Origin of the sequence: Brevundimonas intermedia (genome assembly GCF_027922165.1) — a bacterium.
Lineage (GTDB): Bacteria > Pseudomonadota > Alphaproteobacteria > Caulobacterales > Caulobacteraceae > Brevundimonas > Brevundimonas intermedia.
Window position 1 is genome coordinate 142,532 of record NZ_BSFD01000004.1, and the last position, 88,032, is coordinate 230,563.

An 88,032-nucleotide genomic window follows, 5' to 3' on the forward strand; every position below is an offset into this window, starting at 1 on the left:
CCTCCAAGACCCCGGCCCTCGACGCCGCGACCCTCGCCTCCATCGCCGGTCTGAAGGCGCGCGACCCGGCTTTCGACCCCAATCGTTTCGTCGAAGGCGCCCGTCAGGCCTATGAGACCATCGTCCGCGGCTACGCCGCCGGCGACCGTGCGGCTCTGGCGCCCCTGTTGACCCCCAATGTCATGGCCTCCTTCGACGCCGGCATCACGGCGCGCGAGACGCGCGGCGAGACCGAGACGGTCGAATTCCTCTTCCCGCCCCGCGCCGATCTGGAAGGCGCCACCGTCCAGGGCGACAAGGCCGTGGCCAAGGTCCGCTTCCTGGCCGAACTGCGCAGCCGCGTGACCAAGGCCTCGGGCGAAACCGCCGATTCCGTCACGGGCGAGCCTCTGGTCGAGGAGCGTCGCACCGCGGAACACTGGACTTTCGAACGCACCCTGGGGGCCGCCGATCCCAACTGGGTCCTGGCCCGCGTCGAGCCGGCCAACGCCTGATGTCGGCGCTCAGGCGGGTCTTGCCCAGGCAGGTCTTGTCTTGGGCGCCGATGCTCGCGTCGGTCCTGGCGGCCGCCGCCTGTTCGACCGGTTCCATGACCCCGACCGTCCCGGCGACGCCGGGAGCAGGGGGGCCGGGAACGGCGGGGCCTAAACCCTATGTGCCTTCGCCGAAGCCTGACGCGCCCCTACCCCGGCCTACGCCGTCCGACGCTCTCAGCCCGGCCGTCCTGCCGGGCTGGAATGACGAGGATCACCTCGCCGCCTTCCGCGCCTATGTCGAAGGCTGCGGCGCCGCGCGCGACGCCGTTTCGCGGGCGGTTTGCGCCCGCGCCCAGACCCTGTCTCCCACCCTGACTCCTAGCGACGCGCGGGCTTTTTTCGAGGCGAACTTCAGCGCTGTTCCCGCCCGGACCGCTGACGGGGCTCCAGGCCTGCTCACCTCCTATTTCGCGCCCGAATATCCGGCCCGCCGCGTTCCGGACGCCGAGTTCTCGGCTCCCGTCCTGCCCAAACCCGCCGATCCGCGCAGCGCCGGCGACCGGGCGACCATTGAAGCCAACGCCCGCCCCGACCAGGCCCTGGCCTGGATGCGGGCCGAGGACCTGTTCTTCCTTCAGATCCAGGGCTCCGGCTATCTGACCTTTGAAGACGGTGTGCGCGGCCGCGCCGCCTACGCCGCCGACAACGGCAAGACCTTCGTCGGCATCGCCCGCCCGATGGCCCGCCAAGGCCTGCTGCCGGAAAACGGCACGTCCGGCGACGCGATCCGCGGCTGGCTGGCCGATCACCGGGGGTATGAAGCCCAGGCGGTGATGGCCCTGAACCCCCGCTACATCTTCTTCCGCCTCGATCCAGACGATAACGGCCATCCGCCCGGCGCAGCGGGCATCCCCCTGACCGAGCGGCGGGCCATCGCGGTCGATCCGTCCCACTGGCGCTATGGCGAACTGGTCTGGCTGGAGGCTGACGGCGGCAATCTGCGCGGCGCCACGGCCTCCTATCGCGGTCTGGCTATGGCGCTGGACACCGGCTCGGCCATTCGGGGCCCGGTCCGCGCCGACCTCTATATGGGCCGGGGCGACGCCGCCGGCGCCGAGGCCGGAACCGTGCGTCACCCCCTCCACATGTGGCGGCTAGTCCCCAAGGGCTGACGCAACGCAAAAGCCCTCTCCCGCTGGGAGAGGGCTTGAGCGCACGGCGACGAAGCCGTCGTCCTTGTGCGACCCGAAGGACGGCGCGAAGCAGCCAAAGGGTGGGGGATACGGTGGTGCGACTTGGCCCACCGGCGGACCCCTCATCCGGCCCTTCGGGCCACCGTCTCCCGCAAGGGGAGAAGGAAACCCTCGTCACGCCACCGTCAGCTTGACCGAGATATTGCCCCGCACCGCGTGCGAATAGGGGCAGACCGAATCCGCTTCTTCCACCAGGGCCAGGGCTGCGTCGCGATCGACGCCCGGCAGGCTGGCTTCCAATTCGACCTCCAGGCCGAACCCCTTGTCGCTGCGCGGACCGATGCCGACCGTGGCCTTGATCGTCGCTTCGGCGACAGCTGCGCCCTGGCCTTTTTGCGACGCCACCAGCTTCAGGGCGCTGAGGAAACAGGCCGCATAGCCGGCGGCGAACAGCTGTTCCGGATTATTGCCCTTGCCGGCGCCGCCCAGTTCCTTGGGCATGCCCAGGGCCAGGTCCAGCGCGCCGTCGGTGGTGGCGACGCGACCGTCGCGGCCGCCCGTGGCGACGGCGGCGGTGCGGTACAGAACATTGATGGACATGGCGGATCTCCCTTGGGATGAATAAATATCGTGTGCGATCTAATCGCAAGCGATGATCTAGGCCCTGTGTTTGAGTGCGTCAAGCTTGCGATTAAATCGCGCACGATTATTATTGACCCATGACCACCTCGGCTCCCGCTCCCGCACCCGATCCCCAGACGCCCTTTGCCGTCGACGACATGCTGTGTTTCGCGGCCTATTCCGCTAGCCTCGCCTTCAGCCGCTTCTACAAGCCGCTGCTGGATCGGATGAGCCTCACCTATCCGCAGTTCCTGGTGCTGAGCCTGCTATGGCGCGAGGACGACCAGACCGTGGGCCGGCTGGGCGAGCGGCTGTTTCTGGAATCCAACACCCTGACCCCGCTGATCAAGCGTCTGGAGGCCGCCGGACTGGTCGCGCGCGCCCGAGACGTCGCCGACGAACGGGTGGTTCGGGTCCGCCTGACCGACGCCGGCCGCGCCCTCGCCGTCGGCGCCGGCTGTCTGGCCCAGGCCGTGATGGCCCAGACCAACCTCACGCCTGAAGCCATGGCCCGGTTGCGCGACGGCCTGATCACGGTTCGGGATCAACTTCGCCTCGGCGTCCAGACGACCGTGGAAGACGATCAGCGCGCCTAATTCCGAGACCATAAGACTGCGATTTCAATCGCCTGACTTAAGAGGTCCGCCTTCAACCCGGCGCCGGTCCAGGCGGTTGTAGGATGTGGCCGGGTCTTTGACATCGTCACGCCGCACCGGGCCACGCGCCGAAATAGACGAAAATAGACTCCATTTTTTTAGGGTGGAATGAGTCTATTTCCACAGTCTGGACCCTGACTGGTTCGGGTCCGCCTCTAGGCCAGATCCTCGATCTCGGCCTCGGTCAGCTCGCCGGGCACGATGGTGACCGGCAGTTTGCGCCCGCCCAGTTGGGCCCCCTGTTTGATGATGGCCGAGACCAGCGGCCCCGGCCCGCGCGATCCGCTTCCGGCGGCCAGGACCAGAATCTTGATGTCGGGATCGTCCCCGACCACCTTCTTGATCGCGCTCTGGGCCTCGCCCTTCTCGATCAGGAAGATCGGCGCCGCGCCGGACCGCTCCAGCGCCTCCTCGCCCAGCCGGTTCAGCAGGGCCTCGGCCTCCTCGCGCTGCTGACGCTCGATCTCCTCGCGCACGCCCGACCAGTGGGCGTCGCTGTTGGAGGGCATGACGCGCAGCATCACCACCCGCCCCCCGGTCGACCGCGCGCGCCGACAGGCGAACCGAAGCGCGGCCTCGAACTCGGGACTGTCGTCCACGACGACCAGGAATTTCCTCGGCATACCGACCCCCCGCCTGTTCTTATCGGCCGAAGAGGCGGTGAGACGGGGCCGCCGTCAAGCCTGCACCGCCGCCGTGGCCAGATCGCGGATCGTCGCATTGGCGATGGTCAGCTTGGCGAAGGTCCAGCCCGAGCCGGACTGTTCGATCTCGTCAACCGAGGCGCGCACCCCTTCGACCGTCGCCTGTTTCGATCCGATCCAGGCGTCGACGGCGCCCTCGGCCGCGTCCTCGCTGATCCCGACCGACGGGTCTGACGCCCGGGCCACGGCCCGCGTCAGGGTCGCCTGCTCGTTCATCAGGTCCTCGATCAGGCGACGCACGGCCAGGCGATCGAAATGGTCCGCCGACGGGATGGACCCCGCCGCCGCGCGCAGTCGGTCGAAGTCGAACGCGGCCCCGACCTGGTGATACAGTCGCGCCATGGCCGCCACCGGCCAGCCCGTCTCCTGGGCCAGATCGCCGATGTCCGAGGCGGCGACCAGCGGCCGCATGATGCCGATCCGCCGGGTCAGATCCTGCGGCGCGCCGTGTTTGGCGAAGGCCTCGACCCGGCAATCCAGCCGCCCCTGTTCGAAGCGCGACAGCACGGGCGCCCCTTCGGCCTGAAGCGCGTCGGCGGTCGGTCGATAGCGATCGATCAGGGCCTGGACAGAGACCCCGGCCTTGGCGCGTCGGGCCAGCCAGAAGGTCTGGCGACGCAGGACCACGGCGATCTCGCGATACAGGTCGATCTGGGCCTCGGCCGAGATCGACCGGTCCAGGGCGGAAACCGCGTCCCAGGCCTCGTCCAGCCGGAAGACCCGACGCGCCGCCTCGAAGGCGATGATCAGAGCGGTGGTGTCGCACTCCGCCGAGCCGCGCAGCCGGTCCGGGAAGGTCGGGCCGCACATGTTGACGACCTCGTTGGCCATGACGGTGGCGATGATCTCGCGCCGCAGCCTGTGGCTCTTCATCTGAGGCTCGAACCGGGCCAGGGCCTGCGGGAAATAGCGGACCAGGATCTGTTCGAAGAAGGGATCCTCCGGCGCCTGGGACGCGACGATCTCTTCCGACAGCTCCAGCTTGGCGTAGGCGGTCAGCACCGCCAGCTCGGGCCGGGCCAGCGGAATTCCGGCGGCCATCATCTCCTTGACCCGCACGTCGACCGGCAGGCCTTCGACCTTGCGGTCCAGTTTGCCGCGCGCCGACAGGGCCTGCATGAACCTCTGCTGGGCGTCCAGCGCCCCTGCCCCTTCCGCCTGTTGCAGGGTCAGGGCCAGGGTCTGGTCATAGTTGTGGGCCAGCACCTTCAGCCCGACTTCCTCGGTCATCGAGGCCAGCAGCGGGGTCCGCTCCTCGACCGGCAGGACGCCATTGGTCACGGCCGACCCGACCAGGATCTTGATATTGACCTCGTGGTCCGAGGTGTCGACCCCGGCGGAGTTGTCGATGGCGTCGGTGTTCATCCGGCCGCCGCCCTGGGCGAAGACGATGCGCCCGGCCTGGGTGAAGCCCAGATTGGCCCCTTCCCCCACCACCTTGACCCGCAGCTCGTCGGCGTTGATCCGCAGGGCGTCGGTGCCCTTGTCGCCTACCTGGGCGTCGGTCTCGGCCGCCGACTTCACATAGGTGCCGATGCCGCCGAGATACAGTAGGTCTGCGGGCGCCTTCAGGATGGCGCGGATCAGGCTGGCCGGGTCCAGTTCGTCTTCGGCGATGTCCAGCGCCGCCTTGATCTGGGGCGTCAGCTGGATCGACTTGGCGGACCGCGAGAAGACGCCGCCGCCCTGGGAAATCAGCCCCTTGTCATAGTCCTGCCAGGACGAGCGCGGCAGGTCGAACAGCCGCTTGCGCTCGGTCCAGCTGGCGGCGGGGTCGGGCGTGGGGTCGATGAAGATGTCGCGGTGATCGAAGGCGGCGATCAGCTTGGTCGCCTTGGACAGAAGCGCGCCATTGCCGAAGACGTCGCCCGACATGTCGCCGACCCCCACCATGGTGAAGGGCTCGGTCTGGATGTCCCAGACCTTGTCGCGCGGACCGATCTCGCGGAAGTGGCGCTTGACCGCCTCCCAGGCGCCGCGCGCCGTGATGCCCATGGCCTTGTGATCGTAACCGATCGAACCGCCGGACGCGAAGGCGTCGCCCAGCCAGAAGCCGTAGGCCGCCGAAACCCCGTTGGCGATGTCCGAGAAGGTCGCCGTGCCCTTGTCGGCGGCGACGACCAGATAGGGGTCGTCCTGCTCCCAGGCGACGACATGGGCCGGGCGCGTCACCGACCCGTCGCTGGCGATGTTGTCGGTGATGTCCAGCAGGCCCGACAGGAAGGTGCGATAGGCGCGGATGGCCTCGCCCTGAATGGCCTCGCGGTCGGTGGTGCGGGGCAGTTGCTTGGGATAGAAGCCGCCCTTCGAGCCGACCGGCACGATGACCGCGTTCTTGACCTGCTGCGCCTTGACCAGGCCCAGCACCTCGGTGCGGAAGTCGTCGCGACGATCCGACCAGCGCAGGCCGCCCCGTGCGACAGGGCCGAAGCGCAGGTGAACCCCCTCGACATGGGGCGCCCAGACGAAGATCTCGCGATAGGGTTTGGGCAGCGGCAGGTCCTCGAGCTCGCGCGAGGCGATCTTGATCGAGATGTGCGGCTTGGGCAGGCCGTCGTGATCCTGCTGGAAGTAGTTGGTGCGCTTGATCGCTCCGATCAGGGCGGCGATGCGGCGCAGCGCCTTGTCGTGATCCAGGCTCTTCACGTCCTGCAGCAGGGCGTTGATCTTGGCGTTCAGCGCCGTGACCGCCGCCTCGCGGGCTTCTACCGTCCCGTCCGCCGGGTCGAACCTGGCCTTGAACAGGGACAGCAGGGCGCGGGACACGTCCGGGTACTCCCGCAGAGCCTCTTCCTGCACCGCCTGCGACGGATCCAGGCCGGTCTGCTGGCGATAGCGGGCCAGGGCGCGGATCAGGGCGGCCTCGCGCCATTCGACGCCCAGTTCGATGACCAGGCGATTGAAGCCGTCGCTCTCGGTGCGCCCGTTCCAGACGGCGGCGAAGGCGCGCTCGAACGGCCCCTTCACATCGGCGAAGACCAGCTCCTCGCCGCGCGGATCCTCCATCAGGAACTCGTGGACATGGATCTCCTCCTCGCCCATCGGCCGGATCGGATAGCCGTATTCCTCCAGGGTCTTCAGACCCATGTCGGCCATGATCGGCAGAACGTCGGACAGGGGAACCGAGGGGCCGCGACGATAGAGTTTGAACCGGAACTGCAGGCGGCTGTCGTCGGCGTTGCGGAAGGCGCGAACCACGACGGCCTCTCCGGCGCCGACCTGACCCGTCGCGTTCAGCTGGTCCATCTCGCCCAGATCGATCGCGGCCTCGTCGGCGTCATAGCGATCGCGATAGGCGGCGCCGAAGGCTCGGGCCCAGCGGGTGCTCAGCGGCCCGACCTCGACGTCCGCCACATCGGCGCGGCGCAGGGCGCTTTCGAACCGTTCGACCCAGCCGCGGCCGGCCTCGGCCACGTCGTGTTCCAGCTGGGCCGCATCGGGGACCGGGTGATCGCCCGGCGTCACGCCGATGATGAAATGGACCCGCACAAGGGGGGCGTCGGACAGTTGCGGATACCAGGCCGAAATCCGGCCGCCCCAGGCGCGGGCGACGATCTGACCGATCCGCTCGCGCACCGCAGCATCGAACTTCTCGCGCGGGATGAAGCACAGCACCGAAACGAACCGGTCGAACGGATCCTGGCGCGAGAACAGCCGGATGCGCGGCCGGTCGTAGAGGTGGAGAATGCCCAGGGCGATGGACAGCAGCTCGTCCTCGCTGATCTGGAACAGCTCGTCGCGCGGATAGTTCTCGAGGATATTGCGCAGCCGCTTCTCGTTGTGGCTGCCCGGAGCCTTGTCCGCGCGAGCCAGGACATTGGCCACCTTGCGCCGGATCAGCGGGGTCTCGGTCGCCAATTGGTCGTAGGCGTCCGAGGTGAACAGGCCCACGAAACGGGTCTCGCCCGTCGCCTTGCCGTCCGGGCCGTAACGCTTGACCCCGACATAGTCCATGTAGGCGCGACGGTGGACGCGCGACCTTGCGTTGGCCTTGGCGACAGTGACGGGTTCGCTCAGGTCCAACTGGCGCCGCATCTGGCGCGTCAGCACGGCCGGCTCGGAGGCGCGGCGCAGGACGGTGCGCTCGGGATCGGCGAGAATGCCCAGACCGGCGCTCGACTGGCTCAGCGGCGCCTCGGCCTCGTAGTCGCCTTCAGCGTTCAGCGGATAATCGTAGTCGCGGGCGCCGAGGAAGACGAAATGGTCGCTCTTCAGCCACTTCAGGAAGGCGATGTTCTCGGCCAGAACGGCGGGATCGACCTTCGGCGGCGTCTCCTGCAATCGCAGCAAGGCTTGCCGCATCAGGCCGGTCATGGCTTCGTGGTCGGCGACGGCGGCGTGGACGTCGGCCAGGCATTCGGCCAGGCCCTCGCCCATGGCGTCGCGTCTTTCCTGCGGGGCGCCGTCGATCACCAGCATGATCACCGACAGGCGACGACCGTCCAGCTCCACTACCGGATGGAATAGGGCGCGCACCGAAACCCCGGCCTCGGCCAGGGCGCCCATGACGCTGTCGACCAGGAAGGGGGCGTCCGTCTGAATGATGCGGACCAGATCATAGTCAAGGGTCTGACCGTTCGCGCCCGACAGCGGACCCACGGTGATCAGCGGCGCCGATCCGGCGGGGTAGTCCTTGGCCGCTCGCCAGGAGGCCGCCAGCAGGGTGGCCAGATCCTCGCCGTCCAGCTCGGGCGTTTCATCGGCGGCGTAGTCCTCATGGGCCTGGGCCAGGAAGGACTGTTCGGCCTTGCCGGGGGAGGTTCCCAGGATCCGCGCAAAGGAAGCTTCCAGGGCGGCCGGAGAGATCGGCTGAACCGGGGCGGGGCGCGGATCGAGGGCGGTCATGGACAATGGTCTCGGGCGACGCGGCCTTGGCCGCTGGGGCGGGCGCGCGACTGCGCGTCACATCGCTGACTAGGCCAGGTCTGGTCGCTCGTGAAGCCCCTGAAGACCGAAGAGTCTCCTGAACAGCGTTCAGGTTGGAAGACTTTTGCGTCGCAAAAACGAGAAGGCCGCCGAGCGGGGGAACTCGGCGGCCTGCGCGAACCGACGCGAGGGGAGGGGAGGGTGCGTCGGTCGCTTCGCCGCGGTTCGGAGGGGAATGTCCCGCGGCGTCGATAAGGGAAATGGGAAGCCTCTCGCCGCGTTCAAGGGACGCAAGCGCGGCTTTTGGCGCGACGCGGCGCCGCAGGGCTCAGGCCTCTTCTTCGGCCGTTTTGCCGGCGGCGCTCTTGGCCCGAGTTTTGTCCTTGCGTTTGCTTTCGTCAGCATAGGGTTCGCCGTCGCCGGACAGCAGGATCGCCATCCATCGCGAACCCTGGAATTCGGCCAGGATCGCCATGGCCATGACCGCCAGCGGGGTCGACAGGAACATGCCGACCACGCCCCACAGCTTGCCCCAGAAGGCCAGGGACAGCAGGACCACGACCGGATCGATGTTCTGGTTGTCCCCCTGCATGCGCGGCTGAACCAGATTGCCGACGATGAAGAGAATGGTCTGAAGTCCGACCAGCAGGATCAGGGCGGGCCAGTAGCTGGGGAACTGCACCAGGGCGAACAGGGGGGGCGCCAGGCCGGCCACCGCTCCGCCCAGCACGGGGATGAAGCCGACGATGAAGATGACGAAGGTCCAGAACTCGGCGTTCTGGAGGCCTACGGCCCGCATCAGGATCCAGGCCGCCAGACAGATCATGGCCCCCGTGACGGTCTGGACCCAGATATAGCCCTCGACCCCGCCGCGAACCCGTTCGAACACCGCGACCGCCTCGTCGCGTTGGGCCTTTTGGGGGAACATGGCGACGATCTTGCGCCGGAAGCCGATCTGAGACGCCAGCAGAAAGCCGAGATAGACCATGACGAAGAAGGCGCCTGAGGCGATCCCCTGGACCTGCATGGCGATCGAGGCGACATAGCCGCGAATGTCGACCCCGTTGATCAGCTCCTGGGCCGTCGGCGGATTGTCCAATCGCACCACGCCATAGACGTCGCGGATGATCTGATCGATGCGCGGCCCGATATTCTGCGACACGCCGGAGGCCTCGCCGAAGAAGCCCGCCGCGCCGTTCACGATGATGGCGATGGAGGCGAAGAAGGCCAGAACGACCAGGATCAGGGCGGCGACCCCGGCCCAGCGGTCGTTCAGCGGGGTCCGGGCGGCCACCGACCGCTTCACCCCGTCGATCATGATCAGCAGGAACAGGGCCATGGCGAGCGGCGTCAGTATGTCCCGAAGCCAGTAAATGGCGGCGCCCGCCGCGACGGTCGCAATAAGGGCGGCGGCGTTCCGCGACACGGCCGACGGCTGCATGGTGATGGGACTTTTCATGGCGATCCTTGTCGGCGGCGTATCGAGCGGCGTCAACACGCGCCGACTAGGGCGGTTCCGGCCATTGAGCGTCTGCGCTAGACCTTTGTCATCCCTCTGGAGACCTATCGATGTCTGACGCCCTCTCGGGTCTTTTCCTCGGTCAGTCTGACGCCGCTCAGTCTGAGACCCTGCTGTTTCACCGGGCGAACCGCCACGGCGTGATCGCGGGCGCTACAGGAACCGGCAAGACCGTGACCCTGCAGATCATGGCCCAAGGCTTCTCGGACGCCGGAACGCCGGTCTTTTGCGCTGATGTGAAGGGCGACCTGTCGGGGATTTCGCAGGTCGGCGCCCCGAGCGAAAAACTGCTCGCTCGCGCCGCCGACATGGGCCTGACCCTGACGCCGCGCGCTGCGCCGACGGTGTTCTGGGACCTGTACGGCCAGAAGGGACATCCGATCCGCACCACCGTGTCCGAGATCGGTCCTGTGCTGATGTCGCGGATGCTGAACCTGAACGAAGTCCAGGAAGGCGTGATGACCGTGGTCTTCCACATCGCCGACCAGGAAGGCCTGCTGCTGCTGGACCTCGCCGATCTGCGCAGCCTGCTGGCCTATGTCGGCGAGAACGCCGAGCGGATCGGCCGTGAAGTCGGCAATGTCGCCCCCGCCTCGATCGCCGCCATCCAGCGCGCCCTGCTGCAACTCGAACAACAGGGCGGATCGGCCTTCTTCGGCGAACCGGCCCTGAAGCTGGAGGACATGATCCGCGTCGGCCTGGACGGTCGGGGCCAAGTCAATGTGCTGGATTCGACCCGGCTGATGAACAGTCCGCGCCTGTACGCGGCCTTCCTGCTGTGGCTGCTGTCGGAACTGTTCGAACAACTGCCGGAGGTGGGCGACCCGGAAAAGCCGCGCCTGGTCTTCTTCTTCGACGAGGCCCACCTGCTGTTCAACGACGCCCCCCACGCCCTGTTGGAGAAGGTCGAACAGGTGGTGCGGCTGATCCGGTCCAAGGGGGTCGGCGTCTATTTCGTCACCCAGAACCCGGCCGACATTCCCGACAGCGTCCTGGCCCAGCTGGGCAATCGCATCCAGCACGCCCTGCGCGCCTATACGCCGTCCGAGCAGAAGGGGCTGAAGGCTGCGGCTCAGAGTTTCCGCGCCAATTCCGACTTTGACACCGCCGAGGCTATTCAGGCCTTGGGCGTAGGCGAGGCCCTGGTGTCGGTTCTGGACGAGAAGGGCGCGCCCACCGTCGTCTCCCGCACCAAGATCCGTCCGCCCGCGTCGCGGCTGGGCCCGGCGACCGAGGCCGAACGCGCCGCCGTCATCGCCGCCAGCCCGGTGCGGGGTCTCTATGACCAGGTGCTGAACCGCGAGTCGGCCGAGGAAATCCTCGCGGCGCGCCATGCCGCTGCGGATCAGGCGGAAGCCCAGGCCAAGGCTGATGAGAGGGCGGCGAGAGACCGCGCCAAGCAGCAGCCCAGCGAGAAGCCCAAGGCACAGCCCCGGCCAGCGCCAGCCCCCCGTTCCCGCGCCTCCAATCGACAGACCCCGATGGAGGCCTTGACCAAGTCGGTGTTGCGCACAGCCGGATCGACCCTCACACGCGAACTGCTGCGGGGCGTGCTGGGCGGGCTGCGACGCCGTTAAGGCTTGCAACCCGGCGGCCGCGTGCGCATCTCACGCCCATGTTCATCCAGACCGAACCCACGCCCAACCCGAACGTGCTGAAATTCCTGCCTGGCCGCGATGTCTCGCCGCTCAAGGTGCTGGATTATCGCACGATAGACGAGGCCGAAGCCTCGCCGCTGGCCGAAGCCCTGTTCGAACTTGAAGGCGTCGACGGCGTCTTCTTCGGCGCCGACTATGTATCGGTGACCCGCAATGAGCGCGGACCGGACTGGTCGGAGATGAAGGCCCCGATCCTGGGCGTGATCATGGATCATTTCGTTTCCGGTCGTCCCCTGACCCGCGACGGAGCCGAAGCCGAAGGCCATGCGGAGGACGACAGCGAGATCGTCGCCGAGATCAAAGCCCTGCTGGACAGCCGCATTCGCCCAGCCGTGGCCCAGGATGGCGGGGACATCCTGTTCGATTCCTTCGACGAAGCGACCGGCGTGCTGAGCCTGCGGATGCGCGGGGCCTGTTCCGGCTGTCCGTCATCGTCGGCGACCCTGAAGGCGGGCGTCGAACAGATGATGCGCCACTATGTGCCGGAAGTGACGCGGGTCGAGCAGACCGTCTGATCGCCTGAGGCGTTTTTCGTTCTCGCCACACGTGCGTCGGTGCGTCATCCTGGGTGCGACATGCCGCGTTTCGTTCCTGATCCCGAAGTCCTCCGTCTGGGCGAGGCGCTTGCCGCGCTGCGCCGCGAGCGCGGCCTGTCCCAGGCCGAGGCCGGATCGCGTCTGGACATGACCAGCCAAGGCTGGGGCCTCTATGAATCCGGCCGCCGACCGGGTCTGTTCCGTCCCGATGTCCAGCGGCGTCTGACCGGCGCACTCGATTCCACGCCCGAGGCCCTGGCCTTGATCCTGGGCGGCGCTGCGCCTGAGCCGCCTACATCGACAGCGGGTGTGGAGAGCCGGGGGCGCGATTTCGAAGCATTGGCGACGGGGTCGAAGCGACTGGAGGTTCGCGACGACGCCCTATCGCCCTGGGCAGAACCGGGCGTCGTTCTTGAATACCAGCCGGGCTTACCGCCGCGTCCGGGACAGGGCTGCGTCATTGAGATGACGGGCGGCGCCGTGCGTGTCCGCCTGTTCGAAAGGTCCGACGCAAACGCGATCCATGTCCGTGGCGCCGGCGCACTGGATCGCTGGGAGGTCATCGACAGACGGGAGGTGGCGCGCCTGTCGGCGGTGATCGCCCGGCGCGAGCCATGAAACGAAAAGGTTGTATGCCCGCATGGGTTGTGCCATCTTCTCTTTTATGGACAGGACGCCCCCCTCACGCAAAACGGCCCGCGCGGTCGAACCTCTCGACGTCGAGGTCGGCGCCCGGATCGCTGCGCGACGTACGGCCTTGGGCTTATCCCAAACCGTCCTGGGCGAGTTGGTCGGCGTCAGCTGCCAGCAGGTGCAGAAGTACGAAGGGGGCCAGAACCGGATTTCAGCGGCGCGCCTGCACCATCTGGCTTTGGCGCTGGGACTTCCGGTCGAGGCCTTCTTTCCGGAACGACCTGAGGACGCCCAGAACGCGGAACTGTCTCTGATCCGGCTGATTGCTGAAACGCCGGAGGGTCGAGCCATGGCCAGCGGTTTTTCCCGCATCGAGGATCAGGCGGTCCGACGGGCCCTGACACGACTGGTGGAGGTTCTCGCGAGAGCCGCCTAGAAGGCGGGGCATGAGACTTCTGGTGATCGATACGGCGCTCGGCGCCTGCACGGCGGCGGTGTTTGAGGACGACCGGCCGCTGGCTGTTCGCTTCGAACCCATGACCAAGGGCCATCAGGAGCGGTTGGGGGGTCTGGTGCGGGACGTCATGGCCGAGGCCGACGTGGCCTTCGAAGGCCTGGACCGGATCGGCGTCACCGTCGGACCCGGCTCCTTCACCGGGTTGCGGGTCGGGCTGGCCTTCGCCCAGGGGCTGGGCGCGGCGCTTGATCGGCCGGTGGTCGGGGTCTCGACGCTGGACGGACTGGCGGCGTCGCTCGCGCGCGCCGAAACGCCGGTCGCCGCCCTGATCGATGCGCGCAGGGGGCAGGTCTACGCCAAACTGTTCAGCCAGGGCCTGCCCATTAGTCCTGACGAAGCCTTGCCGCTGGACGAGGCGGCGCGGCGAATAGCCGCTCAGGGCGACGCAGTCCGCCTGATCGGCAACGGGGCCGCCGTGCTGGTCGAGGCCTTTCCTGATCTGAGCTTCGCATCCATAGACGGCCGTGTCGCGCCGGCGCCCGAGGCCCTGGCCCGATTGGTTCGCGCGGCCGATCCGGAGATCCATCCGCCCCGCCCCCTGTATCTTCGCGCGCCGGACGCCACCCCGCCAAGCCGCCTGCCGGGCCAGCCGCGCCAGCCCGCCCCATGACCTCGGTCGACCCCGCCATCCTGGCCCGCCTTCACGCCCAGGCCTTCGCCGCGCCGTGGAGCGAGGTCGAGTTCGCCGATCTGCTGAACCAGGCGGGCGTCTTCGCCGTGGTCGAGCCGGACGGCTTCATCCTGGTCCGCGTCGTGTTGGACGAGGCTGAAATCCTGACCCTGGCGGTTCGGCCCGAGGCGCGACGCGAGGGGCTGGGCGGGCGCCTGACGGGGCAGGGGGCGTTGGCCGCAGCCGCAGCCGGCGCCGTGCGACTGTTTCTGGAAGTGGCGGAAGACAATACGGCCGCCCGCGCCCTTTATGACCGCGCCGGCTTTCGCCAGATCGGTCGTCGCAAGGCCTATTATGCGGCTCCGGACGGCGCTCGAACCGACGCCCTGGTGCTCGGCCTGGACCTCCGGAATAATCCCGACAAGGCGCCGCTTCCCTGAAGCGATCCAAACCCCTATTCTAGGTGTATGGACCGGATCGAAAAACTCTGCGCCGACCGCGGCATGCGTATGACCGAACAGCGTCGGGTGATCGCCCGGGTGCTGTCCTCGGCGGAAGATCACCCCGATGTGGAGGAGCTGTACCGTCGCGCCTCCTCGATAGACCCGCACATCTCGATCGCCACTGTTTACCGCACCGTGCGCCTCTTCGAAGAGGCCGGCGTGGTCGAGAAGCATGACTTCGGCGACGGACGCAGCCGCTATGAAGAGGCGGGCGATGATCACCATGACCACCTGATCGACACCAAGACGGGCGAGGTGATCGAATTCTTCGACGCCGAGATCGAGAAGCTGAAGACCGAGATCGCTGATCGCCTGGGCTTTGAGCTGATCGGCCACAAGCTTGAACTGTATGGCGTGCCGATCGAAGGCGCCGAACCGTCCAAGCGTGAAGGCCTGATTTTCAAGCGCCACGCCGCTCGGGTCGCTCCCGCAGACGTGGATGTGGGCTGAACCTCGGTCTTGTCGTCGTCGATGCGGGCGATCATAAGCCCGGCATGACCGAAACCCTGGTTCCGCAAGCCGAGGCGACGCTGAACACGCCGTCCAAGCGCCTGTTCATCAAGACCTACGGCTGTCAGATGAACGTCTATGATTCAGAGCGCATGGCCGATGTCCTGCGCCCGCTGGGCTATGCCGTGACGGACGACGTCAAGGCGGCGGACTTCGTCATCCTGAACACCTGCCACATCCGCGAGAAGGCGGCGGAGAAGATCTATTCCGAACTGGGCAAGATGCGCGAGCTGCGCGACATCAAGCGCGAGGCGGGCGGCGATCTGACCATCGCCGTCGCCGGATGCGTCGCCCAGGCCGAGGGCGAGGAGATCATGAAACGTCAGCCGGCGGTGGATATCGTCGTCGGCCCCCAAGCCTATCATCAGCTGCCCGAGCTTCTGACCCGCACGACGCGGGCGCGCGGCGAGCGGATCGGCGCCGACTTCGCCCCTGACGACAAGTTCGACGCCCTGCCGGCCGCCCGCTTTACCGAGGGGCCGACCGCCTTCCTGACGGTGCAGGAGGGCTGCGACAAGTTCTGCACCTTCTGCGTCGTGCCCTATACGCGCGGCGCGGAATGGTCGCGTCCTTTGGCTTCGGTGCTGGAAGAGGCCCGCGCCCTGGCCGGGCGCGGCGTGCGAGAAGTCACCCTGCTGGGTCAGAACGTCAACGCCTATGACGGTGAACGGCCGGACGGCCGCAAGTCCAGCCTGGTCGAACTGGCCTATGCCCTGGCCGAGATCCCCGGACTGGACCGGATCCGCTATACGACCAGCCATCCCAACGACATGTCGGACGACCTGATCGCGGCCCACGGCGATCTGGACGCCCTGATGCCCTATCTGCACCTGCCGGTTCAGGCGGGCTCGGACCGGATCCTGCGGCTGATGAACCGCAAGCACGGGCGAGAGAAATATTTCGACCTGATCGCCCGCATCCGCGAGGCCCGGCCCGACATGGCCATGGCCGGCGACTTCATCGTCGGCTTCCCCGGCGAGACGGACAGGGAGTTCGAGGACACCTTGGATCTGGTGCGCCGCGTAAACTACGCGGGCGCCTTTGCCTTCATGTATTCGCCCCGCCCCGGAACCCCCGCCGCCGGAATGGGCAAACAGGTCGAGCCCGAGGTCGCCAAGGATCGGCTGCACCGTCTGATCGACCTGCTGACCGAACAGCAGACCGCCTTCAACGCCGCCCAGGCGGGTCGCACCCTCAATGTGCTGTTCGACAAGCCGGGCCGACACGGCCACCGTCGCCAAGCGGTCGGTCGATCCCCATATCTGCAGTCGGTCCATGTCGACGACGCGGATCATCTGATCGGCCAGATCGTTCCGGTCGAAATCATCGCCGGCCAGCAGAACAGTCTGACTGGTCGGCTCGCCTCCGCAGAGGCGGCCAAGAAAGAAAAGGCGGCCTAGTGGCGAGAGACTCCGAGTTCGTTCCCCTGAATGACGCTGAACTGCGTGCGGTGATCGGACCCAACAGCCGTCACGTCGCCCTGATCGAGGACGCGTTCAAGGTGCTGGTCGAGGCGCCGGGCGGCGGGGTCTCCGTCAACGGCGGCACGCGCGACCGTTCGGACGCCCGCCAGGTGATCGAGGATCTGGCCAAGCGGGCCGCCATGGGCGCGGAGGTTACGGAAGCCGATGTCCGTGCGGCCTTGGGCCAGGCGCGGGGCGGCAAGGGCACGCCGGGCATGGCGGCGGCGGGCGTGTCGCTTCCGGGCGGCAAGCGCGGCGCCATCGTGCCCAAGACCAAGGCCCAGGCCGCCTATCTGGACATGCTGGGCCGCTGCGAACTCAGCTTCGGCGTCGGCCCAGCCGGCACGGGCAAGACCTTCCTCGCAGCGGCTTACGGCGCCTCCCTGCTTCGCCGAGGTCAGGTGGACCGGCTGGTCATCACCCGTCCGGCGGTCGAGGCGGGCGAGAAACTGGGCTTCCTGCCGGGCGACCTGAACGAGAAGGTCGATCCCTATCTGGCCCCGATCTGGGAGGCTCTGAACGACATCCTGGGCGCCGAGGACGTGCAGCGCCGCCGCGACAAGGGCGAGATCGAAGCCGCCCCCATCGCCTTCATGCGCGGCCGCACCCTCAGCCACGCCTTCGTGATTGTGGACGAGGCGCAGAACACTTCGCGGCTGCAGATGAAGATGGTCCTGACCCGTCTGGGGGAGGGCGCGCGCATGGTGGTGACGGGCGACCCGTCCCAGATCGACCTGCTGAACCCGCGCGATTCCGGTCTGGCGCACGCCCTGCGCATCCTGGACGGGGTCAAGGGCGTCGGCATTCTGAAGTTCGAAGCCTCGGACGTCGTGCGCCACGCCATGGTCGAGCGGATCGTGCGCGCCTATGACGCCGACGCCGCAAAAGGCCGTCCGGCCCCGGACCTCGAAGACAGCGAATGATCGAGATCGAAGTCGAGGCCGAGGCTTGGACCGCCGCATTGCCGGCTGTCGAAACGGTGGTGGGCGCGGCCGCGAAGGCTGCGCTGGGCGCTATCGAGGGCGACATCGTCGTCCTGCTGACCGACGACGCGGCGGTGCGCGATCTGAACGCCCGGTTCCGCGGCAAGGACAAGCCGACCAATGTCCTGTCTTTCCCGGCGCCCGAGAGCGCTGCGCCGCATCTGGGCGACATCGTCCTGGCCTACGGCGTCTGCGCGGCTGAGGCCCAGGCCCAGGGCAAGGCCTTGGCCGATCATCTGAGCCATCTGGTCGTTCACGGGGTGCTGCACCTCCTTGGGCGCGACCATGAGGACGACGTCGAGGCCGAAGAAATGGAAGCCGAGGAGCGCGAGATCCTGGCCCAGATCGGCGTCGCCGACCCCTACGCCGCCGACCCCTCCGTAGATTGGCAGGACGCCTAGCCATGTTTCCCGACGCCGCGCTTGACCGTTTCGCCGCCCGCATTCGCGCGCTTCCGGACAAGCGAAGGGCCCTGACCTGGCGGTGGATCCGGATCGGCCTGGCGCTGTTGGCGGGGGCGGGGACAGCCTTCGCCCATCCGCCGTTCGGGGTGCTGATCGGCCTGCTGGGCTATCCGCTGCTTATGATCCTGTCCGAACGGTCGGACACGACGCGCGGGGCCTTCTGGATGGGTTGGCTGGCGGGGTTCGCCTATTTCTTCATCGGCTGCTGGTGGGTGGCGGAAGCCTTCTTCGTCAATCCCGAACAGGCCTGGATGGCGCCCTTCGCCGCCAGCCTGCTGCCGGCGGGCATTGGCCTGTTCTGGGGCGCGGCCTGCGCCCTCTATCGCCGGTTCGCCCCGATAGGCGTGGTCCGAGTTCTGTTGTTCGCCGCCCTGTTCTGCGCCGCCGAATGGCTGCGCGGCCATGTCCTGACCGGCTTTCCGTGGAACCCGGCGGGGGCGACCTGGCGGGCGGGGGGCGGCATGTCGCAGTTCGCTTCGGTCGTCGGCGTCTATGGACTGAGCCTGGTCACGGTCGCCGCGACCGCCGCCCTGGCCCCCCTGATTGGTCCAGGCGCGGCGCGCAGCCGCCTGATCTCGGCGGGATTGGGCGTTCTGGCCTTGGCCGCCGTCGGCGTCTTCGGCGCCGTGCGCCTGGCCCAGGCCCAGTTGCAGTTCACCGATACGGTGGTCCGTCTGGTCCAGGCCGATGTGAAACAGGAGACGAAATGGTCGCCTGAGGCCTATCGCTCCATCGTCGACCGTTATGTCGCCTTGACGGGACAGCCGGGGACGAGGACGCCTGACGTGGTGGTCTGGCCCGAGGGCGCCCTGCCGGCGTCGGCCAATGACGTCTTCGCCTCCGCCGACGCGACGGCCATCGCGGGCGCTCTGCGACCCGGCCAGACTCTGCTGATGGGTCTGGCGCGCGGTGAGGCGGATCTGACGGCCCCCGAGGGCGCTCGATATTACAACAGCCTGTTCGCCTTGGCCGACGAAGGCGGGCCCGGCCTGCGGATCGCCGCCGTCTACGACAAGCACCGGCTGGTGCCGTTCGGCGAATACCTGCCGCTCGGTTCGATCATGACCTCCATCGGCTTGCGCAGCCTGGTGCATATGCCCAGCGACTTCACTGCAGGCCCGACCCCTGCCCCGATCCAGATTCCCGGCGCACCGCCGGCTCAGATCCTGATCTGCTACGAAAGCCTCTATCCCGGCTTCACGCCCGGATCTGCGGGCCGCCCGGACTGGATCGTCAACGCCTCCAACGACGCCTGGTTCGGGGCCACCTCCGGCCCGCGTCAGCATCTGAACCTGGCCAGCTATCGCGCTATCGAGACCGGCCTGCCCATCGCCCGCGCGACGCCGACGGGGATTTCGGCCATGATCGACCCCTGGGGCCGGATCGTGGACGGGCAAAGACTGGACCCCGGCGTCATGGGGGTGATCGACGCCCCCCTGCCGCGCCCCACCGGCGTGACGCCTTATGGCCGACTGGGCGACGGGCTGTTTCTGGCCGGGCTTTTGGCGGCCGGCCTCGTCGGCTTGTGGCCGTTGCTCGCACGATCTAGGATTCACCGAATCGAACGGTGATCTGGGGCGGGCAAGCCATGGCGCGAGATAAGACCGAACAGCCGCACGCCGTTGATCGCCACGTCGGCCGCCGCGTCCAGGAAAAACGCCTCGACCTGGGCCTGACCCAGAGCGCCCTGGCCCGCGCTGTCGGCGTCAGTTTCCAGCAGGTTCAGAAATATGAAAAGGGCACGAACCGCGTCTCAGCCTCTAAACTGTTCGAGATGGCCGAGTTCATGAAGGTCGAGATTCCGTTCTTCTTCCACGGACTCAAGGACGCGCAGCCCGGACTGGGTGAAGAAGAGACGCCGGGCTTCGATCATGAGGACAGGCCGACGAAACAGAGTGTCGAGATCGCACGCCTCGCGCCCCGCCTGCCGCTGCGGAACCAGAAGCTCATCCTGGAGATGATGCGGGAAATCCTGGGCGAGCCCGACGACAGGCCCCACTGAGCGCCTCATCCGACGGCGGTGATCTCCACCGACTGGCCGGCCACCACAGCCTCGTCTCCGACGCGTTTTCCCAACAGGGCGCGAGCCAGAGGCGAGACATGGCTGACCGACCCCTGGGCTGGGTCCGCCTCATCTTCGCCGACGATCCGCCAGGTCTGGGCGCGCCCGTCCTCGCGTTCGATGGAGACTGAGCCGCCGAATCTCACTCCGCCGTCGTCCTGCGTCGGCTCCATCAGCTGGGCCGAGGCGCGGCGGGCGGACCAGTAGCGCAGATCCCGCGTCGCGCGCGCCATGGCGGTGCGGTCGCTCTCGATCGACCCCTTCACCTGGGCGGCGGTATAGGCGGCGCGGGCGGCGGCCAGTTCCGCCTCGATCAGGGCCAGGCCTTCAGGCGTGACCAGATTGGGGTGGGGCGAGATCGGGCGGTCCGCCAGGTCGGCGGCGGTGGCTTCCAGATCTTCTTCTCGGGTAAATGCGACGCTCATGGTTCGGAACATAGCGACCCGCGTCCCTATAGCCAGCGTCGCCGCAACCGGGCAAAGCGGGCCGATGAAACAATCTGTTCGCCAGGTCCATGTGATCGGCGCCGGCCCCGCCGGCTTGATGGCGGCCGAACGTCTGGCCCTGGCCGGCCTCGCTGTCGTGGTTCACGATCGGATGCCGTCCGTGGCCCGAAAATTCCTGATGGCCGGGCGCGGGGGGCTGAACCTGACCCATTCCGAGCCGCTGGACCGGTTCGTGACTCGCTATGGTCCCACGCAGACGTCGGTCTCGCGCTGGATCGACGCCTTCACCCCCGCTGAGCTGACGGCCTGGGTCGAGGGGCTGGGGCAGCCCACCTTTGTGGGGTCCAGCGGGCGGGTGTTTCCTCGCGCGATGAAGGCCTCGCCCCTGCTGCGGGCCTGGCTGGTGCGGCTGGAGGGGCGGGGCGTCGAGATCCGCACCCGGTCGCGCTGGACGGGATGGCGCGACGGCGCCCTGGTGTTCGAGACGCCGGATGGAGAACGGCTTGAACGGCCGGATGCGGTGGTTCTGGCCCTGGGCGGCGCCAGCTGGCCGCGTCTGGGGTCGGACGGCGCCTGGAAGCCCTGGCTCGAGACCGCCGGGATCGCCGTCGCCCCCTTCCGCCCCGCCAATGTCGGCTTTGACCTGGACTGGTCGCCCCGGTTCCGGGAGCGGTTCGCCGGTCAACCGTTGAAGGGCGTCGCCGTGACCCATGGGGACAAGACGGTGCGTGGCGAGGCGATGGTTGCGCGGTATGGCATCGAGGGCGGCGCCGTCTACGCCCTGTCGGCCCGGCTGCGGGGGACGCTCGAGGCGGGTGGACGCGCCGATATCCATATTGATCTGCGGCCTGATGTCGCCATCGGCAAACTGACCGACCGGCTGTCCAAGCCGCGCGGCAAGGCCAGTCTGTCGAACCATCTGCGCAAGGCCGCCGGGCTGGAGCCAGTCGCCGTCGCCCTCTTGCACGAGGCGGGTCCGCTCCCGGCCCAGCCGCGCGCCCTGGCCGAACGGATCAAGGGGCTGACCCTGACATTGACGGGGGTTCAGGGTCTTGAACGCGCCATCTCCTCGGCCGGCGGGGTAGCTCTGGAGGGGGTCGATGAACAGTTGATGCTGACCGCCCGACCGGGCGTCTTCGTCGCCGGAGAGATGCTGGACTGGGAGGCCCCGACCGGCGGCTATCTGCTTCAAGCCAGTTTCGCGTCTGGCGTCGTCGCGGCGCACGGCCTTATGGCCTGGCTCGACAGCCGGGACTGACGGAGGCAGGGTTGAACACCCGCCCTTACGGAGCCTCCCCCGATGCGCCACGTCCTGCCCGCTGTTTCCGCCCTCGCCCTGATGGTCGCCAGTTCCCAGGCGACGGCGCAGGAGACGCCGAACATCGACGCTTCCCGTATGAACGAGGCCGTGCGCGTTCTGGCGTCGGACGAATTCGAGGGGCGGGCCCCCGCCTCGCCGGGTGAGGAAAAGACGGTCGCCTGGCTCGTCGAACAATTCCGCGCCGCCGGCGCAGAGGGCGGCGGGCCGGACGGTGCCTTCGTCCAGGTCGCCCATCTGTCGCGTACGCGCCAGGACGGCCCGGCGACCGTCGCCGCCCATGTCGGCGGCCGGACCATCGCCCTCGAGCGCGGCCCGGACGTTCTGGTGTCCAGCGACCGGCCTACAGACCATATCACCGTCCGGGACGCGCCCGTGGTCTTCGTCGGCTATGGGGCCACAGCGCCCGAGCGTCAGTGGGATGACTTCAAGGACGTGGACGTCCGCGGCAAGGTCATCGTCGTCCTGGTCAACGATCCCGATTTCGAAGCGGCCGCCGGCGAACCGGTGGCGGGCAAGTTCGACGACAAGGCCATGACCTTCTACGGCCGCTGGACCTACAAGTTCCTGGAGGCGGGCCGTCGCGGCGCGGCGGGCGTGCTGGTGGTGCATGAGACGGCCGGCGCCGGCTACGGCTGGTCGGTGCTTCAGAACTCATCGGCGGCGCCCAAGTTCGACATCGTCCGCGCCGACCCTGACGCAGAGCGCGCCCCCTTCCAGGGCTGGGTCCAGCGCGCCAAGGCGGAGGAACTGTTCACCGCCGCGGGCCTGGACTTCGCTACGCTGAAGGCGAGCGCCCGTCGCGCCGACTTCCGTCCCGTCGTCCTGCCCGGTCTGACGATGAGCGTCGATTTCCGTCAGATCGCCGACCGTGTGGAGACCAAGAACGTCATCGCTCGTATCCCCGGCGCTGAACGCCCTGACGAGACCGTGATGTATGGCGCCCACTGGGACGGCTACGGCGTCGGGACACCCAACGCCCAGGGCGACAAGATCTATAATGCCGCCGTGGACAATGCGACCGGCGTCGCGGCCCTGCTGGAACTGGCTCACGCCTTCGCAGAGGGACCGCGTCCGAAGCGCTCGGTGGTCTTCGCCGCCTGGTCGGGCGAGGAGGCCGGCCTGCTGGGTTCGACCTATTACGCCGCCAATCCGGTCTGGCCGCTGGAGACGACGGTGGCCAATATCAATGTCGACAGCCTGCTGCCTGGAACCGAGATCGACCCCAATGTCGTGGTCATCGGCAAGGGCAAGAACCAGCTGGACGATGTCCTGGCCCGGCACGCCGCTGCGACTGGACGGACCTTGATCGCCGATCCGGCCCCCCAGGCCGGGGCCTTTTATCGCTCCGACCATTTCCCTCTGGCCTTGAAGGGGGTGCCGGCCCTGTTCCCCGCGGCGGGTTTCACCGGCGCCAGCGCGGCGAGCCGCGACTATGTCCAGAACCGCTATCACCAGCCTTCGGACGAATGGGATTCGACCTGGCGCATGGACGCCGCCGCTGCGGACGTGGCCCTGATCTACGCCGTCGGACGCGAACTGGCGGACTCGACCCAATGGCCGGAATGGAATCCCGGGGCTGAATTCGGTCCCGCTCGGGACCAGTCCAAGGCGGAAAGGCCTTAGGAGGCGACGGCCTCTGCGGCGGCGGGAGCCGGAACCTCGAGCGGAAGTTCCGGCGCGGCTGCTGCGGAGGAGACGCTCAAAGGCAGGTGCAGGATAAAGGCGGCGCCCTTGCCGGGCTCGCTTTCCACCTCGGCCCAGCCGCCGTGCAGCTCGACCAGAGCCTTGACCAGGGCCAGGCCCACGCCGGGCCCGCCGCGCTCGCGCCGGACGAACCGGTCAAACACATGGGCCTGCAGGTGATAGGGGATGCCGCGACCTGAATCCGATACGGCCAGGCGGACTTCCGAAGTTCCGGTTTCCGCCGAAAGCGTCACCGCGCCGCCTTCGGACACCGATCGGGCGGCGTTCTCCAGCAGATGGTTCAAGGCCTGGTCGATGCGGTGGGCGTCGGCGCGGATCGGCTTCATACCGGGTTCGCACAGGACCGTCAGAGCGGCGCCTCGACCTTCGACCTTGGGCCTTATGCGTTCCGCCGCCTGGCCCAGCAGGTCGGAGACGCTGACGTCGCCCAGCGACAGTTCCATCTCGCCCGCATCGATCTGGGCCATGTCCAGGACGTCGTCGATTGAGCGAGCCAGCTGACTGGCGGCGACACGGATGGCGCCGGCGTGCTGGCGGCTGCGCTCGGGCAGGTCGGCCATGGTCTCGAGCAGTTCCGAATAGCCGACGATGGTCGTCAGCGGCGTCCGCAGCTCGTAGGAGACGCTGCCGACGAACTCCCGTTTCAGCGCCTGACTTTCGGCCAGGGCCTGTTCGCGCTGAACCAGGGCCTGTTCCAGGCCGCGTCGTGCGGTGACGTCCGAGAAGGCGACCAGGGTGGCGCCGTCGGGCAGGGGGCGGGTCTGCCAGGCGGCGACGCGGCCATCGAGCGTACGGCCCTCGCCCGAGATGGCGATGCGGCTCTCCGGATCCGGATCGGCGACCCGCGCCTTCAGCCCCAGCCACAGGGCCGGGTCGGGCAGAGTGGCCTTGCACAGTTCGGCGATGGCGTCGAAGTCGTTCGAGGCGGCGATCCGCTCGCCGGTCAGGTTCCAGAAGTCCTCGAACGCCTCATTGTGCAGCCGCAGCCGGCCGTCGGAGCCGAACACGGCGACGGCGTCGTTCAGCTTGTCCAGGGTGGCGGTCTGGACCTGGATCTGGGCGTTGAACCGGCTGCGCAGGTTCAGCTCGTCGGTAATGTCCGAGAAGATCAGCAATATGCCGCCCAGCGGGTGGGGCTGGCGCACCACCCGCAGCGTGCGCCCGTCCGGCAGCGACCAGCTGTCGTCAGGCGAAGCCTGGGCGGCGCCGTAGAAGTCCAGCTCGCGCGCCTTCCAGCCGGCGTAGTCCATCACCTCGGGCAGGCGGCGACGCTGGCGCAGCCGGTCCAGAAGTTCGGCATGGGTCGGCCGCTCGTCCAGCCAGGCCGAATCCAGGTCGAACAGGGTCTGGAAGGCCGTGTTGTGGAAGGCCAGTCGCTTGGACGGCCCAAAGATGGCGACCGCGTCGGCCAGGTGATTCAGGGTCTCGTCATGGGCGTCGACATGGCGGCGCAGGGTGTCGCGCGTCTCCTCCGCCTCGGTCACTTCGATGGCGAAGGCGATGACGGCGCCGCCGCCGGCCGGTTCGGCGATGATCCGCCAGGCGCGGCGATGGCCGCCGCCGGTGGTCCAGCGGAAACCTTCCTGCCGTAGCCCAAGCCGTCCGGCCTCTGCGACCAAGGCGTCGGCGCCCCGGTCGAAGGACAGGCTCATCTCCCGCGCCTGAACGACGGTCTCGGCGCCGATCTCGTGCAGCCAGATTCGGTTGGCCCAGGCCAGTTTCCCGGCGCCGTCGACCACCCAGGTCGGGATCGGGGAGGCGTCGCCCAGCATGGCCAGGCCGCTCTCGGTGGCGTCGGCGCCGGTCAGCATGACCCGGGACGCCGGCGACAGTCGCAGCCAGGCCGCGCCGCCCGCGACCCGACCCTCGATCCGCCAGGGTTCGACGTCGTTCAGGTCGATCAGGCCCTCGAAGCCCTTTCCCGTCTCGACCAAGGCTTCGATCTGGCCGGCATGGGTCTGTTTCAGCCGGGCGAGGACAACGACGCCCATATCCCCCGCAGCCCCGGCGTCCGAGCCGGACAGGCGGTCGATCAGTTCGCCCGGACCTATGGGGGGGCCGCTCGCCTCGCCGGTCGCCGTCAGGGCCAGGCTGACGTCGTCGAAGGCGCGCAACATGCTGTCATGACGACCTAGGTCGGTCAGGGCGGCGTCACGCTGATGGGTCGCGGCGGCCGTCGTGGCGTTCAGCCGTGCGCGCAGCCGAAGGGCCCAGGCGCTGACCGCCAGAGCCAGTCCGGCGGCGCCTGCTGTGGCGACATAGGCGATGTCGGCCTCGGCCATACTTGTCCCTGTGGTCACGGCGACCTGATTCGCCTTTACCATACCCCAAGCGCGCGAGAAAAAATCGGGGCCGTCTTCGCGTCAACCCGCCCCGTTGCGCTCATGGGCGTGGGCGGCGATATCCGACGCATGACCGACGTGACCGCCGACCTCTTCGCCCCTTCTCTCGACGATTTCGCTCGCCTGGCGCGCGAGGCGTTCGAGGCCCTGCCGGCTGAATTCCGCGCTGCTGCGGGCGAGGTGGTGTTTCGTATCGACGACTTCGCCGATGAACAGACCCTGGCGGATCTGGAAATCGAGGATCCCTTCGAATTGACCGGCCTGTATCACGGCGTGGACATCGGCCGTCGCGACAGCCTGGGACCGGCGGCCGAGCCGTCGCGGGTCTTCCTTTACCGCCGGCCGATCCTGGACGAATGGTGCGAACGCGGCGACGTGGGCCTGGCCGAGCTGATCGCCCATGTCCTGGTCCACGAGATCGGCCACCATTTCGGCCTGTCCGACGACGACATCCACGCCATTGAGGACGCGGCCGACTGAGCGAAGCCTAGTTCGCCGCCGGATAGGGGGTCGTCACAGCGCCGGAGATCATGCCGGGGATGGCTTCGCCCAGGCCCAGCAGGATGAACTGGATCGCCAGGGCGCACAGGATCAGGCCCAGGACGCGGACGATGATGGCCATGCCCACCTCGCCCAGCATGCGGCTGAGCGAACCGGTCAGGGCGAAACAGACGAAGGAGACGGCGCAGGCCGCCGTGATCGCGACCAGAGAACCGATGGTTCCGGCATAGCCCAGCTTGGCCGCTTCCCACGCCTGGATGATGACGGCCGAAATGGCGCCGGGGCCGATCATCAACGGTATGGCGAAGGGCACCACCAGCCGCTGGAACCGCCGACGGGCATAGCCGCGCACGTCCTTGGAGTCGGCGATGGCGTCCTTGTCGGCGAACATGGCCAGGAAGTCGCCGCGCGCCATGTCCAGGCCGAGCAGCAAAAGCAATATGCCGCCCGCGATGCGGAAGGCCGCCAGCGAAATGCCGAAGAACTGCAGCAGGCCCAGGCCGGTGAACAGGAAGAAGGCCAGGAAGACGGCGGCGAAGGTGCAGATCAGGGCGGAGACCGAAATCCGCTGACGCAGGGTCGCCCCGGCGGTCGCGGCGGCGAAGATGGGCAGATTGCCGATCGGATCCAGCAGGGCGAACAGGGTCACGAACAGGTTGACACCCAGATCGACCGCGTTCATCGCCTCGCCTCGCTCTTGAAATTCAACACGCCGGCCGCGCCGACGCACCCCTTGCGTCCCCGCATAGCCGCTCAGCGCGAGTCCGTCGATGACCCAGACCCAAACCGTCGCCCCCAATCGTGGTCCCGACGAACGGATCATCTGCGCTCTGGATGTGCCGACGGTCGCAGAGGCGGCCGCTCTGGTCGCGCGGGTGCAGGACGCGGTGGGCTTCTACAAGATCGGGCTGCAGCTGTTCGCGGCGGGCGGCATGGACTTGGCGCGCGACCTGAAGGCCGAGGGCCGCAAGGTGTTTCTGGACTGGAAGCTGCACGACATCGGCGCGACGGTCGAAAAGGCGGCGGCCAATCTGGCGGACGCGGGTTGCGATCTGCTGACGGTCCACGCCCGACCACAGGTGATGGCGGCGGCGGCGCGGGGCGTGGCGGGATCGAGGCTGAAAGTCCTGGGCGTGACGGTCCTGACCAGCCTGACGGCCGAGGATCTGGCCGCCGACGACCACAGTCTGTCGCCAGCCGAACTGGTCGAACGCCGTGTGCTCCAGGCGCTGGAGGCCGGGATCGACGGCGTGGTCTCCAGCCCCCACGAGGCGGCGCGGGTGCGCGAGATCGCCGCCGCGGCCGGCCGTCCGGACTTCCTGATCGTGACGCCGGGCGTAAGACCGGCGGGTTCCGCCCAGGACGACCAGGCGCGGGCGGCGACGCCCGAAGCCGCGCTTCAGGCCGGCGCCACCCATCTGGTGATCGGTCGCCCGATCACGGCGGCGACCGATCCCCGGGCTGCAGCCCTGGCCGTGGCCGAAAGCATCGCCCTGATCTAGCAATCAGCCGCGCTCGCCCGGCTCCTGTGCGTAGTGTTGGCGCGGCGGGGCCTGCGGCGCGACATAGTCAGGGGGCGGCAAGTCGCCGTAGTGGTCCTGAACCGGCGGCGGGGCGTGGACCTCGGGCGGCGCGACATAGATCTGGGCCGGGGCGACCTCGACCGGGGCGGGCTGAACATGAACCGGCGCCTGATCGATATAGACGGGACCGGCCGTCTCGATCTGGGGCGGCGCCAGATTGACCTGGCTGGGGGCGACATGGATGCGCTGCGGCCCGATATTGACCGGCGGCGCCTGCACATAGACGGGCGGTTGTTCGATATAGACCGGCGGGCCGGTCACGATCTCGGGCGGTGCGATGTTCACCTGGGACGGGGCGACATAGATCCGTTGAGGCGCGACGTAGACGGGCGGACCCTGAACCTGAACCGGGGCCTGCTGATAGGCGCGCTCCTCGTAATAGTCGCCTTGCTCGTAGCCCCGATGGTCATAGGACTGCTCGTACCGCTCCTGATAACGGCCTTCGTATCGGTCTTCGCGGTAGGTCGGGCGCGGGGCGGGGCGGCAGTCGCAGTCGGCCGGGCGCTGCGGCTGATAAGGACGCCAGCCGATATAGTCGCGTCCGAAGCCATAGACGGGATAGCCGACCGGGGCGCTGACCGGGGCCGGGCCGACGAAGTTCACGGGCGGGCCGGGAATATAGCCGCCCGAGTATCCGCCGTCGGCGTAACCGCCGCCCCCGACATAGGTCACGCCGCCGCCGCTGGAGCCATGGCTGATGCTCGATGAATGGGAATAGGCGCGGGCGTTGATCGCCGAATAGGCGGACGCCCCGGCGTAGGCCGAGGCGTTGGCCCCCGCATTCACGTTCACATTGACGTTGCTGTTGTAGCTCCCGCCGTGATGCCCCCCGCCCGAGTGGCCGCCGCCGCCCTGATGGCCGCCCCCTCCGCCGCAGCTTCCACAGCCGCCATGGCCGCCCGACGGCCCCCCGGCCAGGGCGGGCGCGGCGGAAAGCAGAAGGGCCGCCGACGCGGCGGCGATCATGGACTGTATCGTCACGGGACAGACTCCTTTGGGTTGTCCCGGTTCAGGCAAGTGCCGCGCCCGGCTGGCGCCGCCGTCGGTCAGAAATCGACGGCCAGGCCCTTTTTCTCCCAGTCGCCGTAGCGGGTGGGTTCGGGTCCGGACGGACCGCCGTATTCGCTGGCGCTTTCGGTGCTCTGCTCGGCCGCGCGACGATCGGCCGCTTCCAGCAAAGCACGCCGCGCGACCTCGCTTAGCGGCTTCTGGGGCGTCGCATGCGGGATGTCGGCGTTGAAAACGGGCGCATTCTCGTTGTCGGCGGCTGCGCCGTCCGTATCGGGGCCCGTATCGGGGGTGGGATGTTCGGTCACAGGTCGGCTCCCTTGAGGGCGGCGTCTCGTAGCCTCAAATAGTCGATTGAAGCCGTGGCGCCAGAAAAACCGGTCGATCGCGGACGGAACGACGATGAACCATCTGAAGACCTTCATCCTGCTGGCCGCCCTGACCGCCCTGTTCGGGGGCGTCGGCTATCTGATCGGCGGCGCGACGGGCATGGCCATCGCCCTGGTGTTTGCTGGCGGCATGAACCTGTTCAGCTACTGGAACGCCGACAAGATCGTGTTGAAGATGTACCGGGCCCAGCCGGTCGACGAGCAGCACCCCAACGCCGTGGTGCGCAACTATGTCGCCGACGTGCGCCAGATGGCGCGCGCCGCGGGCCTGCCCCAGCCCCAGGTCGCCATTATTCCCAACGATCAGCCGAACGCCTTCGCCACCGGCCGCAATCCCGAACGGGCCGCCGTCTGCGCCACCACGGGCCTGCTGGACATGTTGACGCGGGAAGAGGTGCGCGGGGTGATGGCGCACGAACTGGCGCATGTGAAGAACCGCGACACCCTGATCATGACGGTGACGGCCACCATCGCCGGCGCCATCGCAGCCCTGGCCAATTTCGCCCTCTTCTTCGGCGGTGGCGACGACCGGGAGCGGCCGGGCGGGATCATCGGGACCCTGGCCCTGATGATCCTGGCGCCCATGGCGGCCGGCCTGGTGCAGATGGCCATCAGCCGGGGGCGCGAATATGAGGCCGACCGCGTCGGCGCCGAAATCGCCGGCGACCCCCAGGCCCTGGCCTCGGCCCTTCAGAAGATCGACGCCTACGCCAAGCGAATCCACAATCCCACGGCCGAGCGAAATCCCGCTTCAGGCCAGATGTTCATCATCAACCCCTTGGCCGGACGCGGCGCCGACAACCTGTTCTCGACCCACCCGGCCACCGGCAATCGCGTGAAGGCGTTGATGGATTTGGGACTGAAGATGGGCGTGCGGCCCCGCGCCTTTGTAGAATCGGCGGCCGCATCAGCCGTGCCGGTCACCCCCGTCCGCACGACCACCGGCGTGCCTCCCACTCCGGTCAAGCCGAACGGTCCCTGGGGCTGATCGCCGCAGCCCAAGATCGAGCTTTGCGGTTTGCACTTCGCCGCCGGATCATTTCAGATGCGCCCTGTTCAGTTTCAGGGGATCTCATGTCGCGTCTGCTTGCCTTCGTTTCCGCCGCCGCTCTTCTGGCCACGCCCGTCGCCGCCCAGTCGGTGGACCGGGTCGCCGTCAACGGCATCATCGACCAGGGGCTGAACCACAGCCAGGTCATGCAGACTGCCGCCTATCTGACCGACCGGATCGGCGGGCGGATGACCAATTCCCCACAGATGCGCGAGGCCGAGCAGTGGACCCAACAGCAGTTTCGCGACTGGGGCCTGTCCAATGTCCGCGCCGAGGGGTTCGAGTTCGGCCGGGGCTGGTCCATCGTCCGCGCCAGCGCCCGCATGACGGCGCCGCGCCCGCTGGACCTGCGCGCCATCCCGGTGGCCTGGACCCCGTCGACCAATGGCACCATTAGCGGCGGGGTGATCGTCGCCCCGATCTCCAAGGTCGAGGACTTCGACAAATGGCGCGGCAAGCTGTCCGGCAAGATCGTCATGCTGTCGCAACCCGGCACGGGGTCCGAGCCGACGGAACCGGCCTTCAAACGCTGGACCAGCGCCGAACTGGCCGAGCGGAACACCTATTCCCAGCCGCAGTATTCCCCCATCGCCATCCAGAAGCAGCTGGAGACCGCCGACTTCGCCGCCAAGCTGGACGCCTTCCTGGTCGAACAGGGCGCCCTGGCCTGGGTGAAGATCTCCCAGCGTGACGGCGGCCTGCTGCACGGCACGGGCTATACCTATCAGGTCGGCGCCACGCCGAAGCTGGCGGGGATGGAGCTGGCGGCCGAGGACTATCGTCGCCTGGCGCGCCTGGCCCTGACGGACACGCCGCCGACCCTGGAGCTGACCAGCGAGGTCCGGTTCCACGACGAGGACGTCAACGCCTACAACATCCTGGCCGACATCCCCGGCACGGCGCGGGGCGCTGAATATGTCATGGCCGGCGCCCATCTGGATTCCTGGGTCGCCTCTGACGGCGCCGTGGACAATGCGGCGGGCAGCGCGGTCGTCATGGAGGCGGCGCGCATCCTGAAGACCCTGGGCGTGCGGCCCAAACGCACCATCAGGTTCGCCCTGTGGAACGGCGAGGAACAGGGTCTGCTGGGCTCTTTGGCCTATGTCGACCGCCATCTGGCGACCCGCGCCCCGGCGACCGATCCGGCCTGGGCCAATCTGCCGAACAACCGCACCTGGCGGAACCGCTGGCCGGTCGAGCCGCGCGAGGGTCACGGCGATCTGGTCGCCTATTTCAACCTCGACAACGGCTCGGGCAAGATCCGCGGCGTCAACGCCGAGGGCAATGTCGCGGTCGCCCCGATCTTCCAGGAGTGGCTGTCGCCCTTCGCCAGCATGGGGGCGACCACGGTCTCGCTGCGGCCGTCGGGCGGCACCGACCACGTCTATATGCAGGCCGTCGGCATCCCCGGCTATCAGTTCATCCAGGACCCGCTCGACTATTCCAGCCGCCTGCACCACACCAGCATCGACTCCTATGACCACCTCAAGCCGGAAGACATGCGTCAGGCTGCCATCATCCTGGCCAGCTTCCTTCTGAACGCCGCCAACCGCGATGAACCCCTGCCGCGCATGCCGCTGCCGACCCAACCGACGCCGACGGATCCGTTCGAATATCCGGCGGACTGAGCCGTTTGGACGCCTGGCCTCGGTGTTCCGAAGTCAGGCGTTCCTCAGCCGAGGCATTTGGGAGGACAGCACCTCGACGCAGGCGTCGCGCCCGCAGACCAAATAGTGAGCGAGGTCTTCCGTATAGCCGCTGATGCTGGTCGCGAATTCGGTCAGATAGAGGCTGGTCTCGACCTGATACAGGTCGCCCACGGCGACGCCCTCCCGATCTCGGGCGGCCCAATAGCCAAGCATGTCTCTTTCGTCCTGGACGCGGAAGCTGGCGGCTTGATCAAAGATCACAGCCGCCGTCATGCCGGACAGGTGCTCCAGTTTGATCTCCAGTCGCCAGTCCGTGACGCGCCCATAGGCGACGCCGATCACGTCCCAAAGGTTCTTGATGCCGAATTGGTCCAGCCCAACGTTGATCAGGCGAAACCCTGACGGCGTCGGCTGTACGGGCTTCAAGGTCGTTCGACGCACATCGCCACGCCCATTCCGCCGCCGATGCACAGGGTGGCGAGGCCCTTCTTGGCGCCTGATCGCTTCATCTCGAACAGAAGCGTCGTCAGGATGCGGGCGCCTGATGCGCCGATGGGGTGGCCGATGGCGATGGCGCCGCCGTTGACGTTGACCTTGGCCGGGTCGAGGCCCAGTTCCTTGACCACGCACAGGCTCTGGGCGGCGAAGGCCTCATTGGATTCGACCAGGTCCAGATCGGCGACGGTCCAGCCCGCCTTCTCCAGCGCCTTCTTCGAGGCGGGGATCGGCCCCGTGCCCATGATCGACGGATCGACCCCGGCCGTGGCGTATGAGGCGATACGGGCCAGGGGCTCAAGGCCGCGCGCCTTGGCCTCTTCAGCGCTCATCAGCACCAGGGCGGCGGCGCCGTCGTTCAGGCCCGAGGCGTTGGCGGCTGTGACGCTGCCGTCCTTGGTGAAGGCGGGCCGCAGTTTCTGCATCAGCTCGATGGTCGCGCCGTGGCGGATATATTCGTCCTTGTCGACGACGACGTCGCCCTTCTTGCCGGGAATGAAGACTGGAGCGATCTCGGCGTCGAACCGTCCCGCAGTTTGGGCCGCCTCGGCCTTGTGCTGGCTGGCCAGAGCGAACTCGTCCTGGGCTTCGCGGGTGATCGCCCATTTGTCGGCGATGTTCTCTGCGGTCTGGCCCATGTGATAGCCGTTGAAGGCGTCCCACAGCCCGTCCTTGACCATGGTGTCGACCAGGGCGACGTCGCCCATCTTGTGCCCGGCCCGCAGCTGCTGGGCGTGGGGCGCCTGGCTCATGCTTTCCTGCCCGCCGGCGACGACGATCTTGGCGTCGCCCAGGGCGATCTGCTGGGCGGCGAGGGCGACGGCGCGCAGGCCTGAGCCGCAGATCTGGTTCAGGCTCCAGGCCGGAGCCTCCTGACGCACCCCGGCGCCGATGGCGGCTTGGCGCGCCGGACCCTGGCCGGCGGCGGCCTGAAGCACATGGCCCAGGATCACTTCGTCCACCTCGTCGCCCGAAACCCCGGCGCGTTCCAGCGCCGCCGTGATGGCGATCTCGCCGAGCTTCGACGCAGGCAGAGCCGATAGGGCGCCCAGGAAAGACCCGACCGGCGTGCGGGCTGCGGAGACAATGACGACGTCGATCATGAGGATTTCACGCTCTGGAGAATATCGAGTGGCTGTTTTGCCGCATACGCGAGGGTTCGTCACCTGGGTGCAGAAAAGTGACCCGGGATTCAGCCATTCGTCACCCTGATGGCGCATTGTCCAGGAACATTACGGACGATCCTGGATTGATTGGCCATGCTCCGCACGCTGAAACGCCTAGTCTCCCACGTCTGCACGCCGGACGAGCTGGACATGATCGAGCATTACCAGACGCGCGCCGAGAAGCTGGCTGACCTCTGGGTCCATGTCGTCGGCCTGATGCTGGCCGCGGTCGGGGGCGTGATCCTGGCGGGTCTGGCGGGGGTCTACACCGGGATCGGCGGGGTGCTCGCCACGGCCGTCTACGCCCTGTGCCTGATCGGAATGCTCACGGCCTCGACCATCTACAACTGGACCAATCCCTGCGCGGCGCGGCCGGTGCTGCGCCGGCTGGACGAGGCGGCGATCTTCCTGATGATCGCCGGCAGCTACACCCCCTTCACCACCCAGAGATTCGAAGGCGCCTGGTCGGTGGGCTTCACCGCCCTGATCTGGACTCTGGCCTTTGGCGGCGCCGCCGTGAAGCTGTTCGCGCCCCGCATCTCCGACAAGTTCTGGAGCGGCGTCTATGTGGTGTTCGGCTGGCTGGCGGTCGCCGCGCTGAAGCCGATGGTCGAGACGGTCCACCCGATCGCCCTGGGCCTGCTGGTGATCGGCGGCCTGATCTATACGGCCGGGGTCTTCGTCTTCGTCAGCCCCAAGGTCCGTTTCCGTCGCGCCATCTGGCACGGGTTCGTCGTCACCGGCGCCACGGTCCACTGGACCGCCGTGCTGGTCGGCGTGGTGCTGGCCCCCGCCATGAGCCACTGAGGCCGTCCGGAGGCTGCGCTTTTACGGCCTCTGGCGCTTCGCGTCGCAACGGAGGATAGTGACGCGTTGCAACATCGCGAGAACAAGCGTGGCTGACGAAAAGACCAAGGGCGGAAAGAACGGCGACGGCGCACAGGTCGTCATCAAGAAGTACGCGAACCGCAGGCTCTACAATACCCGGACCAGCGCCTATGTGACGCTGGAGGACCTCGCCGCCATGGTGCGCGAGGGGACCGAGTTCGTCGTCTATGACGCCAAGACGAACGACGACCTGACCCGTCAGATCCTGACCCAGATCATCTTCGAGGAAGAAAGTCGGGGCGAGGCCCTGCTGCCGGTGCAGTTCCTGCGGCAGCTGATCGGATTCTACGGCGGGCAGATGCAAGGCGTTCTGCCCTCCTATCTGGAGATGTCGCTGGCGAATTTCGGTCGGCAGCAGGAACAGTTCGCCAGCCAGATGAGCCGCGCCTTCGGGACGGGTTCGGGAGCCAGCCTGATGGAAGAGGCGGCCAAGGCCAATATGGCCATGTTCGAGCGGGCCATGCAGATTTTCCCCGCTTTCGGCTATTCCCGGACCGAGCCTACCCCTCAGGCGGCCGGCGCCGAATCCAAGGATGAGACGCCGCCCGCTGCGGCGGCCCCTGACGCCCTGGACGAGATGCGGCGCCAGATGGACGAGATGCGCGCCCAGATCGATCGTCTGGCGGGCGGATCCAAGACGAAATGACCGACCGGATCCAGGCGGTCGGCGGCCCCGAGCGGGTGGACCGGCGAGACGGGGAGCGGCGCGAGCGGGAACGCCGCGCCCAGCAGGCCGCCTCGCGCGCCCTGGTCCCAAGCGAGACCCCTGAACCCGAGTTCAAGCCGGACGCCGGCCCGGCAAGACCTGCCGTCCATGCAGCCATCGATCCCGGCGCGGCGGCCTTCGTCGCCCAGCAGATGGGACAGCGCGGACAGAAGCGGGGCCTGCGCGGCGGTCCGCCGGTGCTGGACGCGGCCCGCGCCGCCTATCTGGGAACCGAATACTCCGGCGAGGCCGAGCGTCGTCCGCCGACCGGCAAGGCCGCCAAGACCGACATCTGAGGCGGCGGCACGGGGCTTGCTGGGACGGGGGCAGACCGCCTCTTTTCGGACCAGCCCATGCCCGCCGCATTCAGCCTCGCCGCCAAGGTTTTCGACGTCGCCGTCGTGGCCCTGATCTTCACGGCTTTTTCTTAGAGGCCTATCGCCTTGTTAGGGGCCTACCGCCCTATCGGGCTGCTTGAGGCCGTATGGGGCCTACCGCCCTGTCGGGCGACTTGAGGCCTGATGAAGCCGTCAGTTCCCGAGGTCGAAATCCTTGCGGGACGAGATGATGGTGACGATGAAACCCGCCAGCACATCGAGCAGGATCATCACCACGATCAGGAAGAAGGTCGAGGTCGCAAAGCCACGGATCAGCAGGAATTCGACCAAGACCACGATGAACAGGACCATCGACAGGGCGTGATTGACGATGGCCACCTTCTGGCTGGAGGTCGATTTGATCAGCTCGAAGAACAGCAGGATCAGACCCAGGAACAGGATCAGGTCGCCCGAGCCGATGTTCCATTGGGCGCCCGAGGCCATGGGGATGGAGAACAGCGGGTCGCGCAACAGGGCGTCGGCCTGGGCCATGCCGACATTGCTCGAGTCGCCGAACAGTACGACGATATTGTACAGGATCACCGGGATCAGAAGCAGGGGTATGGCGATGAGCATGGCGGTCCTCCCCGGCGCAATGGCTGCGCTTGTTAACCCTGATTACCGCCTTTTCTCCCCGTTCGCCACGACGGAGGTGTGACGGCGGGTCTCAGTGGCGGGGGAAATCGCCTGCGCGGCTGAGGGCGGACGGGGCGGGGCGGCCGATGGCCTCGCCGATCCAGCGGGCGGTCGCGATCAGGGCGTCCAGGTCGTAGCCGGTCTCGAACCCGGCGCGCGTCAGCATATAGACCAGGTCCTCGGTGGCGATATTTCCCGTGGCGCCGGGCGCGAACGGGCAGCCGCCGATGCCGCCGACCGAGGCGTCCAGCACGTCGATCCCGGCCTCGACCCCGGCATAGGCGTTGGCCAGGCCGGTGTTTCGGGTGTCGTGGAAATGAAGGCGCAGGGTGGCCGCGGGCGCGGCCTTGCGCGCGGCCTCGACCTTGCGCGTCACCGCCCAGGGATCGCCGGCGCCGATAGTGTCGGCCAGACCGATCTCGCCGACGCCCAGTTCGGCGATGGCGCCGACCATGTCCGCGACCTGATCCACGGAAACCTCCCCGTCGAACGGGCAGCCCCAAACGCAGGAGATCATGGCCGACAGCGACGGCGCGCCGTCCGACGCCTCCGCATTGTGTCGGCGGGCGACGATCTCGCCCAGCATGGCCAGCTGGTCCTTCACCGACAGGCCCTGGTTCTTCAGGCCGAAGCCGTCCGTGGCCGCGACCGAGACATTGACCTCGTCCACCCCCGTCGCCAGGGCCCGGTCATAACCCTTGCCGTTCAGGACCAGGCCGATGCGGCTGTGGCCGGGGGCGGGCGGCAGGGCCGCCATCACCGCTTCGGCGCCGGCCATCTGCGGCACATATTTGGGATGGACGAAGGAGACGGCCTCGATCCGTCGGGCGCCCGCCGCTTCCAGCCGCCGAACCAGGTCCGCGCGGACGGCGGGCTCCAGCACCGTCTTTTCGTTCTGAAGACCGTCGCGGGGCCCGACCTCGACGATCTGGATGAACCGGCTCACTGCGCCTCGCCAGCGCTGTTCGTCGGACGGGGCGGCGGGGCGTAGACGGTCAGGTTCATCTCGTCCCCCCCCGAATAGTTGTAGCCCCGCACCACCCCGACGGCCCGGCCCGACACGCCCAGTCGTCCGGCGGCGATGCGGAAGGCGTCGGCGTCGCGCCCTTCGACGATGGCGGGCCGGCCCTCGGCCAGGGCGCGGGCGGCGCCCTCGGCGTTGGTCAGCTCGGTGTCCCGTCCGGTCAGGAAGACGAAACTGGGCTCGTGGAAGGTTGTGATGGCCACCGGCCCTGGCGTGCGGCCCTGGCGCGGATGCAGGTCGGCGGCTTCAAGCGTCTTCTCCAGCTGGGGCGCGATGGCCAGGGGGCGCAGCTGACGGATGGTTCCGGCCAGGGCGCCGTGGGCCACGATCCCGAAGGCGAGCGAGGCGACCAGGGCCGCGACCGTCGCCCGGTTCAGCAGCAGGAAGGCGCCCATGGCCGCCGCCGCCAGGGTGGTTCCCACGGTCAGGGCCGCCCAGGTCTGGGCCGTCGAGGTGCCATAGACCGTCAACCCATAGACGGTGATCCCCATGATCAGCACCGCCGCGAACATCGCCAGCACGGCCCCTGTGATCCGCGACACCTTGCCGATCGGCCGCGCCAGGGCGGCGGCGGCCAACAGGGCCAGACCGCCGAAGGTGGGCAGGGTGTAGTGCCACAGCTTGGTCGGGGCCAGTTCGAACATCAGCCAGCCGGGAACCAGCCAGCAGACCAGAAAGCGGATCGCCGGCTCGGCCCGCCGGCTCCAGCCGGTCGAGAGTGCAGCGGGCAGCAGCAGGGTCGAGGGGAAGAACAGCAGGGGCGCCAGCAACAGATACATGCCGGGGAAGCCGGAATGGCTCTCATGCGCGCCGGCGATCTTGGGGGCCAGGTCGCCGCCGATAGCCTCGCGCCAGAAGCCGCCGTCGGTGGCGATGGTGATGGCGATGGCCCAGGGGCCGACCATCAGGGCGACCAGGGGCAGGCCCCAGCCCCAGCCGAGCCGCGCCAGCCATTTGACGTCCCGATCCCAGATCGACAGGGCGATGACGGCCAGGGCCACGACCAGAAGCCCGATCGGCCCCTTGATCAGGATGGACAGGCCGACCCCGATCCAGAACAGCAGCTTGTGCGGCCGGATCGGCCGTTCGCCGGCCTTGGCCGCCATATAGATTCGCGCCAGAGCCGCCATGGCCAGGGTGGTGGCCCCGCACAACATGGCGTCGGTCTTGGCGATGCCCGCCTCGGTCGACAACAGGAAGGTCGCACCCATGATGGCGCCGCCGAAGAAGCCCACCCGGCTGCCCAGCATGGCCGATCCCGCCCAGGCCACGGCCCAGGCGGCCAGCATGGCGCCCAGCAGGGACGGAATACGATAGGGGGCGATCTCGCGATCCTCGACATCCGAGGTCAGCGAGACGGCGACGGCCTGGAGCCAGTAGATGCCGACCGGCTTTTTCCAGCGCGGCTCGTCCTGGAAGCGGATATCGACATAGTCGCCGCTCTCCAGCATCTGGACCGTCGCCTGGGCGAACCGGCTCTCGTCGCGGTCCAGGGGCGGCAGCAGCAACAGGCCCGGCAGGCCGGCGACCAGCGTCAGCAGGGCGGCGAACAGCGGCCCCCTCCAGCCGGCGATGCGGCGATCCAGATCGAAAGTCTTCATTCGACGATCCATACACGGCGACCGGGCCGTCGTCAGCCGTCTCCCCTAAGCCGTCGATCTCGTCTATGGAGCGGCGATGACCGCCGAGACCAGCCAAGCCGCGCCCGAGATTTCCGTCGTCGTTCCCGTCCATGACGAGGCCGGCGCCGCCGTGCCCCTGGCGCGCGAGATCGCGGCCGCCTTTACGGGCCGGTCTTACGAGATGATCTTCGTCGACGACGCCTCCAGGGACGCCACCCTGGCCGAGCTGAAGGCCGCCCAGGCCGAACTGCCGGCCCTGCGGATCCTGTCGCACGGCAGCAACGCCGGCCAGAGCCGCGCCGTCCGCACCGGCGTTCTCGCCGCGCGCGGGACGGTGATCGTGACCATGGACGGCGACGGCCAGAACCCGCCCGCCGACGCGCCGCGCCTGGTCGACGCCCTGCTGGCCGCCCCTGCCGATATCGGTCTGGTCGGCGGCCGCCGCGCCAAGCGCCAGGATTCGAACGCCAAACGTCAGGCGTCGCTGTGGGCCAATCGTATCCGTCGCCGCCTGCTGGGCGACGACGCCGACGACACCGGCTGCGGCCTGAAGGCCTTCCGCCGCGACGTCTTCCTGCGTCTTCCCTATTTCGATCACCTCCACCGTTATCTGCCGGCGCTGGTGATCCGCGAGGGGTTCCGGAACCTGTATCTCGACGTCGATCACCGCCATCGCGAGACGGGTCGGTCGAAATACACCAACTGGGGTCGGCTGAAGGTCGCCTTCGCCGACCTGTTGGGCGTCATGTGGCTGAAGACCCGCTCGCGTCGCCCGGGCGCGATCTCGGAATTCTGACGACCGGAGGCCTAGACCTCAGGCTGCGGCGGCGCCGTGATCACCTCGACATTGTCGTTCAGCAGATAGGACAGTTCCGACAGGGCGGTGGCGCGCTCGGCCGGCGTGGCCGCCGCCTGCACCGCCTCGAGCTTCTTCGGCATGTCCTCGGAAATCCCCCGCAGGATGCATTTCAGATCGCCGTCCGTGCCGCGTTCCTTCAGGATCAGATGACCCTGCAGGTCCAGGGCGGCCAGGGCCTCGACCTGGGCCTTGAAGCCGACGAAGGCCTGGCTGGTGAAGAAGGCCGCCTCTTCGGCTGCTTTCGAAGCCGCCCAACCGTCCACCACCGCCTTCAACGCGCCGGAACGGGCGACAATGTCGGCGAACAGGGGCTCGGCGGCGACCGAGACGGGCGCGCCCACCGCTGCGGGGGGCTGTTCGGCCGCCAAGGCCACCGCAGGATTGGACATCGACAGGGCGATTGTGAGAGCAAGGCCGCAGGACATGAGGTGACTTCCTGTTTCAGCGTCGGCTAGGACGTTGAACCGGCATACGCCCGACCCGTAAACGAGTGTTTACCTTCTTCTCTCCCCAGAGGACCGACGATGACCCGTGACGACGCCTGGACCGCCTTCGACGCTGCTGCTGAAACGGCCGGCAAGACCCGTATCGTGGACCAGTTCGCCGCCGATCCCGGCCGTCTGGCCCGCATGTCGGTCGAGGCGGCGGGTTTGTATCTGGACCTGTCGAAACAGAGCTGGACCCAGGCCGCCTTCGAGGCCTGCCTGGATCTGGCCCGCGCCAGCGACGTCGAGGGGCGTCGCGCCGCCCTGTTCGCCGGCGAGGCCGTCAATCTGACCGAGGGTCGGGCCGTGCTGCACCCGGCCCTGCGCGCCCCTGCCGGCGCCGACTTCAAGGCCTTGGGCGAGCCGGTCTCGGCCGAGGTGGACGCCGTGCGGGCGGACATGAAAACCTATGCTGACGCCGTGCGCTCCGGCGCCGAGGCGGGGGCCACGGGCAAGCGGTTCGAGGCCATCGTCCACGTCGGCATCGGCGGGTCGGATCTGGGACCCCGCGTGGTCTGGGACGCCCTGCGCCCGCTGGCCCCGTCCATCGACCTGCGCTTTGTGGCCAACATCGATCCGCGCGACATGGCCGAGGCCCTGACCGGCCTGAACCCCGAAACCACCCTGGTCGTGGTCGTGTCCAAGACCTTCACGACGCAAGAGACCCTGGCCAACGCCGATGCGGCCAAGGCCTGGCTGGCCGCGTCCCTGCCGGCCGAAGGCATGACCAAACACTTCATCGGCGTGACGGCCGCGCCGGAGAAGGCGGGGGCGTTCGGCTGCGGCCGCACCTTCGCGTTCCGGGACTGGGTCGGCGGTCGGTATTCGCTGTGGTCGGCGGTCAGCCTGTCGTGCGGCATCGCCCTGGGCTGGGATGTGTTCGAACAGATGCTGGCCGGGGCTGCGGCCATGGACGATCACTTCGTGTCGGCTCCGCTTGAGCAGAACGCCCCGATCCTTCTGGCCCTGGCCCAGGTGTTCAACGTCGACGGCCTGAACCGGCCCGCCCGCACCGTGGCGCCCTACGCCCACGCCCTGCGCCGCCTGCCGTCCTTCCTGCAACAGCTGGAGATGGAGTCGAACGGCAAGCGGGTGCATCGCGACGGAACCCCGGTGACACGCCAGACCTGCCCGGTGGTGTTCGGCGAACCGGGCACCAATGGCCAGCACGCCTTCTTCCAGCAGATCCACCAGGGCCCGCAGATCGTCCCGGCCGAGTTCGTGATCGTGGCCAAAACCCATGCCGACGCGCCGGAATCGCCGCTCTGGTCCAACGCCCTGGCCCAGGGTCAGGCCCTGATGCTGGGCAAGACGACCGAGGCCGCCAAGGCGGAAGGCCTGGCCCAGGGCCTGTCGGAGGACGAGGCGACCCGTCTGGCGACCCACCGGACCTTCACCGGTGACCGACCCTCGACCGCCATCGTCATGGACCGCCTGACGCCCCAGACCCTGGGCGCCCTGCTGGCCCTCTATGAGCACAAGACCTTCGTCGAAGGCGTGATCTGGGACATCAACAGCTTCGATCAATGGGGCGTCGAACTGGGCAAGGTCCTGGCCAAGGCCATCCTGAAGGACGTCCACGCCGGCGGCCCCTCCGCCGATCTGGACCCCTCGACGGCCGGCCTGATGACGCGGTTGATGGGTTAAGGCTCACATCGGCGCGGCGTCGATCGTCAAGACGCGCCGGGGGGATCGTCTCCCGGCCGGCGGCGAGCGGTGCAGGACCTGTGGAAACTCCGGCCAGGCCTCCCAGCCCGGCGCCGTGCCCTTCATGACGGCGACATCGCCGGGGTGAAGGGTGCGGACTCGACGGCGGGTGCTGATGTTGCGCCCGTCCAGATCCTCGCCGATCTCGCCGGCGAAGGCCCATTCCGGCCCCGGCCCCTCATAGGCGACGATCAGGCGCACCGGCACGGCGTCTTGATGAAAGCGCGGACAGGCGCGGCGGGTCACGGTCTCGCACCGCGCGCGCCAGGCGTCGCATCCGCTGATCGCCGCCACGATCTCCGCCAATCTCTCGATATCCTGCAGCAACCACTCGGGGGCCGCACCCGATAGGGTGATCCAGCGCCCGTCGCATTCGGCGGTGAAATCGGCCGGGGGCGGCGCGTCGGGCGGCATGGGGCTGGGTCTCGACCAGATCGCCATCCGCACCTGCGGTTCGAACAGGGTGGTGAAGACCGTGGGCGCCTGCCCCTGGACGACTGCGCCGACCGCCATGGAAAACCTTGCTGACTGTGCGTGTTATACTATAACGTAACTCTCATAGTCGCCCGGCTGTGGTCAAGCTCGGCGCAGCATCCGTGGAGCGCCTTCGTGTCTGAGTTCAAGAAACTGCCCGTCACCGTCCTGTCCGGCTTCCTCGGGGCCGGCAAGACGACCCTGCTCAACCACATCCTGGTCAACCGCGAGGGCTTGCGGGCCGCCGTGATCGTCAACGACATGAGCGAGGTGAACATCGACGCCTCCCTGGTGCGCGACGGCGGCGGCGCGGATCTGTCGCGGACCGAGGAACGGCTGGTGGAGATGTCCAACGGCTGTATCTGCTGCACCCTGCGCGAGGATCTGTTGATCGAGGTCGGCAAGCTGGCGCGCGAGGGTCGGTTCGACTGCCTGCTGATCGAATCCACCGGGATTTCCGAACCCATGCCGGTCGCCGCCACCTTCGACTTTCGCGACGAGGAGGGTTTCAGCCTGTCGGACCTGGCCCGGATCGACACCATGGTCACGGTGGTGGACGCCTTCAACTTCCACCGCGACTACCCCTCCACCGACAGCCTGAAGACTCGCGGCGAACATCTGGGCCAGGATGACGAACGCACCGTCGCCAATCTGCTGATTGACCAGATCGAGTTCGCCGACGTCATCGTGCTGAACAAATGCGATCTGCTGGAGGAGACGCAGCTCGGGACGCTGAGGGCGATGATGACCCAGTTCAACCCTCGCGCCCGGATCCTTGAGGCGGTGCGCGGCGCTGTCGCCCTGGATCAGGTCATCGGCACGGGCTTGTTCGACATGGAGCGGGCGGAACAAGCCGCCGGCTGGTCCCAGGCCCTGCGCGGCGAGGTGACGCCCGAGACCGAGGAATACGGCGTCTCCACCTTCGTCTACAAGGCGCGGCGACCCTTCCACCCCCGACGCTTCTACGACCTGCTCAACCGCGAATGGCCCGGCGTCTGGCGCTCCAAGGGCTTCTTCTGGCTGGCCAGCCGGATGGACTATGTCGGCTCCTGGAGCCAGGCGGGCGCCGTGACCGAACACGAATGGGGCGGTTTGTGGTGGGCCTCGGCCCCGCGCGAGCGCTGGCCCGACGACAATCTCGAATGGTTGAAGGCGATCGAGGCGGTCTGGCGTCAACCCTACGGCGACCGCCGCCAGGAGATCGTCCTGATCGGCAAGGACATGAACCGCGATCTGCTGACCTCGATGTTCGACGCCGCCCTGCTGACCCGGTTCGAGATGGAGCGCGGCCCGAAGGGCTGGGCCAAGCTGGAGGATCCCTTCCCACACTGGGGACCCCGCCAGGACGCGGCGTAACAAAAAAGGGCGCCCCTCAGGACGCCCCTTCCTTATCCGATCCGTCGTCTACCAGCGGCGGTCGTAGCGGTAGTCGCGGCGTTCGTCCCGGCGGTCATAACGCTGGTCCCGACGATAGTCGCGATAGTCGCGGCGCTGCTCCCAGCGCGAGTCGCGGCTGTTGATGCCGTGCTCGCGTTCCCAGTGGCCCTGGTTCCGGTAGCACTGGCCGCCGCGATAATATTCGCAGCCCGAGCCGCGATTGGACGCCACGGCGCCGAGCGCCGCGCCGGCCAGGGCCCCGCCGGCGATATAGCTGCCGTCGCCGTTGCCGTAGAGGGCGCCGGCCAGACCGCCTACCGCCGCGCCGATCAAGGCGTTGCGGCCAGTGTTGTCATCGCCGCGGTCACGGTCGCGGTAGGATTGAGCCGATGCGGGGACGGCCATCAGGCTCATGGCGACCAGGGGAGCGGCGACGGCGGCGGTGATCTTCAGCATCTTGGACATGGTCGTCTCCTTTTATTTTTCGGGCCGGGTCTGCATTCCCACGAGAGGAAATGCGTCCAGCGTCGAGACGGTTCTGCCAGCGCCCGCTTGAACGGCCTCGGAGCCCGGCATTCATTTTCGGTTCATTTGTCGCGGAAGTTTCGCAGACCGGCGACGGTCCACGCGCTTGACGCTGAGCCCTGCTCTGACTAACTCCCGCTCGCGTTAGCACTCTCATCGGTCGGCTGCCAAAACGGCGATCGAAGGGAGGCTGACCCACCGTTTTCAAGTCGCCCCCGTCCGGGGGTACAAAAGGAGAGAACCGATGGCGTTTCGTCCGCTCGGCGACCGCGTGCTGGTCAAGCGCGTTGAAGAAGAATCCAAGACCAAGGGCGGGATCATCATCCCCGACACCGCCAAGGAAAAGCCGCAGGAAGGCGAAGTCGTCTCCGTCGGTCCCGGCGCCCGCGACGACAGCGGCAAGGTCAATGCTCTGGAACTGAAGGCCGGCGACCGCATCCTGTTCGGCAAGTGGTCGGGCACGGAAGTGAAGATCGACGGCGAAGACCTGATCATCATGAAGGAATCCGACGTCCTGGGCGTGCTGTCCTAAGCACCCGACGTTCGATTTTCTTCCATCAATCCATCTAGATAGGAGCTGCCCGCATGGCCGCTAAAATCGTACATTTCAATACCGACGCTCGCGACAAGATGCTGCGCGGCGTCAACGTCCTCGCCAACGCCGTCAAAGTGACGCTCGGTCCCAAGGGCCGCAACGTCGTGATCCAGAAGTCCTTCGGCGCCCCGCGCTCGACCAAGGACGGCGTGTCGGTCGCCAAAGAGATCGAGCTGGAAGACGCCTTCGAGAACATGGGCGCCCAGATGATCCGCGAAGTCGCTTCGAAGACGAACGACAAGGCGGGCGACGGCACCACCACCGCGACCGTCCTGGCTCAAGCCATCGTGCAAGAGGGCCTGAAGGCCGTCGCCGCCGGCATGAACCCGATGGATCTGAAGCGCGGCATCGACAAGGCCGTCGGCCTGGTGCTGGAAGAGATCAAGTCCAAGTCCAAGCCGGTCTCGAACAACTCGGAAATCGCCCAGGTCGGCACCATCTCGGCCAACGGCGACTCGGAAATCGGTGAGCTGATCGCCCAGGCCATGGCCAAGGTCGGCAACGAAGGCGTGATCACCGTCGAGGAAGCCAAGACCGCCGACACCACCGTCGACGTCGTCGAAGGCATGCAGTTCGACCGCGGCTACCTGTCGCCCTACTTCATCACCAACGCCGACAAGATGGAGGCTGTTCTCGAAGAGCCCCTCATCCTGCTGTTCGAGAAGAAGCTGACCTCGCTGCAAGCCATGCTGCCGATCCTGGAAGCCGTGGTGCAGTCGGGCCGTCCGCTGCTGATCATCGCCGAGGACATCGAAGGCGAAGCCCTGGCCACCCTGGTGGTCAACAAGCTGCGGGGCGGCCTGCGCGTCGCCGCCGTCAAGGCGCCGGGCTTCGGCGATCGCCGCAAGGCCATGCTGGAAGACATCGCCATCCTGACGGGCGGCCAGGTCATCTCGGAAGACCTGGGCATCAAGCTTGAGACCGTCACCCTCGACATGCTCGGCAAGGCCAAGAAGGTCTCGATCACCAAGGACGACACCACCATCGTCGAAGGCGTCGGCGAGAAGGAAGCCATCGAAGCCCGCGTGGCCCAGATCAAGCGCCAGATCGAAGACACCACCTCCGACTACGACAAGGAAAAGCTGCAGGAACGTCTGGCCAAGCTGGCCGGCGGCGTCGCGGTTCTCCGCGTCGGCGGTTCGACCGAAGTCGAAGTGAAGGAAAAGAAGGACCGCGTCGACGACGCCCTCAACGCCACGCGCGCCGCGGCTGACGAAGGCATCGTTCCGGGCGGCGGCATCGCTCTGCTGAAGGCCTCCAAGATCCTGGCCGACGTCAAGGGCGACAACGCTGACCAGAACGCCGGCATCGCGATCATCCGTCGCGCCCTGCAGGCTCCGATCCGTCAGATCGCCGAAAACTCCGGCGTCGAAGGCTCGATCGTGGTCGGCAAGGTTCTGGAAAACGACGACGCCTCGTTCGGCTTCAACGCCCAGACCGAAGAATACGGCGACCTGGTCAAGATGGGCGTCATCGACCCCGCCAAGGTCGTCCGCACGGCCCTGCAAGACGCCGCTTCGGTGGCCGGCATCCTGATCACCACGGAAGCCGCCGTCGCCGACGCCCCCAAGAAGTCGGGCGGCGCCTCGTCGCCTGACATGGGCGGCATGGGCGGCATGGGCGGCATGGACTTCTAAGTCCAAGCCACTCCAGGCTGAAAATGCAGAAGGGCGGGACCGCGAGGTCCCGCCCTTTTTCTTTGGTCGCTCAGGCCGCGCGGGCCATCCTAATTCCGCAACCCGAATCCAGTCTTTTCAGGTCTTTACCGCGTGAGGTCGCGCCTCGACCCACCACGCTCCAAAACCGTGCGATACTCTCCGCCCAACGGTCTTTGAAAATCGAATCCCCACTCCCGTCGCTGTCCGCGTCCCCGGCGAATGGCGCTCTTGGCGCTTTTGGCGCTTTGTCACCCTGTTTTCGTGCCAGCGCCGTTTCGCCGCCTCAGCCGTACGGACGGCTGGTCGAAGGTCGCGCGGATCCGTCGTCGGACGGCCGGGGTTTTGACCCGGCCTTCAGATATGGATGGCGTGGCCCAGGGCCCGCAGCGACGCCTCGTGGAAGGCTTCGCCCAGGGTCGGGTGGACGTGGATGGTTCCCGCCACATCCTCCAGCACGGCCCCCATCTCCAGCATCTGGGCGAAGCTGTTCGACAGCTCCGACACATGCTGGCCGACCGCCTGGACGCCCAGGATACGGTGATCGGCCTTGGAGGCGATGACCCGCACGAAGCCGCCGTCCTCGCCCGCCTCGATGGCCAGGGCCCGGCCGATGGCGGCGAAGGGGAAGACCGACTGGATCACGTCGTCGCGGCCCGCGACATCGTTCGGGCCCAGACCCGCCGAAACGATCTCCGGCTCGGTGAAACAGACGGCGGCGATGGTGACGGGATCGAACACCCGATCATGGCCCGCAATGATCTCAGCGACCACTTCGCCCTGGGCCGAGCCCTTGTGGGCCAGCATGGGTTCGCCGGTCAGGTCGCCCACGGCCCAGACGTTCTTCATGCTGGTGGCGCAGCGCTGGTCGATCTTCACGAAGGGTCCGGCCATGGCCACGCCCATATTCTCCAGACCCCACCCTTGCGTGCGCGGCCGACGCCCCACCGTGACCAGCACCTTGTCGGCGTCCAGTTGCAGCGGTTCGCCATCCCTGGTCGTGATCGACAGCTTGCCGTCCCCGAAGCCGCCGGCGCGCGCGCCCAGGTGCAGCTCGACGCCGTGCGTCTCCAGCCATTTGGCGACCGGATCGGTCAGGGCCTTGTCATAGAGCGGCAGGATCCGCTCGGCCATTTCGACGATGGCCACCTCGGCCCCCAGCTTCCTGAAGGCGATGCCCAGCTCCAGCCCGATATAGCCGCCGCCGACGACGACCAGCTTCTTCGGGACTTCCGACAGGCTCAGCGCCTCGGTCGAGGAGATGACGTCGCCGCCGAAGGGGAGGAAGGGCAGTTCGACCGGCTCCGATCCCGTGGCCAGGATGACGTGTTCGGCCGTGATGCGGATGTCGCCGTCGTCAGTCTGGACGATGCAGGTCTTGGCGTCCTCGAACTTCGCCCAGCCCTTGATCACCTTGACCTTGGCCTTCTTCAGCAGGGCCGCGACCCCGGCGTTCAGCTTACGGACGATCCCGTCCTTCCACGCGACCGTCTGTTTCAGGTCGATGGCCGGCTTGGCCGCCGTGATCCCCAGCGTCCCGCCCCCGGCCGCCTTGGCCACGGTCTCGAACTTGCCCGCCGCATGGATGATGGCCTTGGACGGAATACAGCCGACGTTCAGACAGGTCCCGCCCAGCCCATCTCCCCCGTCCACCAGCACGGTGTCGAGGCCCAGCTGGCCGCAACGAATGCCCGCGACATAGCCGCCGGTGCCCGCGCCGATGATGAGAACTTTGGTCTTCAGGGTCTGGGTCATGGCTACGACTTTGCTCGATCCGGGCGAGACGCGCGTCCAACCCCGAGGCCGATAAGGAACAGAACGACCGCAAGCCCGATCATCGCAGGCCAACGGACTAGGTGTGACCAGTAGGGAGCCGGCCTGGTGGAGTCGATTGCGCCTGCCGGTGGCCAGGACGGAAGCGCATCGTCTTCCGCGCGCGGCGCCCAACCTCCCGACTCTTGCAACCGCCCCAGCATGACGAGAGCCTCCGCCGCTGATTGATCGCCGGCCGGCATTATATGGAGTTCGGAAGGCTGCTCCTGCGCCAGTGGGGCCAGGAATACAAAATAGGCCCTGCCGTTCAGCGTTTCGCCTTGCTTCACATTCTCAAAAAACCAGCCATTACACATTCCCGGTGTGAAGGTGAGCGTGAACGGCTTAGGCGGAGCCTGGCCCCAGATCGCCTCGGTCGGCTTTAGGCGAACGCTGAAACTGTCATCAGGAGAGCGGGAGTCCACCGGCGTGAAGTCCTCCGCCTCCACTCGATAGACCGATGTCACGGATCGATAGTACGCTTGCTCGAACTTCGCATAGTCCGATGGGAGACTGCAGGCCAAGGCGGGAGTCGCCGAGGCTGTCAGCACCGCCAGCGAGATGATTGGACCGGTGAGCTTCACGCCTTCACCCCATCCACAGCGTCGCCGGCTGCTCCAGCAACCCCTTGATCCGCTGCACGAACACCGCCGCATCATACCCGTCGACGATCCGATGATCGAACGACGACGACAGGTTCATCATCTTGCGCACCACCATCTGGCCGTCGCGAACCACGACCCGCTCGGCGATCTTGTTGGGGCCGACGATGGCGACCTCGGGGTGGTTGATGATCGGGGTGTGGACCACTCCGCCCAGGGTCCCCAGCGAGGTGATGGTGATGGTCGAGCCCGACAGTTCCTCGCGCTTGGCCGACCCGTCCTTGGCCGCGCCCGAGACGCGGGCGATCTCCAGCGCCGTATCATAGGGATCGCGCGCCTCGGCATGACGGACCACCGGCACCATCAGGCCGTTCGGCGTCTGGGCGGCGATGCCCAGATGGACCGGGGCGTGCTGGGTCAGGACGCCGGCCTCGTCGTCATAGTGGGCGTTGATCTGCGGCTGGTCGCGCAGGGCGACCACGATGGCCCGCGCGATGAAGGGCAGGACGTTCAGCTTGGGCTGATCCTTGGACTTCGTCGCATTCAGGTGGGCGCGCAGCTCTTCCAGCGCCGTGACGTCGATCTCCTCAACATAGGTGATGTGCGGAATGCGGCGCACGCTCTCGGCCATCTTCTCCGCGATCTTGCGACGCAGGCCGATGATGCGGACCTCGGTGGTCCCTTCCGCTTTCGCATAGGTCGACCCGCCGCCGGACGGGGTGGACGCCGGCTGGGCGCCGCCGCGCGCGATGAAGCCGTCCAGGTCCTCGTTCGTGATCCGCCCGGCGGGGCCGGTGCCGGGCACAAAAGTCAGGTCCACGCCCAGGTCGCGGGCGCGGTTGCGCACGGCGGGCGAGGCGAGGGGGCGTTCACCGGGCGCGCGGCCGGTCAGGGCGGGGGGCGCGACAGACTTGCCCTCCTCCCCCGCTGCGCGGGTACTCCCCCCAGGGGGGGGGGATTTCGGGGCGGCTGTCGGTGCTGATCCTCCCCCCTTGGGGGAGGTGTCGCCGGAGGCGACGGAGGGGGCCTGAACGGTGCTCTTGGCGACATTCCCGGCGCCCGCCACATCGAAGGCCACCAGCGGCCCACCGACCGGGACCTGTTGTCCTGCCTCGCCGTACAGGGCGACGACGACACCGGCGACCGGCGAGGTGATCTCGACCGTGGCCTTGTCGGTCATGATGTCAGCGATGATCTGGTCTTCCTCGACCGCATCCCCGACCTTGACGTGCCAGCCGACCAGCTCGGCCTCGGCGGTGCCTTCGCCGACGTCGGGCAGTTTGAAGACGTAGTTGCCGGTGGAGGTCTGTGGGGCGTCAGCCCCCTCCGTCGCCTTCGGCGCCACCTCCCCCAAGGGGGGAGGATTGGATGCCGCGCGATCTCCCCCCCTTGGGGGGAGTACCGGCGAAGCCGGGGAGGGGGGCGAAGCCTCTTCGGCATTCCCCGCCCCCTCGACCTCGAACTCCACCAGCGGCCCACGCACCGGCACCATGGCGCCGGGCTCGCCGTGCAGGGCGATGACCTTGCCGGACACCGGGGCGGTGATCTCGACCGTGGCCTTGTCGGTCATGACGTCGGCGACGATCTGGTCCTCGGCCACGACATCGCCGATCTTGACGTGCCAGCCGACCAGTTCGGCCTCGGCGGTGCCTTCGCCCACGTCGGGCAGTTTGAAGACGAAACGACCCATCTTAACGACCTCCCGTCATGACGCTCTTCAAGGCGTCTGCGACCCGTTGCGGTCCGGGGAAATATTCCCATTCGAAAGCATGGGGATAGGGCGTGTCCCAGCCGGTGACGCGGGCGATGGGCGCCTCCAGGTGATAGAAGCAGCGCTCCTGAACCAGGGCCGACAGTTCGCCGCCGAAGCCCGAGGTCTTGGGCGCCTCGTGCACGATGACGCAGCGGCCGGTCTTCTTCACGCTGGCTTCGATGGTCTCGATGTCCAGCGGCACGAGCGAGCGCAGATCGATGACCTCGGCGTCTATGCCCGCGTGCTCGGCCCCGGCCAGGGCCACCCAGACCATGGTGCCATAGGCCAGGATGGTGACGTCGTTCCCCTCACGCATGACCCGCGCCTTGCCGATGGGCTCGACATATTTGCCCGTCGGCACCTGGGCCAGGTCCTGCGCCTTCCACGGGCTGACCGGTTTCTCGTGCCAGCCGTCGAACGGACCGTTGTAGAGACGTTTCGGCTCGAAGAAGACGACCGGGTCGTCATCCTCGATGGCGGCGATCAACAGGCCCTTGGCGTCATAGGGGTTGGACGGAATGACGACCTTCAGGCCGGCGATATGGGTGAACAGGCTTTCCGGCGACTGGCTGTGGGTCTGGCCGCCGAAGATGCCGCCGCCATAGGGGCTGCGCACCACGATGGGGCTGGTGAACTGACCGCCCGAGCGATAGCGCATCTTGGCCGCTTCGGAGACGATCTGGTCATAGGCCGGATAGATGTAGTCGGCGAACTGGATCTCGACGACGGGGCGCAGACCATAGGCGCCCATGCCGATGGCGGCGGCGACGATGCCGCATTCGCTGATCGGGGCGTCGAAGCTGCGGGTCAGGCCGTGCTTCTGCTGCAGCTTGTCGGTGACGCGGAAGACCCCGCCGAAATAGCCGGCGTCCTCGCCGAACGACAGGACGTTGGCGTCCTCGCTCATCTTGACGTCGATGGCCGAGTTCAGGGCCTGGATCATGTTCATCGGCTGTACGCCGGATCCCGTCGCTTCCGAGGCGGGGGCGGCGTTCTGGTCGACCATGTCCGGCTCGACGCCGTCGTTGCGATCAGCGTCGGTGAAGGGGATTTGCTCAGCCATGGTCAGACCCCCACCTCGCGGCGCTGTTCGATCAGCCGCCAGTCCTCGGTCGCATAGACCTCTTCAAACATCGTCTTCACGCTGGGGCGCGACTGTCCCAGGGTGCCGATGGCTTCGGACTCCTTGCCGGCGGCGCGGACCTGTTCGACCGCCTCGCGCAGGGCTGTGGCGTGGCGCTCGTCATCCCATTCGCCAATCACGGTCAGGTGCTGGCGCAGACGGTCCAGCGGATCGCCCAGCGGCCATTTCTCGTGTTCGTCGCCGGGGCGATAGCGGCTGGGATCGTCGGAGGTCGAGTGCGGGGCCCCGCGATAGGTGAACAGTTCGATCACCGTCGCCCCCTGGTTCGACCGGGCGCGCTCCTCGGCCCACTGGGTCGCCGCCCAGACCGCCAGGAAGTCGTTGCCGTCCACCCGCAGGGCCGGCAGGCCATAGCCGATGGCCTTGGAGGCGAAGGTGGTCTCCAGCCCGCCGGCTATGCCCTGGAAGGAGCTGATGGCCCACTGGTTGTTGACGATGTTCAGAATGACGGGCGCGCGATAGACGCTGGCGAAGGTCAGGGCGTTATGGAAGTCGCCTTCGGCCGTGGCGCCGTCGCCGATCCAGCTGATGGCGATCTTGTCGTCGCCCTTGTAGGCGCTGGCCATGGCCCAGCCGACGGCCTGCGGGACCTGGGTGCCCAGATTGCCGCTGATGGTGAAGAAGCCATAGTCCTTGGCGGAATACATGATCGGCAGCTGGCGGCCTTTGATCGGGTCCGCCGCGTTCGAATAGATCTGGTTCATCATCTCGACCAGCGGATAGCCGCGCGCGATCAGAAGCCCCTGCTGTCGATAGGTCGGAAAGCCCATGTCCTCGCGGCTCAACAGCATGCCCTGGGCCACCGCGATGGCCTCCTCGCCGGTGCACTTCATATAGAAGCTGGTCTTGCCCTGGCGGTGGGCGCGGTGCATCCGGTCGTCGAAGGCGCGAGTCAGAATCATGGCCTTCAGGCCGCGACGCAGGGTCTCGGGGTCCAGGCGCGGATTCCAAGGCCCGACGGCCTGTCCTTCGTCGTCAAGAACGCGAATCAGCCGGAAGGCGTGGTCGCGCATCTCATAGGGCGTTGTCGCCACGTCCGGCCGCTCGACGGCCCCGGCGGGGTCCATCGACAGATGGGTGAAGTCCGGCGCATCGCCCGGTCTGCCCGAAGGCTCCGGCACGCGCAGCGACAGCGGGCGGCTGTTCTTTTGGCTCAATTTGTCGTTCATGCGGGCGTCCATGTCCGTTCGGGGGTCCGTCCGTGTTTCCTCTGGACGTTTGATAACACGGCGCCTAAGCAGGTGCTCGCTCAATTTGACCTTGCGAAATCCCGATTTAGGGTATTTTATTTCGCCATACTGTTAATCGGAGAAACGCATTGGCGGACGAACTCGATCCCATCGACGCTCGGATCCTGGATATCCTGCAACAAGACGCCGGCCTGTCGGTGGCGGAGGTCGCGGACCGGGTCGGTCTGTCGGCCTCGCCCTGCTGGCGCCGGATCAAACGACTGGAAGATTCCGGTCTGATCACCAAGCGCGTAACCCTTTTGAACGCGCAACTGCTGGGCCTCGACTTCGAGGTCTACGCCATCGTCAAACTGATGCTGCCGTCGGCCGAGAACCTCGACATCTTCGAGGCCGCCGTCGCCAAATGGCCGGAAGTGGTTCAGTGCGCCACCATTACGGGGCGCGAAGACTATGTGCTGCGGATCATCACGTCCGACATGCACGCCTTCGACAAGTTCCTGCGCGAGAAGCTGCTGGCGCTGGGCATCGTTTCGGACTGCGAGAGCCATATCGTCACGCGCGGCGTGAAGAATGTGACCGCTCTGCCTCTTGGCATAGTCACCCCTCACGTCGGATAAGACTGTTCGGCGGACCTTTCCACTGAGGGCCTTGGTCCGCCGAAGGGGATGCCGAAATCATGATCGAACTGGTGATCGACGCGCGCCGCAAGGACCTGGGCGGGTTCGAGGTCGGCCGCGTCCTGCCCTTCCATTCGCGCCGAATGGTCGGGCCCTTCATTTTTCTGGACCAGATGGGGCCGGCCGAGTTCGCGCCGGGCTCGGACGCCATCGACGTGCGGCCGCACCCGCACATCGGCCTGTCGACCCTCACCTATCTGTTCGAGGGTGAGATCATGCACCATGACAACCTCGGCTATAATCAGGTCATCCGCCCCGGCGAGGTGAACTGGATGACCGCCGGCAAGGGCATTGTCCACTCCGAGCGCACGGACCCCCTTAAGAAGAGCCGGGGCGGACCGATGCACGGCATGCAGGCCTGGATCGCCCTGCCCGACGAGGCCGAGGAAATCGATCCCGCCTTCCATCACCTGGATGAGGACGCCCAGCCCGCTTACGAGAACGGTGGCCTGTTTGCGCGCCTGGTGGCGGGCGAGGCCTATGGCGCCAAGGCGGCCGTGCCGGTGTCTTCGCCGCTCTTCTACGTCCATTGGGAGCTTCAGCCCGGCGTCAGAACCGCGCCCCCTCCGGGCAAGGGCGCCGGCGGCATGAGCGAACGCGCCCTGTTTGTGGCCAAGGGCTCCATCGAGGTCGACGACCGCACCTTCCACGAAGGCCAGATGATCGTGCTGGAGCCGACGGCTGAGCCGACCATTAAGGCCCTCGTTCAGTCGACCGTCATGGTCCTGGGCGGCGAACCGGTGGGCGAACGGCTGATCTGGTGGAATTTCGTCGCCTCCAGCCAGGCCCGCATCGACCAGGCCAAGGCGGACTGGAAGGCGGGCCGGATGGCCTTGCCCAGCGAGGATTCGCTGGAGTTCATCCCCTTGCCGGACGAACCCGCCAAGGCTCAGGCCGCGCCGGCCCCTGTCGCACCCCCGCCCACCGACCCGGTGTAGTCTTCTCCCTCCCCTTTATGGGGAGGGGCGGCGAACCCCGGACTTGATCCGGGGGTAGCCGGGGTGGGGCAGTCAGGACATCGCTCGCGCCGTTACGGCCCCACCCGGATCGCTGCGCGATCATCCCTCCCCATGAAGGAGAGGGAGAACAAACCTGCGATTTGCCCCCGCCCTCGCAACCCGCTAACGCCTCCGCCATGAACTTCGATTTCGACGCCCAGGTCACCGCCGCCCTGTTCGACAACGCCGGCGCCGTCTTCGCCCTCGGCGACGGCTCGGTCCGGTTCGCCGACGGCGCGACGGTCCAGGCTCATGACGGCGCCGTCCTGTGCGCCGCCGTCCACCCGAGCGGCGACGGCATCGTCACCGGCGGCGACGACGGCCAAGTGGTCTGGAGCCGCCGCGGCGCCGAAACTGCGGTCCTGGCCACGGCCAAGAACCAGTGGATCGACTCCCTCGACGCCTCGCCCGCCTCGGGCCTGATCGCCTTCTCCTGGGGCCGCACCCTGTCGGTGATCGACCCCAAGGACGCAGCCTTCCGCCGCGATTTCCAGCACGAACGCACCGTCTCCGGCGTCGCTTTCGAGCCCAAGGGCCGGCGGATCGCCGCCTCGACCTACGGCGGCGCGGCCCTCTGGTACGCCCGGATCGAGAAGCAGCAGCCGGTCAAACTGGCCTGGGCCGGATCCCACACGGGCGTGGCCTTCTCCCCCGACGGCGCCTTCGTGGTCACCACCATGCAGGACAGCCAACTGCACGGCTGGCGGCTGAAGGACGCCAAGAACCTGCGCATGGGCGGCTATCCGTCCAAGGTCCGCTCGCTGGCCTTCCTCGCCGGCGGGCAGCTTCTGGCCACCTCGGGCGCGCAGGGCGCGGTGCTGTGGCCCTTCGTGGGCTCGAACGGTCCCATGGGGCGCGAGGCGAGTGAGATCGGCTATGACGACTCCACCCTGGTCAATCTGGTCTCGGCCCGGACCGAGCACGGCCTGTTGGCCGCCGGCCTGACCGACGGCCGGGTCTGGGTCGCCCATCCGGCCGCCCAGGGCCTGAACTTCGTCAAGGCCGAGAAGGGCCCGTCCATCGTCGCCCTGTCCCTCAGCCCGGCCGCCGACAAGGTCGCCTGGGCCGACGAGGACGGCGCCGCCGGCGTGGCGATCCTGTAATGGCGCGCGGGCGGAAAAAGGGTTGGTTCCGGGCGGCCCTGATCGCCCTGGCGGTCCTGGCCCTGCTGCCCATCGGCGGTGTGTTGATCGTCGCCGTCCTGCCGCCCGCCCCGACCATATTGATGCTGCGCCAGGCCGTGCGCGGCGAGGGTCTGGACTATCAGTGGCGCGGTCTGAACGACATCTCGCCCAATCTGGTCAACGCCGCCATCGCCGCCGAGGACGCCCGTTTCTGCAGCCACCAGGGCTTCGACATGGAGGCGATCCAGAAGGCCCTGGACCACAACGCCGAGGGCGGCCGCATCCGCGGCGGCTCGACCATCAGCCAGCAAACGGCCAAGAACGTCTTCCTCTGGCCGGGCCGCGATTGGATCCGCAAGGGATTCGAGGCGGGCTACACCGTCCTGATCGAGACCGTCTGGTCCAAACGCCGGATCATGGAGGTCTATCTGAACGTGGTCGAATGGGCCCCGGGCGTCTACGGCGCCCAGGCCGCCGCCCAGCACTGGTTCGGCAAGGACGCCGCCGACCTGACCCCCCGCGAGGCCGCGCGTCTCGCCGCCATCCTCCCCGCGCCCCGCCGTTACAAGGCGGCGTCGCCCGGCCCGTATGTCCGCCGACGCGCCTCGCGCATCCAGGCCGCCATGGGGACGGTCCGCACTCAGGATCTGAACGCCTGCGTCCGGCTCAAATAGGCCGAAGGCCGATAGCCGCCAAAAATCTCCGCTGAACGGCGGCGCTTGACGACGGATCACGGCTGACCTCTCCTGCCCGCGCTGTTCAGGAGATTCATCATGAAGCGTCAGATGATGACCGCCGTCGCGGTCTGCGCCCTCGCCTTCACCGCCGGCTGCGCCGCCGTCACGACCCCGACCCCTGACGCGACCCTTCCGCTTCAGGCCGACGGCGGCGAACAGACCTTCACCCCCGCACCCGTCACCGCCACCGGCCTGCGCGCCGACTATCCGACCACCGTCGCGGGCGCCACCCAGTTCGTCGCAGACGCCGAGGCCAAGATGCTGACCTTCGGCGAATACGCCGCCCGGGTGCAATGGAACCGCGCCACCAACATCACCTTCGACACCATGTGGCTGGAGTCAAAGGTCAACGCCGAAGCGACCGAGCTTCAGGTCCAGTTCGCCAACCAGGCGGCGAAGTTCAATGATGTCGCGGTCGATCCCGTCGTCCGGCGCAAGCTGAACCTGATGCGGCTGGGCATCGTCCTGCCCGCCCCCAACCGTCCCGGCGCGGCCGAGGAGCTGTCGCAAATCACCACCCGGCTGGACTCGACCTATTCGACCGGCAAGTTCGACTTCAAGGGCCGGCCGATCACCCTGGACGAGGCCTCGCTGATCCTGGCTGACAGCCGCGATCCGAACGAGACCAAGGCCCTGTACGAAGGCTGGCGCACCGTCTCGCCGGTGATGAAGAACGACTACGCCCGCGTGGTCGAGATCGCCAACGAGGGCGCGCGCGACCTGGGCTTCGCCGACACCGGCGCCCTGTGGCGATCCGGCTACGACATGCCCGCTGACGATTTCGCCGAGGAGACCGACCGCCTGTGGGCCCAGGTCAAACCCTTCTACGAGAATCTGCACTGCTATGTCCGCGCCCGGCTGAACGCCAAATACGGCGACGCCGTCCAGCCCGACCACGGCCCGATCCGCGCCGACCTCCTGGGCAATATGTGGTCGCAGCAGTGGGGCAATATTTATGACGTCGTGGCCCCAACCAGCGGCGGCGCCTCCAGCTATGACCTGACCGAACTGCTGAAGACCGCCGACTATGACCCCGTGAAAATGGTCAGGACCGGCGAGGGCTTCTACGTCTCCCTGGGCCTCGATCCCCTGCCCCAGACCTTCTGGGAGCGCAGCCAGATCGTCCGCCCGCGCGACCGTGAGGTGGTCTGCCACGCCTCGGCCTGGGACCTCGACAACGCCGACGACATCCGCATCAAGATGTGCACCAACGTCAACGGCGACGACTTCTACACCGTCCACCACGAGCTCGGTCACAACTACTACCAGCGCGCCTACAAGAACCAGCCGATGCTGTTCCGCAACGGGGCCAACGACGGCTTCCACGAGGCCATCGGCGACTTCGTCGGCCTGTCGGCCCTGACCCCCACCTATCTGAACCAGATCGGCCTGCTGAAGACGACGCCGGGGGCGGAGGAAGACATTCCCTTCCTGCTGAAGATGGCGCTCGACAAGATCGCCTTCCTGCCCTTCGGCCTGATGGTCGATCGCTGGCGCTGGGGCGTCTTCTCCGGCGAGACGTCGCCGGATCAGTACAACGCCGCCTGGACCGCCGACATGCTGAAATACCAGGGCCTGGTTCCGCCGGGGCCGCGTCCGACCAACGCCTTCGACCCGGGCGCCAAATATCATGTGCCGGGCAACACCCCCTACACTCGCTACTTCCTGGCCCATATCTACCAGTTCCAGTTTCAGCGCGCGGCCTGCAAACAGGCGGGCTGGACCGGGCCGCTGCACCGTTGCTCGGTCTACGGCAACGAGGCGGTCGGCGCCCGTTTCAACGCCATGCTGGAGATGGGTCAGTCCAAGCCCTGGCCCGAGGCCATGCAGGCCTTCACCGGCGAGACCACCAACGACGCCTCCGCCGTGGCCGACTATTTCGCTCCGTTGAATGAATGGCTCACCGTTCAGAACCGCGGCCGCGACTGCGGCTGGTCTGAGGCCTGAGGCCGCCCAGGCCATATAGGTCCGCGGGGCCGTTAACCTGAGGCTTGAGGCTTCTCTTAACCGTATGACGGCATTCTGCCGACATACGGGCCGTGTGCGCCCGGCAGGGAAGCGACGAACTTGGCCTCTCCATCGATCCGTCGGGCGGTCCGCCGCCTCTGCAGCCTCGTCTCGCGCCTGGGCCACGACCGGTGCGGCAATGTGGCGATGATCTTCGCGTTCAGCCTGCCGATCATCGCCATGCTGGCGCTCGGCGGCATTGATCTACACCGTGTGACGACGGCCCGGTCCCAGTTCCAGGACGCCCTGGACGCCGCCACCCTGTCTGCGGCCCGCTCGTCCTACACGGACCCCAAGGACTTGAAGACCGTCACCCTGATCACCCTGCGGGCCAATCTTGAGAATACAGAGATCGAGCCAATCCAGGATTCCGATGTCACTGTCGTGATGAACGGCACGACCGTCGTCGTCTCCGACGCGGTCGGCCGGGTGAAGACCTTGGTCGCCAACATCGTCCTGCCGCCTTACGGCCAACTGCTCGACGACACTATTCCCGTCAATGTCCATTCCGAGGTCAATCGGTCGGCCAAGAACCTTGAAGTGGCCATGGTGCTGGACATCACGGGCTCGATGGACGGCAACGACATCGCCAACCTCAAGACCGCCGCGCTCAAGATGGTCGATATCGTCGTCAAGGATGTCCAGACCCCCTACACTTCGCGCATGTCGGTCGTGCCCTATTCGATGGGGGTGTTTATGGGATCGCGCGCCGCCGCCGCGCGGGGGCCTGTGGCCGCGGGCAAGACCATCACCGGTGTCACCAAGGCCTGCACGCCGTCGAACAACCCCACCAGCTGCACCATTACGGTGAAGGCTGTGAATCATGGATTCGCTGTCAATGATCGTGTCGTCGTCACTGGGGTGTCGGGTATGGCGATCAACAGCACGACCAATGCAACCCGGAGCTCCTCCAACACGGCTTTCACCGTCACGGCTCGTACGACCGACACTTTCACCTATGTCATCAGCAAAAACGTGACCGGCAGCTATTCCAGCGGCGGCACGGCCTATTGCACGGTCGCGGGCTGCCAGTATCTCGCCTACACCAATGCTGCAGGCAGTACGTCCGTTCATGAGATCAGCAACTGCGTGACGGAAAGGATCGGCTCAGCGGCCTATACCGATGCGGCGCCCGCCTCGGCCTATGTGGGGCGCAACTATTCCAGCACCAATGAGAACACCTGTCTTACGGTGGGGCTCCAGCCGCTGACCAGCGACCGCACCAGCTTGAAGTCGATCATCAACACCTTGTCGGCGGGCGGCTCGACCGCCGGCCACATCGGGACGGCCTGGGGCTGGTACACGGTGGCGCCCAATTTCAACAGCCTGTGGCCCACGGCCTCGGCCGCCAACGATTATGATGAGTTCAAAACCATCAAGGCGGTGGTCCTGATGACCGACGGGGACTTCAACACCCCCTATAACAGCGGGGTGATCGCCAAGGACTCGCTGTCCGGCTCCTATAGTCAGAACGATGTCAGGATCAATCAGAACGCAAGCAACGGTTCCTCGGCCTCGCAGGCGCAGAAGCTTTGCACCGCCATGAAGGCCAAGGGCGTCACCGTCTATACGGTCGGCTTCTCGATCACCGCCAACAGCGCGGCGGCGACCCTGTTGTCAGGCTGCGCCTCCTCGTCCGACAAGGCCTATCTCGCCAACAGCGGAACGGCCCTGGTCGCGGCCTTCGAGGCCATCGGCCGCGACATCACCCAGCTGCGGATCGCGCGCTGATCCGCTGCACCGCCACCGTCAGAGCAGGCGGATTTCCCGCAGCCGTTCGGTCAGATAGGCCTCGGCCGTGATGGTCTTTCCGGCGTAGCGGTCGGGATTGTCCGGCGTCACGGCGCTGGCCAGGGTCTCGATCGGGAAGTCCGGGTTGAAGTGCAGGAAGAAGGGCGTCGAATAGCGGGCGAAGCCGCGCCGTTCCGGCGCCGGGTTGACCACTCGGTGGGTCGTCGACGGCAGGACGTGATTGGTCAGCCGCTGCAGCATGTCGCCGATATTGATCACCAGGGCGCCGGGCGGTGGCGCAATGTCCAGCCAGCTTCCGTCCTTCTCCTTCAACTGAAGCCCAGCTTCTTCGGCTCCCAGCAACAGGGTGATGACATTGATGTCCTCGTGGGCGCCGGCGCGGACGCCGGGCGCATCGGCCGGCACCGGCGGATAGTGCAGCAGCCGCAGCACGCTGTTGCCCATCTCGACCTTGTCGTCGAAATAGCCGTCGTCCAGGCCCAGATAGCGGGCGATGGCCCGCAGAATCTTGCGGCCCAGGGCGTCCAGATCCTCGTACATGCCATAGACATGGGCCTTGAAGCCGGGCGTTTCGTTCGGCCAGACATTGTCCCGCATGAACTGGCGGTACGGATGGTCCTGCGGAAGTTCGCGGCCCACGTGCCAGAACTCCTTCAGGTCGACGGTGGCGGCGCCCTTGGCCGCCTCGACGCCGAACGGGGTCAGGCCGCGCGCCCCGCCGGTTCCCGGCTGGTGGTATTGGCGTTTCACCTCTTCCGGCAGGGCGAAGAAGGCCTTGGCGTCATCAAGAGCGGCGGCGATGCGCGCCTCGTCCAGCCCGTGGTCCGCCACCACGGCGAAACCGAAGCGTGCGAAGGATGCGCCCAAGGCGTCGCTGAAACCCTGGAAGTCCGCGTCATAGCGCGTCATCGAAACCGGAGTAATGGCCCGAGGGGCGATGGGCTGGGTTTCGGTCGAGCTCACAGGCGGTCTCCTTCAGGCGCTATGCGGCGGCTTCATACGCCTATTCCGCCGCCATGTCAGTCGGGGCGGATTGTCCTGGAGGCGGCTTTACAGGCTGACGGATGCGGAGGACCTGTTCATCTATGGTACAGCTTGGAACCTAGACAGTAAGCGGGCGTTTTCGCGCCAGACTGCAATTCGGAAGGAACATTCCATGCGCGCCAAGATTATCGTCGCCAGCGTCTCCATCGCCGCCCTGCTTGGAGCCGCCGCCTGCACCACGACCGATCCCTATCGCTCAACCCCGACCCGCAACAACACCGGCACGGGCGCGATCGCCGGCGCACTGGGCGGAGCCCTGCTGGGTTATCTGACCAATACGTCGAACGGCGAGCAGGGTCGCAAGAACGCCCTCATCGGCGCCGGCATCGGCGCGCTCGGCGGCGCGGCCGTGGGCCAGTATATGGACCGTCAGCAGCGCGCCATGGAGGCCGAACTGTCGGGCAGCGGCGTCGGCGTCGCGCGCCAGGGCGACAATCTCATCCTGCGCATGCCATCGGACGTGACCTTCGCCACCAACCAGTCGTCGATCGATCCGCGCTTCCTGCCGGTGCTCGACGACGTCGCGCGCGTGCTGGAGGAATATGATCGTTCGACCATCGATATCATCGGCCATACCGATTCCTCGGGCGGCGACGCGATCAACCAGCCGCTTTCGGAACGCCGCGCCGCCAGCGTCGCGTCTGAGTTGGTGCGACGCGGTGTGATCGCTGAGCGTCTTTATGTTGCGGGCGTCAGCTCCAGCCAGCCGGTGGCGTCCAATGCGACTGCCGAAGGCAAGGCTCAGAACCGTCGCGTCGAGATCCTGATCCGGCCGTTCACGGGCTGATCTGACCTGTCGCAACGTTCAAGGAGGGCGGCGTCATGGACGCCGCCCTTTTTCATGGGGCGCACCGAACCGTGATTTGCACCGGGTCGCGCCGTATGATTCCCCGGAGGGCGTGGCGGTGGGAGAAGTCTGGTGGCGCCTGACGGTCCAGGGTTTGGGCAGGGTCTGAAGCTTGCGGGGATTGCGCTGGTCAGCGCCATCCTTACGGCCACGCTCGTCGTCCTTGTCGGGGAAGCGTTTCTTCAACCGTCTCAGCCGACAACACTCGATCCGCAGATCCAGCTGACATCCTCGGCAGACTGATGCCCGAAGGGGCAGTCGTCGGCGCACACACACAACAACAGCCAAAGAAAAACGCCGCTTCCGGGCGGAAGCGGCGTTCAATCTTACGACAATCTTCTGACCTGGGGTCGGCCCGGGATCCGAGCCGACCCTTTGAGCGGTCTTAGAAGTTGATGTCGATGGTGGCGCGACGGTTCAGCGGCTCACGCACGCCGTCAGCCGTGGGCTTGGCCAGGGCGGTTTCGCCCTTGCCGTCCAGGGCGATGACGCCGCCGTTGACGCCTTGAGCGACCAGGGCGTCCGCGACGGTGCGCGAACGACGGTTCGACAGGCCGAGGTTATAGGCGGCCGAGCCCGAGGTGTCGGTGTAGCCGACGATGACGACGCGGGTTGCGGCGCCGGTCTTGGCGTAGCTGGCGGCCTGGCTGACGACCGAGCGGGCTTCAGCGGTCAGGTCCGAACGATCCCAGTCGAAGTAGACCACGAACTGACGCGCGGTCGGCTTCTGAGCGACCGGCGGGGGCGGCGGCGGGGGCGGAGGAGGCGGCGGGGGCGGAGGCGGCGGGGGCGGGGGCGGCGGAGGAGGCGTCTCTTCCGCACCGAAGCTGTAGCGCAGGCCCAGGGTCACGGTGTGCGACTGGTCGTAGTCGCCGTCCCATTCGCCGAACGACGTGGCGCCAGCGCCGGTGCCGACCGTCGTCGAAGCGAACGTCGTGTCGCCCGTCAGATAGCGGTAGGTCAGGTCGATGTTGGCGCGGTCGCTGATGGCCCAGGCCAGACCGGCGATCGCCTGAGCGGCGAATTCGGTCGACGTGTCGTCAACGTTGAAGGCGGCTCCGCGATTGGCGCGAAGGTTGCCGATCGTGTTGGTGTCGACGCGGTTCACGCCGGCGCCGAGGCCGACGAAGGGACGCACGCCCCAGGCTTCATAGCCGAAGTCATAGATGACGTTCGCCATCAGCGTCACCGATTCGATGTCGCCTTCCGGGGAGAAGCAGCCGCCGTTCGAAGGCGTCAGATTGCAGAGACCCTGGGTCCCCGACACGGCGCGAACCTTGCCGATGTCGCCCGAGCGGTAGCCGCCTTCCAGTTCAACGCGCCAGCTGGGGTTGAAGCGATAGCCGAGACGGGCGAAGGCCGCCCAGCCGTCGTTGACTTCATAGTTCCAGTTTGCGCCAGTGGTCGACGACTCGGCATTGATGTCGTCGATGATGTGGTAGCCGGCGTCAACCGCGCCGTACCAGCCGTTCGGCTCGGCCGACGCAGCGCCAGCGGACAGGGCCAAAGCGGCCGCTGCGCTGGAGGCCAGCACGAAAGTCTTCATACGCATAGGGGGTAGCCCTCCGCCTGTTTTGATCTAGGGCGGGTCTACCGCCTCCGCGGGTCTTATCAGCGTTGCCGTGGAACGTCGAGGCGAAAACGAGGCGGCCAAGAGGGCGGCGCCAACCACCGTGCTATTGATGCTACAGGTTAAATTGGCGATCCATGGCCAAGTCGGCCGATTTTAGACCGTTTTCGGAGCACTTGCATTCACCCTAGGAAAGGGGTGTGGTCAGCGCAGCCCTCGCGCTCGCGCCTAGCCGCCGACGATTTGCATACCCAACCATTCCGCGATCAGCGCCGGCTTGTCCGCCCCTTCGATTTCCACCGTCAGTTCGTGCTTCAGAAGCCAGCGCCCGCCCCCCTTGTCTTCGGCCGATATCAGGCGAAACCGACCGCGTACGCGTGACCCGGCCGGGACAGGCGCCAGGAACCGCAGCTTGTCGAACCCGTAGTTGATTCCCATCGTCAGGCCGTCCAGAGGCGCGACGGCGTCGTAACTCATCGCCGAGGCCAGGCTGAGGGTCAGAAATCCGTGTGCGATGGTCCCGCCAAAGGGCGTGGTCTTGGCCGCTTCCGGATCGACATGGATAAACTGTCGGTCCTCGGTGCAGTCGGCAAAGGCGTCGATCCGCGTCTGGCTGACCTCGAACCATCGCGAGACGCCGATCTCCTGCCCGATCAGGCCCTGGAGTTCCTGCGGCTTCGTCATTCCATTCCTCCCTTTTCCGCGAAGCCTGACCCAGGCGCCGGGGGAAGGAAAGGGGTCACGCGCCGAAACGGCCCTCGATGATCTCGGCATACAGGCCGGGATCCACATTGCCGCCGGACAGGATCAGCCCCGTCGTCAGGCCCGCGCCCGAGACCTTTCCGGTGAGCAGGGCCGCCAGCGACACCGCCCCGCCCGGTTCCACCACCAGCTTCAGATGGCGGAAGGCGAACCGCACCGCCTCGGCGACCTCGGCGTCGGACACGGTCACGGCGCCGGCCAGGCGGCGGTTGATCGGCCAGGTCAGGACGCCGGGCATGGGGCTCATCAGGGCGTCGCAGATCGACGGCGGCCCGGCCGGATGCCCGACCCGTTCCCCGGCCGCCAGCGACCGGGCCGTGTCGTCATAGGCCTCGGGCTCGACCACCAGGACGCGGGTCTGTGGGCTGCGCTCGGCCATGACCAGATTGATCCCGGCCATCAGCCCTCCGCCCGAGGCGCCGCACAGCAGCTGGTCCATCGGCGCATCGGCCTGGTCCAGCATCTCCAGCGCCGTCGTGCCCTGGCCCTCGATGATGAAGGGGTCGTCGAACGGCGGGACGAGGACGCAGCCCCGCTCGGCGGCGATGGCGGCGCCGATCGCTTCGCGGCTCTCGGTCCAGCGGTCATAGAGCCGCACCTCGCCGCCGAAGCCGATCACCCCCTCGATCTTCACCTGGGGCGAGTCCGACGGCATGACGATGATCGCCGGCGTCCCCACCAGGGCCGCCGCCGCCGCCACGCCCTGGGCATGATTGCCGGACGAGAAGGCCACCACGCCGCGCGCCTTCTCCTCGGCGCTCAGCCGGCTGATCCGGTTATAGGCGCCGCGAAACTTGAAGGCCCCGGCCCTTTGCAGGTTTTCCGCCTTCATCAGAACCCGGCCGCCGACCACGGCGTTCAGGGCGGGGCTCTCGATCAGGGGCGTGCGGACGGCGACGCCGTCGATCTGGCGGGCGGCGTCGAGAACGCCTTCATAGCTGGGCAGGTGCGTCGTCATATGCTCCCTTTAGCCCGAGCCGCAGGCGTCGCCCAAGGCGGTGCAGGAGAGAAATTCATGAGCCTGATCCTCGCCATCGACCAGGGCACGACCTCGACCCGGGCCATCGCCTTCGAGGTCCGGGACAAGGATCTTCGTCCGGTCGCCGTCAGCCAGATCGAGTTGGCCCAGCATTTCCCCCGATCCGGCTGGGTCGAGCATGACGCGGCCGAGATCTGGTCCGCGACCCTGCAGATCTGCCGCGAAGTGGTGCGCCAGGCGGGCGGCGTCGATCGTTTCGCCGCCATAGGCCTCACCAACCAGCGCGAGACGGCGGTGATCTGGGACGCCGCGACCGGCGAACCCCTTCACCGCGCCATCGTCTGGCAGGACCGCCGCACCGCCGACGTCACCGCCCGCCTGACCGCCGAGGGGCATGAACCGACGGTCCAGGCCGCCACCGGCCTGATCCTCGATCCCTATTTTTCGGCGACCAAATTCGCCTGGCTGCTGGACGCCGCGCCCGGCTCGCGCGAGCGCGCGGCGCGGGGCGAGGTGAAACTGGGCACGATCGACGCCTGGCTGATCTGGAAACTGACCGGCGGCCGCGTTCACGCCACCGACGCCACCAATGCGTCGCGTACCGCCCTGATGGATCTGAAGACGGTCGAGTGGCGCGACGACCTGTGCGCCCTGTTCGACGTGCCGCGCGCGGCGCTTCCCGCCATCGTCCCCTGCGCCGGCCTGATCGGCCAGACCGATCCGGCGCTGTTCGGCCGCCCCCTGCCCATCGCCGGATCGGCGGGCGACCAGCAGGCGGCCCTGGTCGGCCACGGCGCCCTGCAGCCCGGCGACGCCAAGATCACCTACGGCACCGGCGCCTTTCTGGTGGCCAATGTCGGGGAGACGCCGGTCGCCTCGACGCGCCGTCTGCTCGGCACGCTCGGCTACCGGGCCGACGGCCGCACCGCCTACGCGCTGGAGGGGTCGATCTTCTCGGCCGGCTCCGCGATCCAGTGGCTGAGGGACGGGGTCAAGCTGATCTCCGAATCCCGCCAGTCCGAAGCCCTGGCCCAGAGCCTGGCCGACAACGGCGGGGTCTATATGGTGCCCGGCTTCACGGGTCTGGGCGCGCCTTGGTGGGAGCCGGAGGCGCGCGGGACCGTGGTGGGGCTGACGCGGGATTCGGGCCCGGCCCATTTCGTCCGCGCCGCGCTCGAGGCCCTGGCCTATCAGACCCGCGATCTGCTGGACGCCCTGGCCCAGGACGGCGCCCCGCCGCTGAAGACGCTGAAGGTCGACGGCGGCGTCACCGCAAACAGTTTCGCCATGCAGTTCGTCGCCGACATCTGCGAGGTTGAGGTCGAACGTCCCGCCTTCCAGGAGATGACGGCCCTGGGAGCGGCGCGCCTGGCCGCCCTGGGCGTCGGCCTGCTGTCCGATCTGGAGGCCCGTCCCGCAGAGGCCCCGGCCTGCTGGAAACCCCGAATGAAGCCGCAGGAGCGCGAGCGTCTTCTTTCCGGCTGGCGCCGCGCCGTCAAGGCCGCCATCATCGCCGCGCCGGACCGCGCCTAAGACGCGGGCGGCTCAAAGGAAACGACAGGACTACACATGACCGACGCCTCCGACGCGCCTATGCAGGATGCTCAAACGGCTTTTTCCGGCACGCGCGAGGTCGATCCCCGCTACCGGCTGGACGAGGCCGCGCTGGACGCCTGGATGACCGACCATGTCGGGGGCTACGCCGGCCCGCTGAAGGTGCGCCAGTTCAAGGGCGGCCAGTCCAACCCCACCTATGAGTTGTCCACCCCGACCGCCGCCTATGTGCTGCGTCGCAAGCCGCCCGGCGTCCTTCTGCCCAGCGCCCACGCCGTGGATCGCGAATTCCAGGTCATCTCCGCCCTGGCCGCCCAGGGCTTCCCGGTGGCCAAGCCCCATGCGCTGTGCCTGGACGAGGCCGTCATCGGCTCGATCTTCTATGTGATGGACAAGGTCGAGGGCCGCATCCTATGGGACCTGAAACTGCCCGGCCTGACGCCCGACGAACGCCGAGCCATCTACCATGCCCAGACCGACGCCCTGGCCCGGCTTCACGCCTTCGATCCCGCCGCCATCGGCTTGGCCGACTATGGCAAGGCCGGCAACTATTTCGCGCGCCAGGTCGGGCGCTGGACGAAACAGTATCGTGCTTCCGAGACCGAACCCGTCCCAGCCATGGACCGGCTGATCGCCTTCCTGCCGGACAGCCTCCCGCCCGAGGGGCCCAGCCGCATCGTCCACGGCGACTTCCGCCTCGACAATATGATCCTGGCTGAGGATCGGGCCGAGGTCCGCGCCGTGCTCGACTGGGAGCTGTCGACCCTGGGCGACCCGATGGCGGACTTCTCCTATCTGCTGATCGCCTGGGCCATTCCCGCCAGCCTGCGGAACGGACTGGCCGGCGCCGACCTCGAGGCCCTGGGCATTCCCTCGGTCGAGGAGACCGTGGACCGCTACGCCGCCGCCACCGGCATGCGGCCCGCCGACCTGGACTGGCTCTACGCCTACAACCTGTTCCGACTGGCGGCGATCTGCCAGGGCATCGCCGGCCGCGTCCGCGACGGCACCGCCGCCAGCGCCCACGCCCGCAGCATGGCCGCCCAGGTCGGGCCGCTCAGCGACGCGGCCTGGGGTTTCGCGAAACGGGCGGGAGTCTAGGTCGGATACAGCGGGTTCGAGGCGTCCCTCTGGCCTTCCAGACTGTGTTTAAGGGCGTGCATCTCGTCATGCCCGATCTTGATCGCCGCATAGGCGCGACGGACGGTCTCGCGTGTGGTGGCGGAGATGCTCGTGTCCTCCAGCGCCTTTTCGAACTTGTCGGCGATGAAGCCTTCCCCGCTGTTGATCGAGCCGACGACGGAATCATCGTTGCGCAGCAGGGCGTGTTTCACATCCAGAAAGGCGCGATGGGCCTTGGCCAGGATCGATCCGTGCGGCTCGGGGTCGCCGCCCAGGCTACGCACGGCGCCCGATAGGGCCTCCACCACCTGCCGCCGTTCGGCGCTGCGGTTCTCGAACAGGGTGCGATAGTGCGGGTCCTCGGTCTGTTCGGCCGCCTCGTGATAGCCGTCGGCGCTGTCCAGCGTGGTTTCGATCAGTCCGTTCAGAACCTTGATGTCATGGGCGTTGGGATTGGTCATGTCGCTTCTTCCTTCCGCATTGCGGTCGAACGGCGAAATGGCCGGACGTGGCGAAGGTTGCCGTATGCGGCGATCCGACGATCAAAACGGCGTCAGAACCTGCCGGCTTCAACCTTGCTCCACACCTAATTCCAGAGAATAAGCCGCCTGTTTTCAAGGCGTCGACGCGGATTCGCCGCCCTCTTCTAAGCAAGATCCGGCCAGCGCGCATACTGGGCGGATGAACGCTCAGCCCCGCCCCGTCGCTTGCCCACCCGTCTCTTGCAAACAATGGACGAAAATAGACTCAAAAAAATTGCAGTGGATTCCGTCTATTTCGCCTCCGGGCCTTGGCGCCGGGTCAGAGGCTCGTGCGCAGCGACCACAGCTCGGGGAAGCAGCGCTTGGTCAGGGTCGAGGCCAGATAGGCCGCCCCCTCGGTGCCGCCGGTGCCGCGCCGCCGGCCGATGATCCGCTCGACCGTGACCACGTGCTTGTGGCGCCAGGTCAGCAAGGCGTCGTCCAGATCGACCAGTTTCTCGGCCAGCTGATACAGGGGCCACCAGCGTTCGGTGTCGCGATAGACCTCCAGCCAGGCCGCCTCCACGGCTTGCGACGGCTCGTAGGGCTGGGTCACGTCGCGGTTCAGCACCTCGGCCGGCACCGGCAGGCCGGCCTTGGCCATCTGGGCCAGGGCGTCGTCATACAGGCTGGGGGCGGCGATGGCGGCCTGGAGCGCGGCCAGGGCCTCGGGTCGGTCCGTGTGGAACTTCAGGAAACTGGAATCCTTGAGCCCCAGCATGGCCTCGAACCGGCGGAACTGATCGCTCTGGAACCCCGAGGACGAACCCAGCGAACCCCGGAACCGCAGATAGTCGGCCGGTGTCATGGTCGACAGAATGTCCCAGCTCTGGGTCATCACCGCCTGGATGCGACTGACGCGGGCCAGGCTCTTGTAGGCGGGGACCAGGTCGCCGGCGCGCACCAGGGTCTGGGCCAGGGCGACCTCGTGCAGGATCTGTTTGAGCCACAGTTCCTTGGTCTGGTGGATGACGACGAACAGCATTTCGTCGTGCTGGTCCGACAGCGGATGCTGGGCGGAAAGCAGGTCGTCCAACGCCAGATAGCCGGCGTAGGTGATGTCGCTGGATTGGGTCATGCCCGCCTATCGCCCGGTCGGGCGGGCGGTGCAAGCGGCCTACTGGCGGGATTGGCTCGTGGCGTTCGAGGCGATCTGGCGTCCGGTGTCGAAGGCGTCGCGGGCGCCTTTGTAGATGAAGCCGTAGGTCGGATAGACGGTGGTGCCCAGGTCGTTGATCGGATTGTACCAGACCTTGACCTGCGACCAGTCGTTGGACGGCGAGACGTCGACGACGGTGACGTTCTCCTCGACCTTGCCGCGGCTGCCGCCCCAGTTGGCGTGGGTGACGCGGACTACGCGGTCGGTCAGGATGTCGGAGACGACGGCGACATGGCCCCGGCTCATGCGGCCTTCGGGACGGAAGACCAGGACCGATCCGGTCTCGGGCGCCTTGCCTGTGCGGAAGTTCGCGGCGGCCTGACGCCACCAGGTCCAGGCGTCGCCGAAGATGTTGATGCCCGAGAACATGCGGGCGAAGGTCACGCACTGCCAGTACGGCTCATCGGCCTTTGCGGAAGAGGGCGCGACGCCCAGCGCAAGAAATCCGAAGGTCGTCGCAACCGCGACGGCTTTGAGCCGTTTAATCATGCTTGGCCTGTATCCCGACTGCCGATGGTCTTTTTAGACCATAGGAAATTAGGATTGAGAAACCCTTTTCGGCGTACCGGCGTCGGGTGTTTTGTCGCTTGACGCGCTTTTGTGACGGAGCGCCATCCCCCTCAAAGCCTTGCGAGCCGGGTGTTCGACCAGGTGATAGGAGACGGCTGCGACGACCGGCAAAAGAGCCAGAATCGCCAACCACACGAAAAGTTGAAGCTGCTTGTCCGGGGCGTCGGTGACCTTGGCCGCCAGGTTCACGGCCAGCAATTTCCACGGCACGCAGACCATATAGACCGAATAGCTGATCTCCCCCAGATAGACGGCCGGCTTCGACGCCAGCCATCCGGCCCGTTCGTTCGGCAGCGAGGCCAGCGACAGGATCAGGGCTCCGGCCAGCAGGACCGTGACCCCGTCCCACAGGCCCAGGGCCGCACTCATCACCATCAGGCCGAACGACACGGCCGCTGCAGTCCAGGGCGCCTTCAGCGGCGCCCGGCGATAGACCAGATACAGGGCGCAGCCCAGGGCGAAACAGGGCACGATCCGCAGCGCCCCCCAGCGGATGGTGGCCTCGGTCAGGGGGAAGCCCGCCAGCCGCTCGAACCCGTAGTAGAGCGCCGCCAGGAAGACCGCTGCTCCGAGGAAGGCTAGGACCGGGCGCTGACGCAGCCGCCAGAAGACCCAGGCGAACAGGGGGAAGCACAGATAGGCGAACCACTCGGCCGAGATCGACCAGGACGGGTGGTTCCACCCCGCCACCGGCGCCAGGCCCCAGGCGTGGACCATCAGCAGATTGGCCGGCAGCGACGCCCAGCTCAGCACATTGCCGTCCACGCTCATCCCCGCGATCAGGGCGGCGCCCGCCAGCAGCCCCACCCCGACCAGGGTCGCCAGGTGCAGCGGATAGACCCGCGCCACCCGCGCCCACAGGAAGCTGCGGTACGAGAACCGCTTCTCGCCCGCCGCCTGTAGATAGACGTGGCTCAGGATGAAGCCCGACAGGACGAAGAACAGTTCGACCCCCAGATAGCCCTTCTGGACCAGTGCGGAGGACGGCGCCCCGGCCAGGTTCTCCCAGAAGGCGTAGACGGCCACCCAGATCGCCGCGCCGAAACGCAGGGCGGTGATGGGGCGAAGATCGGCGGGAGTCTGGACGGGGCTCATGGTCTCACCTTGACACGTCGGTCTTGTCGAACCGTGAAGGCCCGCAAGCTTCGCGCCCCCGCCCCCCTTACCCCGCCCAGGTCCCGTGGAAGCCCGCCGGCAGGGCCGTGTCCGCCTGCCAGGTCGCCACCGGCCCGTCCTCGACATGGGCCGCGTCGAACACGTGCAGCTCGGTCCGGCCGGCCTTCAGATTGACCGACGGCCCGACCAGCCAGGCGTCGGTTTCGGCCGTGGCGCCGGGCTTGGGCACGAAGATCGTCTCCTCGACGATCTGGTGGAGACCGAAGGTGAAGCCGTGCGACCGACCGCTGTCCCAGTCCTGCACGGCCAGACCCGTGGGCAGGGGGCGTCCCGTGGTCTCGCCGCTGGTGTGAACGGTCAGGCTGCGCTTCAGCCCCAGACGGCGCGGATCGGCCTTGGGGAATTCGCCGACGGCGTCTGTGGTCAGCATCTCGGCCTTGCCGTCGGGACGCAGGGTGATCAGCGCCAGCTTGGCCGGATCGCCCGGCACGACCCCGTGTCCCTCGACCAGAACCCGCGCCCCATCGACGGCGAAGCGCGGATCGCCGCTGGCCGCCACATCGAAGCGGATCGTGCCGTCCGCCTCGGCCCAGGCGTCGCCCAGATGGAAGTGGAAGAAGCCCGGCAGCTCATAGAGGCGCGACTGCGTCAGGTCGTCCTTGTCCAGCACCATGACCTGGGTCCCCGTCTCGGGACGCCACACCAGGCCGTTGATGACGGGCAGGGCCTGGCGTTCCTGAATCCAGGGCTGAAGCACCAGGATCACATGCCGGTCGGTGGCGGTGAAGTCGTGCATATAGCTGGCGCGCGGCAGGCGGACGATCTCGGCCCGGTTCAGGCCCCCGTCGGGGTTCAGCCGCCAGATCACGGCCCGGTCGCCGGCCGTGCCGACATTCCAGATCGAGCCGTCGGGCGCGCGCCGAGGATGGGCCTGGAACGGCATGCCCTTGAGGTCGTCGCGCAGGGTGACGAAGCCCTGGCTCGACAGGTCGGCCGCATCCATGGCCAGGGGCGAGCCGCCTTCCCAAAGGGCCCAGACCTGGTTCCCGGCCGCCATGACCGCCGTATTGGCGGCGTTGGAATCGTCGTTCGAGCCGACGCGGGCCCGCGCGTCACCCCTTGTGCCGAAGCCGGGGGTCACGACGGCGTCCAGTTCGGTCTCGACCCGGCGCTTGGGCGTATCGGCGAACCGGGCCTCCAGCGTGGCCTGACCGTCCTGGATGCGGAAGGCCCGCATCAGGCCGTCGCCGTCGAACCAGTGGGTCACGGACCCGCCCGGCCGCCGGAACCGACCGGGTCCGTTGCGGAACAGGGCGCCTTCCAGACCCGCCGGCGCCCGGCCGTGGATCAGGCGCATCGTCTGACGCGGCAGGTCGCCCTCGACATCGCGGGTGGCCAGGGCCCAGTCGGCCTTGGCGGCGACGTCGAGAGCCGCAGCGGCGCGAACCATCTCGGGTGTGGCGACGGCGGCCGACAGGGCGGCGGCGCCCATCAGGAAAGAACGACGGGAAGGGGTCATGGTCCGGCTCCGAGCTTAGGTCTGTTACTTCAGGCTGATGGTCTGGGCGACCGCGCCGGTCGCGGCGAACTTCGCGCGGTCCCACGAGGCGGGCCCCATGTTGCCGACGGCGTTGTTGGAGAAGGCGAAGGGTTCGACCGGCATGCCGAACGGATTGGTCTTCATCTTCCCGTCGCCGTCCATGTCGTGGAAGGCGCGCATGGCGTAGTCGCCGTCCGGCAGATCTGCGAACGTCACCCGCCGGGACGGCGCGCCCGCCTCGACCATGGCGTAACGAACCGGCTGGCCCTCACCGCCGTAGTTGGCCTCGCTGTTGAACAGGGCGACCATGATCCGTCCCGTGGGGGCCGCCACGTCGAAGTCGAAGGTGACGTCGGCCGCCAGGGCGGACGTCGACGCCAGGGCGGCGGCGGCAAGGGCGGCGCAAGCGCAGAGGGTGGAAAGGGTCTTCATGGCGCAGTGTCCTGTTCAGGAGGACCGATGACCGGCCCTCGATGACCTGACCCTGAAGACGAGGGCTCGCCTTCGCCATCGGACATGCGGGAGCGACCACCTGGCCTTCGTGAATGACCGCTGCCGCCATCGGCGAAGCGCGTGTCGCCGCCCGTTCGATGATTCAGCGCCCCATCTCGCCGCTACAGCGCGTTACAGGTCGAAACGCGCGCGATATCCGCCACGGCCCGGTCTGTGGCAGTCTGCTCGCGTTACGGCCTGGTGGCGGAGTGGCTACGCGGCGGGCCTGCAAGCCCGAAAACCCTCCGTTCGACTCGGAGGCCAGGCCTCCATCCTCTTCGCCTCCCAGAGGTCAGAGGAAGGAGTAGGGATCGACATCGACGGTCAGCCGGACCGAGGCGGGGATCTTCACCCGCGTCAGCCAGGCGCGCAGGAAGGCCTGAAGGTTCACATCGCGGTCGGCCCGCACCAGCAGCCGCTTGCGGCGCCGTCCGCGCACCAGGGCCAGGGGGGCGTCGGCGGGACCATAGACCTCCAGCCGTTCGGCGTTGGGAATGGCCTGGGCCAGGTCGGCGGCGACCTTCTCCACCGCGGCCGCATTCTCGCTGGACAGGATGATCGCCGCCAACCGGCCGAAGGGGGGCAGGGCCGCCGCCTCACGCTCGGCCATCTCCGCCTCGACGAAGGCGTCCCGGTCGCCGGCCGCCAGGGCCTGAAGCACCGGATGTTCGGGGGTCCAGGTCTGCAGAATGGCCCGCCCCGGCCGGTCGGCGCGACCCGCCCGTCCCGTCGCCTGGGCCAAGAGCTGATAGGTGCGCTCGGCCGCCCGCAGGTCGCCGCCCCGCAAGCCCAGGTCCGCATCCACCACCCCGACCAAGGTCAGGCGCGGGAAGTTGTGGCCCTTGGCGGCGGCCTGGGTCGCGACCAGGATGTCGATCTCGCCGTCGGTCATTCGCTGGATTAAGGCCCGCGCAGACTTGGCGTCGGGCGCGGTGTCAGAGCTGAACACCGCCGTCCGCGCCTCGGGGAACAGCTGACGCACCTCTTCCTCGACCCGTTCGACGCCGGGACCGACCGAGACCAGCGAGTCCTCGGCCCCGCACGATGGGCACAGTTTGGGCCGGGCCATCGAGAAGCCGGTCAGGTGACAGACCAGACGGCCGGTATAGCGGTGCTCGACCAGCCAGCTGTCGGTGTCCGGCGCCGTCAATCTGTGCCCGCAGACGCGGCACAGGACGACGGGGGCATAGCCGCGCCGGTTCAGGAACAACAGGGTCTGCTCGCCCCGCGCCAGGGTCTCGCCCACCACCAGACGCAGCGGTTGCGACAGCCAGGTCTGGGGATCGGGCGTGTGCTGGCGCAGGTCCAGCAGTTCGATATCGGGCATCACCGCCACCCCGTGACGCGCGCCCAGCTTCAGCCAGCCATACCGCCCGGCCTGGGCGTTCCAAAGGGTCTCCAGCGACGGCGTGGCCGAGGCCAGGACTACGGCCGCCTTTTCGATCCGCGCCCGCGCCACCGCCAGATCGCGCCCGTGATACACCAGACCCTCTTCCTGTTTGAACGAACTGTCGTGCTCCTCGTCCACCACGATCAGCCGCAGGTCGACGAAGGGCAGGAACAAGGCCGAACGGGCGCCGACCACGATATTGCACCGACCGGCGACCACCGCCTCCCACACCTGACGGCGGCGCGGCGGGGCGACGCCGGAATGCCATTCGGCCGGGGCGGCGCCGAACCGGGCCGTGATCCGCTCGATCAGGGCCTGGGTCAGGGCGATCTCGGGCAGAAGGATCAGGATCTGCGCCGCCGGATCGGCCCGCAGCACCCGGGCTATCGCTTCCAGATAGGCCTCGGTCTTGCCCGACCCCGTGACGCCGTCCAGCAGGAAGGGCCGGAACCCGCCGCCCGTGACGCCATCGGCCAGGGCCGCCGCCGCCGCCGCCTGGTCGCCGTTCAGCGTCGCCGGCGCATGGTCGGGATCGGGTCGGTCGAACGCCGCCTCCGCCGCGATCTCGATGATCTCCAGAACCCCCTCGTCGATCAGGCCTTTCACCACGCCGGATGACACCCCGGCCGCCCGCGCCAGATCGGCGCCCGCCATGGAGCGCTCACCCAGGGCCTCCAGCACGCCTGTCCGGGCCGGTGTGGCGCGCGCCGGCTGGCGATCGCCGACCCGTCGCACCCGGCGTTCCGGCCGGGGCCGCGGTGCGCGCAGCCCCTTCAGCGCGGTCGCCGCCATCTCGCCGGGCGGGGACAGGGTCCAGCGCCCGGCCCATTCGACGAAGTCCATCACGCCGGCCGGTAGCGCAGGATCGTCCAGTCTCGACTCCACCGATTTCAGCCGCCGGTTGGAGCCGGTGGTCTCGAACACCTCGGCCACCACGCCCCGGATCAGCCGCGGCCCCAGCGGCACGGCGACCTGATCGCCGCGCGCCAGCGTCATGCCTTCGGGCGCCACGTAATCGAAGGCTTCCGGCACGGGCAGGGGAATGAGGACCGAGGCGACTTTCACTCGCCGTCTCCTCCCCATGAAATGGGGAGGGGGACCACGAAGTGGTGGAGGGGCTCTTGCCGCATCACAGGCGCCTGTCGTGCGGCCAGAGCCCCTCCGTCACGGCGCGAAGACGCGCCGCGCCACCTCCCCATCGCAAGCGTTGGGGAGGAGAAAGGGAGTCGCATCCGCTGCTCGGTGACGCTAAAAGCCCTGTCCATGAAACTCTTTCTCGATACCGCCGACGTCGCCGTCATCAAGGACATGGTCCCCACCGGCATGGTGGACGGCGTCACCACCAATCCGTCGCTGATCGCCAAGTCGGGCCGGAACATCGCCGAGGTCATCGCCGAAATCTGCGCCCTGGTCGAGGGGCCGATTTCCGCCGAGGCCGTCTCGCTCGATTTCGAGACCATGGTCAAGGAGGGCGACAAGCTGGCCGCCATCGCTCCGAACGTGGTCGTCAAACTGCCCCTGACCTGGGACGGCCTGCGCGCCTGCCGCGTCTTCACCGACAAGGGCATCAAGACCAACGTCACCCTGTGCTTCTCGGCCGCCCAGGCCCTGCTGGCCGCCAAGGCCGGCGCGACCTTCGTTTCGCCCTTCGTCGGCCGGTTGGAAGACAATGGCGCCGACGGCATCGCCCTGCTGGAAGAAATCCGCGTCCTGTATGACGTGCACGGTTTCGAGACCCAGATCCTGGCCGCCTCGCTGCGCAACGTCGCCCATGTAGCCGCTGCGGCCGTCGCCGGATCGGACGCCGCCACCTTCGGCGCCGACACATTCAAGGCCTTGGTAAAGCACCCGTTAACCGACAGAGGTCTTGATGCCTTCGTGGCGGACTGGGCCAAGACCGGTCAGTCCATCCTGTAAATCGCGCGTCACGGAGAGGTCTGTTTGAGCGGCTCATTGGACCTTTTCGAAACCTCGGAAGCGGAGGCCGTCCCCCATCTGGGCGACGGCCTGCACTGGCCCGAGGTGCGCGGTTGGCTTCAGACCCATCCCCAGACCCTGCTGGACGATCGCTCCCTGCTGGAAGAGATCGGCCTGCGTCCGCACGGCCGCAACGTGGTGGAGTTCGGCGCCGCCGCCCTGACGCGGCTCGAGGCGGTGGTCGAGCGTGAGGCCGGCGCCCGGCGTGAGGTCGAGACCATCGCCCGCGCCAATTTCGCCGCCCAGACCCAGACACACGTCGCCGCCCTGGACCTGATGGAGGCCCGCAACCATTCCGACCTGGCGCGCCGTCTGGACGCGGCGGCCCAAGGGCGGTTCGGCCTGGCCGGCGCCGCCATCGCCCTGGAACGCCCCGGCGGCGTGCCGTTTGGCTGGCGTGGCTTGGAAGCCGGCGAAGTGGACAATCTGCTCGGCGAACACGGCCTGACCTGGCTGGGCCCGATGTTCGAGGGGCTGGACCTGTTCGGCGCGGCCGCCGATCAGGTGAAATCCGTCGCCCTGATCCGCATGGCGCCGCATCTGACGCCGGGCGAACCGCCGCGGCCCTGCCTCTGCGCTTTCGGCTCGCCCGAACCCGAAGGCTTCACCCCCACCATGGGCTGCGAACTGGCCGCCTTCCTGGCCAGGGTGGTGGAGCGGATGGCTGAGCGATGGCCGGTGCTGAACTGACCGCCCCCGAGGCCCTGCTCGCCTGGCTCGAGCATCTGGCGCACGAGCGGCGGCTGTCGCCCCGCACCCTGGAGGCCTACGGCCATATCGGCCGGCTCTATGTCGCCTTCCTCGAACGCCATCGCGGCGAGGCCCTGACGTTGAAGGCGCTCGGGACTGTCACCGCCGCCGAGGTCCGCGCCCATCTGGCGGATCGCCGATCCGGCGATCATCCCCTGGCGGCCCGATCCCTCAGCCAGACCCTGTCGGCCATTCGCGGCTTTCACGCCTTTCTGGACCGACGACTGGACACGCCCGCGCCCCAGCTGGCCCTGGTGCGCGGCCCCCGCATCAAGCCATCCCTGCCTCGACCGGTGACGGAGGACCAGGCGCGAGGCCTGCTGGCCGAACCCGACGCCGATCCGGACGCTGAGCCGTGGGAAGCCGCCCGCGACCGCGCCGTCCTGACCCTGCTCTACGGCTGCGGGTTGCGGATTTCCGAGGGTCTGTCCCTGACCCAGGCCGATGCTCCGTTGGGTGAGACCCTGCGTGTTCTCGGCAAGGGATCAAAGACCCGGATCGTCCCTGTTCTGCCCGCCGTCCGCGCGGCGGTGGACGCCTATCTGGCGCTCCAGCCCTTTCCGCTTCAGCCGTCCGACGCCCTGTTCCGCGCCCGACGCGGCGGCCCGCTCAGTCCGCGCCACGTCCAGGCCTCGGTCCAGCGACTGCGCGGTCGGTTGGGCCTGCCCGAACGCACCACCCCCCACGCCCTGCGCCACAGTTTCGCGACCCATCTGCTGGGCGCCGGCGCCGATCTGCGTTCGATCCAGGAACTGCTGGGCCACGCCAGCCTATCGACGACCCAGAAATACACCGGCGTCGACGCCGAACGCCTGCTGAACGCCTATGCGGCGGCCCATCCGCGCGCCTAGGCTTTCCCCTAGGCCTCGCCCGTCCTATCTTTCCGCCATGATCGACGATCTCTACAGCGCGCGCATTCTGACGCTGGCGGCCAACCTGCCGCATGCGGGGCGGTTGCCGGCGCCTGACGGGACCGGCGAGCGGATCGCCAAACTGTGCGGATCGCGCGCGACGGTCGATGTGACGCTGGACGATCAAGGCCGCGTCGTCGGCTTCGCCCAGGACGTCAAGGCCTGCGCCCTGGGTCAGGCGGCGGCCGGGGTGTTGGGCCAGTCCGTCATCGGCGCCTCGGGCGAGGAGATCGCCGACGCCCGCGACGCCATGGTCGCCATGCTGAAATCCGGCGGCGACGGCCCGGTCGGCCGGTTCGAGGATCTGCGCCTCCTGCGTCAGGTCGCCGACTATCCCGCCCGTCACGCCTCGACCCTGGTGGCCGTCGAGGCGACGCTGGAGGCGGTCAATCATGCGTTGGCCGAGCGAACTCGTCTCGCCGGCGCGGCCTGACGGGCTCTGACCGGTTGATCCCCCTGCCATGACAGGGGATAAGCGCGGCGAACCCATCCAGCCCCCGGCGAAGGGACATATGTCTCTCTATGAACGCGGCGTCCGCGCGGCCCATCGGGGCTACAAGCTGACGCTGTCCCCCCTGATCGGCCAGCAGTGCCGCTTCCTGCCGACCTGTTCGGACTATGGGCGCGACGCCCTGATCCAGCACGGGCCGGTCAAGGGGGGATGGCTCACCGTGCGTCGCCTCTGTAAATGCCATCCCTTCGGCGGTTCGGGCTATGACCCGGTCCCGCCCCTGAAGACCGACGAAAAAGAACAGTCATGATCGATCTGAAATTCCCCGACGGCGCGGTGCGTCAGTATCCGGCCGGTTCGACGGCGCGCGACGTCGCGACCTCGATCTCGCCGTCCCTGGCCAAGAAGGCGGTGCTGGCCGAGCTGAACGGCGAGCAGCGCGACATGGGTCGGGTGCTGGAAACCGGCGGCGACTTCCGCCTGATCATGCGCGACGACCCCGCCGCCCTCTATACGATCCGCCACGACACGGCCCACGTCCTGGCCGAGGCGGTTCAGACGCTGTTCCCGGGAACCCAGGTCACGATCGGCCCGGCCATCGAGGACGGCTTCTATTATGACTTCTTCCGCGACGAGCCCTTCTCGACCGACGACTTCGCCGCCATCGAGAAGGAGATGGGCCGGATCGTCGATCGCGACGCCAAGTTCGAGCGCGAGGTCTGGGACCGCGACGAGGCCATCGTCTTCTTCGAGGCGCGCGGCGAGAAGTTCAAGGCCGAGCTGATCCGCGACCTGCCCGAGAACGAGACCATCACCCTGTACAAACAGGGCGACTGGATCGACCTGTGCCGGGGCCCGCACTTCCCCTCAACCCGCCATGTCGGCAAGGCGTTCAAACTGACCAAGCTGGCCGGCGCCTATTGGCGGGGCGACAGCAAGCGCGAACAGCTGCAACGCATCTACGGCACGGCCTGGGCCACCAAGGAAGACCTGGACGCCTATCTCCAACGTTTGGAAGAGGCCGAAAAGCGCGACCACCGCAAGGTCGGCAAGGCGATGGAGCTCTTCCATATGCAGGAAGAGGGCCGGGGCATGGTCTTCTGGCATCCGAAGGGCTGGGTTCTGTGGCGCGTGCTCGAGGCCTATATGCGCCGTCGCCTGGACGCCGCCGGCTATGTCGAGGTCAAGACGCCCCAGGTGCTGGACCGCAAATTCTGGGAACAGAGCGGCCACTGGGACAAGTATCGGCCCAATATGTTCGTCTGCGAGACGGTCGAGGGCGAGACCCTCAGCCTCAAACCGATGAACTGCCCCGGCCACGTCCAGATCTTCGATCAGGGTCAGCGCTCTTATCGCGAACTGCCGCTGCGCATGGCCGAGTTCGGCGCCTGCCACCGCTACGAGCCGTCGGGCTCGCTGCACGGCCTGATGCGGGTGCGCGGCTTCACCCAGGACGACGCCCACATCTTCTGCCGCGAGGACCAGATCGTCGAGGAGACGGCCGAGTTCATCAAACTGGCCCGCAGCGTCCACGCCGACTTAGGCATGGAGACCGCCTATATCAGCCTGGGCACCCGGCCCGAGAACCGCGCCGGTTCGGACGAGTTCTGGGACAAGGCCGAGGCTCTGATGGCCGAAGCCGCCCGCGCCGCCGGGACCGAGCCGGTGGTCACCGAGGGCGACGGCGCCTTCTACGCGCCCAAGCTGGACTTCATCGTCAAGGACGCCATCGGCCGCGAATGGACCTGCGGCACGATCCAGCTGGACTATGTCCTGCCGGAACGGCTGGACGCGACCTACATCGCTGAGGATGGCCAGAAGCACCGGCCGGTCATGCTGCACCGGGCGATTCTGGGCAGCTTCGAGCGATTCATCGGCATCATGATCGAGAACTACGCCGGCGCCTTCCCGCTGTGGCTGGCCCCGACGCAGGCCGTGGTGGCCACCATCACCTCGGACGCCGACGACTACGCCCGCGACGTGGTGGCCCGGTTCAAGGCCGCCGGCCTGCGCACCGAGATCGACCTGCGCAATGAGAAGGTGGGCTATAAGGTCCGCGAACACTCGGTCGGCAAGGTCCCGGTCATCGCCGTGGTCGGGCGCCAGGAAGCCGAACAGGGCATGGTCGCCATCCGTCGCCTGGGCTCGCAGGCGCAGACCGTGGTTTCGGTCGAGGAAGCCATCCGCATCCTGACCGACGAGGCCACCCCGCCGGACCTGAAACGCGCCGGCTGAAGCCCTAAGCTCGGTTCCGAACACAGGAACGGTTCTCAGCCGGATCGCTTGTGATGGGGTGCGCCCCCGCGCCCCATCACAATTTGCGAGACACCCCCATGGCTGAGAAAACCCTCGACACCCTGTTCCACGACACGCTCAAGGACATCTATTACGCCGAGCGCAAGATCCTGAAGTCCCTGCCCAAGATGGCCCGCGCCGCTCAGTCGCCCGAGCTGAAGGCCGCCTTCGAAAAGCACAAGGGTCAGACTGAAGGCCAGATCGAACGCCTGCAGCAGGTGTTCGAGATCATCGGCAAGGCCCCGCGCGGCAAGACCTGCGACGCCATCGAAGGCATCCTGGCCGAGGGCGAAGAGATCATGGAAGAATACAAGGACAACCCGGCCCTCGACGCCGGCCTGCTGGCCGCCGCCCAAGCGGTGGAGCACTATGAGATCACCCGCTACGGCACCCTGAAGCGCTGGGCCCTGGTGCTCGGCATGGAAGACGCCGCCGCCCTGCTGGATGAGACCCTGCAGGAAGAATCCCAGACCGACGAAGACCTGACCGGCATCGCCGACGCCGCCGTCAACGCCGACGCGATGAAGACCGCCGCCTGATACAGGCGTGATGACATCGAACGGAGGCGGCCTCGCGGTCGCCTCCGTTTTCATATGTGATCAGTCGCGCAGCAGTTCGTTGACCCCGGTCTTGGCCCGGGTCTGGGCGTCCACCCGTTTGACGATGACGGCGCAGTACAGCGACGGACCGCCCTTGGGATCCGGCAGGGATCCCGGCACCACGACCGAATAGGCCGGCACCTCGCCCCGGAAGACCTCTCCCGTGGCGCGATCGACGATCTTGGTCGAGCCCGACAGATAGACCCCCATGGCCAGCACCGCGCCCTCGCGCACGATCACACCCTCGGCCACCTCGGCGCGGGCGCCGATGAAACAGCCGTCCTCGATGATGGTCGGATTGGCCTGAAGCGGCTCCAGCACCCCGCCGATGCCGGCCCCGCCCGACAGGTGAACGTTCTTGCCGATCTGGGCGCAGGAGCCGACCGTGGCCCAGGCGTCGACCATCGACCCCTCATCGACGAAAGCGCCGATGTTCACGAATGACGGCATCAGCACGACATTCTTGGCGATGTAGGCGCCCTGACGGACGATGGCGCCCGGCACCGAGCGGAAGCCGGCGGCTTGATAATCGGCGGCCGCCCAATCGCCGAACTTGTTGGGCACCTTGTCCCAATAGGGACCGACGCCCGGGGCGTGGCTGGTCGGGCCCCGGTCGCCGGCGCGCATGATCTGGTTGTCGTTCAGACGGAAGGACAGCAGCACCGCCTTCTTCAGCCACTGATGCGTGGTCCAGACCCCGTCCTCGCCGCGCGAGGCGACGCGCGCCTGGCCGGCGTCCAGCAGGGCCAGGGCGGTATCGACCGCGTCGCGCACGTCGCCATGGGTGGCGGCCGAGACATCGGCGCGGGCTTCCCACGCGGCCTCGATGACGGATTCGAGATGCGACAGGTCGGTCATGCGGCGTCCTTGAAAGTCAGGGCGTTGAGGAAGTCGAGAAGGTCAGGCGCGATATGGTCGATATGGTCGCCCAAAGGCTTTCCGTGACCGTCGCCGATCAGAATCGTGGCCATGCCCAGAGCCTTGGCCGGCTCCAGGTTTCTGGGCGTGTCCTCGAAGAAGGCGGAACTGCGGGGCTCAAAATCGAACCGTTCGATCATGTGGCGAAAGGTCGAGGGCTCGGGCTTGGGCGTCAGATCCCCGTCCTCAATGGCGAACACGCCGTCAAAACAGTCGGCGATCCCGATCCGGTCCAGCACCCGGTGCGCATACTCCCGCGCGCCGTTGGTGAAGACGAAACAACGCCCCGGCAGGGTCTTCAGCCGCTCGGCCAGTCGCGGATTGGGCTCCACCCCGTCCAGCGGCACCTCATGCACCACGCGCAGGAAGTCCTCGGGATCGATGGTGTAGTTGGCCATCAGCCCGGCCAGGGTTGTGCCATGCTCATCCAGGAACTGACGTTGCAACACCCGCGCCTCCTGCGGGTCCAGGCCCACCGCCTCGACCACATAGGCGTTGATCCGCGCCTGGACCAAGGCCATCAGCCCCTGCTCGCGCGGATACAGGGTGTCGTCCATGTCGAACACCCAGGCGTTGACGTGCGACAGGTCGATCAAGACGCCTTCACCAGGGTGCCGGCGCCGAACTCGGTGAACAGCTCGACCAGCATGGCGTGCGGTCGGCGACCGTCCAGGATGACCACGGCCTCGACCCCGGCGCGCACCGCCGCCATGGCCGTCTCCAGCTTGGGGATCATGCCGCCCGAGGCGACCCCGGTGTCGATCAGGCCTTGCGCCTCCTCCAGCGTCATCTGGCGAATAATCTCGCCGTCCGCGCCCTTGACCCCCGGCACGTCGGTCAGCAGCAGCATCCGCTTGGCGCCCAGCGACCCGGCGATAGCCCCCGCCACCGTATCGGCGTTGACGTTATAGGTCTGGCCGTCCTCGGCCACCCCGATCGGGGCGATGACCGGAACCCAGTCCTCGGTCTCCGACGCGATCAGCCCCTTGATCAGCTTGGGATCGACCTTGGTCGGTTCGCCGACATAGCCCAGATCGACCTCGTGCTCGATCATGCTGTCGGGATCGCGCTTGGTGCGACGGGTCTTCTCGACCGTCAGCAGACCGGCGTCCTTGCCCGACAGGCCGACGCCGCGCACGTCCGCCTCCTTGCCCGCCATCGTGATCCAGTGGGCGATCTCTTTGTTCACCGCGCCCGACAGCACCATCTCGGCGACCTCCATGGTCGCGGGATCCGTGACCCTCAGCCCATCGACGAAGCTGGACTTGACCCCCGCCTTCTCCAGCATGGCGCTGATCTGCGGCCCGCCGCCGTGCACCACGACCGGGTTCACCCCCATCAGTTTCAGCAGCACCACATCGGCCGCGAACTGACGCGCCACGGCGCTCTCGCCCATGGCGTGGCCGCCGTATTTAATGACCACGGTCTCGCGGTCATAAACTTGGATATACGGCAGGGCCTCGGCGAGCGTCTTCGCCGTCTCCCAGCTGCGTTCCTCGGACTGGCGTTCTGTTTCGTTCATCACCGGCGCGAGATAGCGGGGGAGGGGGGCGCTGTCACGCGGGAAGCTAAAGCTCTGGCCCGGCAATAAGCTGCAATGAGCTGCTGGCTACTCGATAATAGCCCATGTTAGGCCCTCTAGGCTAAACAAGCCTCCGCTTCGCGAGACAAGCCTGAATGCCCATACCGTCCAGCGAGAAACCGGATCGGCCTGCGATCTGCGTCGATGGTTTCAACCTCGCGGCGTCGCAGGGCACCGGGATCGCGACCTACAGTCGAAACCTGCTTGAAGCCGCCAGCCGCCTTGGCTTCCGAACAGAGGCTCTTTTCGGGCCGACGCTTTCACCGGAGTCCGTGCGCCCTTTTGGCGAAGTCGCGATCCTCGATCCTGAGCGGCCGGCAACACCGCTGCGCTTCATGCGGAAGGTCGAACGGGATGTTCGGACGCGCCTGAGCCCATTTGGACGAACCGCCAATCCTGTCGCCATCTCTAAAGACATCATCTGGCCAGGAGGCGACGCCGCCCGCCCCCGGGCGGACCGATTTTGGGCCAGCGACAAGCTCTATTTCTACGCCAGTCGCGCATTCAAGAAACACGGCAGCGGCACGCCTGTGACCTTCGATAGGCGCAACGCGCCGCCGCCCGACGTCATGCACTGGACGACCCTGCTGCCGCTGCGCGCCCGTGATGTGCCGAATATCTACACCATCCACGACCTCATCCCGTTGCGCCTTCCGCACACGACGCTGCACAACAAGCCTGTGTTCATGGCCATGTGCCGGGAAGTCGTGCGCCACGCCGACCACATCGCCGTCGTCTCTGAGGCGACGCGTCAGGATGTCATCCGCATGCTGGGGGTGCCGGAAGACAGGGTCACCAACACCTACCAGGCCGTCAGCCTGCCAAAGGCTTTGACCGATAGGACGGAGCAGGACATCGTCGCCGAACTGGAAGCGACCTTCCAACTCGGCTGGAGCAGCTATTTTCTGCATTTCGGCGCGGTCGAGCCGAAAAAGAACCTTGGTCGCGTCGTGGAAGCCTATCTGGCGTCAGGCGTAACGACGCCTCTCGTGATCGTTGGCGGTCGCGGTTGGCTGAGCGAACCAGAGACTGCGCTCCTGGGTCACGTGAAGGCGATCGGCGGTCCGAGTTCGGATCGCATCCATGTCTACGAATATATGTCCTTCGCTGCCTTGGTCAGCCTGATCCGAGGCGCAAAAGCTGTCCTCTTCCCCTCTCTTTATGAGGGGTTTGGGCTACCCGTCCTGGAGGCGATGAGCTTGGGAACGCCCGTTCTCACATCGAACCAGGGCTCGCTTCCTGAGGTGGCGGGCGATGCAGCCCTTCAGGTCGATCCCTACGATGTCAACGCTTTATCCCAGGCGATCCGCACTATCGACGCCGACGCCGACTGGCGCACCGACGCTTCCATTCGCGGCAAGACGCAGGCGGCGCTCTTCAGCGATGACGCCTATGACGCAAGGCTGCGCGCTCTCTATGCCAAGGTCGGCGTTTCCGGCTGATCGGAAGGACGGCTTTCGGTCTTGATAGCCCAATCCATCACTTCCTCGGCTGTCAGGCTTCGCATGCCCGCGAAAAGACGAATGCCGCGCCCTTCCCATTGAGGATTGCGGGTCGGATCAAACCGAGCGCGATCCCCCCAACGCGCGAGCAGCCGCCCCATTTCTTCTGAGACGCGCTTTCGTTTGGCTTCGGTATTGGAATGGCCGCGGCTCAGAGACTCATGATGCCGCAAAACCAACTCAGGCGCGTAGAGAATGGTCCAGCCGACCGCTCCTGCGCGGAGACAGAAATCGACGTCGTTGCAGGACACAGCGAAGTTTTCGGCGTCGAAACCGCCGACCTGATCGAAGACCGAGCGACGCATGGCCATAAAGGCTCCCGTCACGGCCGTCGCCGGCCTGCGCCGCACCCACCGGTCAAGCGGCCCGCGCTCGTCCGGACCGGCCCGCAATCCTTCGTGCAAAGGTTCGCCGTTCAACGCCCCCATCACGATGCCCGCGTGCTGGACACGATCGTTCGGGTATATAAGCCGCGCTCCGACGACCCCCACGCCGTCCATAGACAGAAGTCGTCGAGCCGTCAGATCCCAGCTCTCAGACAGCATTTCCATGTCGTTATTGGCGAAGACGACAATAGGATGTTCCCGCCCTTCGCAGGCGATATTGTTGAGACTTGCCCAGTTGAACGGTTCGTCGCGCCGGAGAATTTCCACGCCCTGACTTCGCCAGTGCTCCAGCATTTTAAGGGTGCCGGATTCACGGCTTCCGTTGTCGATGACGACCACATCTACTTCGTCCCTAGACGACGCGTTGCGGAATAGTGAGGTCAACATAACTTCCAAAGCAGCGCCTTCATCACGGGTTGGGATCACCACGAGAATTCGTCCGGCGACTTCCGGCTGTGGCTTGGAAGGGCGCTCGGTATTCAGTGACCTGTCCGATGCCTTGGCGCAAGCTAAGACGAGGGGAACATGCCTGACTTTTCCCCGGGTCAGGGCCCACGACAACAGCCCTCTAGCGCCGAAACCGCGTGCGTCGTTTCCATGATCGCGAAAAATGATCACTGCGGGCGGCGAGGGGTTGGTGACAAGGTCCAGAAAATGAGGCGCCGATTGAAGGATCGGGCGCTTTGTGCCGACTGTATCCACTTCGTCGTGATCGCAATAGGCGGCGCACACATCATCGGTCAGCGCCCAAATGAGCCAATCGAGACAATCCGGCGTCAACACCGTACCCGCATCGATCAACAGAACCGGATTGAGGGCGGCTGTTCGTGTCAAGTTATCAGACATGAGCAAGGCTCCGGGGGCGGTTGGGCCAAAACTCTCAACGCCTTGCGATTGGTCGCATCCCTTCAGCACTGTTGCGTGCCAGTTTACGGACGTCAGTCCTCGCAGGGATGCGAGAGTCATCTCTACTTCCTCCTTGGTGCAGGTCTGCGCCTTGATTTGAATCTCGACTCTGTCGACCGATCGGGCGGGGGCTCCGGGACGCGATATGACGCCCGGCTGAGAAAAGGGAGGGATGGCCGTTTCGGCTCCGACCAACTCTAGCATTTGACTTCGGATGGCATCGGCTTCGTGCGAAAAGTTCGCTTCATCCAGCACCTCCGCCAGCGTGAGTTTGATGTTGGCCTTGTCCGGGCGCAGCGACAGGGCCTCGCGAAGGACAGAAATGGCGGCAGGAAGATCGCCCGACTCTCTCAAGGTATTGGCTAGACGCACGCGCACGCCGATGTCATGCGGCCGCCGACTGAGGTAACGCTCGTAGTGGCCGACTGCCGTGCTCCAGAGATTACGATGTCGAGCCGCGTCGCCCTCTTCGGCCCCGTGCCGCCTTCGAGCTGCATTCAACCGGCGATCCGCCAGACTCTTCAAAAATTGTCGCAAGCCCGTAAACCCTACGGAAGATTTGGCTTATTGAGCCATTGCGCTCCCTATCGCAAAAAAGCTGCCTTAAATCATCTGCTATCGCTCTGGTGCACGCCGTTTGAGTCTGAAAGCCATGCCAGTTTCTTCCAATCCTGTGACCCTTCTCCGCCCGCGCCGTTTCGGCGATGCGCGCGGCTGGTTCATGGAGACCTATT

General features: G+C 67.3%; 83 protein-coding genes and 1 tRNA gene (1 of these 84 running past the window's edge). 47 read left to right on the forward strand and 37 right to left on the reverse strand.

The window, feature by feature from the left end; genetic code table 11:
- Together timA and PKE72_RS08840 are read left to right on the forward strand one after the other, a co-directional pair.
- Positions 1–494, forward strand: partial view of a TIM44-related membrane protein TimA gene (timA, locus tag PKE72_RS08835; protein ID WP_271165011.1) — the 3' portion only. The gene continues 190 nt to the left of window position 1, outside the view; 494 of the gene's 684 nt are visible here — the last part of the coding sequence; its start codon lies beyond the left edge, outside the window; its stop codon occupies positions 492–494.
- A gap of 50 nt (positions 495–544) precedes the next feature.
- Positions 545–1,648 (forward strand): MltA domain-containing protein, encoded by a 1,104-nt coding sequence (locus PKE72_RS08840; protein WP_271165012.1) that lies wholly within the window; start codon positions 545–547, stop codon positions 1,646–1,648.
- A gap of 195 nt (positions 1,649–1,843) precedes the next feature.
- On the opposite strand, the gene PKE72_RS08845 is transcribed toward PKE72_RS08840, so the two are convergent.
- Complete coding sequence (locus PKE72_RS08845) at positions 1,844–2,269, reverse strand: organic hydroperoxide resistance protein (protein WP_271165013.1); 426 nt, start codon at positions 2,267–2,269, stop codon at positions 1,844–1,846.
- Positions 2,270–2,388: 119 nt separating this feature from the next.
- Here PKE72_RS08845 and PKE72_RS08850 point away from each other — a divergent pair, with 119 nt between their 5' ends.
- Complete coding sequence (locus PKE72_RS08850) at positions 2,389–2,886, forward strand: MarR family winged helix-turn-helix transcriptional regulator (protein ID WP_271165014.1); 498 nt, start codon at positions 2,389–2,391, stop codon at positions 2,884–2,886.
- Between the two features lie 215 nt (positions 2,887–3,101).
- Here the strand turns inward: PKE72_RS08850 and PKE72_RS08855 are convergent, their stop codons facing one another.
- The 3 genes from PKE72_RS08855 to PKE72_RS08865 form a co-directional block, all read right to left on the reverse strand.
- A complete protein-coding gene (locus tag PKE72_RS08855) occupies positions 3,102–3,569 on the reverse strand; it encodes a universal stress protein (protein ID WP_271165015.1) in 468 nt (155 codons plus the stop codon).
- Between the two features lie 54 nt (positions 3,570–3,623).
- Positions 3,624–8,495, reverse strand: coding sequence for an NAD-glutamate dehydrogenase (locus PKE72_RS08860; RefSeq protein WP_271165016.1), 4,872 nt, complete (start codon positions 8,493–8,495; stop codon positions 3,624–3,626).
- A 349-nt stretch (positions 8,496–8,844) separates the two neighbouring features.
- Positions 8,845–9,975, reverse strand: a complete 1,131-nt coding sequence (locus PKE72_RS08865) for an AI-2E family transporter (protein ID WP_271165017.1) — start codon at positions 9,973–9,975, stop codon at positions 8,845–8,847.
- Positions 9,976–10,085: 110 nt separating this feature from the next.
- Between PKE72_RS08865 and PKE72_RS08870 the strand changes: the two genes are divergently transcribed.
- Genes PKE72_RS08870 through PKE72_RS08925 form a run of 12 tightly spaced genes read left to right on the forward strand, consistent with a single transcriptional unit; the run spans position 10,086 to position 19,914 of the window.
- Positions 10,086–11,612 carry a helicase HerA-like domain-containing protein gene (locus tag PKE72_RS08870; protein ID WP_271165018.1) on the forward strand — a complete coding sequence of 509 codons (1,527 nt, stop codon included), beginning with the start codon at positions 10,086–10,088 and terminating at the stop codon, positions 11,610–11,612.
- Positions 11,613–11,650: 38 nt separating this feature from the next.
- Positions 11,651–12,208: a NifU family protein gene (locus tag PKE72_RS08875; protein ID WP_271165019.1), complete on the forward strand. Its 558-nt coding sequence runs from the start codon at positions 11,651–11,653 to the stop codon at positions 12,206–12,208.
- 60 nt (positions 12,209–12,268) lie between these two features.
- Positions 12,269–12,847: a helix-turn-helix domain-containing protein gene (locus PKE72_RS08880; RefSeq protein WP_271165020.1), complete on the forward strand. Its 579-nt coding sequence runs from the start codon at positions 12,269–12,271 to the stop codon at positions 12,845–12,847.
- 46 nt (positions 12,848–12,893) lie between these two features.
- Entirely contained in the window at positions 12,894–13,298 is a 405-nt protein-coding gene (locus PKE72_RS08885; protein ID WP_271165021.1) for a helix-turn-helix domain-containing protein, read from the forward strand.
- Between the two features lie 10 nt (positions 13,299–13,308).
- On the forward strand, positions 13,309–13,989 hold the full coding sequence (gene tsaB, locus PKE72_RS08890; RefSeq protein WP_271165022.1) for a tRNA (adenosine(37)-N6)-threonylcarbamoyltransferase complex dimerization subunit type 1 TsaB: 681 nt from the start codon (positions 13,309–13,311) through the stop codon (positions 13,987–13,989).
- Positions 13,986–14,429 carry a ribosomal protein S18-alanine N-acetyltransferase gene (rimI, locus tag PKE72_RS08895; protein ID WP_271165023.1) on the forward strand — a complete coding sequence of 148 codons (444 nt, stop codon included), beginning with the start codon at positions 13,986–13,988 and terminating at the stop codon, positions 14,427–14,429. Before tsaB ends, rimI begins: the two co-directional genes overlap by 4 nt.
- A gap of 27 nt (positions 14,430–14,456) precedes the next feature.
- A complete protein-coding gene (locus tag PKE72_RS08900; protein ID WP_271165024.1) occupies positions 14,457–14,942 on the forward strand; it encodes a Fur family transcriptional regulator in 486 nt (161 codons plus the stop codon).
- 44 nt (positions 14,943–14,986) lie between these two features.
- Positions 14,987–16,402, forward strand: a complete 1,416-nt coding sequence (gene miaB / locus PKE72_RS08905; protein WP_271165025.1) for a tRNA (N6-isopentenyl adenosine(37)-C2)-methylthiotransferase MiaB — start codon at positions 14,987–14,989, stop codon at positions 16,400–16,402.
- Complete coding sequence (locus PKE72_RS08910; RefSeq protein ID WP_271165026.1) at positions 16,402–17,388, forward strand: PhoH family protein; 987 nt, start codon at positions 16,402–16,404, stop codon at positions 17,386–17,388. Before miaB ends, PKE72_RS08910 begins: the two co-directional genes overlap by 1 nt.
- Complete coding sequence (gene ybeY, locus PKE72_RS08915) at positions 17,385–17,849, forward strand: rRNA maturation RNase YbeY (protein ID WP_271165027.1); 465 nt, start codon at positions 17,385–17,387, stop codon at positions 17,847–17,849. The genes PKE72_RS08910 and ybeY overlap by 4 nt, the downstream gene beginning before the upstream one ends.
- Before the next feature lie 2 nt (positions 17,850–17,851).
- On the forward strand, positions 17,852–19,483 hold the full coding sequence (gene lnt, locus PKE72_RS08920) for an apolipoprotein N-acyltransferase (RefSeq protein WP_271165028.1): 1,632 nt from the start codon (positions 17,852–17,854) through the stop codon (positions 19,481–19,483).
- A gap of 17 nt (positions 19,484–19,500) precedes the next feature.
- Positions 19,501–19,914 (forward strand): helix-turn-helix domain-containing protein, encoded by a 414-nt coding sequence (locus tag PKE72_RS08925; protein ID WP_271165029.1) that lies wholly within the window; start codon positions 19,501–19,503, stop codon positions 19,912–19,914.
- Positions 19,915–19,919: 5 nt separating this feature from the next.
- On the opposite strand, the gene greA is transcribed toward PKE72_RS08925, so the two are convergent.
- Positions 19,920–20,399 (reverse strand): transcription elongation factor GreA, encoded by a 480-nt coding sequence (greA, locus tag PKE72_RS08930; protein ID WP_271165030.1) that lies wholly within the window; start codon positions 20,397–20,399, stop codon positions 19,920–19,922.
- Positions 20,400–20,463: 64 nt separating this feature from the next.
- Between greA and PKE72_RS08935 the strand changes: the two genes are divergently transcribed.
- Positions 20,464–21,678 (forward strand): BaiN/RdsA family NAD(P)/FAD-dependent oxidoreductase, encoded by a 1,215-nt coding sequence (locus PKE72_RS08935; protein ID WP_271165031.1) that lies wholly within the window; start codon positions 20,464–20,466, stop codon positions 21,676–21,678.
- A 42-nt stretch (positions 21,679–21,720) separates the two neighbouring features.
- Positions 21,721–23,364 carry a M28 family metallopeptidase gene (locus PKE72_RS08940; protein WP_271165032.1) on the forward strand — a complete coding sequence of 548 codons (1,644 nt, stop codon included), beginning with the start codon at positions 21,721–21,723 and terminating at the stop codon, positions 23,362–23,364.
- On the opposite strand, the gene PKE72_RS08945 is transcribed toward PKE72_RS08940, so the two are convergent.
- Complete coding sequence (locus PKE72_RS08945) at positions 23,361–25,727, reverse strand: sensor histidine kinase (RefSeq protein WP_271165033.1); 2,367 nt, start codon at positions 25,725–25,727, stop codon at positions 23,361–23,363. The two genes, PKE72_RS08940 and PKE72_RS08945, sit on opposite strands and share 4 nt — an antisense overlap.
- A gap of 129 nt (positions 25,728–25,856) precedes the next feature.
- On the opposite strand from PKE72_RS08945, the gene PKE72_RS08950 reads away from it, so the two are divergent.
- Entirely contained in the window at positions 25,857–26,267 is a 411-nt protein-coding gene (locus tag PKE72_RS08950) for a metallopeptidase family protein (protein ID WP_271165034.1), read from the forward strand.
- A 7-nt stretch (positions 26,268–26,274) separates the two neighbouring features.
- On the opposite strand, the gene PKE72_RS08955 is transcribed toward PKE72_RS08950, so the two are convergent.
- A complete protein-coding gene (locus PKE72_RS08955) occupies positions 26,275–26,970 on the reverse strand; it encodes a MarC family protein (RefSeq protein ID WP_271165035.1) in 696 nt (231 codons plus the stop codon).
- 88 nt (positions 26,971–27,058) lie between these two features.
- On the opposite strand from PKE72_RS08955, the gene pyrF reads away from it, so the two are divergent.
- A complete protein-coding gene (pyrF, locus tag PKE72_RS08960) occupies positions 27,059–27,790 on the forward strand; it encodes an orotidine-5'-phosphate decarboxylase (protein WP_271165036.1) in 732 nt (243 codons plus the stop codon).
- 3 nt (positions 27,791–27,793) lie between these two features.
- Here the strand turns inward: pyrF and PKE72_RS08965 are convergent, their stop codons facing one another.
- A complete protein-coding gene (locus PKE72_RS08965; RefSeq protein ID WP_271165037.1) occupies positions 27,794–28,852 on the reverse strand; it encodes a hypothetical protein in 1,059 nt (352 codons plus the stop codon).
- Between the two features lie 65 nt (positions 28,853–28,917).
- Positions 28,918–29,187, reverse strand: a complete 270-nt coding sequence (locus PKE72_RS08970; protein WP_309298337.1) for a DUF1674 domain-containing protein — start codon at positions 29,185–29,187, stop codon at positions 28,918–28,920.
- A gap of 94 nt (positions 29,188–29,281) precedes the next feature.
- Between PKE72_RS08970 and htpX the strand changes: the two genes are divergently transcribed.
- On the forward strand, positions 29,282–30,256 hold the full coding sequence (gene htpX / locus PKE72_RS08975) for a zinc metalloprotease HtpX (RefSeq protein ID WP_271165038.1): 975 nt from the start codon (positions 29,282–29,284) through the stop codon (positions 30,254–30,256).
- A gap of 86 nt (positions 30,257–30,342) precedes the next feature.
- Entirely contained in the window at positions 30,343–31,947 is a 1,605-nt protein-coding gene (locus tag PKE72_RS08980) for a M20/M25/M40 family metallo-hydrolase (protein ID WP_271165039.1), read from the forward strand.
- A gap of 33 nt (positions 31,948–31,980) precedes the next feature.
- On the opposite strand, the gene PKE72_RS08985 is transcribed toward PKE72_RS08980, so the two are convergent.
- Together PKE72_RS08985 and PKE72_RS08990 are read right to left on the reverse strand one after the other, a co-directional pair.
- Entirely contained in the window at positions 31,981–32,409 is a 429-nt protein-coding gene (locus PKE72_RS08985; RefSeq protein ID WP_271165040.1) for a hypothetical protein, read from the reverse strand.
- Entirely contained in the window at positions 32,391–33,566 is a 1,176-nt protein-coding gene (locus PKE72_RS08990) for an acetyl-CoA C-acetyltransferase (RefSeq protein ID WP_271165041.1), read from the reverse strand. The genes PKE72_RS08985 and PKE72_RS08990 overlap by 19 nt, the downstream gene beginning before the upstream one ends.
- Positions 33,567–33,722: 156 nt before the next feature.
- Between PKE72_RS08990 and trhA the strand changes: the two genes are divergently transcribed.
- The 3 genes from trhA (at position 33,723) to PKE72_RS09005 (ending at position 35,519) form a co-directional block, all read left to right on the forward strand.
- Positions 33,723–34,436 carry a PAQR family membrane homeostasis protein TrhA gene (gene trhA / locus PKE72_RS08995; RefSeq protein WP_271165042.1) on the forward strand — a complete coding sequence of 238 codons (714 nt, stop codon included), beginning with the start codon at positions 33,723–33,725 and terminating at the stop codon, positions 34,434–34,436.
- A gap of 88 nt (positions 34,437–34,524) precedes the next feature.
- Positions 34,525–35,163, forward strand: coding sequence for a polyhydroxyalkanoate synthesis repressor PhaR (gene phaR, locus PKE72_RS09000; protein ID WP_271165043.1), 639 nt, complete (start codon positions 34,525–34,527; stop codon positions 35,161–35,163).
- The gene (locus PKE72_RS09005; RefSeq protein ID WP_271165044.1) at positions 35,160–35,519 is read left to right on the forward strand and encodes a hypothetical protein; all 360 of its coding nucleotides are present in this window, start codon (positions 35,160–35,162) and stop codon (positions 35,517–35,519) included. The genes phaR and PKE72_RS09005 overlap by 4 nt, the downstream gene beginning before the upstream one ends.
- 234 nt (positions 35,520–35,753) lie before the next feature.
- Here PKE72_RS09005 and PKE72_RS09010 read toward each other — a convergent pair whose 3' ends face one another.
- From PKE72_RS09010 to PKE72_RS09020, 3 genes are all read right to left on the reverse strand, one after another.
- A complete protein-coding gene (locus PKE72_RS09010) occupies positions 35,754–36,176 on the reverse strand; it encodes a hypothetical protein (protein WP_271165045.1) in 423 nt (140 codons plus the stop codon).
- Positions 36,177–36,267: 91 nt separating this feature from the next.
- Entirely contained in the window at positions 36,268–37,182 is a 915-nt protein-coding gene (locus tag PKE72_RS09015) for a hydroxymethylglutaryl-CoA lyase (RefSeq protein WP_271165046.1), read from the reverse strand.
- A complete protein-coding gene (locus tag PKE72_RS09020) occupies positions 37,179–38,861 on the reverse strand; it encodes an ArnT family glycosyltransferase (RefSeq protein ID WP_271165047.1) in 1,683 nt (560 codons plus the stop codon). Before PKE72_RS09020 ends, PKE72_RS09015 begins: the two co-directional genes overlap by 4 nt.
- Positions 38,862–38,937: 76 nt before the next feature.
- Here PKE72_RS09020 and PKE72_RS09025 point away from each other — a divergent pair, with 76 nt between their 5' ends.
- Positions 38,938–39,678 carry a glycosyltransferase family 2 protein gene (locus tag PKE72_RS09025; protein WP_271165048.1) on the forward strand — a complete coding sequence of 247 codons (741 nt, stop codon included), beginning with the start codon at positions 38,938–38,940 and terminating at the stop codon, positions 39,676–39,678.
- A gap of 11 nt (positions 39,679–39,689) precedes the next feature.
- Here the strand turns inward: PKE72_RS09025 and PKE72_RS09030 are convergent, their stop codons facing one another.
- Positions 39,690–40,166, reverse strand: coding sequence for a hypothetical protein (locus PKE72_RS09030; protein ID WP_271165049.1), 477 nt, complete (start codon positions 40,164–40,166; stop codon positions 39,690–39,692).
- Between the two features lie 99 nt (positions 40,167–40,265).
- Here PKE72_RS09030 and pgi point away from each other — a divergent pair, with 99 nt between their 5' ends.
- Positions 40,266–41,873, forward strand: coding sequence for a glucose-6-phosphate isomerase (gene pgi / locus PKE72_RS09035; protein WP_271165050.1), 1,608 nt, complete (start codon positions 40,266–40,268; stop codon positions 41,871–41,873).
- 3 nt (positions 41,874–41,876) lie between these two features.
- Here the strand turns inward: pgi and PKE72_RS09040 are convergent, their stop codons facing one another.
- Complete coding sequence (locus PKE72_RS09040; RefSeq protein ID WP_271165051.1) at positions 41,877–42,446, reverse strand: DUF1826 domain-containing protein; 570 nt, start codon at positions 42,444–42,446, stop codon at positions 41,877–41,879.
- A gap of 96 nt (positions 42,447–42,542) precedes the next feature.
- Here PKE72_RS09040 and zigA point away from each other — a divergent pair, with 96 nt between their 5' ends.
- Positions 42,543–43,763 (forward strand): zinc metallochaperone GTPase ZigA, encoded by a 1,221-nt coding sequence (gene zigA, locus PKE72_RS09045; protein ID WP_271165052.1) that lies wholly within the window; start codon positions 42,543–42,545, stop codon positions 43,761–43,763.
- A gap of 48 nt (positions 43,764–43,811) precedes the next feature.
- Here zigA and PKE72_RS09050 read toward each other — a convergent pair whose 3' ends face one another.
- Complete coding sequence (locus PKE72_RS09050) at positions 43,812–44,249, reverse strand: hypothetical protein (protein ID WP_271165053.1); 438 nt, start codon at positions 44,247–44,249, stop codon at positions 43,812–43,814.
- Positions 44,250–44,553: 304 nt separating this feature from the next.
- On the opposite strand from PKE72_RS09050, the gene groES reads away from it, so the two are divergent.
- Both groES and groL read left to right on the forward strand, forming a co-directional pair.
- Positions 44,554–44,841 carry a co-chaperone GroES gene (groES, locus tag PKE72_RS09055; RefSeq protein WP_123288102.1) on the forward strand — a complete coding sequence of 96 codons (288 nt, stop codon included), beginning with the start codon at positions 44,554–44,556 and terminating at the stop codon, positions 44,839–44,841.
- 53 nt (positions 44,842–44,894) lie between these two features.
- Entirely contained in the window at positions 44,895–46,541 is a 1,647-nt protein-coding gene (groL, locus tag PKE72_RS09060) for a chaperonin GroEL (RefSeq protein WP_271165054.1), read from the forward strand.
- A gap of 375 nt (positions 46,542–46,916) precedes the next feature.
- Here groL and lpdA read toward each other — a convergent pair whose 3' ends face one another.
- The 5 genes from lpdA to PKE72_RS09085 are packed head-to-tail and all read right to left on the reverse strand — an operon-like array spanning position 46,917 to position 53,039.
- Entirely contained in the window at positions 46,917–48,314 is a 1,398-nt protein-coding gene (gene lpdA / locus PKE72_RS09065; RefSeq protein WP_271165055.1) for a dihydrolipoyl dehydrogenase, read from the reverse strand.
- Between the two features lie 2 nt (positions 48,315–48,316).
- Entirely contained in the window at positions 48,317–48,955 is a 639-nt protein-coding gene (locus tag PKE72_RS09070; protein WP_271165056.1) for a hypothetical protein, read from the reverse strand.
- Between the two features lie 4 nt (positions 48,956–48,959).
- Positions 48,960–50,663, reverse strand: a complete 1,704-nt coding sequence (locus PKE72_RS09075) for a dihydrolipoyl dehydrogenase family protein (protein WP_271165057.1) — start codon at positions 50,661–50,663, stop codon at positions 48,960–48,962.
- Position 50,664: 1 nt separating this feature from the next.
- Positions 50,665–51,789 (reverse strand): alpha-ketoacid dehydrogenase subunit beta, encoded by a 1,125-nt coding sequence (locus PKE72_RS09080; protein WP_271165058.1) that lies wholly within the window; start codon positions 51,787–51,789, stop codon positions 50,665–50,667.
- Between the two features lie 2 nt (positions 51,790–51,791).
- The gene (locus PKE72_RS09085) at positions 51,792–53,039 is read right to left on the reverse strand and encodes a 3-methyl-2-oxobutanoate dehydrogenase (2-methylpropanoyl-transferring) subunit alpha (protein WP_271165059.1); all 1,248 of its coding nucleotides are present in this window, start codon (positions 53,037–53,039) and stop codon (positions 51,792–51,794) included.
- A 149-nt stretch (positions 53,040–53,188) separates the two neighbouring features.
- Here PKE72_RS09085 and PKE72_RS09090 point away from each other — a divergent pair, with 149 nt between their 5' ends.
- From PKE72_RS09090 to PKE72_RS09115, 6 genes are all read left to right on the forward strand, one after another.
- Complete coding sequence (locus PKE72_RS09090) at positions 53,189–53,677, forward strand: Lrp/AsnC family transcriptional regulator (RefSeq protein ID WP_166621736.1); 489 nt, start codon at positions 53,189–53,191, stop codon at positions 53,675–53,677.
- Between the two features lie 59 nt (positions 53,678–53,736).
- A complete protein-coding gene (locus tag PKE72_RS09095; RefSeq protein WP_271165060.1) occupies positions 53,737–54,675 on the forward strand; it encodes a pirin family protein in 939 nt (312 codons plus the stop codon).
- A gap of 197 nt (positions 54,676–54,872) precedes the next feature.
- Complete coding sequence (locus PKE72_RS09100; RefSeq protein ID WP_271165061.1) at positions 54,873–55,838, forward strand: WD40 repeat domain-containing protein; 966 nt, start codon at positions 54,873–54,875, stop codon at positions 55,836–55,838.
- Positions 55,838–56,533, forward strand: a complete 696-nt coding sequence (gene mtgA / locus PKE72_RS09105; protein ID WP_271165062.1) for a monofunctional biosynthetic peptidoglycan transglycosylase — start codon at positions 55,838–55,840, stop codon at positions 56,531–56,533. The genes PKE72_RS09100 and mtgA overlap by 1 nt, the downstream gene beginning before the upstream one ends.
- A 99-nt stretch (positions 56,534–56,632) precedes the next feature.
- The gene (locus tag PKE72_RS09110) at positions 56,633–58,543 is read left to right on the forward strand and encodes a M2 family metallopeptidase (protein WP_271165063.1); all 1,911 of its coding nucleotides are present in this window, start codon (positions 56,633–56,635) and stop codon (positions 58,541–58,543) included.
- 120 nt (positions 58,544–58,663) lie between these two features.
- Positions 58,664–60,334 (forward strand): pilus assembly protein, encoded by a 1,671-nt coding sequence (locus PKE72_RS09115; RefSeq protein WP_271165064.1) that lies wholly within the window; start codon positions 58,664–58,666, stop codon positions 60,332–60,334.
- 18 nt (positions 60,335–60,352) lie between these two features.
- On the opposite strand, the gene PKE72_RS09120 is transcribed toward PKE72_RS09115, so the two are convergent.
- On the reverse strand, positions 60,353–61,264 hold the full coding sequence (locus tag PKE72_RS09120; RefSeq protein ID WP_271165092.1) for an isopenicillin N synthase family dioxygenase: 912 nt from the start codon (positions 61,262–61,264) through the stop codon (positions 60,353–60,355).
- 247 nt (positions 61,265–61,511) lie between these two features.
- Between PKE72_RS09120 and PKE72_RS09125 the strand changes: the two genes are divergently transcribed.
- Positions 61,512–62,186, forward strand: a complete 675-nt coding sequence (locus PKE72_RS09125) for a YiaD family glycine zipper/OmpA-like lipoprotein (RefSeq protein WP_271165065.1) — start codon at positions 61,512–61,514, stop codon at positions 62,184–62,186.
- Positions 62,187–62,631: 445 nt separating this feature from the next.
- Here PKE72_RS09125 and PKE72_RS09130 read toward each other — a convergent pair whose 3' ends face one another.
- From PKE72_RS09130 to PKE72_RS09140, 3 genes are all read right to left on the reverse strand, one after another.
- Complete coding sequence (locus tag PKE72_RS09130) at positions 62,632–63,792, reverse strand: OmpA family protein (protein WP_271165093.1); 1,161 nt, start codon at positions 63,790–63,792, stop codon at positions 62,632–62,634.
- 252 nt (positions 63,793–64,044) lie between these two features.
- Complete coding sequence (locus PKE72_RS09135; RefSeq protein WP_271165066.1) at positions 64,045–64,500, reverse strand: MaoC family dehydratase; 456 nt, start codon at positions 64,498–64,500, stop codon at positions 64,045–64,047.
- Between the two features lie 55 nt (positions 64,501–64,555).
- Positions 64,556–65,536: a threonine ammonia-lyase gene (locus tag PKE72_RS09140; protein WP_271165067.1), complete on the reverse strand. Its 981-nt coding sequence runs from the start codon at positions 65,534–65,536 to the stop codon at positions 64,556–64,558.
- Between the two features lie 57 nt (positions 65,537–65,593).
- Here PKE72_RS09140 and glpK point away from each other — a divergent pair, with 57 nt between their 5' ends.
- The gene (glpK, locus tag PKE72_RS09145) at positions 65,594–67,090 is read left to right on the forward strand and encodes a glycerol kinase GlpK (protein ID WP_271165068.1); all 1,497 of its coding nucleotides are present in this window, start codon (positions 65,594–65,596) and stop codon (positions 67,088–67,090) included.
- A 36-nt stretch (positions 67,091–67,126) separates the two neighbouring features.
- On the forward strand, positions 67,127–68,212 hold the full coding sequence (locus tag PKE72_RS09150; protein ID WP_271165069.1) for a phosphotransferase family protein: 1,086 nt from the start codon (positions 67,127–67,129) through the stop codon (positions 68,210–68,212).
- Here the strand turns inward: PKE72_RS09150 and PKE72_RS09155 are convergent.
- The 6 genes from PKE72_RS09155 to PKE72_RS09180 all read right to left on the reverse strand — a co-directional run bounded on the left by PKE72_RS09155 (position 68,209) and on the right by PKE72_RS09180 (position 73,571).
- The gene (locus tag PKE72_RS09155) at positions 68,209–68,694 is read right to left on the reverse strand and encodes a PA2169 family four-helix-bundle protein (RefSeq protein WP_271165070.1); all 486 of its coding nucleotides are present in this window, start codon (positions 68,692–68,694) and stop codon (positions 68,209–68,211) included. The two genes, PKE72_RS09150 and PKE72_RS09155, sit on opposite strands and share 4 nt — an antisense overlap.
- 340 nt (positions 68,695–69,034) lie before the next feature.
- Positions 69,035–69,832 (reverse strand): tryptophan 2,3-dioxygenase, encoded by a 798-nt coding sequence (locus PKE72_RS09160; protein WP_271165071.1) that lies wholly within the window; start codon positions 69,830–69,832, stop codon positions 69,035–69,037.
- 39 nt (positions 69,833–69,871) lie between these two features.
- Entirely contained in the window at positions 69,872–70,402 is a 531-nt protein-coding gene (locus tag PKE72_RS09165) for a CHAP domain-containing protein (protein WP_271165072.1), read from the reverse strand.
- 48 nt (positions 70,403–70,450) lie between these two features.
- Positions 70,451–71,578 carry an acyltransferase family protein gene (locus tag PKE72_RS09170; RefSeq protein WP_271165073.1) on the reverse strand — a complete coding sequence of 376 codons (1,128 nt, stop codon included), beginning with the start codon at positions 71,576–71,578 and terminating at the stop codon, positions 70,451–70,453.
- A gap of 67 nt (positions 71,579–71,645) precedes the next feature.
- Complete coding sequence (locus PKE72_RS09175; protein WP_271165074.1) at positions 71,646–73,118, reverse strand: carotenoid oxygenase family protein; 1,473 nt, start codon at positions 73,116–73,118, stop codon at positions 71,646–71,648.
- Between the two features lie 24 nt (positions 73,119–73,142).
- The gene (locus PKE72_RS09180; protein ID WP_271165075.1) at positions 73,143–73,571 is read right to left on the reverse strand and encodes a DUF2141 domain-containing protein; all 429 of its coding nucleotides are present in this window, start codon (positions 73,569–73,571) and stop codon (positions 73,143–73,145) included.
- A gap of 255 nt (positions 73,572–73,826) precedes the next feature.
- Between PKE72_RS09180 and PKE72_RS09185 the strand changes: the two genes are divergently transcribed.
- Positions 73,827–73,903 (forward strand) — tRNA-Ala (locus tag PKE72_RS09185).
- Positions 73,904–73,923: 20 nt separating this feature from the next.
- On the opposite strand, the gene PKE72_RS09190 is transcribed toward PKE72_RS09185, so the two are convergent.
- Entirely contained in the window at positions 73,924–76,104 is a 2,181-nt protein-coding gene (locus PKE72_RS09190) for a primosomal protein N' (RefSeq protein WP_271165076.1), read from the reverse strand.
- A gap of 180 nt (positions 76,105–76,284) precedes the next feature.
- Here PKE72_RS09190 and fsa point away from each other — a divergent pair, with 180 nt between their 5' ends.
- From fsa to PKE72_RS09225, 7 genes are all read left to right on the forward strand, one after another.
- On the forward strand, positions 76,285–76,938 hold the full coding sequence (fsa, locus tag PKE72_RS09195) for a fructose-6-phosphate aldolase (protein ID WP_271165077.1): 654 nt from the start codon (positions 76,285–76,287) through the stop codon (positions 76,936–76,938).
- A 36-nt stretch (positions 76,939–76,974) separates the two neighbouring features.
- On the forward strand, positions 76,975–77,688 hold the full coding sequence (locus PKE72_RS09200; protein WP_271165078.1) for a DUF484 family protein: 714 nt from the start codon (positions 76,975–76,977) through the stop codon (positions 77,686–77,688).
- Positions 77,670–78,599, forward strand: coding sequence for a tyrosine recombinase XerC (locus tag PKE72_RS09205; RefSeq protein ID WP_271165079.1), 930 nt, complete (start codon positions 77,670–77,672; stop codon positions 78,597–78,599). Before PKE72_RS09200 ends, PKE72_RS09205 begins: the two co-directional genes overlap by 19 nt.
- Positions 78,600–78,636: 37 nt before the next feature.
- Positions 78,637–79,092 (forward strand): iron-sulfur cluster assembly scaffold protein, encoded by a 456-nt coding sequence (locus PKE72_RS09210; protein ID WP_271165080.1) that lies wholly within the window; start codon positions 78,637–78,639, stop codon positions 79,090–79,092.
- Positions 79,093–79,171: 79 nt separating this feature from the next.
- Complete coding sequence (gene yidD, locus PKE72_RS09215; protein WP_035305826.1) at positions 79,172–79,420, forward strand: membrane protein insertion efficiency factor YidD; 249 nt, start codon at positions 79,172–79,174, stop codon at positions 79,418–79,420.
- Positions 79,417–81,345, forward strand: coding sequence for a threonine--tRNA ligase (thrS, locus tag PKE72_RS09220; protein WP_271165081.1), 1,929 nt, complete (start codon positions 79,417–79,419; stop codon positions 81,343–81,345). The genes yidD and thrS overlap by 4 nt, the downstream gene beginning before the upstream one ends.
- 98 nt (positions 81,346–81,443) lie before the next feature.
- Positions 81,444–81,944 carry a YciE/YciF ferroxidase family protein gene (locus PKE72_RS09225; protein WP_271165082.1) on the forward strand — a complete coding sequence of 167 codons (501 nt, stop codon included), beginning with the start codon at positions 81,444–81,446 and terminating at the stop codon, positions 81,942–81,944.
- 60 nt (positions 81,945–82,004) lie between these two features.
- On the opposite strand, the gene dapD is transcribed toward PKE72_RS09225, so the two are convergent.
- The 3 genes from dapD to argB are packed head-to-tail and all read right to left on the reverse strand — an operon-like array spanning position 82,005 to position 84,444.
- Positions 82,005–82,862, reverse strand: coding sequence for a 2,3,4,5-tetrahydropyridine-2,6-dicarboxylate N-succinyltransferase (dapD, locus tag PKE72_RS09230; RefSeq protein WP_271165083.1), 858 nt, complete (start codon positions 82,860–82,862; stop codon positions 82,005–82,007).
- The gene (locus PKE72_RS09235; RefSeq protein WP_271165084.1) at positions 82,859–83,518 is read right to left on the reverse strand and encodes a pyrimidine 5'-nucleotidase; all 660 of its coding nucleotides are present in this window, start codon (positions 83,516–83,518) and stop codon (positions 82,859–82,861) included. Before PKE72_RS09235 ends, dapD begins: the two co-directional genes overlap by 4 nt.
- The gene (argB, locus tag PKE72_RS09240) at positions 83,515–84,444 is read right to left on the reverse strand and encodes an acetylglutamate kinase (protein ID WP_271165085.1); all 930 of its coding nucleotides are present in this window, start codon (positions 84,442–84,444) and stop codon (positions 83,515–83,517) included. Before argB ends, PKE72_RS09235 begins: the two co-directional genes overlap by 4 nt.
- Before the next feature lie 155 nt (positions 84,445–84,599).
- On the opposite strand from argB, the gene PKE72_RS09245 reads away from it, so the two are divergent.
- A complete protein-coding gene (locus PKE72_RS09245) occupies positions 84,600–85,946 on the forward strand; it encodes a glycosyltransferase family 4 protein (RefSeq protein WP_271165086.1) in 1,347 nt (448 codons plus the stop codon).
- Here the strand turns inward: PKE72_RS09245 and PKE72_RS09250 are convergent.
- A complete protein-coding gene (locus PKE72_RS09250) occupies positions 85,919–87,835 on the reverse strand; it encodes a glycosyltransferase (RefSeq protein WP_271165087.1) in 1,917 nt (638 codons plus the stop codon). The two genes, PKE72_RS09245 and PKE72_RS09250, sit on opposite strands and share 28 nt — an antisense overlap.
- Positions 87,836–88,032: the final 197 nt, after the last annotated feature.

Coding starts and splice junctions, on each gene's coding strand:
- PKE72_RS08840 (WP_271165012.1), top strand. CDS start 545: ATGCTCGCGTCGGTCCTGGCGGCCGCCGCCTGTTCGACCGGTTCCATG.
- PKE72_RS08845 (WP_271165013.1), bottom strand. CDS start 2,269: ATGTCCATCAATGTTCTGTACCGCACCGCCGCCGTCGCCACGGGCGGC.
- PKE72_RS08850 (WP_271165014.1), top strand. CDS start 2,389: ATGACCACCTCGGCTCCCGCTCCCGCACCCGATCCCCAGACGCCCTTT.
- PKE72_RS08855 (WP_271165015.1), bottom strand. CDS start 3,569: ATGCCGAGGAAATTCCTGGTCGTCGTGGACGACAGTCCCGAGTTCGAG.
- PKE72_RS08860 (WP_271165016.1), bottom strand. CDS start 8,495: ATGACCGCCCTCGATCCGCGCCCCGCCCCGGTTCAGCCGATCTCTCCG.
- PKE72_RS08865 (WP_271165017.1), bottom strand. CDS start 9,975: ATGAAAAGTCCCATCACCATGCAGCCGTCGGCCGTGTCGCGGAACGCC.
- PKE72_RS08870 (WP_271165018.1), top strand. CDS start 10,086: ATGTCTGACGCCCTCTCGGGTCTTTTCCTCGGTCAGTCTGACGCCGCT.
- PKE72_RS08875 (WP_271165019.1), top strand. CDS start 11,651: ATGTTCATCCAGACCGAACCCACGCCCAACCCGAACGTGCTGAAATTC.
- PKE72_RS08880 (WP_271165020.1), top strand. CDS start 12,269: ATGCCGCGTTTCGTTCCTGATCCCGAAGTCCTCCGTCTGGGCGAGGCG.
- PKE72_RS08885 (WP_271165021.1), top strand. CDS start 12,894: ATGGACAGGACGCCCCCCTCACGCAAAACGGCCCGCGCGGTCGAACCT.
- tsaB (WP_271165022.1), top strand. CDS start 13,309: ATGAGACTTCTGGTGATCGATACGGCGCTCGGCGCCTGCACGGCGGCG.
- rimI (WP_271165023.1), top strand. CDS start 13,986: ATGACCTCGGTCGACCCCGCCATCCTGGCCCGCCTTCACGCCCAGGCC.
- PKE72_RS08900 (WP_271165024.1), top strand. CDS start 14,457: ATGGACCGGATCGAAAAACTCTGCGCCGACCGCGGCATGCGTATGACC.
- miaB (WP_271165025.1), top strand. CDS start 14,987: ATGACCGAAACCCTGGTTCCGCAAGCCGAGGCGACGCTGAACACGCCG.
- ybeY (WP_271165027.1), top strand. CDS start 17,385: ATGATCGAGATCGAAGTCGAGGCCGAGGCTTGGACCGCCGCATTGCCG.
- lnt (WP_271165028.1), top strand. CDS start 17,852: ATGTTTCCCGACGCCGCGCTTGACCGTTTCGCCGCCCGCATTCGCGCG.
- PKE72_RS08925 (WP_271165029.1), top strand. CDS start 19,501: ATGGCGCGAGATAAGACCGAACAGCCGCACGCCGTTGATCGCCACGTC.
- greA (WP_271165030.1), bottom strand. CDS start 20,399: ATGAGCGTCGCATTTACCCGAGAAGAAGATCTGGAAGCCACCGCCGCC.
- PKE72_RS08935 (WP_271165031.1), top strand. CDS start 20,464: ATGAAACAATCTGTTCGCCAGGTCCATGTGATCGGCGCCGGCCCCGCC.
- PKE72_RS08940 (WP_271165032.1), top strand. CDS start 21,721: ATGCGCCACGTCCTGCCCGCTGTTTCCGCCCTCGCCCTGATGGTCGCC.
- PKE72_RS08945 (WP_271165033.1), bottom strand. CDS start 25,727: ATGGCCGAGGCCGACATCGCCTATGTCGCCACAGCAGGCGCCGCCGGA.
- PKE72_RS08950 (WP_271165034.1), top strand. CDS start 25,857: ATGACCGACGTGACCGCCGACCTCTTCGCCCCTTCTCTCGACGATTTC.
- PKE72_RS08955 (WP_271165035.1), bottom strand. CDS start 26,970: ATGAACGCGGTCGATCTGGGTGTCAACCTGTTCGTGACCCTGTTCGCC.
- pyrF (WP_271165036.1), top strand. CDS start 27,059: ATGACCCAGACCCAAACCGTCGCCCCCAATCGTGGTCCCGACGAACGG.
- htpX (WP_271165038.1), top strand. CDS start 29,282: ATGAACCATCTGAAGACCTTCATCCTGCTGGCCGCCCTGACCGCCCTG.
- PKE72_RS08980 (WP_271165039.1), top strand. CDS start 30,343: ATGTCGCGTCTGCTTGCCTTCGTTTCCGCCGCCGCTCTTCTGGCCACG.
- PKE72_RS08990 (WP_271165041.1), bottom strand. CDS start 33,566: ATGATCGACGTCGTCATTGTCTCCGCAGCCCGCACGCCGGTCGGGTCT.
- trhA (WP_271165042.1), top strand. CDS start 33,723: ATGCTCCGCACGCTGAAACGCCTAGTCTCCCACGTCTGCACGCCGGAC.
- PKE72_RS09005 (WP_271165044.1), top strand. CDS start 35,160: ATGACCGACCGGATCCAGGCGGTCGGCGGCCCCGAGCGGGTGGACCGG.
- PKE72_RS09010 (WP_271165045.1), bottom strand. CDS start 36,176: ATGCTCATCGCCATACCCCTGCTTCTGATCCCGGTGATCCTGTACAAT.
- PKE72_RS09020 (WP_271165047.1), bottom strand. CDS start 38,861: ATGAAGACTTTCGATCTGGATCGCCGCATCGCCGGCTGGAGGGGGCCG.
- PKE72_RS09025 (WP_271165048.1), top strand. CDS start 38,938: ATGACCGCCGAGACCAGCCAAGCCGCGCCCGAGATTTCCGTCGTCGTT.
- PKE72_RS09030 (WP_271165049.1), bottom strand. CDS start 40,166: ATGTCCTGCGGCCTTGCTCTCACAATCGCCCTGTCGATGTCCAATCCT.
- pgi (WP_271165050.1), top strand. CDS start 40,266: ATGACCCGTGACGACGCCTGGACCGCCTTCGACGCTGCTGCTGAAACG.
- PKE72_RS09040 (WP_271165051.1), bottom strand. CDS start 42,446: ATGGCGGTCGGCGCAGTCGTCCAGGGGCAGGCGCCCACGGTCTTCACC.
- PKE72_RS09050 (WP_271165053.1), bottom strand. CDS start 44,249: ATGTCCAAGATGCTGAAGATCACCGCCGCCGTCGCCGCTCCCCTGGTC.
- groES (WP_123288102.1), top strand. CDS start 44,554: ATGGCGTTTCGTCCGCTCGGCGACCGCGTGCTGGTCAAGCGCGTTGAA.
- groL (WP_271165054.1), top strand. CDS start 44,895: ATGGCCGCTAAAATCGTACATTTCAATACCGACGCTCGCGACAAGATG.
- lpdA (WP_271165055.1), bottom strand. CDS start 48,314: ATGACCCAGACCCTGAAGACCAAAGTTCTCATCATCGGCGCGGGCACC.
- PKE72_RS09075 (WP_271165057.1), bottom strand. CDS start 50,663: ATGGGTCGTTTCGTCTTCAAACTGCCCGACGTGGGCGAAGGCACCGCC.
- PKE72_RS09080 (WP_271165058.1), bottom strand. CDS start 51,789: ATGGCTGAGCAAATCCCCTTCACCGACGCTGATCGCAACGACGGCGTC.
- PKE72_RS09085 (WP_271165059.1), bottom strand. CDS start 53,039: ATGAACGACAAATTGAGCCAAAAGAACAGCCGCCCGCTGTCGCTGCGC.
- PKE72_RS09095 (WP_271165060.1), top strand. CDS start 53,737: ATGATCGAACTGGTGATCGACGCGCGCCGCAAGGACCTGGGCGGGTTC.
- PKE72_RS09100 (WP_271165061.1), top strand. CDS start 54,873: ATGAACTTCGATTTCGACGCCCAGGTCACCGCCGCCCTGTTCGACAAC.
- mtgA (WP_271165062.1), top strand. CDS start 55,838: ATGGCGCGCGGGCGGAAAAAGGGTTGGTTCCGGGCGGCCCTGATCGCC.
- PKE72_RS09110 (WP_271165063.1), top strand. CDS start 56,633: ATGAAGCGTCAGATGATGACCGCCGTCGCGGTCTGCGCCCTCGCCTTC.
- PKE72_RS09120 (WP_271165092.1), bottom strand. CDS start 61,264: ATGACGCGCTATGACGCGGACTTCCAGGGTTTCAGCGACGCCTTGGGC.
- PKE72_RS09125 (WP_271165065.1), top strand. CDS start 61,512: ATGCGCGCCAAGATTATCGTCGCCAGCGTCTCCATCGCCGCCCTGCTT.
- PKE72_RS09130 (WP_271165093.1), bottom strand. CDS start 63,792: ATGAAGACTTTCGTGCTGGCCTCCAGCGCAGCGGCCGCTTTGGCCCTG.
- PKE72_RS09135 (WP_271165066.1), bottom strand. CDS start 64,500: ATGACGAAGCCGCAGGAACTCCAGGGCCTGATCGGGCAGGAGATCGGC.
- PKE72_RS09140 (WP_271165067.1), bottom strand. CDS start 65,536: ATGACGACGCACCTGCCCAGCTATGAAGGCGTTCTCGACGCCGCCCGC.
- glpK (WP_271165068.1), top strand. CDS start 65,594: ATGAGCCTGATCCTCGCCATCGACCAGGGCACGACCTCGACCCGGGCC.
- PKE72_RS09150 (WP_271165069.1), top strand. CDS start 67,127: ATGACCGACGCCTCCGACGCGCCTATGCAGGATGCTCAAACGGCTTTT.
- PKE72_RS09155 (WP_271165070.1), bottom strand. CDS start 68,694: ATGACCAATCCCAACGCCCATGACATCAAGGTTCTGAACGGACTGATC.
- PKE72_RS09160 (WP_271165071.1), bottom strand. CDS start 69,832: ATGACCCAATCCAGCGACATCACCTACGCCGGCTATCTGGCGTTGGAC.
- PKE72_RS09165 (WP_271165072.1), bottom strand. CDS start 70,402: ATGATTAAACGGCTCAAAGCCGTCGCGGTTGCGACGACCTTCGGATTT.
- PKE72_RS09170 (WP_271165073.1), bottom strand. CDS start 71,578: ATGAGCCCCGTCCAGACTCCCGCCGATCTTCGCCCCATCACCGCCCTG.
- PKE72_RS09175 (WP_271165074.1), bottom strand. CDS start 73,118: ATGACCCCTTCCCGTCGTTCTTTCCTGATGGGCGCCGCCGCCCTGTCG.
- PKE72_RS09180 (WP_271165075.1), bottom strand. CDS start 73,571: ATGAAGACCCTTTCCACCCTCTGCGCTTGCGCCGCCCTTGCCGCCGCC.
- PKE72_RS09190 (WP_271165076.1), bottom strand. CDS start 76,104: ATGGGGAGGAGACGGCGAGTGAAAGTCGCCTCGGTCCTCATTCCCCTG.
- fsa (WP_271165077.1), top strand. CDS start 76,285: ATGAAACTCTTTCTCGATACCGCCGACGTCGCCGTCATCAAGGACATG.
- PKE72_RS09205 (WP_271165079.1), top strand. CDS start 77,670: ATGGCCGGTGCTGAACTGACCGCCCCCGAGGCCCTGCTCGCCTGGCTC.
- PKE72_RS09210 (WP_271165080.1), top strand. CDS start 78,637: ATGATCGACGATCTCTACAGCGCGCGCATTCTGACGCTGGCGGCCAAC.
- yidD (WP_035305826.1), top strand. CDS start 79,172: ATGTCTCTCTATGAACGCGGCGTCCGCGCGGCCCATCGGGGCTACAAG.
- thrS (WP_271165081.1), top strand. CDS start 79,417: ATGATCGATCTGAAATTCCCCGACGGCGCGGTGCGTCAGTATCCGGCC.
- PKE72_RS09225 (WP_271165082.1), top strand. CDS start 81,444: ATGGCTGAGAAAACCCTCGACACCCTGTTCCACGACACGCTCAAGGAC.
- dapD (WP_271165083.1), bottom strand. CDS start 82,862: ATGACCGACCTGTCGCATCTCGAATCCGTCATCGAGGCCGCGTGGGAA.
- argB (WP_271165085.1), bottom strand. CDS start 84,444: ATGAACGAAACAGAACGCCAGTCCGAGGAACGCAGCTGGGAGACGGCG.
- PKE72_RS09245 (WP_271165086.1), top strand. CDS start 84,600: ATGCCCATACCGTCCAGCGAGAAACCGGATCGGCCTGCGATCTGCGTC.